The organism is Pseudomonas sp. UW4 (assembly GCF_000316175.1).
GTDB lineage: Bacteria > Pseudomonadota > Gammaproteobacteria > Pseudomonadales > Pseudomonadaceae > Aquipseudomonas > Aquipseudomonas laurylsulfatiphila.
The window spans coordinates 5,626,900-5,741,674 of the sequence record NC_019670.1 but is presented as its reverse complement, the minus strand read 5'-3'; the positions used below and the strand labels follow the sequence as shown (position 1 = coordinate 5,741,674).

Annotated in this window: 98 protein-coding genes and 1 tRNA gene (2 of these 99 running past the window's edge); 47 read left to right on the top strand and 52 right to left on the bottom strand. The window is 60.5% G+C overall.

Annotated features, from left to right (window positions below):
• From PPUTUW4_RS25530 to PPUTUW4_RS25495, 8 genes are all read left to right on the top strand, one after another.
• A protein-coding gene (locus PPUTUW4_RS25530; protein ID WP_015097138.1) for a dipeptidase crosses the window boundary here: on the top strand, nt 1-145 show its end. Its footprint begins 833 nt before the window's first position; 145 of the gene's 978 nt are visible here — the last part of the coding sequence; its start codon lies off the left edge, out of view; the stop codon is at nt 143-145.
• Nucleotides 146-223: 78 nt separating this feature from the next.
• A complete protein-coding gene (locus PPUTUW4_RS25525) occupies nt 224-754 on the top strand; it encodes a DUF5943 domain-containing protein (protein ID WP_007975505.1) in 531 nt (176 codons plus the stop codon).
• A gap of 15 nt (nt 755-769) precedes the next feature.
• The gene (gene dgcA, locus PPUTUW4_RS25520; protein ID WP_007975506.1) at nt 770-2,830 is read left to right on the top strand and encodes a dimethylglycine demethylation protein DgcA; all 2,061 of its coding nucleotides are present in this window, start codon (nt 770-772) and stop codon (nt 2,828-2,830) included.
• A gap of 154 nt (nt 2,831-2,984) precedes the next feature.
• Entirely contained in the window at nt 2,985-4,928 is a 1,944-nt protein-coding gene (gene dgcB, locus PPUTUW4_RS25515; RefSeq protein WP_015097137.1) for a dimethylglycine demethylation protein DgcB, read from the top strand.
• On the top strand, nt 4,928-6,148 hold the full coding sequence (locus PPUTUW4_RS25510; RefSeq protein WP_015097136.1) for an electron transfer flavoprotein subunit alpha/FixB family protein: 1,221 nt from the start codon (nt 4,928-4,930) through the stop codon (nt 6,146-6,148). Before dgcB ends, PPUTUW4_RS25510 begins: the two co-directional genes overlap by 1 nt.
• A gap of 15 nt (nt 6,149-6,163) precedes the next feature.
• The gene (locus PPUTUW4_RS25505) at nt 6,164-6,934 is read left to right on the top strand and encodes an electron transfer flavoprotein subunit beta (protein WP_015097135.1); all 771 of its coding nucleotides are present in this window, start codon (nt 6,164-6,166) and stop codon (nt 6,932-6,934) included.
• 148 nt (nt 6,935-7,082) lie between these two features.
• Nucleotides 7,083-7,649, top strand: a complete 567-nt coding sequence (locus tag PPUTUW4_RS25500; RefSeq protein ID WP_015097134.1) for a GNAT family N-acetyltransferase — start codon at nt 7,083-7,085, stop codon at nt 7,647-7,649.
• 247 nt (nt 7,650-7,896) lie between these two features.
• Nucleotides 7,897-9,042, top strand: coding sequence for a retropepsin-like aspartic protease (locus tag PPUTUW4_RS25495; RefSeq protein WP_227698143.1), 1,146 nt, complete (start codon nt 7,897-7,899; stop codon nt 9,040-9,042).
• A gap of 775 nt (nt 9,043-9,817) precedes the next feature.
• Here PPUTUW4_RS25495 and gbcA read toward each other — a convergent pair.
• The gene (gene gbcA, locus PPUTUW4_RS25490; RefSeq protein WP_015097132.1) at nt 9,818-11,113 is read right to left on the bottom strand and encodes a glycine-betaine demethylase subunit GbcA; all 1,296 of its coding nucleotides are present in this window, start codon (nt 11,111-11,113) and stop codon (nt 9,818-9,820) included.
• Between the two features lie 283 nt (nt 11,114-11,396).
• Between gbcA and gbcB the strand changes: the two genes are divergently transcribed.
• Nucleotides 11,397-12,497: a glycine-betaine demethylase subunit GbcB gene (gene gbcB, locus PPUTUW4_RS25485; RefSeq protein ID WP_015097131.1), complete on the top strand. Its 1,101-nt coding sequence runs from the start codon at nt 11,397-11,399 to the stop codon at nt 12,495-12,497.
• A gap of 127 nt (nt 12,498-12,624) precedes the next feature.
• Here gbcB and PPUTUW4_RS25480 read toward each other — a convergent pair whose 3' ends face one another.
• The 4 genes from PPUTUW4_RS25480 to PPUTUW4_RS25465 all read right to left on the bottom strand — a co-directional run bounded on the left by PPUTUW4_RS25480 (nt 12,625) and on the right by PPUTUW4_RS25465 (nt 15,761).
• Nucleotides 12,625-13,449, bottom strand: a complete 825-nt coding sequence (locus tag PPUTUW4_RS25480) for an NAD(P)-dependent oxidoreductase (protein ID WP_015097130.1) — start codon at nt 13,447-13,449, stop codon at nt 12,625-12,627.
• 223 nt (nt 13,450-13,672) lie between these two features.
• On the bottom strand, nt 13,673-14,080 hold the full coding sequence (locus PPUTUW4_RS29780; protein WP_015097129.1) for a hypothetical protein: 408 nt from the start codon (nt 14,078-14,080) through the stop codon (nt 13,673-13,675).
• Between the two features lie 241 nt (nt 14,081-14,321).
• Nucleotides 14,322-14,534 (bottom strand): hypothetical protein, encoded by a 213-nt coding sequence (locus PPUTUW4_RS25470; protein ID WP_015097128.1) that lies wholly within the window; start codon nt 14,532-14,534, stop codon nt 14,322-14,324.
• A 186-nt stretch (nt 14,535-14,720) separates the two neighbouring features.
• On the bottom strand, nt 14,721-15,761 hold the full coding sequence (locus tag PPUTUW4_RS25465) for a low specificity L-threonine aldolase (RefSeq protein WP_015097127.1): 1,041 nt from the start codon (nt 15,759-15,761) through the stop codon (nt 14,721-14,723).
• A gap of 144 nt (nt 15,762-15,905) precedes the next feature.
• On the opposite strand from PPUTUW4_RS25465, the gene PPUTUW4_RS25460 reads away from it, so the two are divergent.
• The 9 genes from PPUTUW4_RS25460 to PPUTUW4_RS25420 all read left to right on the top strand — a co-directional run bounded on the left by PPUTUW4_RS25460 (nt 15,906) and on the right by PPUTUW4_RS25420 (nt 26,793).
• Nucleotides 15,906-16,634 (top strand): TraX family protein, encoded by a 729-nt coding sequence (locus PPUTUW4_RS25460; RefSeq protein WP_041475086.1) that lies wholly within the window; start codon nt 15,906-15,908, stop codon nt 16,632-16,634.
• A 283-nt stretch (nt 16,635-16,917) separates the two neighbouring features.
• Nucleotides 16,918-18,171, top strand: coding sequence for a serine hydroxymethyltransferase (gene glyA / locus PPUTUW4_RS25455; RefSeq protein ID WP_015097125.1), 1,254 nt, complete (start codon nt 16,918-16,920; stop codon nt 18,169-18,171).
• A 23-nt stretch (nt 18,172-18,194) separates the two neighbouring features.
• Nucleotides 18,195-19,445: a sarcosine oxidase subunit beta gene (locus PPUTUW4_RS25450; protein WP_007980419.1), complete on the top strand. Its 1,251-nt coding sequence runs from the start codon at nt 18,195-18,197 to the stop codon at nt 19,443-19,445.
• A gap of 15 nt (nt 19,446-19,460) precedes the next feature.
• Nucleotides 19,461-19,790 carry a sarcosine oxidase subunit delta gene (locus tag PPUTUW4_RS25445; RefSeq protein WP_007980417.1) on the top strand — a complete coding sequence of 110 codons (330 nt, stop codon included), beginning with the start codon at nt 19,461-19,463 and terminating at the stop codon, nt 19,788-19,790.
• Nucleotides 19,787-22,804 carry a sarcosine oxidase subunit alpha gene (locus tag PPUTUW4_RS25440; RefSeq protein WP_015097124.1) on the top strand — a complete coding sequence of 1,006 codons (3,018 nt, stop codon included), beginning with the start codon at nt 19,787-19,789 and terminating at the stop codon, nt 22,802-22,804. Before PPUTUW4_RS25445 ends, PPUTUW4_RS25440 begins: the two co-directional genes overlap by 4 nt.
• Nucleotides 22,805-22,951: 147 nt before the next feature.
• On the top strand, nt 22,952-23,584 hold the full coding sequence (gene soxG, locus PPUTUW4_RS25435; RefSeq protein ID WP_015097123.1) for a sarcosine oxidase subunit gamma family protein: 633 nt from the start codon (nt 22,952-22,954) through the stop codon (nt 23,582-23,584).
• Nucleotides 23,585-23,734: 150 nt separating this feature from the next.
• Nucleotides 23,735-24,592, top strand: coding sequence for a formyltetrahydrofolate deformylase (gene purU / locus PPUTUW4_RS25430; protein WP_015097122.1), 858 nt, complete (start codon nt 23,735-23,737; stop codon nt 24,590-24,592).
• Between the two features lie 220 nt (nt 24,593-24,812).
• Nucleotides 24,813-26,012 (top strand): formaldehyde dehydrogenase, glutathione-independent, encoded by a 1,200-nt coding sequence (gene fdhA / locus PPUTUW4_RS25425; protein WP_015097121.1) that lies wholly within the window; start codon nt 24,813-24,815, stop codon nt 26,010-26,012.
• Between the two features lie 220 nt (nt 26,013-26,232).
• On the top strand, nt 26,233-26,793 hold the full coding sequence (locus PPUTUW4_RS25420) for a DUF2780 domain-containing protein (protein WP_015097120.1): 561 nt from the start codon (nt 26,233-26,235) through the stop codon (nt 26,791-26,793).
• Between the two features lies 1 nt (nt 26,794).
• On the opposite strand, the gene PPUTUW4_RS25415 is transcribed toward PPUTUW4_RS25420, so the two are convergent.
• Complete coding sequence (locus tag PPUTUW4_RS25415; RefSeq protein ID WP_015097119.1) at nt 26,795-27,682, bottom strand: acyltransferase; 888 nt, start codon at nt 27,680-27,682, stop codon at nt 26,795-26,797.
• Between the two features lie 164 nt (nt 27,683-27,846).
• Here PPUTUW4_RS25415 and PPUTUW4_RS25410 point away from each other — a divergent pair, with 164 nt between their 5' ends.
• The 4 genes from PPUTUW4_RS25410 to creD all read left to right on the top strand — a co-directional run bounded on the left by PPUTUW4_RS25410 (nt 27,847) and on the right by creD (nt 31,976).
• A complete protein-coding gene (locus PPUTUW4_RS25410; protein ID WP_015097118.1) occupies nt 27,847-28,353 on the top strand; it encodes an ATP-dependent zinc protease in 507 nt (168 codons plus the stop codon).
• Between the two features lie 59 nt (nt 28,354-28,412).
• On the top strand, nt 28,413-29,093 hold the full coding sequence (gene creB / locus PPUTUW4_RS25405) for a two-component system response regulator CreB (RefSeq protein WP_015097117.1): 681 nt from the start codon (nt 28,413-28,415) through the stop codon (nt 29,091-29,093).
• Nucleotides 29,093-30,511, top strand: coding sequence for a two-component system sensor histidine kinase CreC (gene creC / locus PPUTUW4_RS25400; protein WP_015097116.1), 1,419 nt, complete (start codon nt 29,093-29,095; stop codon nt 30,509-30,511). The genes creB and creC overlap by 1 nt, the downstream gene beginning before the upstream one ends.
• Before the next feature lie 94 nt (nt 30,512-30,605).
• Nucleotides 30,606-31,976, top strand: coding sequence for a cell envelope integrity protein CreD (gene creD, locus PPUTUW4_RS25395; protein WP_015097115.1), 1,371 nt, complete (start codon nt 30,606-30,608; stop codon nt 31,974-31,976).
• 210 nt (nt 31,977-32,186) lie between these two features.
• On the opposite strand, the gene PPUTUW4_RS25390 is transcribed toward creD, so the two are convergent.
• The 8 genes from PPUTUW4_RS25390 to PPUTUW4_RS25355 all read right to left on the bottom strand — a co-directional run bounded on the left by PPUTUW4_RS25390 (nt 32,187) and on the right by PPUTUW4_RS25355 (nt 41,269).
• Nucleotides 32,187-32,816 (bottom strand): glutathione S-transferase family protein, encoded by a 630-nt coding sequence (locus PPUTUW4_RS25390; protein WP_086780461.1) that lies wholly within the window; start codon nt 32,814-32,816, stop codon nt 32,187-32,189.
• A gap of 179 nt (nt 32,817-32,995) precedes the next feature.
• Nucleotides 32,996-33,175: a hypothetical protein gene (locus tag PPUTUW4_RS25385; protein ID WP_015097113.1), complete on the bottom strand. Its 180-nt coding sequence runs from the start codon at nt 33,173-33,175 to the stop codon at nt 32,996-32,998.
• Nucleotides 33,172-34,302 carry a PepSY-associated TM helix domain-containing protein gene (locus PPUTUW4_RS25380; RefSeq protein ID WP_015097112.1) on the bottom strand — a complete coding sequence of 377 codons (1,131 nt, stop codon included), beginning with the start codon at nt 34,300-34,302 and terminating at the stop codon, nt 33,172-33,174. The genes PPUTUW4_RS25385 and PPUTUW4_RS25380 overlap by 4 nt, the downstream gene beginning before the upstream one ends.
• 72 nt (nt 34,303-34,374) lie before the next feature.
• Nucleotides 34,375-36,810, bottom strand: a complete 2,436-nt coding sequence (locus PPUTUW4_RS25375; protein ID WP_015097111.1) for a TonB-dependent siderophore receptor — start codon at nt 36,808-36,810, stop codon at nt 34,375-34,377.
• A 130-nt stretch (nt 36,811-36,940) separates the two neighbouring features.
• Entirely contained in the window at nt 36,941-37,915 is a 975-nt protein-coding gene (locus tag PPUTUW4_RS25370) for a FecR family protein (RefSeq protein WP_015097110.1), read from the bottom strand.
• Nucleotides 37,912-38,430 carry an RNA polymerase sigma factor gene (locus tag PPUTUW4_RS25365; protein ID WP_015097109.1) on the bottom strand — a complete coding sequence of 173 codons (519 nt, stop codon included), beginning with the start codon at nt 38,428-38,430 and terminating at the stop codon, nt 37,912-37,914. The genes PPUTUW4_RS25370 and PPUTUW4_RS25365 overlap by 4 nt, the downstream gene beginning before the upstream one ends.
• A 194-nt stretch (nt 38,431-38,624) precedes the next feature.
• Nucleotides 38,625-39,332: a 3'-5' exonuclease gene (locus tag PPUTUW4_RS25360; RefSeq protein WP_015097108.1), complete on the bottom strand. Its 708-nt coding sequence runs from the start codon at nt 39,330-39,332 to the stop codon at nt 38,625-38,627.
• Nucleotides 39,329-41,269: a putative nucleotidyltransferase substrate binding domain-containing protein gene (locus PPUTUW4_RS25355; RefSeq protein WP_015097107.1), complete on the bottom strand. Its 1,941-nt coding sequence runs from the start codon at nt 41,267-41,269 to the stop codon at nt 39,329-39,331. Before PPUTUW4_RS25355 ends, PPUTUW4_RS25360 begins: the two co-directional genes overlap by 4 nt.
• Before the next feature lie 253 nt (nt 41,270-41,522).
• Here PPUTUW4_RS25355 and PPUTUW4_RS25350 point away from each other — a divergent pair, with 253 nt between their 5' ends.
• Complete coding sequence (locus PPUTUW4_RS25350; RefSeq protein WP_015097106.1) at nt 41,523-41,969, top strand: response regulator; 447 nt, start codon at nt 41,523-41,525, stop codon at nt 41,967-41,969.
• Between the two features lie 188 nt (nt 41,970-42,157).
• On the opposite strand, the gene PPUTUW4_RS25345 is transcribed toward PPUTUW4_RS25350, so the two are convergent.
• Complete coding sequence (locus PPUTUW4_RS25345; RefSeq protein ID WP_015097105.1) at nt 42,158-44,335, bottom strand: malate synthase G; 2,178 nt, start codon at nt 44,333-44,335, stop codon at nt 42,158-42,160.
• A gap of 567 nt (nt 44,336-44,902) precedes the next feature.
• Here PPUTUW4_RS25345 and PPUTUW4_RS25340 point away from each other — a divergent pair.
• Nucleotides 44,903-45,421 (top strand): glycine cleavage system protein R, encoded by a 519-nt coding sequence (locus tag PPUTUW4_RS25340; protein ID WP_008048231.1) that lies wholly within the window; start codon nt 44,903-44,905, stop codon nt 45,419-45,421.
• A gap of 215 nt (nt 45,422-45,636) precedes the next feature.
• On the opposite strand, the gene rarD is transcribed toward PPUTUW4_RS25340, so the two are convergent.
• The 5 genes from rarD to PPUTUW4_RS25315 all read right to left on the bottom strand — a co-directional run bounded on the left by rarD (nt 45,637) and on the right by PPUTUW4_RS25315 (nt 51,420).
• On the bottom strand, nt 45,637-46,524 hold the full coding sequence (gene rarD, locus PPUTUW4_RS25335) for an EamA family transporter RarD (RefSeq protein ID WP_015097104.1): 888 nt from the start codon (nt 46,522-46,524) through the stop codon (nt 45,637-45,639).
• Between the two features lie 205 nt (nt 46,525-46,729).
• Nucleotides 46,730-47,704: a serine/threonine protein kinase gene (locus tag PPUTUW4_RS25330; RefSeq protein WP_015097103.1), complete on the bottom strand. Its 975-nt coding sequence runs from the start codon at nt 47,702-47,704 to the stop codon at nt 46,730-46,732.
• 180 nt (nt 47,705-47,884) lie between these two features.
• Entirely contained in the window at nt 47,885-49,786 is a 1,902-nt protein-coding gene (locus PPUTUW4_RS25325; protein WP_015097102.1) for a PhoX family phosphatase, read from the bottom strand.
• A 65-nt stretch (nt 49,787-49,851) separates the two neighbouring features.
• Nucleotides 49,852-50,616, bottom strand: coding sequence for a TOBE domain-containing protein (locus PPUTUW4_RS25320; RefSeq protein WP_015097101.1), 765 nt, complete (start codon nt 50,614-50,616; stop codon nt 49,852-49,854).
• Between the two features lie 63 nt (nt 50,617-50,679).
• Entirely contained in the window at nt 50,680-51,420 is a 741-nt protein-coding gene (locus PPUTUW4_RS25315) for a ComF family protein (RefSeq protein WP_015097100.1), read from the bottom strand.
• A gap of 93 nt (nt 51,421-51,513) precedes the next feature.
• On the opposite strand from PPUTUW4_RS25315, the gene bioB reads away from it, so the two are divergent.
• The 10 genes from bioB to PPUTUW4_RS25265 all read left to right on the top strand — a co-directional run bounded on the left by bioB (nt 51,514) and on the right by PPUTUW4_RS25265 (nt 64,213).
• Nucleotides 51,514-52,569 carry a biotin synthase BioB gene (bioB, locus tag PPUTUW4_RS25310; RefSeq protein ID WP_008054312.1) on the top strand — a complete coding sequence of 352 codons (1,056 nt, stop codon included), beginning with the start codon at nt 51,514-51,516 and terminating at the stop codon, nt 52,567-52,569.
• Nucleotides 52,570-52,742: 173 nt separating this feature from the next.
• Complete coding sequence (gene bioF / locus PPUTUW4_RS25305) at nt 52,743-53,921, top strand: 8-amino-7-oxononanoate synthase (protein ID WP_015097099.1); 1,179 nt, start codon at nt 52,743-52,745, stop codon at nt 53,919-53,921.
• Nucleotides 53,914-54,645 (top strand): alpha/beta fold hydrolase, encoded by a 732-nt coding sequence (locus tag PPUTUW4_RS25300; RefSeq protein ID WP_015097098.1) that lies wholly within the window; start codon nt 53,914-53,916, stop codon nt 54,643-54,645. Before bioF ends, PPUTUW4_RS25300 begins: the two co-directional genes overlap by 8 nt.
• Nucleotides 54,638-55,450 carry a malonyl-ACP O-methyltransferase BioC gene (gene bioC / locus PPUTUW4_RS25295; protein ID WP_015097097.1) on the top strand — a complete coding sequence of 271 codons (813 nt, stop codon included), beginning with the start codon at nt 54,638-54,640 and terminating at the stop codon, nt 55,448-55,450. Before PPUTUW4_RS25300 ends, bioC begins: the two co-directional genes overlap by 8 nt.
• The gene (bioD, locus tag PPUTUW4_RS25290) at nt 55,447-56,127 is read left to right on the top strand and encodes a dethiobiotin synthase (RefSeq protein WP_015097096.1); all 681 of its coding nucleotides are present in this window, start codon (nt 55,447-55,449) and stop codon (nt 56,125-56,127) included. Before bioC ends, bioD begins: the two co-directional genes overlap by 4 nt.
• Nucleotides 56,128-56,249: 122 nt before the next feature.
• A complete protein-coding gene (locus PPUTUW4_RS25285; protein ID WP_015097095.1) occupies nt 56,250-56,546 on the top strand; it encodes a hypothetical protein in 297 nt (98 codons plus the stop codon).
• A gap of 278 nt (nt 56,547-56,824) precedes the next feature.
• Nucleotides 56,825-58,630, top strand: a complete 1,806-nt coding sequence (locus tag PPUTUW4_RS25280; protein WP_015097094.1) for a phenylacyl-CoA dehydrogenase — start codon at nt 56,825-56,827, stop codon at nt 58,628-58,630.
• A 365-nt stretch (nt 58,631-58,995) separates the two neighbouring features.
• On the top strand, nt 58,996-60,288 hold the full coding sequence (locus PPUTUW4_RS25275) for a GGDEF domain-containing protein (protein ID WP_015097093.1): 1,293 nt from the start codon (nt 58,996-58,998) through the stop codon (nt 60,286-60,288).
• A gap of 85 nt (nt 60,289-60,373) precedes the next feature.
• Nucleotides 60,374-62,170 (top strand): acyl-CoA dehydrogenase C-terminal domain-containing protein, encoded by a 1,797-nt coding sequence (locus PPUTUW4_RS25270; protein WP_015097092.1) that lies wholly within the window; start codon nt 60,374-60,376, stop codon nt 62,168-62,170.
• 264 nt (nt 62,171-62,434) lie between these two features.
• A complete protein-coding gene (locus PPUTUW4_RS25265) occupies nt 62,435-64,213 on the top strand; it encodes an acyl-CoA dehydrogenase C-terminal domain-containing protein (RefSeq protein ID WP_015097091.1) in 1,779 nt (592 codons plus the stop codon).
• Between the two features lie 227 nt (nt 64,214-64,440).
• On the opposite strand, the gene PPUTUW4_RS25260 is transcribed toward PPUTUW4_RS25265, so the two are convergent.
• Nucleotides 64,441-65,370, bottom strand: a complete 930-nt coding sequence (locus tag PPUTUW4_RS25260) for a LysR family transcriptional regulator (protein WP_015097090.1) — start codon at nt 65,368-65,370, stop codon at nt 64,441-64,443.
• A gap of 169 nt (nt 65,371-65,539) precedes the next feature.
• Between PPUTUW4_RS25260 and PPUTUW4_RS25255 the strand changes: the two genes are divergently transcribed.
• Nucleotides 65,540-66,823, top strand: a complete 1,284-nt coding sequence (locus PPUTUW4_RS25255) for an aminotransferase class III-fold pyridoxal phosphate-dependent enzyme (protein ID WP_015097089.1) — start codon at nt 65,540-65,542, stop codon at nt 66,821-66,823.
• A gap of 205 nt (nt 66,824-67,028) precedes the next feature.
• Nucleotides 67,029-67,187 carry a YqaE/Pmp3 family membrane protein gene (locus PPUTUW4_RS28490; RefSeq protein WP_003228885.1) on the top strand — a complete coding sequence of 53 codons (159 nt, stop codon included), beginning with the start codon at nt 67,029-67,031 and terminating at the stop codon, nt 67,185-67,187.
• 131 nt (nt 67,188-67,318) lie between these two features.
• Here the strand turns inward: PPUTUW4_RS28490 and PPUTUW4_RS25245 are convergent, their stop codons facing one another.
• From PPUTUW4_RS25245 to PPUTUW4_RS25205, 10 genes are all read right to left on the bottom strand, one after another.
• Nucleotides 67,319-69,145, bottom strand: a complete 1,827-nt coding sequence (locus PPUTUW4_RS25245) for a S9 family peptidase (protein WP_015097088.1) — start codon at nt 69,143-69,145, stop codon at nt 67,319-67,321.
• Entirely contained in the window at nt 69,111-70,283 is a 1,173-nt protein-coding gene (gene pqqE, locus PPUTUW4_RS25240; protein WP_015097087.1) for a pyrroloquinoline quinone biosynthesis protein PqqE, read from the bottom strand. Before pqqE ends, PPUTUW4_RS25245 begins: the two co-directional genes overlap by 35 nt.
• On the bottom strand, nt 70,255-70,530 hold the full coding sequence (gene pqqD / locus PPUTUW4_RS25235; RefSeq protein WP_015097086.1) for a pyrroloquinoline quinone biosynthesis peptide chaperone PqqD: 276 nt from the start codon (nt 70,528-70,530) through the stop codon (nt 70,255-70,257). Before pqqD ends, pqqE begins: the two co-directional genes overlap by 29 nt.
• Complete coding sequence (gene pqqC / locus PPUTUW4_RS25230) at nt 70,527-71,279, bottom strand: pyrroloquinoline-quinone synthase PqqC (RefSeq protein WP_015097085.1); 753 nt, start codon at nt 71,277-71,279, stop codon at nt 70,527-70,529. Before pqqC ends, pqqD begins: the two co-directional genes overlap by 4 nt.
• A 139-nt stretch (nt 71,280-71,418) precedes the next feature.
• The gene (gene pqqB, locus PPUTUW4_RS25225) at nt 71,419-72,330 is read right to left on the bottom strand and encodes a pyrroloquinoline quinone biosynthesis protein PqqB (protein ID WP_015097084.1); all 912 of its coding nucleotides are present in this window, start codon (nt 72,328-72,330) and stop codon (nt 71,419-71,421) included.
• Nucleotides 72,331-72,411: 81 nt separating this feature from the next.
• Nucleotides 72,412-72,486 (bottom strand): pyrroloquinoline quinone precursor peptide PqqA, encoded by a 75-nt coding sequence (pqqA, locus tag PPUTUW4_RS28485; protein ID WP_003444522.1) that lies wholly within the window; start codon nt 72,484-72,486, stop codon nt 72,412-72,414.
• A 159-nt stretch (nt 72,487-72,645) separates the two neighbouring features.
• Nucleotides 72,646-75,075 (bottom strand): pyrroloquinoline quinone biosynthesis protein PqqF, encoded by a 2,430-nt coding sequence (pqqF, locus tag PPUTUW4_RS25220; protein ID WP_015097083.1) that lies wholly within the window; start codon nt 75,073-75,075, stop codon nt 72,646-72,648.
• 38 nt (nt 75,076-75,113) lie between these two features.
• Nucleotides 75,114-75,908 carry a carbon-nitrogen hydrolase family protein gene (locus PPUTUW4_RS25215; protein ID WP_015097082.1) on the bottom strand — a complete coding sequence of 265 codons (795 nt, stop codon included), beginning with the start codon at nt 75,906-75,908 and terminating at the stop codon, nt 75,114-75,116.
• A gap of 12 nt (nt 75,909-75,920) precedes the next feature.
• Nucleotides 75,921-77,603: an NAD(P)/FAD-dependent oxidoreductase gene (locus tag PPUTUW4_RS25210; RefSeq protein ID WP_015097081.1), complete on the bottom strand. Its 1,683-nt coding sequence runs from the start codon at nt 77,601-77,603 to the stop codon at nt 75,921-75,923.
• Between the two features lie 230 nt (nt 77,604-77,833).
• A complete protein-coding gene (locus tag PPUTUW4_RS25205) occupies nt 77,834-78,295 on the bottom strand; it encodes an Lrp/AsnC family transcriptional regulator (protein ID WP_007980298.1) in 462 nt (153 codons plus the stop codon).
• 185 nt (nt 78,296-78,480) lie between these two features.
• Here PPUTUW4_RS25205 and PPUTUW4_RS25200 point away from each other — a divergent pair, with 185 nt between their 5' ends.
• Nucleotides 78,481-80,835, top strand: a complete 2,355-nt coding sequence (locus tag PPUTUW4_RS25200; RefSeq protein WP_015097080.1) for a glucose/quinate/shikimate family membrane-bound PQQ-dependent dehydrogenase — start codon at nt 78,481-78,483, stop codon at nt 80,833-80,835.
• A gap of 194 nt (nt 80,836-81,029) precedes the next feature.
• Nucleotides 81,030-81,710, top strand: coding sequence for a peptidase M41 (locus PPUTUW4_RS25195; RefSeq protein WP_041475085.1), 681 nt, complete (start codon nt 81,030-81,032; stop codon nt 81,708-81,710).
• A gap of 15 nt (nt 81,711-81,725) precedes the next feature.
• Here PPUTUW4_RS25195 and PPUTUW4_RS25190 read toward each other — a convergent pair whose 3' ends face one another.
• From PPUTUW4_RS25190 to PPUTUW4_RS25180, 3 genes are all read right to left on the bottom strand, one after another.
• Nucleotides 81,726-82,154, bottom strand: a complete 429-nt coding sequence (locus PPUTUW4_RS25190; RefSeq protein WP_015097078.1) for a hypothetical protein — start codon at nt 82,152-82,154, stop codon at nt 81,726-81,728.
• Nucleotides 82,144-82,746, bottom strand: a complete 603-nt coding sequence (locus PPUTUW4_RS25185; protein WP_015097077.1) for a nucleotidyltransferase domain-containing protein — start codon at nt 82,744-82,746, stop codon at nt 82,144-82,146. Before PPUTUW4_RS25185 ends, PPUTUW4_RS25190 begins: the two co-directional genes overlap by 11 nt.
• Nucleotides 82,747-82,814: 68 nt before the next feature.
• A complete protein-coding gene (locus PPUTUW4_RS25180) occupies nt 82,815-83,135 on the bottom strand; it encodes a DUF3077 domain-containing protein (protein WP_015097076.1) in 321 nt (106 codons plus the stop codon).
• A gap of 578 nt (nt 83,136-83,713) precedes the next feature.
• Between PPUTUW4_RS25180 and PPUTUW4_RS25175 the strand changes: the two genes are divergently transcribed.
• The gene (locus PPUTUW4_RS25175) at nt 83,714-84,079 is read left to right on the top strand and encodes a type II toxin-antitoxin system RelE/ParE family toxin (protein ID WP_015097075.1); all 366 of its coding nucleotides are present in this window, start codon (nt 83,714-83,716) and stop codon (nt 84,077-84,079) included.
• Entirely contained in the window at nt 84,072-84,377 is a 306-nt protein-coding gene (locus PPUTUW4_RS25170; protein ID WP_007980287.1) for an XRE family transcriptional regulator, read from the top strand. The genes PPUTUW4_RS25175 and PPUTUW4_RS25170 overlap by 8 nt, the downstream gene beginning before the upstream one ends.
• A gap of 74 nt (nt 84,378-84,451) precedes the next feature.
• Here the strand turns inward: PPUTUW4_RS25170 and PPUTUW4_RS25165 are convergent.
• The 5 genes from PPUTUW4_RS25165 to rpsU all read right to left on the bottom strand — a co-directional run bounded on the left by PPUTUW4_RS25165 (nt 84,452) and on the right by rpsU (nt 92,992).
• Nucleotides 84,452-84,528: transfer RNA gene (locus PPUTUW4_RS25165), tRNA-Ile, on the bottom strand.
• A 15-nt stretch (nt 84,529-84,543) separates the two neighbouring features.
• Nucleotides 84,544-88,290, bottom strand: a complete 3,747-nt coding sequence (locus PPUTUW4_RS25160; RefSeq protein WP_015097074.1) for a bifunctional diguanylate cyclase/phosphodiesterase — start codon at nt 88,288-88,290, stop codon at nt 84,544-84,546.
• 123 nt (nt 88,291-88,413) lie between these two features.
• Nucleotides 88,414-90,261, bottom strand: a complete 1,848-nt coding sequence (gene rpoD / locus PPUTUW4_RS25155) for an RNA polymerase sigma factor RpoD (protein WP_007980239.1) — start codon at nt 90,259-90,261, stop codon at nt 88,414-88,416.
• A 67-nt stretch (nt 90,262-90,328) separates the two neighbouring features.
• Nucleotides 90,329-92,296, bottom strand: coding sequence for a DNA primase (gene dnaG, locus PPUTUW4_RS25150; RefSeq protein ID WP_007980233.1), 1,968 nt, complete (start codon nt 92,294-92,296; stop codon nt 90,329-90,331).
• Nucleotides 92,297-92,776: 480 nt separating this feature from the next.
• The gene (rpsU, locus tag PPUTUW4_RS28480) at nt 92,777-92,992 is read right to left on the bottom strand and encodes a 30S ribosomal protein S21 (RefSeq protein WP_002551877.1); all 216 of its coding nucleotides are present in this window, start codon (nt 92,990-92,992) and stop codon (nt 92,777-92,779) included.
• 199 nt (nt 92,993-93,191) lie between these two features.
• On the opposite strand from rpsU, the gene tsaD reads away from it, so the two are divergent.
• Nucleotides 93,192-94,217 (top strand): tRNA (adenosine(37)-N6)-threonylcarbamoyltransferase complex transferase subunit TsaD, encoded by a 1,026-nt coding sequence (tsaD, locus tag PPUTUW4_RS25140; protein ID WP_015097073.1) that lies wholly within the window; start codon nt 93,192-93,194, stop codon nt 94,215-94,217.
• 23 nt (nt 94,218-94,240) lie between these two features.
• Here the strand turns inward: tsaD and plsY are convergent, their stop codons facing one another.
• Entirely contained in the window at nt 94,241-94,810 is a 570-nt protein-coding gene (plsY, locus tag PPUTUW4_RS25135) for a glycerol-3-phosphate 1-O-acyltransferase PlsY (protein WP_015097072.1), read from the bottom strand.
• 74 nt (nt 94,811-94,884) lie between these two features.
• On the opposite strand from plsY, the gene folB reads away from it, so the two are divergent.
• Both folB and folK read left to right on the top strand, forming a co-directional pair.
• The gene (gene folB, locus PPUTUW4_RS25130; protein WP_015097071.1) at nt 94,885-95,241 is read left to right on the top strand and encodes a dihydroneopterin aldolase; all 357 of its coding nucleotides are present in this window, start codon (nt 94,885-94,887) and stop codon (nt 95,239-95,241) included.
• Nucleotides 95,232-95,750 carry a 2-amino-4-hydroxy-6-hydroxymethyldihydropteridine diphosphokinase gene (folK, locus tag PPUTUW4_RS25125; protein WP_015097070.1) on the top strand — a complete coding sequence of 173 codons (519 nt, stop codon included), beginning with the start codon at nt 95,232-95,234 and terminating at the stop codon, nt 95,748-95,750. The genes folB and folK overlap by 10 nt, the downstream gene beginning before the upstream one ends.
• Before the next feature lie 81 nt (nt 95,751-95,831).
• Here the strand turns inward: folK and PPUTUW4_RS25120 are convergent, their stop codons facing one another.
• The 11 genes from PPUTUW4_RS25120 to PPUTUW4_RS25070 all read right to left on the bottom strand — a co-directional run bounded on the left by PPUTUW4_RS25120 (nt 95,832) and on the right by PPUTUW4_RS25070 (nt 110,055).
• The gene (locus tag PPUTUW4_RS25120; RefSeq protein WP_015097069.1) at nt 95,832-97,061 is read right to left on the bottom strand and encodes a multifunctional CCA addition/repair protein; all 1,230 of its coding nucleotides are present in this window, start codon (nt 97,059-97,061) and stop codon (nt 95,832-95,834) included.
• Between the two features lie 63 nt (nt 97,062-97,124).
• Entirely contained in the window at nt 97,125-98,687 is a 1,563-nt protein-coding gene (locus tag PPUTUW4_RS25115) for a SpoVR family protein (RefSeq protein WP_007980219.1), read from the bottom strand.
• Nucleotides 98,684-99,955, bottom strand: coding sequence for a YeaH/YhbH family protein (locus PPUTUW4_RS25110; RefSeq protein WP_007980218.1), 1,272 nt, complete (start codon nt 99,953-99,955; stop codon nt 98,684-98,686). Before PPUTUW4_RS25110 ends, PPUTUW4_RS25115 begins: the two co-directional genes overlap by 4 nt.
• Nucleotides 99,956-100,159: 204 nt before the next feature.
• Nucleotides 100,160-102,082 carry a PrkA family serine protein kinase gene (locus PPUTUW4_RS25105; protein ID WP_007980217.1) on the bottom strand — a complete coding sequence of 641 codons (1,923 nt, stop codon included), beginning with the start codon at nt 102,080-102,082 and terminating at the stop codon, nt 100,160-100,162.
• Between the two features lie 297 nt (nt 102,083-102,379).
• Complete coding sequence (gene glpE, locus PPUTUW4_RS25100; protein ID WP_015097068.1) at nt 102,380-102,709, bottom strand: thiosulfate sulfurtransferase GlpE; 330 nt, start codon at nt 102,707-102,709, stop codon at nt 102,380-102,382.
• Between the two features lie 33 nt (nt 102,710-102,742).
• Entirely contained in the window at nt 102,743-103,624 is an 882-nt protein-coding gene (locus PPUTUW4_RS25095; RefSeq protein WP_015097067.1) for a symmetrical bis(5'-nucleosyl)-tetraphosphatase, read from the bottom strand.
• A complete protein-coding gene (apaG, locus tag PPUTUW4_RS25090) occupies nt 103,624-104,004 on the bottom strand; it encodes a Co2+/Mg2+ efflux protein ApaG (protein WP_015097066.1) in 381 nt (126 codons plus the stop codon). Before apaG ends, PPUTUW4_RS25095 begins: the two co-directional genes overlap by 1 nt.
• A 115-nt stretch (nt 104,005-104,119) precedes the next feature.
• A complete protein-coding gene (gene rsmA / locus PPUTUW4_RS25085) occupies nt 104,120-104,938 on the bottom strand; it encodes a 16S rRNA (adenine(1518)-N(6)/adenine(1519)-N(6))-dimethyltransferase RsmA (RefSeq protein WP_015097065.1) in 819 nt (272 codons plus the stop codon).
• Entirely contained in the window at nt 104,935-105,924 is a 990-nt protein-coding gene (gene pdxA, locus PPUTUW4_RS25080; RefSeq protein WP_015097064.1) for a 4-hydroxythreonine-4-phosphate dehydrogenase PdxA, read from the bottom strand. Before pdxA ends, rsmA begins: the two co-directional genes overlap by 4 nt.
• The gene (surA, locus tag PPUTUW4_RS25075; RefSeq protein WP_173862082.1) at nt 105,921-107,243 is read right to left on the bottom strand and encodes a peptidylprolyl isomerase SurA; all 1,323 of its coding nucleotides are present in this window, start codon (nt 107,241-107,243) and stop codon (nt 105,921-105,923) included. The genes pdxA and surA overlap by 4 nt, the downstream gene beginning before the upstream one ends.
• Nucleotides 107,218-110,055, bottom strand: a complete 2,838-nt coding sequence (locus tag PPUTUW4_RS25070) for an LPS-assembly protein LptD (RefSeq protein ID WP_015097062.1) — start codon at nt 110,053-110,055, stop codon at nt 107,218-107,220. The genes surA and PPUTUW4_RS25070 overlap by 26 nt, the downstream gene beginning before the upstream one ends.
• A gap of 130 nt (nt 110,056-110,185) precedes the next feature.
• Between PPUTUW4_RS25070 and PPUTUW4_RS25065 the strand changes: the two genes are divergently transcribed.
• The 3 genes from PPUTUW4_RS25065 to PPUTUW4_RS25055 are packed head-to-tail and all read left to right on the top strand — an operon-like array spanning nt 110,186 to nt 112,642.
• On the top strand, nt 110,186-111,205 hold the full coding sequence (locus tag PPUTUW4_RS25065; RefSeq protein WP_015097061.1) for a phosphotransferase: 1,020 nt from the start codon (nt 110,186-110,188) through the stop codon (nt 111,203-111,205).
• The gene (gene murU / locus PPUTUW4_RS25060; RefSeq protein WP_015097060.1) at nt 111,202-111,873 is read left to right on the top strand and encodes an N-acetylmuramate alpha-1-phosphate uridylyltransferase MurU; all 672 of its coding nucleotides are present in this window, start codon (nt 111,202-111,204) and stop codon (nt 111,871-111,873) included. The genes PPUTUW4_RS25065 and murU overlap by 4 nt, the downstream gene beginning before the upstream one ends.
• A gap of 1 nt (nt 111,874) precedes the next feature.
• The gene (locus PPUTUW4_RS25055; RefSeq protein ID WP_015097059.1) at nt 111,875-112,642 is read left to right on the top strand and encodes a TerB family tellurite resistance protein; all 768 of its coding nucleotides are present in this window, start codon (nt 111,875-111,877) and stop codon (nt 112,640-112,642) included.
• A 137-nt stretch (nt 112,643-112,779) separates the two neighbouring features.
• Here PPUTUW4_RS25055 and PPUTUW4_RS25050 read toward each other — a convergent pair whose 3' ends face one another.
• Nucleotides 112,780-113,769, bottom strand: a complete 990-nt coding sequence (locus tag PPUTUW4_RS25050) for an alpha/beta hydrolase family protein (RefSeq protein WP_015097058.1) — start codon at nt 113,767-113,769, stop codon at nt 112,780-112,782.
• Between the two features lie 73 nt (nt 113,770-113,842).
• Between PPUTUW4_RS25050 and PPUTUW4_RS25045 the strand changes: the two genes are divergently transcribed.
• Nucleotides 113,843-114,775: the start of a sensor histidine kinase gene (locus tag PPUTUW4_RS25045; protein ID WP_015097057.1), read on the top strand. Its footprint extends 1,464 nt past the window's final position; only the first 933 of its 2,397 coding nucleotides appear in the window; its start codon is at nt 113,843-113,845; its stop codon lies off the right edge, out of view.

Below are 114,775 nucleotides of genomic sequence, written 5' to 3'. Positions count from 1 at the left end.
CATCAACCCGCTGGGCATCCGCACCGTGGGCGAGTTCCCGAACCTGACCGAGACCCTGCTCAAGCGCGGCCACTCCGAGCGAGTGGTACGCAAGATCATGGGCGAAAACTGGGTGAACGTCCTCAAGGACGTTTGGGGCGAGTAAGCCACTGCACCTCTGAATCCTTTCCCCCGGCCGCCCGCGCCGGGGGCAACACAAAAATTTTTCTGGAGTTAAGTTTCCATGGCCAAGATCGCCCCGCAATTGCCAATCGAAGTCGACAGCGAGACCGGTGTCTGGACGTCCGACGCCCTGCCGATGCTGTACGTGCCACGTCATTTCTTCGTCAACAACCACATGGGCATCGAGGAAGTGCTGGGCGCTGAAGCCTATGCCGAAATTCTCTACAAGGCCGGCTACAAGTCCGCCTGGCACTGGTGTGAAAAAGAAGCCGAATGCCATGGTCTGGAAGGTGTCGCGGTGTTCGAGCACTACATGAAGCGTCTGTCGCAGCGCGGCTGGGGCCTGTTCAAGATCCAGGACATCGACCTCGACAAAGGCACCGCCAGCGTCAAGCTCGAGCACTCGGCGTTCGTCTATGTGTACGGCAAGGTCGGGCGCAAGGTCGACTACATGTTCACTGGCTGGTTTGCCGGCGCGATGGACCAGATCCTCGCCGCTCGCGGCAGCAAGATCCGCACCGTGGCCGAGCAAGTCTACGGTGGCTCCGAAGAGGGCCACGAAGACGGCTTGTTCATCGTCAAGCCGTTGTAAGTCGAGGAACCCGCCATGGCTTTCGAAGCAATGTTCCAGCCGATCCAGATCGGCAAACTGACCATCCGTAACCGCGTGCTCAGCACCGCGCACGCCGAGGTTTATGCCACCGACGGCGGCATGACCACCGATCGGTACGTCAAGTACTACGAAGAGAAAGCCAAGGGCGGGATCGGCCTGGCGATTTGCGGCGGTTCGTCCGTGGTGGCCATCGACAGCCCGCAGGAATGGTGGAGCTCGGTGAACCTGTCCACCGACCGCATTATTCCGCACTTCCAGAATCTGGCCGATGCCATGCATAAGCACGGCGCCAAGATCATGATCCAGATTACCCACATGGGCCGTCGCTCGCGTTGGGACGGCTTCAACTGGCCGACGCTGATGTCGCCGTCGGGTGTGCGCGAGCCGGTGCACCGTGCCACTTGCAAAACCATCGAGCCGGAAGAAATCTGGCGGGTGATCGGTAACTACGCTCAAGCGGCCCGCCGCGCCAAGGCCGGTGGCCTGGACGGTGTTGAATTGTCGGCGGTGCATCAGCACATGATCGACCAGTTCTGGAGCCCGCGGGTCAACAAGCGTACCGACGAATGGGGCGGCACCTTCGAAGGCCGGATGAAGTTCGGTCTGGAAGTCTTGAAAGCCGTACGCGCCGAGGTCGGTGACGATTTCTGCGTGGGCATGCGCATCTGTGGTGACGAGTTCCACCCCGATGGTCTGTCCCACGAAGACATGAAGCAGATCGCCAAGTATTACGACGACACCGGCATGCTCGACTTCATCGGCGTCGTCGGTTCGGGTTGCGACACCCACAACACCCTGGCCAACGTGATTCCGAACATGAGTTATCCGCCGGAGCCGTTCCTGCATCTGGCTGCCGGCATCAAGGAAGTGGTCAAGGTTCCGGTGCTGCACGCGCAGAACATCAAGGACCCGAACCAGGCCACGCGTATCCTGGAAGGCGGTTACGTCGACATGGTCGGCATGACCCGCGCGCACATCGCCGACCCGCACCTGATCGCCAAGATCAAGATGGGCCAGATCGACCAGATTAAACAATGCGTCGGTGCCAACTACTGCATCGACCGTCAGTATCAGGGCCTGGATGTACTGTGCATTCAGAACGCTGCTACTTCTCGTGAATACATGGGCCTGCCGCACATCATCGAAAAAACCACTGGCGTGAAACGCAAGGTGGTGGTGGTCGGCGCCGGTCCTGCCGGGATGGAGGCCGCCCGCGTGGCCGCCGAGCGTGGCCACGACGTGACCCTGTTCGAGAAAAAGGAATTCATCGGCGGGCAGATCACCACCGCATCGAAAGCCCCGCAACGGGACCAGATCGCCGGTATCACCCGCTGGTATCAACTGGAACTGGCGCGGTTGAAAGTCGACCTGCGCCTGGGTACCGCGGCTGACGCGCCAACCATCATGGACCTGCGTCCGGACGTGGTGGTGCTGGCCGTCGGCGGTCATCCGTTCATCGAGCAGAACGAACACTGGGGCGCAGCTGAAGGCCTGGTGGTCAGCAGCTGGGACATCCTCGACGGCAAGGTTGCACCGGGCAAGAACGTGCTGGTCTACGACACCATTTGCGAATTCACCGGCATGTCGACCGCTGACTTCATCGCCGACAAGGGCAGCCAGGTCGAGATCGTCACCGACGACATCAAGCCGGGCGTCGCCATCGGGGGTACATCGTTCCCGACTTACTACCGCAGCATGTACCCGAAAGAAGTGATCATGACCGGCGACATGATGCTGGAGAAGGTCTACCGCGAAGGCGACAAGCTCGTAGCGGTACTGGAAAACGAATACACCGGCGCCAAAGAGGAGCGGGTGGTCGACCAGGTGGTCGTGGAAAACGGCGTGCGTCCGGACGAAGAAATCTACTACGCGCTGAAGGAAGGCTCGCGCAACAAAGGCCAGATCGATGTCGAAGCCTTGTTCGCGATCAAGCCGCAACCTTGCCTGGAACAAAGCGGCGACGGCTACCTGCTGTTCCGCATCGGCGACTGCGTGGCCCAGCGTAACGTGCACGCGGCGATCTATGACGCGCTGCGGTTGTGCAAGGATTTCTAAAGGCTGCACTTGACCCTGTGGGAGCGGGCTTGCCCGCGAATGCAATCTGTCTGCCGACATTGATGTCGACTGACCCACCGCTTTCGCGGGCAAGCCCGCTCCCACAGGAACCGCTGACCGCGTTTCTCCAAGATGTTCTGGTGGGAGCTTCACCATGTTGAACACCCTTCTTCCAATCCTGTTGTTCGCAGCCCTGGGCCTTGGTGTCCTGGGCGCGTTGCGGCGGGTGGCCATGTGGCGCCGGGGCCGGGCTTCGAAAGTCGACCTGATCGGTGGACTGTTCGCCATGCCCAAGCGCTACATGGTCGATTTGCACCATGTGGTGGCGCGGGACAAATACATTGCCAACACCCACGTCGCCACAGCCGGCGGTGCGGTGGCGTCCATCGTGCTGGCGATTCTGGTGCATGGTTTCGGCCTGCATAACCGCTTCCTCGGCTATGCGCTGCTGCTGATGTCGGCGGTGATGTTCGTTGGCGCGATCTTCGTTTACCTGCGCCGGCGCAACCCGCCGTCGCGTCTGTCGAAAGGCCCGTGGATGCGCCTGCCGAAAAGCCTGCTGGCATTCTCGGCCTCGTTCTTCCTGTTGACCCTGCCGGTGGCTGGCATCCTCCCGGAAAACTTCGGCGGCTGGCTGTTGGCAGCGATTCTCGGAGTTGGCGTGTTGTGGGGCGTGTCGGAGCTGTTCTTCGGCATGACCTGGGGCGGGCCGATGAAGCATGCCTTTGCCGGCGCCCTGCACCTGGCCTGGCACCGTCGCGCCGAACGTTTTGGCGGCGGCCGTTCCACCGGTTTGAAGCCGCTGGATCTCAGCGACCTGAGTGCGCCACTGGGCGTGGAAAAACCCAAGGATTTCACCTGGAACCAATTGCTCGGCTTCGACGCCTGCGTGCAGTGCGGTAAATGCGAAGCGGCGTGCCCGGCCTTCGCCGCTGGCCAGCCACTGAACCCGAAAAAACTGATTCAGGACATGGTCGTCGGCCTGGCCGGTGGCACCGATGCCAAATTCGCTGGCAGCCCATATCCCGGCAAAGCGATTGGCGAGCACGCTGGCAATCCGCATCAACCGATCGTCAACGGTCTGGTGGACGCCGAGACCCTGTGGTCCTGCACCACCTGCCGTGCCTGCGTCGAGGAGTGCCCGATGATGATCGAGCACGTCGATGCCATCGTCGACATGCGCCGTCACCTGACCCTGGAAAAAGGCGCGACCCCGAACAAGGGCGCCGAAGTCCTGGAAAACCTGATCGCCACCGACAACCCGGGCGGCTTTGCGCCGGGCGGGCGGATGAACTGGGCGGCAGACTTGAACCTCAACCTGCTCAGCGAAAAGAAATCCACCGACGTCCTGTTCTGGGTCGGCGACGGCGCCTTCGACATGCGCAACCAGCGCACCCTGCGCGCCTTCGTCAAAGTGCTCAAGGCGGCGAAAATCGACTTCGCCGTGCTCGGCCTGGAAGAACGCGACAGCGGTGACGTGGCCCGGCGCCTGGGCGACGAAGCGACCTTCCAGCTGTTGGCCAAACGCAACATCCAGACCCTGGCCAAGTACAGCTTCAACCGCATCGTCACCTGCGATCCGCACAGTTTCCACGTGCTGAAAAACGAGTACGGCGCCTTCGATGGCAACTACCTGGTGCAGCACCACAGCACCTACATGGCGGAAATCATCCAGGCCGGCGCGCTGAACCTCGGTCAGCACAAAGGCGACAGCGTGACTTACCACGACCCGTGCTACCTCGGCCGCTACAACGGCGAATACGAGGCGCCGCGTGAGGTACTGCGCGCGCTCGGGATCGAAGTGAAAGAGATGCAACGTTCCGGTTTCCGCTCCCGCTGCTGCGGCGGTGGCGGCGGTGCGCCGATCACCGACATTCCGGGCAAGCAACGCATTCCTGACATGCGCATGGAAGACATCCGCGAAACCGGCGCCGAACTGGTGGCCGTGGGTTGTCCGCAGTGCACCGCGATGCTTGAAGGCGTGGTCGAACCCCGGCCGCTGATCAAGGACATCGCCGAACTGGTGGCCGATGCGTTGCTCGAAGACGCCGCGCCCGCCAAGACACCCGTCAAGCGCGAACCTGCGGAGGCCCACTGATGAGCGACATTATCCGCCGCGACCCGCGGGCCGAATGGATTGCCCGCAACCGTCTGCATCCACTGCACGCGGCCATGCAACCGGTGCAACACAGCTGGATGGGGCCTAACGGTGTCATCCGCAAGAATCCCCATGGCATTGGCTTTATCGGCCCCAACGGCATCAAGCGCATCGACCGCAGCGGCGCCCAGCAGGGCGGGACGAATAAACGTACAGCCGCTGTCGAAGTGCAATTGCCATTGCACCAGGTGGCCGCGCCGGCGTTTTACATCAGCGTGGTGCCGGATATGGTCGGTGGCCGCTTGAGCAGTCACGACCGCGACCTGCTGGGCCTGGCCCATCAACTGGCCGGCAAGGACGGCGCGGTGCTGGCCGTGGTGTTCGGCGAGCATAAGGAAAGCGCTTTTGCCACGGCGGGCGTCGATCGTCTGCTGGTGCTGGAAGGTGAAGAATTCAACGGTTATGCACCGGAACAACGGGTCCAGGGCCTGCGGGCTGTGGATAACCAGTTCAGCCCACGACACTGGTTGTTGCCGGACAGTCGCACCGGTGGCGGGGAACTGGGTCGGCGCTTTGCCGCCGCCCTGGGCGAACGCCCGGCGACGCGGGTCTGGCAGGTCAAGGATCAGGAGTGCATCGGCCGCGCCGGTGCCGGTCTGCAAGACCTTGCCCGTCCGCTGGCGCGCTTGATTCTGGCGGCTGCCGAGTGCGCCGAACCGGTCAGCGAAACCCGTCATGAAGCATTGCCGGTGGAGTTATCCACAAACGTAGCGCGCAGCCTGTCGCGGATCGAAGATCTGGGCGCGGTGGCGGTGGATCCGGCGGCGATTCCGATGGCCGAGGCCGAGTTCATTTTCTCCGGCGGCAACGGGGTCAAGGACTGGGGACTATTCCACAGGACCGCCGAAGCCCTCGGCGCGACCGAGGGCGCATCGCGGGTGGCGGTGGACGACGGCTTCATGGCCCGCGATCGTCAGGTCGGGGCATCCGGTACCTGGGTGACTGCACGGGTCTATGTGGCCGTGGGGATTTCCGGGGCGATCCAGCACCTGCAGGGCATTGGTGCCTGCGACAAGGTGGTGGCGATCAACCTCGACCCTGGCTGCGACATGATCAAGCGTGCCGACCTCTCGGTGATCGGCGAGAGTGCGGAGATTCTTCAAGCCTTGATCGAAGCGGTAGAGGCTTACCGCAACGACGCCAAGCGCGATGCGGCTTAAGGGAAGGAAAGGGTTATGAGCACGAAAATCATCAGCCTGGTGTCCATCGGCGCCCACCCGACGTCCGGTCGGCCGCGTCGCGCGGAACAGGATGCGCGGGCGGTGGAACTGGGCCTGCAACTGGCTGGGGATAACTTGCAGGTGCTGCATGCCGGCGACATCGCCGAGCCTGCGCTGCGGGCTTACCTGGGCATGGGCCTGGAACAGTTGCATGTGCTTGAGCAGCCCGAGGGTGCCGATGCGCTGCCGGCATTGACCGAGTATCTGCGTGATGCCGGTGCTCAGGTGGTGTTGACCGGCAGCCAGGCGGAAACCGGTGAAGGCTCGGGCATGTTGCCCTTCCTGCTGGCTGAAAGCCTGGGCTGGCCGCTGGTGGTGGGGCTGGCACAGGTGGAGTCCATCGATGGCGGTTCGGCGCTGGTGCTGCAAGCCTTGCCGCGCGGTCAACGTCGTCGGCTGAAGGTGCGCCTGCCGTTTCTGGCAACGGTGGACAACGCCGCGCCCAAGCCTCGCCAGAGCGCGTATGGCCCGGCCCGACGCGGCGTGCTGCAAGCGCAGGACGTTGAAGTCATCGATGATGAGCTGCTCGCGGTCGCCAGCCTGCAACCGGCCAAGCCACGGCCCAAGCGCCTGAAAGTGATCAAGGCCAAGAGCGGCGCCGACCGCATGAAAGCCGCGACGGCCAAGGCCAGTGGTGGGGGCGGGCAGGTGCTCAAGGGCGTGACGGCACAAGCGGGGGCTGAAGCGATCCTCAAGTTGCTGATTGAAGAGGGTGTGGTCCGCTGACAAATAGTCACCCTGGATCAAATGTGGGAGCGGGCTTGCTCGCGAAGGGGGCGTGTCAGTCGACATGAATATCGCCTGGCCCGCCGCTTTCGCGAGCAAGCCCGCTCCCACAGAAAAGCTTCATCTCACCGACATTTATGGGGGAACAATGGCCGTTGAATTTCGTTCGGCAGTGCGCGCCGATGCGCGTGAGATTGCGCGGTTGTTCCAGATTTCATCCGAGGGCGCTTCAGATTACATCTGGAGTCAGATCGCAGAGCCCGGGCAGGATCTGTTGGACGTCGGTGCCATTCGCTATGCCCGGGACGATGTCGATTTCTCCTACCAGAACTGCCTGATTGCCGAGGCCGATGGCCAGGTCATTGGCATGATGCACAGTTACGCGATGCGCCACGATCCACTGGCGGTCCCGACGACCGACCCGGTGCTGGCGCCTTATGCCGACATGGAAGTGCCCGATACCCTGTATATCTCCAGCCTGGCCCTGCATGAAGGCTGGCGTAACCGGGGGCTGGGCAAGCAGTTTCTCGCCCATGCCCAAGAACGTGCCGACCGGCTCGGGCTCAATGGCCTGAGCCTGATCGACTATGCCGCCAACACTGGCGCCCGGCGTTTTTACGAGCGACACGGCTTCGCGGTCATCAAGACCTGCCAGGTCATCCCTCATCCCATGATCCGCGTCACAGGTGACGCCTATCTTATGCACAGACCCTGAGCTGGTTCGGGGGTTGTTCGAGTCGCGACAGTTATCCACAGCACCACGCATCATTTATCTGGCTCCACGCTGACAAGGGCGGTGAGCTACAGTTTTCTATGCGCTGATCAAGGGTGCGGCACGCTTTCGGGAGTTTTCAGATATTCAGCGCTGACTCATAAAACCCGGTTTTATGACTGGCTTGAATATGAAGACTTTCGCTCTTTTGGCGCTCTTCGCTACGTCCATGTGGGTATCCACAGGCTTGATGTCTGCCGTCCGGATAAAAGCCCCTGCGGCCGATCAGGACTTTTATCAGTGGGTCGAGACCGAGCAGGGGCGCAACGCGTCCCTGGCACAGTTGCGGCAGCAGTGCGACAAAGAGCTGGATGCCGATAAGCACCTCGACTGTTCGGTGTCGGTCCTGGCCAGAATGCTCGAAGCCAAGGTCGCCAACCAACTCCCCGAATACTATCTGGCGATCAAGGGCAGGCATGCCCGGGCGATAGAGGCCAGCGCTGAGCTGAAACCGCTGTTCTCCATGTTCGGCGACAAATCACTGGCCATCCTGGCGACGACTGGCAATTTCTCGGTCAGCGATTCGGTGCGGCATGAGGTGCTGCCGCTGCATCCGTATGCCAACGACTTTTACATCGCGCAAGAAGTGCTGCCATTTATCGATGTCGGTTCGGCCAATGGTGTCTCGGCGCGTTTTGTACTGGACACGGGGGCACCGCAAACCCGGGTCAACATCGACACTGCGAAACAGATGGGCATCAGGTTGTTGCCCGATGCTCAGTATCGCTACAGCACGTTTTATGGCGAAAAAGGCCTGGCTGCGAGGCTGGGCATTCTCAGGTCACTCAAAGTCGGCACCCGAGAGTTCAGGAATGTCCTGGTGTTTGTCAGCGACCGGGAGAATTTGCTGGGGCTGGACCTGATCAGCAAACTGGGGCGCTTGAAGATCACCAGAAACGCCCTGGAACTCAATCCTGCGCCTGCCAGGCGCTGTGATGCGTTCATTGCCTTTAACCGCGTGGATCTCAACCAGCGGCTGGTGGTTGCCGCTCAGCTGGATCGCCGCACAACGCTGGCCATCATCGATACGGGAAATGTCGACTACCTGACGGCCGCGTTACCTGGCAGACAGGCCAATGCCGTGCAGGCACTGACGCCAGGAAGCTCGAACGGTTACACCGGCGACAACAAGCACTTTCAGCGCTTTGACGGCATATTGGTCATGCAAGGCAACATCATGGCGGTCAGCTACAAATACTACCCGGGCTTCACCATCCCGCCGTCGCTGCTGGGCGGGCAATACGTGCCGTCGATATTGCTCGGTTGGCGCGCCTTCAAAGACTTTGAATTGAACCTGGACCTGGACTCAGGTCGCTCATGCTTCAATAAAGTCTGAATACGTTGGTGTTTACCCACAATCCCTGTTGGTGGTTCTGTGGATAACATGTTCGCCCCTCGCTACGGCCCATGTAAATCAAGCCCTGCAAGGCGTCGTTCAAAAAACAACCAGCCTCGCTCGTGTTTTTTCCAAGCTTTTTCAAGGGGATAAGTGCTGCTGTTAACGCAGACTTGCCCCCAATCTCTGTTGGCGCTTCTGTGGATAAGATGTTTGCTCTCGGCTGCAGGCCTTGTAAATAGAGGTGTGTAGGCATCTGATCATAAAATGATCAAAAGGCGGTTTTGCATTGTCGGCTTTCACGCAAACGCTGGATTTATCAAGGTTTCAGCGGTTTTCCACAGAGCCTTCCAAGTTAACCCCAAAGTCTGTTGGCGCTTCTGTGGATAAGGTGTTCGCCATCCTCTGAAGGCCATGCAGGCCGTGGCTTTCAGGCTTCAGGTCAAAAAACGACCAGTCCACGCGCGGAAGCAGGCTTCTGGATAAGTCACGGTTTTTCTTTGGTTTTCGTGAAGAAAATTTCCAGCATTTCCACAGTTGTCCCCAATAGCTGTGGGTGGAGGTGTGGATAACTTGTTTGCGGAAGGCTGGGAGGTGCGGCGGGCATAGGTCTGAACGAGATAGGTCATATTTCGTACAGTTCTATGAATGACGGGCAAGCCCCCTGTAGGAGCGAGCCTGCTCGCGATGGACGTCAACGATAACGTTGGCAACCTGACACCCGGCGGCGTTCTCAGGCTCATCGCGAGCAAGCTCGCTCCTACAGGGAGTGGATTTAGCCTTGGACCGGAACGCCTTTGAGGTACGGCGCAGGCTCGGCCCCCAGGTTGCTCAGCAGACGCTCGCTGTACCAGTCCACGAAGTTCACCACGCCGAACTCATAGGTCTTGGAGTACGGGCCAGGCTGGTATGCGGTGGAGTTGATGCCGCGCTGGTTCTCTTCGGCCAGGCGACGGTCCTGGTCGTTGGTGGCGTCCCAGACCTGGCGCATGCGCTCCACGTCGTAGTCCACGCCTTCGACGGCGTCCTTGTGCACGATCCACTTGGTGGTGACCATGGTTTCCTGGGCGCTGATCGGCCACACGGTGAACACAATGATGTGGTCGCCCATGCAGTGGTTCCAGGAGTGCGGCAGGTGCAGGATGCGCATCGAGCCCAGGTCCGGGTTCTTGATGCGGCCCATCAGCTTGGCACAGCCCTGTTTGCCGTCCATGGTCATCGACACGGAGCCCTTGAGCAGCGGCATGCGCACGATGCGGTTACGCAGGCCGAAGCTGGCGTGGGCGTACGGGATCTTCTCGGCTTCCCAGGCGGCGGCGGAGGCGGCGACGTGGTCCTTGAACGCCTGGTCGGCGCGCGGGTCGGTGACGTCGTCCCATTCCAGCAGGGTTTTCAGCAGTTCCGGGTGCGACGCGTTGCAGTGGTAGCACTCGCGGTTGTTTTCCAGCACAAGCTTCCAGTTGGCCTTTTCCATCAAGGTGGTTTGCACCGCCACCTTGGTGTTTTCCATGTCGTACGGTTCCATGTAATGGTTGAGCGTCGACAGGAAGTCATCAATGGCTGGCGGGTTCTCCGCCAGGCTGATGAAGATGTAGCCGCCGGCAGTCTTCACGTTCACCGGTTTGAGGCCGTACTGATTCATGTCGAAGTCGGCGCCCATCTCGGTGCCGGCGAACAGCAGGCGACCGTCGAGTTCGTAGGTCCACTGGTGGTAGTGGCAAACCAGTTTGGCGACCTTGCCCTTGTCGCTGGTGCACAGGCGCGAGCCACGGTGGCGGCAGACGTTATGGAACGCGTGCACCACGCCTTCGGCGCCACGGATGACGATGATCGGGTTCTTGCCGACCTGCAGGGTCAGGTAGTTGCCTTTGGTGGGGATCTCGCAGGTCATGCCGGCGATCAACCACTCTTTCTGAAAGATTTCCTGCATGTCGATATCAAACAGGCGGTCGTCGGAGTAAAACGGCTGCGGCAGCGAGAACGTGCGCTCACGCTCTTGCAGCATCTGTGCGGTGGCCTTGCGTGCGGGTTCCAGCGGATCGCCCAGGCTCAGTGTAGTAGTGACGTCCATCGTTTAATCCTCAAGGCCATTCTGTGTGGCCGGCGAAAGTGGCTAATCAGGGTTGCTACGCAAGGTGTAATGGTTGTGTCTTGGTATGGGGCGAGTGTGGGGCCGGCGCAGGCCAGAACCTTATCCATGGGCGACATGGTGCAATCTGTTCCCGACGCGCAAGCCCCGGTCGTTGGGGGCTGGTCGCGATAAGCATGTCAATGTCGCAGATAGGTAAATGGGTGATCCGCGCTATACGCAGAATCGCCAACATGAAGGCCGACAGTCGGCCGTGGAGATCAGCATGTCCAACAGCTTCCTGAATCCGGTAACCACCCAGACCTGGGCCAATGGTCGACACATTGTCCGTTGCGTCAAAGTCATCCAGGAAACCTGGGATGTGCGCACCTTTTGCTTCATGGCCGACCAGCCGATCCTGTTCTTCTTCAAGCCGGGGCAGTTTGTCACCCTGGAGCTGGAAATCGAAGGCCAGCCGATTATGCGTTCGTACACCATTTCCAGTTCGCCGTCGGTACCCTACAGCTTTTCGGTGACCATCAAGCGTGTGCCGGGCGGCAAGGTCTCGAACTGGCTGCACGACACCCTGCACGAAGGCCAGGAGCTGGCGGTGCACGGTCCGGTCGGGCTGTTCAATGCCATGGACTTCACCGCGCCGAAGGTGCTCTACCTCAGCGGCGGCGTGGGTATCACGCCGGTCATGTCCATGGCGCGCTGGTTCTACGACACCAACGGCAATGTCGACATGGTGTTTATCCACAGCGCCCGTTCGCCCAAAGACATCATTTACCACCGCGAGCTGGAGCACATGGCGTCGCGGATCGAAAACTTCAGCCTGCACCTGATCTGCGAGAAGCACGGCATGGGTGAGCCCTGGGCCGGTTATCGCGGTTACCTGAACCACAGAATGCTTGAACTGATGGCGCCTGACTTCCTTGAGCGCGAAGTATTCTGCTGCGGCCCGACGCCCTATATGAATGCGGTCAAGCGCTTGCTGGAAGGCGCAGGTTTCGACATGTCGCGTTACCACGAAGAATCCTTCGGTGCGACCCCGCCAGAGGCGCGTGCCGATGCGGTAGAACATGCAGTACAAGCGGCCGAGGCACCGGAAGTCGACGCGGCGGACCTGCATCAAGTGGAGTTCACCGCCTCCGGCAAGAGCATCCGCGTGGCTCCGGGCGAGACCGTGCATGCGGCGGCGGCCAAGGTCGGCCTGATGATTCCGAAAGCGTGCGGCATGGGCATCTGCGGCACCTGCAAGGTGTTGAAGCTGGGTGGCGAAGTGGAGATGGAGCACAACGGCGGCATCACCGAGGAAGACGAAGCCGAAGGGTTCATCCTGTCGTGCTGCAGCGTGCCGAAGGGCGACGTGCGCATCGAATTCTAAGCGTTACGCAATACCCTTGTAGGAGCGAGCTTGCTCGCGATGGACGTCAACGATGACGCTGGCAACCTGGCACCCCGCGGCGTTCTCAGGTTTATCGCGAGCAGGCTCGCTCCTACAGGGGAGGGTTTTAGTCAATAAACAGATCTGTCATCAGCTTTTCGGTGCTGTCGGGCGCGAACCGATAGTGCTCGAACTCGGTCGCGCCGTTCTCCCGCAAGATTTCCTCATCGATCAACAACCGCCCGGTCAGGCTGCGGTTTGTGCAGCTCAAAATCACATGCGCCGCATCCGCCATGATCGCAGGCGTTCGCGCATGCTTGAACGATTCCTTCGACCCCAACTGAAACTCGATGGCCGCGGTGGCAATCATCGTCTGTGGCCACAGCGAGTTGACGCTGATGCCGTAATTCCTGAACTCCTCACTCATGCCCAGGGTCAGCATGCTCATGCCGTACTTGGTGACGGTATAGGGGCTGTATTGGGCGAACCACCTGGTGGCCAGGTTCAGCGGCGGAGACAGGTTGAGGATGTGGCCACCGGATTTCTTCAGGTACGGCAGCGCAGCCTGACTGCACAGCAATACGGCACGGGTGTTGATCTGGTGCATCAGGTCAAACCGCTTGAGCTCAATGTGCTGAACCCCGGTCAATTTGATCGCGCCGGCGTTGTTGATCAGCGCATCAATGGCGCCGAAATGTTCGTTGGCCCGGGCCAGCGCCTCACGTACGGCATCCTCTTCACGTACATCCACCTGCAAGGCCAGCGCTTTGCCGCCTGCGGCTTCCACTTCCCGAGCCACGCTGAAAATCGTGCCCGGCAGCTTGGGGTGGGGTTCGGCACTTTTGGCGGCAATCACGATGTTGGCCCCATCGCGTGCGGCTCGCAGCGCAATCTCACGGCCGATGCCGCGGCTGGCGCCGGTGATGAACAGGGTTTTGCCTTGCAATGACATGCTGACGCTCCTGATTATTGTTATGTGAGCGGATTGGCTCGACAGACAATGTAGACGAAGTCTTGCAGGCGTCGGTTTGAGGGAGGGTTTCTGGAGGTTTCAATCCACAGCGACTGTGGCAAGTGGAGGCCTTTGTGGCGAGGCGGCAAGCACCTCGCCACAATGGATAAGGCTGTGATTCAAACCGCCATCAATCGATGATGCGGGCTGTTGGAGTCATCAGTTAAGCGCGCATGAATTCCAGCTTTACTCTGCGCATGTTTTCCGCATTCTCCTCGTATTCCTTGTTTGTGATCTTGTAACGAATGCCTTGCATTTTAAAGGTGTTGCCGACATTCACACTTAGATAATACTCGTGCGGAGTGATATTAAAGTCGGATGTGATGGAGCCGTTTTCCAGCGGTTGGTCCAAGGTTTGATCGTTCATTTTGATTGCTCTCTTTTGGAACTCGGTTTTTCCGTCGAATCTTCGACAGGCCATGGTTCCCGAAAGACTGCGTAGATTCCTTTTCAGGTCGGCAAACCCTACGCCAGCGATATCCAGATCTGGAACTGTAAGAAATACCAGAGCCGATGAGCGGTGCGACGCAATCAGAATGTGCCTGCAGCTGCTGGTGCCAGATTCAGGCACTCATCACTTCATGAATGTCTTTCGCCAATTCACGTACGCGCTCATGCTGACGCTCCTGCTTGTTGTTATATGAGTGAAGGCTCGACACACTATGTAGACCAAGTCTTTCAAGAGCTGCCGTGAGAAAGGTGAGATGAAAAAGTCCTGTATGACAAAGGAGCATCTACCTTCGCCATACAGGATTCGGCTGTGAATCAGTTAGCCATCAACTCACAAAATGGATTGCTGGAGTCATGAATTATTAATCAGCTTTATACAGCTTGATTTCGTATGAGTTGTCCATCTGCTGCACGTACTGCTTAAGGGCGATTGTAAACGTGGATCCGTGCTGTGAAATGATGTCGCCGACTTGCGCAATTTTTTGAACTTCGTCCCAGCTCACGTTAGTGACAGTAGCTTTCGGGTCGATGATCAGGACTTGGTTCAGGACTTGGTTCAGGGCTTGATTGCTCATTTGAGTTACTCTGCGCTAGAACATGGGTTGCGTCGAAAATTCGACACGCGATTGTTCCCGAAAGACTGTGTGAACTCCCTTCAGGTGCTCACATGCTAAGTCGGCGATGCAGAGACGGTGAGCTGTCAGATATGACAGTTCGGATGAACGGCGCGGCCGAGATGTGCAGCGCCGTTGAAAGCGACCTCAGGCGCTCATCACCTCGCGGATGTCCCGAGCCAGTTCCCGCACACGCTCTTCTTCGGTATCCCACGAGCACATGAAGCGTGCGCCGCCGTTGCCGATGAAGGTGTAGAAGCGCCAGCCCCTGGCGGCCAGGGCGGCAATGGCCGGCTCCGACAGTTGCAGGAACACGCCGTTGGCCTGTACCGGGAACATCAGTTCCACGCCAGGAATGTCGCTGACCAGTTCGGCCAGCAGTTGTGCGCAGTGGTTGGCGTGGTTGGCGTATTTGAGCCAGGCGTCGTTTTCCAGGATGCCGACCCAGGGTGCCGACAGGAAGCGCATCTTTGAAGCAAGCTGCCCGGCCTGTTTGCAGCGGTAATCGAAGTCTTCGGCGAGTTTGTGGTTGAAGAACAGAATCGCCTCGCCCACTGCCATGCCGTTCTTGGTGCCGCCGAAGCACAGCACGTCGACGCCGGCCTTCCAGGTCAGGTCGGCCGGGGTGCAGCCGAGGAACGCGCAGGCATTGGAGAAGCGTGCGCCGTCCATGTGCAGGTTCAGACCCAGTTCCTTGCAGGTGGCGCTGATGGCGCGGATTTCGTCCGGGGTGTAGACGCTGCCGACTTCGGTGGCCTGGGTCAGGGTCACCACACGTGGTTTCGGGTAGTGGATGTCCTGGCGCTTGAGCGCGACCTCGCGGATCGATTCCGGGGTCAGCTTGCCGTTTTCAGTGCGGGCGATCAGCAGCTTGGAGCCGTTGGAGAAAAATTCCGGGGCGCCGCATTCGTCGGTTTCGACGTGAGCGGTTTCCGAGCAGATCACGCTGTGGTAACTCTGGCACAGCGAGGACAGCGCGAGCGAGTTGGCGGCGGTGCCGTTGAAGGCGAAAAACACTTCACAGTCGGTTTCAAACAGTTTGCGGAAATCGTCGGAGGCGCGGGCGGTCCATTCGTCGTCGCCGTAGGCGCGCTGGTGGCCGTGGTTGGCCTGTTCCATGGCCGCCCAGGCTTCAGGGCAGATACCGGAATAGTTGTCGCTGGCGAATTGTTGGCTCTTGTCGGTCATGGCCTGCTTCCGTGGTCGAGATGCCTATGGTGAAGCGTCCCGTGGTCAATGAGGGTGCGCACTGTACCCAAGATCGTCAGGTGCAGCGCACAGGATGTCGCTGTTTGGAACATACACAGTCGAAGGGCAATTATGCACATGACGATGCACAAGGCCATGCACTTAAAGCAGCGAGATGGGGCACTGGATCTGCTCAAGTGGCTGGCGCTTTTGAGCATGCTGCTCGATCACCTGAGATATGTCGGCTATTCCGCCGATTGGCTGTATGTGCCGGGGCGCCTGGCGTTTCCGTGGTTCTGCCTGGCTATGGCGGCCAATCTGGCGCGCGAGCGGACTACGACGACCGGTGGCCAGTGGCGCTATCTGGGTTGGTTGTTGCTGTTTAGCGCGGTGAGTGAAGTTCCCTACCGGATGTTCATTCCCCATCCCGACACCTTGAACGTGCTGCCCACCCTTGCCCTGGGCTGGCTGGTGGTTCGTGGCTGGCAGCAGCCGGTGCTTGCATCGCGACTGCTGGCAGCTGGCGCCGTCCTGCTGGCGGCGTTTTTCTCCCAGCGACTGATGTTCGGTTTTTTTGGCGTCCTGTTGCCGTTTGTCTTGCTGCTGGTACTGCGCCGACCCTGGTATTTCGGGCTGTTGGCGGGGCTGGCCTGTCTGGCGGCCAACCAATGGCAGGTGCTGTATTACTCCGTTCGATTGGGCAATCCGGTGGCGATGGCGGCAGTCGCCACTTGTCTGATCGCGCCATGGCTTGGGCTGTTCTTATTGCGACATGTAAAAGGCGTAAAAGCACCGCCGATGCGGCGTTGGGCGTATGTGCTCTATCCCCTGCATTTCCTGGTGTTGCTCGCAGTGCGACAGGCCATCGCCTGACCTGTGGGAGCGAGCTTGCTCGCGATGGCGGCGGGTCAGCCGACATCAATGTTGAATGTGATGCCGCTATCGCGAGCAAGCTCGCTCCCACAGGGGATCTGCGCTGGATCGACGGTCGTGTTTGGCCTGCCATTTCTTCCCATGTCGTAAACGCACCTTTGCGTGGCGCCCGTAGGCATTTGACGACTCCAAGCCAGTCATACCATCGCTACCAAAGGGCACTGCCGAAAAGCCAGTGCCTCACCGAGACGAATGGCGCACTGCCGCCGCTGGGAGAGACGCGATGTTCAGCAAGCAAGACCAGATCCAGGGTTACGACGATGCACTGCTGGCGGCGATGAATGCCGAGGAGCAACGTCAGGAAGATCACATCGAGCTGATCGCGTCGGAGAACTACACCAGCAAGCGCGTGATGCAGGCCCAGGGCAGCGGCCTGACCAACAAGTACGCCGAAGGTTACCCGGGCAAGCGCTACTACGGTGGCTGCGAGCACGTAGACAAGGTCGAGGCCCTGGCCATCGAGCGCGCCAAGCAACTGTTCGGCGCCGATTACGCCAACGTCCAGCCGCACTCCGGTTCCTCGGCCAACAGCGCCGTGTACCTGGCGCTGCTGCAAGCCGGCGACACCATCCTCGGCATGAGCCTGGCCCACGGCGGTCACCTGACCCACGGCGCCAAAGTGTCGTCCTCGGGCAAGCTGTACAACGCCGTGCAGTACGGCATCGACACCAAGACCGGTCTGATCGACTACGACGAAGTCGAGCGCCTGGCCGTCGAGTGCAAGCCGAAGATGATCGTTGCCGGTTTCTCGGCCTACTCCAAGACCCTCGACTTCCCGCGCTTCCGCCAGATCGCTGACAAGGTCGGTGCGCTGCTGTTCGTCGACATGGCCCACGTTGCCGGTCTGGTTGCTGCCGGTCTGTACCCGAATCCGCTGCCTTATGCCGACGTGGTCACCACCACCACCCACAAGACCCTGCGCGGTCCGCGTGGCGGCCTGATCCTGGCCAAGTCCAACGAAGAAATCGAGAAGAAGCTCAACGCGGCAGTTTTCCCGGGTGCCCAGGGCGGCCCGCTGATGCACGTGATCGCCGGTAAGGCGGTTTGCTTCAAGGAAGCGCTGGAACCTGGCTTCAAGGCTTACCAGCAACAAGTGATCGACAACGCCCAGGCCATGGCCGGCGTGTTTATCAAACGCGGCTACGATGTAGTGTCCGGCGGTACCGACAACCACCTGTTCCTGGTCAGCCTGATCCGTCAGGGCCTGACCGGCAAGGACGCGGATGCCGCCCTCGGTCGCGCCCATATCACTGTGAACAAGAATGCTGTGCCGAACGATCCACAGTCGCCGTTCGTGACCTCCGGCCTGCGTATCGGCACCCCGGCGGTGACCACGCGCGGCTTCAAGGTGGCCCAGTGCGTCACGCTGGCCGGCTGGATCTGCGACATCCTCGACAACCTCGGCGATGCCGATGTCGAAGCCAATGTCGCCGAGCAAGTGGCAGCCTTGTGCGCGGACTTCCCGGTTTATCGCTGAGTGCGGTTTTGGAGTAAATGACTATGCAACGCTACTCGGGCTTCGGCCTCTTCAAACACTCTCTCAGCCACCATGAAAACTGGCAGCGCATGTGGCGCACGCCGACCCCGAAAAAGGTCTACGACGTGGTCATCGTCGGCGGTGGCGGGCATGGCCTGGCCACGGCTTACTACCTGGCCAAGGAGCACGGCATCACCAACGTGGCCGTGGTCGAGAAAGGCTGGCTGGGCGGCGGTAACACCGCGCGCAACACCACCATCGTGCGCTCCAACTACCTGTGGGACGAGTCAGCCCACCTGTACGAACACGCGATGAAACTGTGGGAAGGCCTGTCCCAGGACCTGAACTACAACGTGATGTTCTCCCAGCGCGGTGTCTACAACCTGTGCCACACCCTGCAGGACATCCGTGATTCCGAGCGTCGGGTCAGCGCCAACCGCCTCAATGGCGTGGACGGCGAACTGCTCGATGCCAAGCAAGTGGCTGACGAGATCCCGTACCTCGACTGCTCCAAGAACACCCGCTACCCGGTGATGGGCGCAACCGTCCAGCGTCGTGGTGGCGTGGCCCGTCACGATGCCGTGGCCTGGGGCTTTGCCCGGGCCGCCGACGCCCTTGGCGTGGACTTGATCCAGCAGACCGAAGTGATCGGTTTCCGCAAGGAAAACGGCGTGTGCATCGGCGTGGAAACCAACAAAGGCTTCATCGGCGCCAAGCGCGTCGGCGTGGTGACTGCCGGTAACTCCGGGCACATGGCCAAGCTCGCCGGTTTCCGCCTGCCGATCGAATCCCACCCGCTGCAAGCGCTGGTGTCCGAGCCGATCAAGCCGATTATCGACAGCGTGATCATGTCCAACGCCGTGCACGGCTACATCAGCCAGTCCGACAAGGGCGACCTGGTGATCGGCGCCGGTATCGACGGCTACAACGGCTACGGCCAGCGTGGTTCGTACCCGGTGATCGAGCACACCATCCAGGCCATCGTCGAGATGTTCCCGGTGCTGTCGCGCGTGCGCATGAACCGTCAGTGGGGTGGCATCGTCGACACCACGCCGGATGCCTGCCCGATCATTTCGAAAACCCCGGTACCGAACATGTTCTTCAACTGCGGTTGGGGCACCGGTGGCTTTAAGGCCACACCTGGCTCGGGCAACGTGTTTGCCGCAAGCCTGGCCAAAGGCGAAATGCACCCGTTGGCCGCACCGTTCTCCATCGACCGTTTCCACAACGGTGCGCTGATTGACGAACACGGCGCTGCTGCCGTCGCCCACTAACAGGAGAAATTTCCTATGTTGCATATCTTCTGTCCTCACTGCGGCGAACTGCGCTCCGAAGAGGAATTCCATGCATCCGGCCAGGCGCACATCCCGCGCCCACTGGACCCGAACAGCTGCACCGACGAGGAGTGGGGCGACTACATGTTCTTCCGCGACAACCCGCGTGGTCTGCACCACGAGTTGTGGGATCACGTCGCCGGTTGCCGTCAGTACTTCAACGTCACCCGCGACACCGTGACCTACGAGATTCTCGAAACCTACAAGATCGGCACCAAGCCACAATTCACCGACAAGACCGATAGCCCGAAAGCGGCCAGCACGGCTCTGGGAGAGAAGGTATGAGCCAGATCAATCGCCTGTCCAATGGCGGACGGATCGACCGCAACAAAGTCTTGAGCTTCACCTTCAACGGCCAGAACTACAAAGGCTTCGAAGGCGACTCCCTGGCCGCTGCACTGCTGGCCAACGGCGTCGACATCATCGGTCGCAGCTTCAAGTATTCCCGTCCGCGCGGCATCTTCGCCGCCGGTGCCGAAGAGCCGAACGCGGTGCTGCAGATCGGCGCCACCGAAGCCACGCAGATCCCGAACGTGCGCGCCACGCAACAGGCGCTGTATCAAGGCCTGGTCGCCACCAGCACCAATGGCTGGCCGAGCGTGAACAACGACATGATGGGGATTCTCGGCAAGGTCGGCGGCAAGCTGATGCCGCCGGGTTTCTACTACAAAACCTTCATGTACCCGCAATCGTTCTGGATGACTTACGAGAAGTACATCCGCAAGGCTGCCGGCCTGGGCCGCTCGCCGACCGAGAACGATCCGGACACCTACGACTACATGAACCAGCACTGTGACGTGCTGATCGTCGGTGCTGGCCCTGCCGGCCTGGCGGCTGCACTGGCGGCTGCGCGCAGCGGCGCCCGTGTAATTCTGGCTGACGAACAGGAAGAGTTCGGCGGCAGCCTGCTCGACTCCCGCGAAAGCCTCGACGGCAAACCGGCGATGGAGTGGGTCGCCAGCGTCATCGACGAACTGAAGAACACTCCGGACGTGCTGCTGTTGCCGCGCGCCACCGTCAATGGCTATCACGACCACAACTTCCTGACCATTCACGAGCGCCTGACCGATCACCTCGGCGACCGCGCACCGATTGGCCAGGTGCGTCAGCGTATTCACCGGGTTCGTGCCAAGCGTGTGGTGCTGGCGACCGGCGCTCACGAGCGTCCACTGGTCTACGGCAACAACGACGTGCCGGGCAACATGCTCGCCGGCGCCATCTCGACCTACGTGCGTCGTTACGGTGTGGCACCGGGCAAGAAACTGGTGCTGTCGACCAACAACGACCACGCCTACCGCGTTGCCCTGGATTGGCTCGACGCCAGCCTGCAAGTGGTGGCCATCGCCGATGCCCGCAGCAACCCGCGTGGTGCGCTGGTGGAAGAGGCGCGTGCCAAAGGCATCCGCATTCTCACCGGCAGCGCCGTGATCGAGGCCCGTGGCAGCAAGCGCGTGACCGCTGCCCGTGTGGCCGCCATCGACGTCAAAGCCCATGCCGTGACCAGTCCTGGCGAATGGCTTGAATGCGACGTGGTGGCCAGTTCCGGTGGTTACAGCCCGGTGGTTCACCTGGCTTCGCACCTGGGTGGCAAGCCGATCTGGCGCGAAGACATCCTCGGTTTCGTACCGGGTGAAGCACCGCAGAAGCGTGTTTGCGTCGGTGGCATCAACGGTGTCTACGGCCTTGGCGATTCTCTGGCTGACGGTTTTGAAGGTGGCGCCCGCGCCGCTGCCGAAGCCGGGTTCCAGACGATTGAAGGTGTGTTGCCAAAAGCCCTGAGCCGTCTCGAAGAACCGACCCTGGCGCTGTTCCAGGTGCCCCATGAAAAGAACACCGCACGTGCGCCGAAGCAATTCGTCGACCTGCAAAACGACGTCACCGCCGCCGCCATCGAACTGGCGACCCGCGAAGGCTTCGAGTCGGTCGAGCACGTCAAGCGCTACACCGCACTGGGCTTCGGCACCGATCAGGGCAAGCTCGGCAACGTCAACGGCCTGGCCATCGCCGCCCGTTCGCTGAACGTGACCATCCCGCAGATGGGCACCACCATGTTCCGTCCGAACTACACGCCGGTGACTTTCGGCGCCGTGGCCGGTCGTCACTGTGGGCACATCTTCGAGCCGGTGCGTTACACCGCGCTGCATCAATGGCACCTGAAAAACGGCGCCGAGTTCGAAGACGTCGGCCAGTGGAAACGTCCTTGGTACTTCCCGAAATCCGGTGAAGACCTGCACGCCGCGGTCAAGCGCGAATGCAAAGCCGTGCGCGACAGCGTCGGCCTGCTCGATGCTTCGACCCTGGGCAAGATCGATATCCAGGGCCCGGATGCGCGCGAGTTCCTCAACCGCGTCTACACCAACGCCTGGACCAAGCTCGATGTGGGCAAGGCGCGCTACGGCCTGATGTGCAAAGAAGACGGCATGGTGTTCGACGACGGCGTGACGGCTTGCCTGGCCGACAACCACTTCGTCATGACCACCACCACCGGCGGCGCGGCTCGTGTGCTGCAGTGGCTGGAGCTGTACCACCAGACCGAATGGCCGGACATGAAGGTGTACTTCACCTCCGTGACCGACCACTGGGCAACCATGACCCTGTCCGGGCCGAACAGCCGCAAGCTGCTCAGCGAAGTCACCGACATCGACCTGAGCAGCGAAGCCTTCCCGTTCATGACCTGGAAAGAAGGCCTGGTCGGCGGTGTGCCGGCGCGGGTGTTCCGGATTTCGTTTACCGGTGAACTGTCGTACGAAGTCAACGTGCAAGCCGACTATGCGATGGGTGTGCTGGAAAAAATCGTCGATGCTGGCAAGAAGTACAACCTGACCCCGTACGGCACCGAAACCATGCACGTGCTGCGGGCCGAGAAGGGTTTCATCATCGTCGGCCAGGACACTGACAGCTCGATGACCCCGGACGACCTGAACATGGGCTGGTGTGTCGGTCGCACCAAACCGTTCTCGTGGATCGGCTGGCGTGGCATGAACCGTGAAGACTGTGTGCGTGATCAGCGCAAACAGCTGGTTGGCCTGAAGCCGATCGATCCGACCAAATGGCTGCCGGAAGGTGCGCAACTGGTGTTCAACACCAAGCAAGCCATCCCGATGACCATGGTGGGTCACGTGACTTCCAGTTACCTGCACAACTCCCTGGGCTATTCGTTTGCCATGGGCGTGGTCAAGGGCGGGTTGCAGCGGATGGGCGAGCGAGTGTTCGCACCGCTGGCCGATGGCAGCGTGATCGAGGCGGAAATCGTTTCTTCGGTGTTCTTCGATCCGAAGGGTGAACGCCAGAACGTTTAAGGCTCGGGTCCTGTGGGGTGCTGGCTGCCGCTTTCGCGAGCAGGCTCGCTCCCACAGGAGATCGCGTACCCCTTGTGGGAGCGAGCCTGCTCGCGAAAGCGGCAGAACAGTCTCCACAGGGCTAACAGAATTCAGGAAAGGTGCTTTATGACCGCAGCCAATGTTTACCAACAACGCCCAACCACCGGGGCCAAGGCCGAGTCGTCGTTGCATCATGCCGACCTCGCCAGCCTGGTGGGCAAGGGGCGCAAGAACGCCGGCGTGACCGTGCGTGAGAAAAAACTCCTCGGTCATCTGACGATTCGTGGCGACGGCCACGATGCCGCGTTCGCCGCCGGTGTGCACAAGGCCCTTGGCATCGAGTTGCCGGGTGCGTTGACCGTCATCGTCAAAGGCGAGACCAGCCTGCAGTGGATGGGGCCGGATGAATGGCTGCTGATCGTGCCGACCGGTGAAGAGTTTGCCGCCGAACAGAAACTGCGCGAAGCACTGGGCGATCTGCACATTGCAATCGTCAACGTCAGCGGCGGCCAGCAACTCCTCGAACTGAGCGGGCCGAACGTGCGCCAGGTGCTGATGAAGTCCACCAGCTACGACGTGCACCCGAACAACTTCCCGGTGGGCAAAGCGGTCGGCACGGTGTTCGCCAAGTCGCAACTGATGATTCGTCACACCGCCGAAGACACCTGGGAACTGCTGATTCGTCGCAGCTTCTCGGATTACTGGTGGCTGTGGTTGCAGGATGCTTCTGCCGAGTATGGCCTCAGCGTGCAGGCCTGATCACCACCGTCACTGTAGGAGCGAGCCTGCTCGCGATGGACTTCAAGGCAACGCGTTGAATCAGAAAGTACGCGTCATCGTTGACCTCCATCGCGAGCAGGGCTCGCTCCTACAGTAGGCATTCACCGATTTCACAGGAGTCACCGCCCCATGAGCCGCGCCCCAGACACATGGATTCTGACCGCCGACTGCCCAAGCGTCCTCGGCACCGTGGACGCGGTGACCCGCTTTCTGTTCGAGCAGGGCTGCTACGTCACCGAACACCACTCCTTTGATGACCGGCTCTCGGGCCGTTTTTTCATTCGAGTGGAATTCCGTCAACCCGACGGCTTTGATGAGCAATCATTCCGCGCGGGGCTCGCCGAGCGCGGTGAAGCCTTCGGCATGATCTTCGAACTGACTGAACCGAACTACCGGCCGAAAGTGGTGATCATGGTCTCCAAGGCCGATCACTGCCTCAACGATTTGCTTTATCGCCAGCGCATTGGCCAATTGTCGATGGATGTGGCCGCGGTGGTCTCCAATCATCCGGATCTCAAGCCACTGGCTGACTGGCACCAGATTCCGTACTACCACTTCCCGCTGGACCCGAACGACAAGCCGTCGCAAGAGCGTCAGGTGTGGCAGGTGATCGAAGAGTCCGGTGCCGAGCTGGTGATCCTTGCGCGCTACATGCAAGTGCTGTCGCCAGAGTTGTGCCGCAAGCTCGATGGCAAGGCGATCAACATCCACCACTCCCTGCTGCCGGGTTTCAAGGGCGCCAAGCCCTATCACCAGGCCTACAACAAGGGGGTGAAACTGGTGGGCGCCACGGCGCATTACATCAACAACGACCTTGATGAAGGCCCGATCATTGCCCAGGGCGTCGAGGCAGTGGACCACAGCCATTACCCGGAAGACTTGATCGCCAAGGGGCGGGATATTGAAGGGCTGACGCTGGCGCGGGCGGTTGGATATCACATCGAAAGAAGAGTGTTTTTGAACGCCAACAGAACGGTCGTTCTCTAGATTTTTGGGGCCGCTTCGCAGCCCATCGCGAGCAAGCTCGCTCCCACAGGTCTTGTGTTGTTCACAGATCTTGTGTCCACCCCCGATCCACTGTGGGAGCGAGCTTGCTCGCGATGGGGTCCTGACAAGCAACACAAGACACACAGGCAATAACCCGAGCACTTAACGCGCTGCCTGCCTGGGCGACGCGGTTCCATAAAAACAACAGCGAGGTGAAAGCATGTCTGGCAATCGTGGTGTGGTGTATCTCGGCGCTGGCAAGGTCGAAGTACAGAAGATTGACTATCCGAAAATGCAGGACCCGCGCGGTCGCAAGATCGAGCACGGGGTCATTCTCAAAGTGGTTTCCACCAACATCTGTGGTTCCGACCAGCACATGGTGCGCGGGCGTACCACGGCGCAAACCGGCCTTGTGTTGGGCCATGAAATCACCGGCGAAGTGGTCGAGAAGGGCAGCGACGTCGAGAACCTGAAAATCGGCGACCTGGTGTCCGTACCGTTCAACGTGGCTTGCGGGCGCTGCCGTTCCTGCAAGGAAATGCACACTGGCGTGTGCCTGAGCGTCAACCCGGCCCGCCCGGGCGGTGCTTACGGTTATGTCGACATGGGTGACTGGACCGGCGGCCAGGCTGAGTACGCCATGGTGCCGTACGCCGACTTCAACCTGCTGAAACTGCCGGATCGCGACCGGGCAATGGAAAAAATCCGCGACCTGACCTGCCTCTCCGACATCCTGCCGACCGGCTATCACGGTGCCGTGACTGCCGGCGTTGGCCCAGGCAGCACTGTGTATATCGCTGGTGCCGGTCCGGTCGGTCTGGCGGCGGCGGCTTCGGCTCGCCTGTTGGGCGCGGCGGTGGTGATCATCGGTGACGTCAACACCGTTCGCCTGGCTCATGCCAAGGCCCAGGGCTTCGAGATCGCCGACCTGTCCCTGGACACGCCGCTGCACGAACAGATCGCTGCGCTGCTGGGCGAGCCGGAAGTTGACTGCGCCATCGACGCCGTCGGCTTCGAAGCCCGTGGCCATGGCCATGACGGCGTGAAACACGAAGCGCCGGCCACCGTCCTCAACTCGTTGATGGGCGTGGTGCGTGTGGCCGGCAAGATCGGCATTCCCGGCCTCTACGTGACCGAAGACCCGGGTGCTGTCGACGCTGCCGCGAAAATGGGCAGCCTGAGCATCCGCTTCGGGCTGGGCTGGGCCAAGTCCCACAGCTTCCACACCGGTCAGACCCCGGTCATGAAGTACAATCGCGCGCTCATGCAAGCGATCATGTGGGACCGTATCAACATCGCCGAAGTGGTGGGCGTTCAGGTGATCAGCCTGGATCAGGCTCCGCAGGGTTATGGCGAGTTTGATGCAGGTGTGCCGAAGAAGTTTGTGATCGATCCGCACAAGATGTTCAGCGCTGCTTAAGCGTTCTGGTAATACCAAAACGGCGACCTTCGGGTCGCCGTTTTGTTTGGGCTGTTACTCAGAACTGGTGATTCACGCCAGGATCAAAAGATCGCAGCCTTCGGCAGCTCCTACAGAGTCGCGACAAGCTCGCAGGGCCGGGAACAATCCTTGAGGGCGTCAGTCCAATGCACAGTTTTTCGCCGCCCATTGCCGGGCGGTGTTCATCGAGGATGTCTGAATGAAGATTTCACGCGGTTTTGCACTGGCATCACTCCTGACCCTGGCTGCCAGCCCGGCCTTTGCACAGTTCAACCTGAGTGATGCAGCCAATGTCATTGCCGGCATGAAGGGCGATGACGCGACCGCGACCGCCGCACCGACGCCGCAGACAGCCGATTTGCTGAGCACCCTCAGTGAATTGGACATCACCCCACAGCAAGCCATTGGCGGCGCCGGGGCGATGCTGGGCCTGGCGAAGAACCAGTTGAGTTCGACCGACTACTCGGAACTGGCCAAAAGCGTGCCGGGTATCGACATGCTCTCGGGCGGCGGTGAGTTGGGTGCGCTGGCCGGCCTGCTCGGCTCCAGCGGCAAAGCTGCAGGGCTGGATAATGCCCTGGGCAACGTCAAGGACAGCAACGACCTGAACAACGCCTTCAGCGCCCTGGGCATGGACAGCGGCATGATCGGCCTGTTCACCCCGGTGCTCTTGCAGTACCTCGGTCAGCAGGGCGTCGGCGGTACGCTGCTGAGCAGCCTGGGCAACATCTGGGGCGCCGGCACCGGTACCGGTAGCTGATTCAGTAGCGCTCGGCGCGCAAGGCGTCGATGCGCCGGTCCTTCTCGATCCAGAGCTGGTTGACCCAGTTCTGGATCTTCTCGCGAAACACCGGATCGTTTTCGTAATCGCCCTGCCACAGCGCCGGGTCGAGTTCGCGGGTCTTGATGTCGATGATGACCCTGGGCACATTGCCGCTGATCAGGTCCCAGAACCCCGGAATCTTCTGCTGCGGGTAAACCACCGTGACATCGAGAACGGCATCCAGCTGTTCGCCCATTGCCGCCAGCACGAATGCCACACCGCCAGCCTTGGGCTTGAGTAGGTGAGTGAACGGCGACTGCTGTTGAGCGCTTTTCGCTGCGGTGAAGCGCGTACCTTCCAGATAGTTGACCACCGTCACCGGCTGGCGCTTGAACAGCTCGCAGGCCTTTTTGGTGATCTCCAGGTCTTTGCCCGCCAGCTCCGGGTGTCTGGCCAGGAAAGCCTTGCTGTAGCGCTTCATGAACGGGTAATCCAGCGCCCACCACGCCAGGCCCAGGAAGGGCACCCAGATCAGCTCTTTCTTGAGGAAGAATTTGAAGAACGGCGTGCGCCGGTTCAGCGTCTGGATCAGCGCCGGGATGTCGACCCAGGATTGATGGTTGCTGATTACCAGATACGAGGTCTCGCGGCGCAGATCTTCACCGCCACGGATGTCCCATTGAGTGGGGATGCAGACGCGGAAAATCAGCTTGTCGATTTCCGACCAGGTTTCGGCGATCCACATCACGGTCCAGGATGCGTAGTCGCGAAAACGGCCGGGCAGGATCAGCTTGAGCAGGGCAAACACCAGCAATGGCCCGATCAGGACCAGGGTGTTGAGCAGAAGCAGCAGGGTCACGAAACAGCCGGTGAGCAGGCGGCGCATAAGTCACTCGTGGAAGCGGTTGGGCGCGCCATGATAAGCAGCTTCGGGCGACAGGCCAAATCGGGGGTGACGAATGTTTCACCTCCGGGTCGGTAACCTTGGGGGAACGATCAAGCGAACAACGGTCTAAAATCCGGCAGTTCACTCTTATGGAAGCCCATTACGTGAAATCCCTCCTTGCAGTGCTCTCCCTCATCGCTTTGCCGGTCATGGCCGCAGAGCCGACCCTGTACGGGCGTTACGAATACATCGCCCTGCCGGAAATCGGCGGGCAAGTCCTCAAGGCGAAAATGGACACCGGCGCCCTGACCGCATCGCTGTCGGCCAAGGACATCGAAACCTTCAAGCGTGACGGCGAAGACTGGGTGCGTTTCCGCCTGGCCACCAAGGATGCGGGCAACCAGGTCTACGAACACAAGGTCGCGCGCATCAGCAAGATCAAGACCCGCTCTGAAGAGGACGAGGAGGACAGCGAAGTCGTCGCGCCGAGCAAGCGTCCGGTGGTCGATCTGGAGCTGTGCCTGGGCAACGTCAAGCGCACCGTGGAGGTCAACCTCACGGACCGCAGCAGCTTCAACTACCCGTTGTTGATCGGCGCCAAGGCGTTGCGCGAGTTCGGTGCGGCGGTGAACCCGGCACGGCGGTTCACGGCGGACAAGCCCGATTGCTGATTGACGGGGTGTGAGGCTTGGGGCACCGTTCGCCCATATCCCTGCCGGGCTCGGACGCCATGCCTCATATCCTGATTGTCGAAGACGAAGCGGCCATTGCCGACACCCTGATTTTCGCCCTGCAAGGCGAGGGCTTCACCACCACATGGTTGAGCCTCGGCGCGGCGGCGCTGGAGCATCAGCGTCAGACCCCGGCGGATCTGATCATTCTCGATATCGGCCTGCCGGACATCAGTGGCTTCGAAACCTGCAAGCAACTGCGGCGCTTCAGCGAAGTGCCGGTGATGTTCCTCAGTGCCCGGGATGGCGAGATCGATCGCGTCGTGGGCCTGGAAATCGGCGCCGACGATTACGTGGTCAAGCCGTTCAGTCCTCGGGAAGTGGCGGCGCGGGTCCGGGCGATTCTCAAGCGCATGGCGCCCCGCACGGTGAGCGAAGCGTCGACGACGCTGTTTCGCATCGATAGCGACCGTGTGCAAATCAGTTATCGCGGTCAACTGCTGACCCTTACCCGCCATGAATTCCGCCTGCTGCAATGCCTGCTGGAACAGCCCGAGCGCGTCTTCAGTCGCGAACAGTTGCTCGATGCCCTGGGCGTGGCCGCCGACGCCGGTTACGAGCGCAGCATCGACAGCCACATCAAGAGCGTGCGCGCCAAGTTGCGACGGGTGAAGGCTGACGCCGAACCGATCCAGACCCACCGCGGCCTCGGCTACAGTTACAGTCCGGGACAAAGCTGATGCCGCTGGGAATCCGGTTTTTCCTGGTCTACGCACTGTTCATCGGCCTGACGGGCTACTTTGTGCTCAACACGGTCATGCAAGAGATCCGCCCGGGCGTTCGCCAGTCCACCGAAGAAACCCTGGTCGATACCGCCAACCTGATGGCCGAGATCCTGCGTGACGACTTCAAGGCCGGCACTCTCAATCAGAACCGCTGGCCGCAACTGCTCAAGGCTTATGGTGAGCGCCAGCCGGCGGCGAAAATCTGGGGCTTGCCGAAGAATCAGGTCAACCATCGCATCTACGTCACCGACGCCAAGGGCATCGTCGTGCTGGATTCCAGCGGGGTGGCGGTGGGGCAGGATTACTCGCGCTGGAACGACGTCTACCTGACCCTGCGCGGCGAGTACGGTGCTCGCTCCACCCGCAGTGACCCGAACGATCAGGGGTCTTCGGTGATGCACGTCGGCGCGCCGATTCGCGACAACGGCCAGATCATCGGCGTAGTCACAGTGGCCAAGCCAAACAGCTCGTTGCAGCCTTATGTGGATCGCACGGAACGCCGGTTGCTGGCGTATGGCGTCGGGCTGATCGGCCTCGGTTTGCTGTTCGGCGCGTTGTTGTCCTGGTGGTTGAGCCGCGCCCTGCGCAGATTGACGGCGTACGCTCAAGGCGTCAGTGCAGGCCGGCGGGTTGAAGTGCCGCATTATCGCGGTGGTGAGCTGGAACAATTGGCCACGGCGGTGGAGCAGATGCGCACGCAGCTTGAAGGCAAGGCCTACGTCGAGCGTTACGTGCACACACTGACCCACGAGTTGAAGAGTCCGCTGGCAGCCATTCGTGGCGCGGCGGAACTGTTGCAGGGCGAAATGCCGCCGATCCAGCGACAGCGTTTCGTCGGCAACATCGACAGCGAAAGTGCGCGCATGCAGCAGTTGATCGAGCGCTTGCTGAATCTGGCGCAAGTCGAGCAGCGTCAGGGGCTGGAGGAGCGCGTCGACGTGCCGCTGGGTACTTTGGTGAGGGAGTTGCTGAGTGCTCAGGCGGCGCGAATCGAAAGCCGTCAGTTGCAGGTGGAACAAAGCATTGCAGCGGATCTGATGCTCAATGGAGAGCCGTTTTTACTGCGGCAGGCACTGGGCAACCTGTTGGAAAATGCGCTGGATTTCACCCCGGCCAGAGGCGTGCTGCGCCTCGGTGCCCGGCGAATTGGTGATCAGGTCGAATTCAAATTGTTCAATCAGGCCGAGGCCATTCCGGACTATGCGTTGCCAAGGCTGAGCGAGCGTTTCTACTCGCTGCCGAGACCGGACAGCGGGCGCAAAAGCACCGGGCTAGGGCTGAACTTCGTCGAGGAAGTGGTCAAGCTGCACGGCGGCACCCTGAATATCAGGAATGTCGACGGCGGTGTGGAAGTGATCGTGCACCTGCCTTAGGGCCGGCTCAGTCTCCACACAGTCTCCACATTCCCTCCATTCATTCCTCACACAGCCACGCCAGACTTTCCCCATCCAAAACAGGGAGAGTCCCATGAACCGTAGCCTGACCCTAAAACTCGGGGCGATTGCCCTGTTGATTCTGTTGTTGCTGATCCCGCTGCTGATGATCAACGGCGTGATCCGCGACCGTCAGCAACTGCGCGACGGCGTGCTCGACGACATTGCCCGCAGTTCCAGTTTCAGCCAGCAGGTGAGCGGTCCGTTGCTGGTGGTGCCGTATCGCAAGGTGGTGCGCACCTGGAAGACCCGTGAAAAAACCAACGAGCGTTATCAAGACATCAGCGAAGAGCGCGGTCGTCTGTATTTTCTGCCGGAACGCTTCGAACTCGACGGCCAGGTGCAGACCGAGTTGCGCTCCCGGGGGATTTACCAGGCGCGGCTGTTTCATGCTGACAATCGCATCAGTGGGCTTTTTTCGCTGCCGGCGCGGCTCGGAATCAAGGAAGACTTTGCCGATTACCGGTTCGACCCGCCGTTTCTCGCTGTTGGCATCAGCGACATCCGTGGTATCGAAAATGCCTTGAAACTCGAGCTCGACGGCCAGAGCCTGGACTTCATTCCCGGTAGCCAGGTCGGCTGGCTGGGTGAGGGCGTGCACGTGACACTGCCGGCGCTGAATACCGAACAGGCTGCGGAGCTGGCTTTCGGTTTTAACCTGCGCCTGCAAGGCACGGGCGTGTTGCAGGTATTGCCAGTGGGTAAAACCAGCACAGTCTCGCTGAGCGCCGACTGGCCTCACCCAAGCTTCATCGGCAACTATCTGCCGGCCCAGCGTAACGTCACCGATCAGGGGTTCACCGCCAACTGGCAGGCGTCGTTTTTCTCCACCAATTTGCAGGAGGCTTTGAGCAGCTGTGTCACCGGCGGTGACTGTGCAGCCTTCAGCGGCCGCAGCTTCGGTGTGAGCTTTATCGACCCGGTGGACCAGTACCTGAAAAGCGACCGGGCGATCAAATACGCACTGCTGTTCATCGTCCTGACGTTCGCCGGCTTCTTCCTCTTCGAAGTGTTGAAAAGCCTGGCTGTGCACCCGGTGCAATACGCGCTGGTGGGGGTGGCCCTGGCGTTCTTCTATCTGCTGTTGCTGTCGCTGTCCGAGCACATCGGTTTTGGGCTGGCCTATCTGTTGTCGGCGGCTGGCTGCGTGTCCTTGATCGGTTTTTATGTGTGCCATGTGCTGCGCAGCGTCGTGAACGGGTTGAGCTTCTCCGCGGGACTGGCGGCGTTGTACGGCCTGCTTTACGGCGTGCTGAGCGCCGAGGATTACGCGCTGTTGATGGGCTCGTTGCTGCTGTTCGGCTTGTTGGGCGTGTTCATGGTGCTGACCCGCAAGCTGGACTGGTATGGGGTTGGGCAGAAAGCGGTGAAACCGTTGGACTTCGATATTGGAGCGGTGCAATGAACCGGTCGGTGGGGTTGCGCGAGGATCAGCACTGGAGCGAGGTGTTAGTGACGCGGATTTTGCAGTGGTTGCCTGATGAACCGCGTTGGTATTTTCGCGAGCAGGCTCGCTCCCACAAGGGTTCTCCAGTGAATACAAAATTTGTACGCACCGACGACCTACTGTGGGAGCGAGCCTGCTCGCGAAGCGGCCAGTACAGCCGGCGAAGTTCTAAGCCTTCGGCATCGTCGCAACCATCGAAGGCCGCTGGCTCACCTCGAAGTACCACGCCGCCAGCTGCGGATTGGCTTCGCGCCAATCCAGATCCGGATGGCGCAGGTCCAGGTAACCCAGTGCACAGGCCACGCTGATCGCGGCCACGTCGAAGTGGCTGGTCAGCTCGGCAATCGCGTCTTTTTCCAGCAGGGCCAGGGCGCGGCGGATCTTGTCGCGCTGGCCGTCGAGCCATTCGTCCCAGTGTTTCTCCGGGGCACGCAGGGCGAGTTCGTAGCGCACCAGCACGGCCGCGTCCATGATTCCGTCGGCAAGGGAAGCGAGGGTCAGGCGCCGCCAGCGGGCCGAGCCTTCGCGGGGGATCAGCGGGTTGCCGACGTGCTGCTGATCGAGGTAGTCGAGGATGACCCGGCTGTCATGGATGACATTGCCATCGGCCAGGCGCAGGGCCGGGATTTTGCTCAGGGGGTTGTCGTCGATCAGGGCCGTGTCCGGGGTTACCGGGGTGAGGACGCTGGTCTGCAGCGCCACGCGGTCCTGTTGTCCGGTTTCGTACAGCAGCACCATGACTTTGCGAACGAAGGGAGAGAGCGGGTTGTGGTACAGGGTCATGCTCGGGGCGGACATGGCAGCGTCTCGATCGGTGGCAGAGTCGGGCAGCATAGCGTGTTGGGGCGATAGCTCAAGATGGCAAATACCCTTGTAGGAGCGAGCTTGCTCGCGATGGACTTGAGAACGCCGCTGGGTGTCAGGTTCCCCGCGTTATCGTTAATGTCCATCGCGAGCAAGCTCGCTCCTACAGGGGGTCAGCGGCGTTGCAGGAGGCCGCGCAGGGCCAGCACAGCCGGGATGCCCAGCCCCACCCAGCTCAGCGAGTCCCATACACCATCTCCGAGCAACGCGGCAAACAGCCCTGCCGCGCTGAGCACCGCGATGACGATGGGAATGGCAAAGACCTTCCAGAAATTCGACTGCCGGGGCTTCATGCCACGTTCTCCGCTTTTTCCAGCACAGGCCTGGCAGCCTTGCGCCGCACCACCCACAGGTAGACCCCGCTGCCGAGCACAATGATGGTCAGCACATCCAGGGTCGCCCAGAGGATTTGCATCGGTATGCCGCCGTAGTCGCCGAAGTGCAGCGGTTGCGACATGCCCATGGCATCCATGTACCAGGGTCGCTCGGCTACGGCAGTGACTTGCAGGGTGCTGGCGTCGATCAGCACCGGCGTCAGCAGGTGCGAGGTCAGGTGCGTGCTGCCTTTCATGAACACTGCGTAATGGTGCTCGCTGGAAAACCGCGTGCCGGGGAAGGCGATGAAGTCCGGCTGCATGCCCGGCGCGACGTCCTTGGCGATGTCGAGCAGACGGGTGGCCGGCGCCAGGTGCGTCAGCGGTGGCGCATCACGGTACGGCGCGACCATCGCGCTCAGGCTGTCGTTGCGCCAGGCGGCAATGATCAGGTCGGCGCAGGCACTGATCACGCCGGTCACGCCGACCACCAGGGCCCAGGTCAAGGTCACGACGCCGATCAGGTTATGCAGGTCGAGCCAGCGCAGGCGGGTGGATTTGTCCTGGCGCACGGTGGCGAACTTCAGGCGGCGCATGAATGGCAGGTACAAGACGGTGCCGGAGACGATCGCCACCACGAACAGAATGCCCATGAACGCCAACAGCAGCTTGCCCGGTAAGCCGGCAAACATGTCCACGTGCAGGCGCAGCATGACCATCATGAAACCACCGTTGGCCGACGGCATCTCCAGGGCCTCGCCGGTACGGGCGTCGAGCATGAAGGTGTGGGACGAATTGGGCTCGGTGCCGGCGGTAGGGGCCATGATCGCAATCGCGGCATTGGGTTCGTCGTCCTCGAAGCCGAAATACTGCATGACTTCGCCAGGGCGATGCTTTTCAGCCGCCGCTACCAGCTGCTGCAAATCAAGCAGCGGGGTGTCTGCCGGCATCTGCTTGAGCTCGGCCGCATCACCGAGGAGGTGGTCGATCTCGTGATGGAAGATCAACGGCAGGCCGGTCAGTGCCAGTAGCAACAGGAACACCGTGCAAACCAGGCTGGTCCAGGTATGAACAGCGGACCAGCGGCGAATTGTTTTACTTTTCATTTCATAGCCTTCAGAAAAACCAAAGCCGTCCACGAAGGACGGCCTGGTCATTGGGCGTATCAGCTCAATGTGTTACCACTTGTAGGTTGCACTGGCGACGACACTGCGCTGGTCGCCGTAGTAGCAGTAGAAGCTGTCGCAAGTCGAGATGTAGTCCTTGTCGAACAGGTTGGTTGCGTTAACGGCCAGCGAAGCGCCCTTGAGGCTGTTGTCCAGGCGACCGAGGTCGTAGTGTACCGCGGCGTCGAACACCGTATAGGCGTCGGCCTTGCCCAGCCAGGTGTTGGCCTCGTCGCCGTAAGTGTTGCCGGTGTAGCGCGCGCCGGCGCCGATGCCGAAACCGTCGAGCACGCCGTTGTGCCAGGTGTAGTCGCCCCATACCGATGCTTGCTGGTTAGGCATCAGTTGCAGGCGATTGCCCTTGAATGCGCCATCTTGCACTTCGGACTTGGCCAAGGTGTAGGCGGCGGTGACCTTCAGGTTTTCGGTCACGTCGGAAACGGCTTCCAGCTCCAGGCCTTTGACTCTCACTTCGCCGGTCTGGCTGGTGACCGTCACGTTGCCCACATTGTTGGTGACGGCAACGTTTTTCTGGGTCAGGTCATACACAGCGGCCGTCAGCAGTGTGTTGCTGCCCGGTGGCTGGTACTTGATACCCAGTTCCCACTGCTTGCCTTTGGTCGGCTTGAACGAATCGGTCGGCGAGGCGACGGCATTGCTGGCCGGCTGGAACGATTCGGCGTAGGACAAGTAAGGCACGAAGCCCGAGTCGAACACATAGCTGATCGCCGCGTTGCCGCTGAAGTTCTTGTCGCGCTGGGTGTTGGTGGCATCACCCTTGTTGAAGAATTTGGTGCCGGTATGGACCCAGTCTTCACGACCGCCGAGGGTCAGGCGCCATTGATCGAGGGCCATTTGATCCTGGACGTACAGACCGGTCTGGTAGGTCTTCTGGTCATAGTCATAAAACGCCGAGGAGCGTGGTGGACGGGTGATCGGCAAGCCATAGACCGGATCGTTGACGTTGATGGCCGGTGCGGTGCCAAAGATCGAGGTGTAGTTGGTGTTGCTGCGCTGGTGGTCCAGGCCGATCAACAGCGTGTGATTAATGTCGCCGGTGGCGAAGTCGGCCTGGAAGTTGTTGTCCACGGCGAACTGGCTGATGTCTTCGTCGACATTGGTCGTGCCGCGCCCGGTGTTGCCTTCATCGTCTACGACAAATCCGATGGAGGGAAAGTAGCTGTTGACGGTGACCGTCTGGAACGACAGGTCCGACTTGGTGTAGCGCAGGTTCTGGCGGAACTGCCATACATCGTTCAAGCGATGTTCAAAGGCATAACCCAGTGCGTAATAGGTGCGGTCGTAGAAATCGTAGTCCGGATCACCCAGGTTCTTGTGGTGCGAGATCTTGCCGAACGGCATGTCGATCTTGGTGCCCTGAATCGGATAGAACTGGCTGGTAACGCCGGTATCGTCACGGGTGAACTGCGTCAGCAGGGTGAAACGGGTGTCTTCGTCGATGTTCCAGGTCAGGCTTGGCGCAATGTTGTAGCGCTTGTCATCGATATGGTCGATCTGGGTGCCGCCGTCACGCACCACGCCGCTCACGCCATAGAGAAACCGGCCGTCGTCGTCGATCTTGCCGGTGCTGGCGAAGTTGATCTGGCGATGGTTGTCGCTGCCGTACTGCAGCTGGATTTCGCTGCTGGCTTCGGCGCTCGGGCGACGGCTGACCATGTCCAGCAGGCCGCCTGGCGGGGTCTGGCCGTACACGGACGAGGCCGGGCCGCGCAGCAAGGCCAGGCGGTCGAGGTTCCAGGTTTCCTGTTTCGGGTTGGCGTAGACGCCTTTTGGCAGGGGCAGGCCGTCGAGGAACTGAGTCGGCTCGAAACCACGCACGCGCAGCCAGTCAGCGCGGGTGTCGCTGCCGTAGCTGCTGGCGGTGATGCCCGGCAGGTAGCGCACGGCGGCGTCAAGGGTATGCGCGTTGCGGTCGTCCATCTGCTGGCGAGTGACGACCGAAATCGAGCGCGGTACCTCGACCAGCGCGGTATCGGTCTTGGTGCCGGCGGCGGTCCGTTTGGCCACGTAGCCTTGCACCGGACCCCAGGCGCTTTCAGCGTCTTCCACGCCAATCACGCTGGTTGCCGGCAGAGCCATCACGCCCTCGGGCACGGCCACCAGGCTGTAGGTGCCGGCACTGCTTTGCTCCAGTTGCAGCCCGGTGCCGCGCAGGGCCTCGCGCAGGGCGCCAGCGGCGTCGAACTGGCCGTTGACTGGTGCCGAGGTTTTGCCTGTCGCCAGGGATGGGTTCAACGACAAGGCCAGGCCCGCCTGGCTGGCGATCTGGTTCAGGGTGCTGGCCAGTGGTGCGGCTGGCAGGTTGTAGGCGCGAACGCTTGACGCCTGTTCAGCGGCGACCAGTTGGTTGCTCGCCAAAGGGGTGCAAAGGGCAACGGCGACCGCCAGCAAACTGGGGCGCAACAGGGTGTTCAGCGAACGGGACATACAGCGGCTCCTGAATGGAAACATTTCTCAATTGCCTGTGTGCCGAACGAGAATCAGAAAGTGATAGGGCTGGATGGAAATAATTTTTATTCAGTTATTCAATAAGCACTGAAGGGTTCTGTGTGCGGATTCAGGGCTTTGTTTCGGCTTTGGCGACTACCTTCACCCACCACTGCGTGTGCTGTTCAATCTGCACCGGCAGGGTCGGCAGCAGGGCATTGAGCGCCAGGTCAGTATCACGCAGCGGGAAGCTGCCAGTGATGCGCAGGTCGGCGACTTCCGGCGCGACGCCTGTGTAACCGGATCGATAACGGCCGATTTCATGCACCAGATCCTCCAGCCGCGTGTTGTCCACCACCAGCATGCCGCGGGTCCAGGCATCCGCGCCGAAATTGACGGCCAGAACCGGACCCAGGCCGTTATTGCGGATCAACACCTGCTGGCCTTCGCGCAGAATCCGTTCATCCGGGCTGGACTCGGGGTGAACCGCCACCGCCGACTGCAACACACTCAGGCGTGTGCCTTCTTCTTCACGCTTGACCAGAAACCGCGTACCCAGCGCGCGCATGCTGCCTTCACGGGTTTCGACGATGAACGGCCGGGGATCGCCATGACCGGTTTCAACCAGGATTTCGCCTTCCTGAAGCACGATGCGCCGCTGCTTCTCATCGAAGCGCACATCCAGGGCGCTGTGGGTGTTGAGATTGACCAGCGTGCCATCCGCCAGGCGCAGGGTGCGCTGCTCGCCAACAGCGGTGCGCTGGTCGGCCAGCCAGTAATCGATCGGCAGGTAACGTGGCCCGGCAAATAGCGCCAGGCCGATCACGGCCACCACGCTCGCCACGCCATTGCCGAGCTTGCGCACCCGTCGGCGGATGCCTTCGCGCGATTGCAGCAGGGCAGTGCGAGCCGGGCCACTGGCTGCGCTGAAGCGTTGGTCGAGCATGCCCAACTGGCGCCAGGCACGGGCGTGCTCTTCGTGGGCAGCGTGCCACTTGGCGAATTCTTCGCGCTCTACCGGGTTGGCGCCATCCATGGACAACTGCCAGGCAATCGCTGCGTCCAGCACGTTGGCCGATACCGGTTTGGAACCGAGCGGGTTCATGTCGGCTCACCATATAGCGCGATATAGCACTGGCGAATGCCCTGGGCCAGGTACTGGCGTACCCGCGGCACCGATACCCCCAGGCGCTCGGCGATTTCTGCGTGGCCAAGACCGTCGAGACGGTTGTAGAGGAACGCAGCCCGGGCCTTGGTGGAAAGCTTGCCGAGCAAACGGTCGATGTTTTTCAGGTCTTCGAGGATCATCTGCTGCTCTTGCGCCGACGGTTGTTCGGCTTCGGGAATCAGCATCAGTTCGGTGAGGTAAGCCTGCTCCAGCGCGGCGCGACGGAAATAATCGAACAGCAGGCCCTTGGCGATGGCCACCAGGAATGCCCGGGGTTCGCGTGGTTCCTTCAGTTCCTCGCGGCCCAGCAAACGCACGAACGTGTCCTGGCTCAGGTCTTCGGCCCGCTGTGGGCAGGCGACATTGCGTCGAAGCCAGGCCAATAGCCAACCGCGATGGTCGCGATACAACGCACCGACGAGTTCACTTTGAGGGCTTGGGACTGACGACACGCCGCATCACCGCTTGGGAAGTGTTAACTAACGAGAATTGTTCGCGATTGTGGCAGAGGCGGGGGTGGTCCGCAATCGGCGTTGGTCGGGAGACCGCGTCATCGTTCATCGCGGGCAAGCCCGCTCCCACAGGGGTTTCGGTACTCCTGTGGGAGCGGGCTTGCCCGCGATGAGGCCAGAGCAGGCGCCGAAGACTAGAAGGACGGCGCTTGTTGCCGACGCTTCCACTGACTCAAGCGCTGTTGCAAATTCAGCGGGCTATGAATCTGCTGCTGCCGTGCGCGGCTGAACAGGATCAGTGCCAGTTCAGCGGTGGCCAGGGCGTCGGCGCTGGCGTGGTGACGTTCGAAGACTTCGAGTTTGAACCAGTCGATCCAGTCGTCCAGCCCGGCCTCGCGAAAGTGCGCCTGGGGGCATAGCAGCGGTGCAATGTCCGCCACGTCCAGAAACGGATGCTGCAACTTGAAACCCAGATGATCTTTCAGCGCACGGCCGAGCATGTGCTGGTCAAACGGCGCGTGGAAGGCCAGTACCGGACTGTCACCGAGGTACTCCATCAGGTCGAGCAGCGCTTCTGCGGGATCGCTGCCCGCCGCAATGGCGCTGGGGCCAATGCCGTGGATAAGCACGCTGGGGCCGAGTTTTACTTGCGGATATTGCAAGGTGCGTTCGAACTGCTGGCGAAAGTCGATGGCCCCGTCCTCGATCACAACCGCGCCAATCGACAACACATGGTCTTTGTTCAGGTTCAGCCCGGTGGTTTCCAGATCGAGCACCACCCAGCGCTGTTCACGCAGGCTGCATTCGCCCAAGGCGGGAACGGCCGGCAAGCGTTCCAGGCGATGTTGCAGGTCGGCGGGCAGGGTGGGGCTCAGCGGGCGCAGCCAGGAAAACAGGCTCATAACTGATACCGCAAGGTCAGGCTGCTCTGCAGGCGTTGGGCCTGACGCAGGGACTCACGCAGGATGCGCCGGTCCAGGTGATTGAGGCTGTCGGGATCGACCCGGTTCGAGTAGGGAAAATTCTCCCGGGTCTGTAATTGATGTTGCTGCATGCGGGTTTGCTGAATGAAGTGATAGGCCTCTTCGTACGCGGCGCCGTCCAGGGGTTCGATGACCTCTTTGGCGACCAATTGGCGAAAACGCTCCAGCGTGTTATTGGCCTCGATGCCATGGGCCAGGGCCAGCAGTCGGGCGCCATCGACAAACGGTGCCAAGCCCTGGATCTTCAGGTCCAGGGTGGCTTTCTCGCCATTTTTGCGCGTCAGCACGAACTCGCGCAAACGCCCTACGGGAGGGCGATTGCGCAGCGCATTCTCGGCCATCATGCGCTGGAACAAACGGTTGTCACCGACCTGATCGAGAATGCCCCGACGCAACTGCTCGCAGCCTTGCTCGCTACCCCAGACCACGCGCAAATCGAAATAGATGCTCGAACCCAGCAGGTTCTCCGGGGTGGCCTCGCGGATGAACGCCGCAAAGCGCCGCGCCCATTCGGCCCGGGACAGGCACAGCTCGGGGTTGCCGGCCATGATATTGCCCTTGCACAAGGTGAAGCCGCACAGCGCCAGGCTCTGGTTGATCTGCTGGGCGATGGGCAACAACTTGCCGCGAATCTCGGTGGCATGGGCTGCATCCCTGGCTTCGAACAGAATGCCGTTGTCCTGATCGGTGTGCAGGGTCTGCTCGCGACGGCCTTCACTGCCGAAGCACAGCCAACTGAATGGCACGCCGGGATCGCCTTTTTCGGCGAGGGTCAGTTCGATCACCCGGCACACGGTGTGATCGTTGAGCAGGGTGATGATGTGGGTGATCTGCGTCGAAGACGCGCCATGGGCCAGCATGCGCTCGACCAGTTGGCCGATTTCGCCCCGCAGCGCCACCAGGTTTTCCACCTTCGGTGCGTTGCGGATGGTGCGCGCCAGGTGCACCAGGTCGACCCGTTGCAGGGAAAACAGATCGCGCTCGGAAACCACGCCGCACAAGCGTTGGTCCTTGACCAGGCAGACATGGGCGATGTGACGCTCGGTCATGGCAATCGCCGCGTCGAATGCACTGTGGTCCGGCGACAGGAAAAACGGCGCCCGGGTCATGTGCCCTTCGATGGCTTCGTTGAAATCACTGCTGCCGTTGGCCACGGTCTGACGGAGGTCGCGCAGGGTGAAAATCCCCAATGGAGCCTTGAGTTCATCGACCACCACGATGCTGCCGACCTGTTGTTCGTGCATCAACGTCACGGCTTCACGCAAAGGTGTCTGCGGGGCGCATGACACCGGGTGGCGCATGGCCAATTCACCCAGTCGGGTATTGAGCGAATATTGGGTGCCGAGGGTTTCCACGGCTTTTTGCTGCACTTGCTGGTTGACCTGATCCAGCAGGCTGCTGACGCAGCGCAGGGCGAAGTTGCGGAAGGTGTCCGATAGCGAAAACAGGCGGATGAATGCCGGCTTGTTCAGCTGCAGGCAAAAGGTGTCTTCGCCGGCGAGGTGCTCGGTACGGGTGGCCCGTTCACCCAGCAACGCCGCGAGGGGAAAACATTCGCCGGTGGCGATCTCGAAGACTGTTTCGATGCCACCTTTTGCCGTATCCGGACGCTCGCCCACGACCCGGCCTTGCTTGACGATATAGAAGTGCTCGACCGGGCCGTCGGCGGGTTTGATGATGCTCTCGCCGGGGGCGTAAAAGCGCAGCTGACATTGCTCGACCAGATACGCCAGGTGCGCGTGTTCCATCTGGTTGAAAGGCGGGAAGCGCTGAAGGAATTGCAACGTGCCCTGGATGTTCTGCAACACCGCGGTTTTCCCTGCCTGTGTGAAGGCGTCCGCTTTACTCATAACCATTACCGCAGTCTTTTTTGAATTGTTGTAGTCGGATGACCCGGACATGGTCGCCCCCTGTAGCCAGGGTGCCCATTGGACGTAAGTCTAGGTAGGCCATTAGCGCCCTGAAATGTCGGATGGATCCTACGCAAGTGTGCGAAAAACCTCTCGGCCCCCCTATTGGAAAATTATCTGCCGGAGTGCACATTGGTGGTCAGCTTAGCGATGTCTCATAACTGTGCTAGGGAATTGAATTGAACATGTAGAGAACGCCATGTCCGACCACGATATTTTGAGCGACGCCGAGCGCGAAGCGCTGAGTGCCGTCATGCTGGAGCCTGACCTGCCGCTGCAACGGGTGCTGATTGTCGATGACGATAAGGACGCCCGGGACCTGCTGTCAGGGATCCTGGCACTGGACGGTATTCGCTGTCTGAGCGCGGCCAGTGGCGAAGCGGCACTCAAAATGCTGGAGGAGAAACCTTCGATCGGACTGATGATTACCGACCTGCGCATGGGGCATGTCGACGGTCTGGAGCTGATCCGACAGGTGCGCGAGTCGGTACGGGCGGCGTTGCCGGTCATCATCGTCTCGGGCGATGCCGACATAAAAGATGCGATCGCCGCGATGCATTTGAGTGTGGTGGACTTTCTGCTCAAGCCGATTGATGCCGACAAGCTGCTGGAGTTGGTCAAGCATGAGCTTGGGATGGAGCCTTAGTCCAAGCCGGTAAACACTGCACAATCCCTGTGGGAGCGGGCTTGCTCGCGAATACGTAGTGTCAGTCGAGTATTTTTGGCAGATGCACCGCTTTCGCGAGCAAGCCCGCTCCCACAAAGAGCAACAAGCAAACAAAAAAGCCCTGATCTTTCGATCAGGGCTTTTTCATGTCCGGCGCAGACGCTCAGTTACAGGCCATTGGCGGCCTTGAACTCGCGACGACGACGGTGCAGGACCGGCTCGGTGTAGCCGTTCGGCTGTTTGGTACCTTCGACCACCAGTTCGACCGCCGCCTGGAAGGCGATGTTGCTGTCGAAGTTCGGGGCCAGCGGACGGTACAGCGCGTCGCCGGCGTTTTGCCGGTCAACCACCGGCGCCATGCGCTTGAGGCTTTCCATTACCTGCTCTTCGGTGACGATGCCATGGCGCAGCCAGTTGGCGATGTGCTGGCTGGAAATACGCAGCGTGGCACGGTCTTCCATCAGGCCGACGTCATTGATGTCCGGCACTTTTGAACAACCGACGCCCTGGTCGATCCAGCGCACCACGTAACCGAGAATGCCCTGGCTATTGTTGTCCAGTTCGTTCTTGATCTGTTCGGCGGTCCACTGCGGGTTCACCGCCAGCGGGATGGTCAGGATGTCGTCTACCGATGCATGGGCACGTTTGGCCAGTTCGGCCTGACGGGCGAACACGTCAACCTTGTGGTAGTGCAGTGCATGCAGTGCAGCGGCGGTCGGCGAAGGTACCCAGGCAGTGTTGGCACCGGCCAGCGGGTGAGCGATTTTCTGTTCGAGCATCGCTGCCATCAGGTCCGGCATCGCCCACATGCCTTTACCGATCTGCGCGCGACCTTGCAGGCCGGTGCTCAGACCGATATCGACGTTGGAGTTCTCGTAGGCGCCGATCCATTTTTCCGCCTTCATGTCCGCCTTGCGCACCATCGGGCCGGCTTCCATGGAGGTGTGGATTTCATCGCCCGTGCGGTCGAGGAAACCGGTGTTGATGAACACCACGCGCTCGCTCGCCGCCTTGATGCAGGCCTTGAGGTTGATCGTGGTACGACGCTCCTCGTCCATGATCCCGACTTTCAGGGTATTGCGTGGCAGGCCCAGCACGTCTTCGATGCGACCGAACAACTCATTGGTGAACGCGGCTTCTTCAGGGCCGTGCATCTTCGGCTTCACGATATAGACCGAGCCGGTGCGGCTGTTCTTGCGCGAGCTGTTGCCGTTGAGGTTGTGGATCGCCGACAGGCAGGTCACCAGGCCATCGAGAATGCCTTCCGGCACTTCATTGCCATCTTTGTCGAGGATCGCGTCGATGGTCATCAGGTGACCAACGTTACGCACGAACAGCAGCGAACGACCGTGCAGGCTCAGTTCGCTGCCATCGACCGCGGTGTAGGTGCGGTCGGCGTTCATGGTGCGGGTAAAGGTCTGACCGCCCTTGGCGACGTCTTCCGACAGATCGCCCTTCATCAGGCCGAGCCAGTTGCGGTAGATCACCACTTTGTCATCGGCGTCGACGGCGGCAACCGAGTCTTCGCAGTCCATGATGGTGGTCAGTGCGGCTTCCATCAGGATGTCTTTGACGCCAGCCGCGTCGGTCTGGCCGACCGGGGTGCTGGCGTCGACCTGGATTTCGAAATGCAGGCCGTTGTTTTTCAGCAGGATCGCGGTTGGTGCCGCGGCATCGCCCTGGAAGCCGATCAGTTGAGCGTCGTTGCGCAGGCCGGTGTTGCTGCCGCCTTTGAGGGCAACCACCAGTTTGCCATCGACGATCTTGTAGCCAGTGGAATCGACGTGGGAGCCGGCCGCCAATGGCGCCGCTTCGTCGAGGAAGGCACGGGCGAAGGCGATGACCTTGTCACCGCGCACCTTGTTGTAGCCTTTGCCTTTTTCCGCACCGTTGGCTTCGCTGATGGCGTCGGTGCCGTAGAGCGCGTCGTACAGCGAACCCCAGCGGGCGTTCGAGGCGTTGAGCGCGAAGCGGGCGTTCATCACCGGCACCACGAGCTGCGGGCCGGCCATGCGGGCGATTTCGTCATCGACGTTTTGCGTCGTTGCCTGGAAATCGGCCGCTTCTGGCAGCAGATAACCGATGTCTTGCAGGAAGGCTTTATAGGCCACGGCGTCGTGCGCCTGACCGGCGCGTTCCTGGTGCCAGGAATCAATACGAGCCTGGAAATCATCGCGTTTGGCGAGTAGGGCTTTGTTCTTCGGGGCCAGGTCATGGATGACCTTGTCGGCACCGGCCCAGAACTTATCGGCGGTGAGGCCGGTACCGGGAATGGCTTCGTTGTTCACGAAGTCGAACAGGACTTTGGCGACCTGCAGGCCACCGACTTGAACGTGTTCAGTCATTGCTTGCCTCACTCTGCTCAGCTATTTCGCTTTTCAGCTCTTCAAATTAACAATGAAGCCTTGGCCATTTAAACCACAAACCCCTCTGCCAGTACATGCCCATAACGGGCGGCTGGGTTGGGACCAATCAACGGCTTGAGGCCTTGCTGACAGGGCTTTCAGGGTTGCGAACGTGCCGGCGGCAGACATCGATCCAACGTTATGTAGTGCGCGCTGCGGCATACTACATGATGAATTGCGGTTGTGAAAATTAGACTAATCACGTCGTTCTGCGACCCCATGACGCATTGCGGTCACGGCGCGAAGCAGGATGTTCTCAAAAAACCAGTGGATTGTTCCAGTTAAATATCAAAAGTTGTACACGATTTGTTGGGTCAGTCAGATCGGCGGTGCACCCATTCGCGAGCAAGCCCGCTCCCACAAGGACAGCGCATGACCCTGTGGGAGCGGGCTTGCCCGCGAAGGGGGCAGTCGATACACCTTTGATTCCGGATCTGCCCAGGCACCTTCCAACCCTTGCCTATACTTGGTTCTCTGCAACAAAAATCATGACCAGAGGGCTGCGCCATGGACCACCTCGTACTCACCGTTTTCGCACCGGACAAGCCCGGGCAAGTCGAGCGCATTGCCCAGTGCATTGCCGAGCACGGCGGCAACTGGCTGGAAAGCCGCATGTCGCGCATGGCCGGACAATTCGCCGGCATTCTGCGGGTGGGGGTGCCGGCCGAGGCCTATGACGAACTGGTCGATGCCCTGCAAGGCTTGTCCACCCTGGGCATTCGCGTATTGATCGCCGAAAGCAGCATCGAACAATCCTGCACCTGGAAGCCAATCGCGATGGAACTGGTGGGCAATGATCGCCCGGGGATCGTGCGTGACATCACACGCTTGTTGAGCGAGCAGGGGGTGAGTCTGGAACGGTTGGTTACCGAAGTGCGCCCGGCACCGATGAGCAGCGAGCCGTTGTTCCATGCCGAAGCGATTCTTGCCGTTCCGCTGACGCTGTCGCTGGACGTACTGCAATCGCGCCTGGAAACCCTGGCCGACGATCTGATGGTTGAATTGGTGCTGCGCAGTGAGCCCTGATCAGGTTATCCAAGTAAAACGTGCACCGGCCTGTGGATAACCTGTAGAGACACCCCGCCAGGCCACGCCGACCGGGGTTCTTCAGGATCTGATCAAAAAACCAGCAGTTTCAGCCACTTGCGCACAATCGGCGGGGATCACGCTGTGGATAACCTTGGGAAGGAATGATGCAGGCCACGGGATTCGTGGCCTGTAGAGGTTTGTGTGTTTTTTGATCAGCTGCGACGACGCAAACTGAGCCACGCATCGACGCTGTAAACCGCGAGGCCGGCCCAGATGAACATGAACGCTACCAGGGTACTGGACGACAGGTGCTCGCCAAACAGCAGGACTGCTTGTAGCAGCACCAATGTCGGCGCCAGGTACTGGAGAAAACCCAGTGTCGTGTAGGGCAAATGCCGCGCAGCCGCGTTGAAGCAGACCAGCGGCACCAGCGTGACCGGCCCGGCTGCCACCAGCCACCAGGCTTCTGACGTGGTCCAGAACTCGGCCTGAGCGCTGTGGGCGGTCGGATTGAACAGCAACCAGGCAATGGCGATCGGCACCAGCATCCAGGTTTCCACCACCAGCCCCGGCAGTGCCTTGACCGGTGCCTGCTTGCGAATCAACCCGTAGAAACCGAAGGTCAGTGCCAGCACCAGCGACACCCACGGCAGGCTGCCGACCTGCCAGACCTGTTGCGCCACACCCACAGCCGCCAGACCGACGGCAATCCACTGCATGCGCCGCAGGCGTTCGCCAAGGATCAGCATGCCCAGCAACACGTTCACCAAGGGGTTGATGTAGTAACCGAGGCTGGCCTCCAGCATGCGGCCGTTGTTCACCGACCAGACGTAGGTCAGCCAGTTGGCCGCGATCAGCGCACCGCTCAGGGCCAGGATCACCAGGCGTCGCGGGTTCTCCCGCAGCTCGCGCCACCAGCCGGGATGCTTCCACACCATCAGCAGCAAGGCGCCGAACAGCGCCGACCACAACACCCGGTGGATGATGATTTCCACGGCGGGCACGCTGGCGATGGCTTTGAAGTAGAGGGGGAAAAGTCCCCAGATGATGTAGGCACTCAGACCCAGAATGTACCCGCGACGCGGGTTGGCGGCTTGCATGCAGAATCCTTGCTTAGGCAGCTAACAAAGAAGGGATTGTAAGGAGATTTGTCTGCGAATGTCCTGACTGAATAGGTAAGTCATTTGTGAACACAGAACCTGTGGGAGCGGGCTTGCTCGCGAAGGCAGCGTGTCAGTCGACATCAATGTTGAATGACACGCTGCCTTCGCGAGCAAGCCCGCTCCCACATGGGGTCTGTGTTTGTCAGAAGAGTTTCAGTGGCTCTTCATTGAGCGCGGCCAACTGCTCACGCAATGCCAGCACCTGATCCCCCCAATAACGCTCGGTGCCGAACCACGGAAAGCTGCGGGGGAACGCCGGATCGTCCCAGCGACGGGCGAGCCAGGCGCTGTAGTGCAACAGACGCAGGGCGCGCAAGGGTTCGATCAGCGCCAGTTCACGCGGGTCGAAGTCGTGGAATTCGTTGTAGCCGTCCATCAGTTCCGACAACTGGCTCAGGCAATCCTGGCGATCACCGGCAAGCATCATCCAGATGTCCTGTACCGCCGGACCCATGCGGCAGTCGTCGAGGTCGACGATATGGAACATCTCGTCGCGGCACATCATGTTGCCGGGGTGGCAGTCACCGTGCATGCGGATGTTTTGGTGCGGCGTGTTGCTGTAGGCATCTTCCACACGCTTGAGCAGATCGCGGGCCACCGATTCGTAGGCCGGCAGCAGACTGCGGGGGATGAAGTTGCCGTCGAGCAGCGTGGCCAGCGAGTCATGACCGAAGTTTTTCACCGCCAGCGCTTCACGGTGCTCGAACGGCCGGGTCGAGCCGACCGCGTGCAGGCGTCCGAGCAACTGGCCCAGGCGATACAGTTGATCGAGGTTGCCCGGCTCCGGTGCGCGACCGCCGCGGCGGGGGAACAGGGTAAAACGGAAACCGCTGTGTTCGTGCAGGGTTTCACCGTTGTGAATCAACGGCGCCACAACCGGCACCTCGCAGTCGGCGAGTTCGGCGGTGAACTGGTGTTCTTCCAGAATCGCTTCGTTGCTCCAGCGTTGCGGCCGGTAGAATTTGGCGATCAGCGGCTCGGCGTCTTCGATACCGACCTGATAGACGCGGTTCTCGTAGCTGTTGAGCGCCAGGATACGCGCGTCGCTGAGAAAGCCGATGCTTTCGACGGCATCGAGCACGAGGTCTGGCGTAAGGGTTTCAAACGGGTGGGCCATGCTGACTCCTGCGCGCAGCAGGCTGCTGCGTCCGGCCAGGCATGGTAGCGCAGACGGCGCGGTTTTAGTGGTTGGGCTTGAGAAGTGTGGTGTCCGGGCTGACGCCTTCGCGGGCAAGCCCGCTCCCACAAGGACTACATGAATCCCTGTGGGAGCGGGCTTGCCCGCGAAGAGGCCGGATCAGGCGCCGACGATCCCGCCATCTTCACGCGAGATGGCCATCACCGAAGACCGCGGCTTGCCATTGGGCAGATGCTCGGGGAAGGTCGAGCCACCGTTTTCACCCGGGTGCTGGATCCCGACAAATAGGGTTTTCTGGTCCGGCGAGAAGCTGATCCCGGTCACCTCGCAGCCCACCGGCCCGACCATGAAGCGGCGAATCTCGCCGCTCGCCGGATCAGCGCAGAGCATCTGGTTATTGCCCATGCCGGCAAAGTCACCGGTGTTGCTCACATCGCCGTCGGTCAGGATCCACAAGCGGCCGGCGTTGTCGAAGCCCAAACCGTCCGGGCTGTTGAACATGTTCTGCGGCGTGATGTTCGACGAGCCGGCCTTTGGCGTCCCGGCATGTGCGACCGGGTTGCCGGCCACCACAAACAGGTCCCAGGCAAAGGTGTGTGAGGCGTGATCGTCGCGCTCGGTGCGCCAGCGCAGGATCTGGCCGTAGACGTTCTTCTCCCGCGGGTTCGGTCCGCCCGCCGGTTGTCCGTCTTCGCCGCGCTTGGCGTTGTTGGTCAGCGTGCAGTAGACCTGGCCATCCTTGGGGCTGACCACGATCCATTCCGGGCGGTCCATGCGCGTGGCTTTCACCACACTGGCGGCGAGACGCGCGTGGATCAGCACTTCAGCCTGATCGGCAAAGCCGCTGCTGGCGTCGATACCGTTTTTGCCGTGGGTCAGTTCGATCCATTCACCCCGGCCCTTCGGGTGATCGGCGTTGCCGTCCCCTGCATCGAAACGCGCCACATACAGGGTGCCGTGATCGAGAATGTCGCGGTTGGCCTTGGGGTTCTTGTGGTCGATCTTGTCGCGGCTGACAAATTTGTAGATGAACTCGCCGCGCTCATCGTCGCCCATGTACACCACGGCATGGCCATCGCCGGTTTCGGTCAAGGCAGCGTTTTCGTGTTTGAAGCGGCCCAGGGCGGTGCGTTTGACCGGCGTCGACTGTGGATCGAACGGATCGATTTCCACCACCCAGCCGTGACGGTTGAGTTCGTTGGGGTTCTTGGCCAGGTCGAAACGCTCGTCGTGTTGGTGCCAGTTGATTTCTTTGCTGGTCACCACCGCGCCGTAGCGTTTTTGCGCCGGGTCGAACTTCTGCTCGGCGTTGCTGCTGCCGAAGCAGTCGGTGAAGTTCTCTTCACAGGTCAGATAGGTGCCCCACGGCGTCTTGCCGTTGGCACAGTTCTGGAAGGTGCCGAGGACGTTCTTGCCGTGGGGATCGGCGCTGGTCTTCAGCAGTGCGTGACCGGCGGCCGGACCGCTCAGGGTGATCGGCGCATTGCCGTGAATCCGGCGGTTGTAGCGCGAGCCCTGGACGAATTGCCATTGGCCGTTCTTGCGCTGCACTTCAATCACCGACACGCCTTCGCAGGCCAGCGCCTTGCGCACGTCCTCCGCCGATTGCGGCATGCCGCCGTGGGCGTAGAGGTAGCGGTAGTTGGTGTATTCGTTGTTGATCGCCATCAGCGCGCGGTCTTTTTCACCCGGAAATTCGAACAGGCTCATGCCATCGTTGTTGTCGCCGAACTGGGCTTCCTGATGCTCGGCGCTGCCGTTGCCGCTCGGGTCGAACGCCGGGCCGTCCTTGTGCAGGGGCTGGCCCCAGCTGATCAGCACCGAGGACTTGTAGCCCGGTGGCAGGGTGATGGCGTCGCTGGTGGCGGCGGCAATGCTGTCAAAGCCCAGCAACTGGCTGTTACCGGCGCTGACGCTGGCGGCCATCACGCTGCGGCTCAGCAGGTTGCCGCCGAGGAACATCGCTGCGCCGCACAGGGCACCTGCGCTGATGAAGCTGCGACGACTGAGGCCGACCATGGTTTCCAGGTCGGTGGATTGGGTTTCTTCTAATAGGCTCATTTCAGGCTCCCTGCGGTTTTGCAGACACCTTAATGATGAGTAATGAACCTTTTGTTGCAGTTTGCTTAAAGCGGCGTACCCAGTAGAACCCTGGAGGGCGAAAACTCCACGCGCACGGGTTTGCCGCAGGTCAGCCCCAATGCCTGCAGATGCGTTGGTTCGTCCAGTGCGCACAGGGTCAGGCCGTTAGGCAGGGTGATGCGCACTTCGCTGGGGCCATCGTCGGCGTCGAGAATCTTATCGATGGTGCCTTTCAGGCAATTGTTTCCCGGCGTTTCGGCTGAATCGATCTCCAGCACATCGAGCCAGCCGGCCTTGATCAAGGCCACAACTTCGGTGCCGATTTGCAGTTCCAGGCGCTCGGTGCTGTCGTGGGTGATTTGCGCATCGACGATCAAGCCTTCGGCGACTTCGAGACGAATCAGGTCGTTGCGTCCCTGGGGCTCGATCGCCATCACCTTGCCGTGTAACTGATTGCGCGCGCTGGTGCGCAGCATCAAGCGCCCGAGCAGGTCGAGGTCGCTGGCATCTTCAGCGGCTTCCAGCACCTGGGCCTGCAAGGCTTGCAGCTTCTGGTACAGCCGCAGCACCCGCTCGCCTTCTATGGAGAGGCGGGCACCGCCACCGCCCTTGCCGCCGACAACCCGCTCCACCAACGGCTTCTGCGCCAGGTTGTTCAGCTCATCAATGGCATCCCAGGCAGCCTTGTAGCTCAGCCCCGCACTTTTTGCCGCGCGGGTGATCGAGCCTTGTTCGGCGATGTGCTGCAGCAGGGCGATGCGCTGCGGACGGCGGACAATGTGCTGGGACAACAAGGTGGGCAAAGACATGGCAAGTCGCTTTGGGTGGTGGCGATGCAGAGGACGGTGGCGGCTTGGCACGCGCGAGTCAAGTCAGGGTGTCTCGCCGGGTTTGGGCGTGCGGGCCAGGCAATAGACGTCGACCCTCGCGGCACCGGCGTCCATCAATAGCCAGGCCAGGGCCTGGGCTGTGGCACCGGTGGTGAGGACGTCGTCGATCAGGGCCAGGTGCCGGCCTTTGACGGCTGCACCGGGTATCAGGGTGAAAGCGTTGCGCAAGTTCTTGCGGCGCGCTTGGGCATTCAAGGCCTGTTGGGCATCGGTGTCCTGGGTTCGCAGCAGCAACCGTTCGTCGCACGGAATGTCCAGTGCGTCACTCAACCAGTGGGCCAGCATCGCCGCCTGGTTGAACCCGCGCTGGCGCAAGCGCCGGGTGGCCAGCGGTACCGGAATCAGCGCATGGGGTCGCTGCAGATCGTCTTCGAAGCGATGTTGCAGGTATTGAGCGAGAAGTTCGGCGAGCAAGCGGCCAAACGGCCACTTTGCGTTGTGTTTGAAGCGGGTGATCAGGCTGTCAACCGGAAAGCTGTAGGTCCAGGGGGCGATCACTTGTTCGAAGGCCGGCGGCTGCTTCAGGCAATGGCTGCAGGTCAGGCCTGCGGCCGGGAGCGGCAGGGCGCAGGTTCGGCAGTGATCGCCCAGCCAGGGCAACTCGGTTTCGCAGGCCGTGCAGACAGGGGGGATGCCGTCGGCGGGTTCATCGCACAAAAGACACGGCTGTTTGTTTTTTGACCAGATGTAAACCTGTCCTTTGTACTGTGGTTGACAGCGCATCGCTCTTCCTTAAATATGCCGAAACATCTGTGAGGCGGCTGTGACATTCCATGATCCAGCCGCATGCCAAAGCATAATTCAAAGGAAACGCCCATGAGCGCCAGCACCACTGCAACCCTGCGTCATGACTGGACTTTGGCCGAAGTCAAAGCACTCTTCGTTCAGCCATTCAATGACCTGCTGTTCCAGGCGCAGACGGTGCACCGTGCGCATTTCGACGCCAACCGTGTTCAGGTGTCGACCCTGTTGTCGATCAAAACCGGCGCCTGCCCGGAAGATTGCAAATATTGTCCGCAGTCCGGTCACTACAACACCGGCCTGGAAAAAGAAAAACTGATGGAAGTGCAGAAGGTCCTCGAAGAGGCCGCTCGCGCCAAGGCCATCGGTTCGACCCGTTTCTGCATGGGCGCGGCGTGGAAGCACCCGTCGGCCAAGGACATGCCGTACGTACTGAAGATGGTTGAAGGCGTGAAAGCCCTGGGCCTGGAAACCTGCATGACCCTCGGCCGCCTGGATCAGGACCAGACCGAGGCGCTGGCCAAGGCCGGCCTCGACTACTACAACCACAACCTCGACACGTCGCCTGAGTTCTACGGCAGCATCATCACCACCCGCACCTACAGCGAGCGCCTGCAAACCCTGGCGTATGTGCGTGAGTCGGGGATGAAGATCTGCTCCGGCGGCATCCTCGGCATGGGCGAGTCGCTGGACGACCGCGCCAACCTGCTGATCCAGCTGGCCAACCTGCCGGAGCATCCGGAGTCGGTGCCGATCAACATGCTGGTGAAAGTCGCCGGTACGCCGCTGGAAAATGCCGACGACGTCGACCCGTTCGATTTCATCCGCATGCTCGCGGTCGCGCGCATCCTGATGCCGCAATCCCACGTGCGCCTGTCCGCCGGCCGCGAAGCCATGAACGAGCAGATGCAGGCTCTGGCGTTCTTCGCCGGTGCCAACTCGATTTTCTACGGCGAGAAACTGCTGACCACCGCCAACCCGCAGGCCGACAAGGACATGCAACTGTTCGGGCGCCTGGGGATCCTGCCGGAAGCCCGCGAAGAGCACGCCGATGAAGTGCATCAGGCGGCGATCGAGCAGGCGCTGGTGGAGCAGAAGAGCAGCGAGCAGTTCTATAACGCGGCGGTTTGAGCAACCACTGCGTCCACTGAATGAATGCAAAACCCCTGTGGGAGCGAGCTTGCTCGCGATAGCGTCAGGTCCGTCGACATCAATGTTGAATGTGAAGCCGCCATCGCGAGCAAGCTCGCTCCCACAGGGATCGCATTCATTTTGATTTCTGTGATCTGAACTTCGAGGCCTGCATGTCTTTCGATCTCGCCGCACGCCTTGCTGCCCGTCGTGCCGAAAATCTCTACCGTCAGCGTCCGCTGCTCGAAAGCCCGCAGGGGCCGCAAGTGGTGGTTGATGGCCAGCCGTTGCTGGCGTTCTGTAACAACGACTACCTGGGGCTGGCCAATCATCCACAAGTGATCGAGGCCTGGCGTGCCGGCGCGTCGAAGTGGGGGGTGGGCGGCGGCGCCTCACATCTGGTCATCGGCCATAGCGCACCGCACCATGCCCTGGAAGAAGCCTTGGCCGACCTGACCGGTCGCCCGCGCGCGCTGCTGTTCACCACCGGTTACATGGCCAACCTCGGTGCGGTCACGGCGCTGGTGGGGCAGGGTGATACGGTGCTCGAGGACCGGCTCAATCATGCGTCGCTGCTCGACGCGGGGCTGCTGTCCGGCGCGCGGTTCAATCGCTACTTGCACAACGACCCGGTGAGCCTGGCCAAACGCCTGGAAAAAGCCACCGGCAATACCCTGGTGGTCACCGACGGCGTGTTCAGCATGGATGGCGATATCGCCGATTTGCCAGCACTGGCCCGAGAGGCCAAGGCCAAAGGCGCCTGGTTGATGGTCGACGATGCCCATGGTTTCGGACCGCTGGGCGCCAATGGTGGCGGCATCGTCGAGCATTTCGGTTTAAGCCAGGAAGAGGTTCCGGTGCTGGTCGGCACCCTCGGCAAAGCCTTCGGTACGGCGGGCGCCTTTGTGGCCGGCAGCGAAGAGCTGATCGAAAGTCTGATCCAGTTCGCCCGGCCTTACATCTACACCACCAGCCAGCCACCGGCGCTGGCCTGCGCCACGCTGAAAAGCCTGGAACTGCTGCGCAGTGAACACTGGCGTCGCGAGCATTTGCAGACGCTGATCCGCCAGTTCCGTCAGGGTGCCGAGCAGATTGGCCTGGAACTCATGGACAGCTTCACACCGATCCAGCCGATCATGGTTGGCGATGCCGGGCGCGCGGTGCGTCTTTCGCAAATGCTGCGCGAGCGCGGGTTGATGGTGACCGCGATTCGCCCGCCGACCGTGCCTGCTGGCAGCGCCCGATTGCGGGTCACGCTGACGGCTGCTCACAGCGAGGCTCAGGTGCAGCTATTGTTAAACGCACTGGCCGATTGTTTTCAACAACTGCAGCCGGAGCCAAGCCATGCGTGATCGTTTGATTCTGCTGCCCGGCTGGGGCCTTGGCGTTTCACCGCTGGAGCCTTTGGCCGCGGCTTTGCGCGGCCTGGACGAGCACTTGCGCGTCGAGATCGAGCCGTTGCCCGACCTGGAGTCGAGCGATCTTCAAGAGTGGCTCGATGAGCTTGATGCGACGTTGCCGCAAGACGCCTGGCTGGGCGGCTGGTCTTTGGGTGGCATGCTCGCCTGCGAACTGGCGGCCCGGCGTGGCGATCGCTGCTGCGGCGTGTTCACACTGGCCAGCAACGCGTCTTTTGTCGCTCATGAACACTGGTCAACCGCCATGCCAGGGGAAACCTTCGATGCGTTTCTGGCGGGATGTGCAGCCGATCCGCGCGCGACCTTGAAACGCTTTTCACTGCTCTGTGCCCAAGGCGCCGAAGACCCGCGCGGATTGTCGCGGTTGTTGCTCGCTGGTGCACCGAACACTGCCGCGCCAGTGCTGCTGAGCGGTCTGCAAGTGCTTGCGCAAGTGGATACGCGACAGGCACTGCAATCGTTCCGTGGTCCGCAGCTGCATCTGTTCGCCGGCCTTGACGGGCTGGTGCCGGCGGAGGCGGCGGGCGATTTACTGGCGTTGCTGCCGGATATAGAAATCGGTCTGATTGAGCAGGCCGGCCACGCGTTTCTTCTGGAAGATCCCCACGGTGTGGCGGGGGCGATCCAGGCCTTTTTGCATGAGTCCGGCGATGACTGATTTATCCCTTCCCAACCTGCCCGGCGGCTTGCCCGACAAACGCCAGGTCGCTGCATCTTTCTCCCGCGCGGCGCAAAGCTACGACAGCGTGGCCGAGTTGCAGCGTGATGTCGGCAGCCAATTACTCAGGCGCTTGCCGCAGGATTTTGTACCGCAGCGTTGGTTGGATCTGGGCTGCGGCACCGGGCATTTCAGTCGTGCTTTGGGTGAGCAATTTCCGAGCAGTCACGGTGTGGCGCTGGATATCGCCGAGGGCATGCTCAATCACGCCCGGCCATTGGGCGGTGCCACGCATTTCGTCGCCGGCGATGCCGAGCGCTTGCCACTGCAGGATTCGACCTGCGACCTGATCTTCTCCAGCCTGGCGGTGCAGTGGTGTGCGGATTTCGACTCGGTGCTCAGTGAAGCTTGTCGAGTGCTGAAACCGGGTGGCATTTTTGCGTTTGCTAGTCTTTGTACAGGGACGTTGTTTGAACTGCGCGACAGCTGGCGACAGGTCGATGGCATGGTGCACGTCAACCGCTTCCGGGAGTTCGGTATTTATCAGCAGTTGTGTGCGGCCAGCAGCTTGAGGATGGTCAGTCTGCAAAACCAGCCACATGTGTTGCATTACCCGGATGTGCGCAGCCTGACTCATGAACTCAAGGCACTGGGCGCGCACAACCTCAATCCCGGGCGCCCGGGTGGCTTGACCGGCCGGGCGCGGATTCTGGGTTTGATTGAGGCTTATGAGCAGTTTCGTCAGGCCCGAGGCCTGCCGGCGACTTATCAAGTGGTGTACGCCATTTTGGAGAAACCCTTATGAGCGCAGCCTATTTCATCACCGGCACGGATACGGATGTCGGTAAAACCACGGTCGCTGCGGGGCTGCTGCATGCGGCGCGTTCGGCGGGGCTGAGCACGGCGGCGGGCAAGCCCGTCGCGTCCGGGTGCGATGTGACGCCCAAAGGCTTGCGCAACGCCGATGCGCTGGCCTTGCTGGCGGAGTGTTCGCTGCCGCTGACCTACGTACAGGTCAATCCGATGGCCTTCGAACCGGCCATTGCTCCCCATCTGGCGGCACGGGAGGCGGGCGTGGCGTTGACGGTGCAGTCGTTGCTGGCGCCGATGCGGCAGATTCTGGGCCTGCAGGCGGACTTCACCCTGATCGAAGGCGCCGGCGGCTGGCGTGTACCCTTGGCGGATCAGGACAATCTGTCGGACCTGGCCATCGCGTTGCAGCTGCCGGTGATCCTGGTGGTCGGCGTGCGCCTGGGGTGTATCAGCCATGCCTTGTTGACCGCCGAAGCGATCGCCCGGGACGGTTTGCAACTGGCGGGATGGGTGGCCAACATCATCGACCCGAAGACCTCGCGGCTGGAAGAAAACCTCGCCACCCTGGCCGAGCGCCTCCCTGCGCCGTGCCTGGGGCGTGTGCCCAAACTCAAGGTCGTGACGGCAGAAGCCGTGGCCGAGCACTTGCAACTGGACCTGTTGGACTGACGTTTGGCAATGCGGGCTTTGCCTATGGCAAGGCACTGTGCCATTAGTGTTTTTGACGGGTGTTTTGCCAGCCACTCTGCTTCAATGGCCGTTGTTGATCCTTTGAAAGGACGAGTTCTCCCATGGAAATCTCAGGAAATACCGCTTTTTATGCCGGTCTGAGCACCCTTCAGACAGGGCAGAACCGTGTCGATCAAGCCGCCGGGCAGATCGCCAACACCACCCTCGAGCGTTCGCTCACCAGCCAGTCCTCCGAGGCGCAGGTCGATCGTCTGCGATCGGTGGATCGCAGCCGGCAATCGGACCTGGCCAGCAACGTGGTCGAAATGGCCCAAGGCAAGATTCAGGCGGAGCTGGGCGTGAAAGTCGCCAAGGCCGCCGATGAAGTGCTCGGAACATTGATCGATACCTACGCCTGATTCCTTGCCGAATCCGCACCTTCCAGCGCCGCGCCTGTTCGCGGCGTTTTTGTACGTAAGTCTTTCTTGCTCAACTAATCTTTTCAGGGTGACGGGCTGCTTCGGCAGCGCGGCAGCGGTGTCGTGTGCCTGAATGTCAAATCCTGCGATGACGAACGGCAAAAGATCGACGCTTGACAAGATTTGGGCGTAAACGTATGTTTCAAACAACTGTTTGATCGCAACAACAAATCAATGCGGTCGTTCATTCCCGGTTACATCAGCAGAGGTTTATCGCTATGCCTGACTACAAGGCCCCCTTGCGTGATATTCGCTTCGTTCGTGACGAACTGCTCGGCTACGAAGCGCACTATCAGAGCCTTCCGGCTTGTGCCGACGCAACTCCTGACATGGTTGACGCCATTCTTGAGGAAGGCGCCAAGTTTTGTGAGCAGGTACTGGCTCCGCTGAACCGTGTGGGCGACCTCGAAGGTTGCACCTGGAGCGAATCCGGCGTTAAGACGCCGACTGGCTTCAAGGAAGCCTACAAGCAATTCGTTGAAGGCGGCTGGCCGAGCCTGGCTCACGACGTCGAGCACGGCGGCCAAGGCCTGCCGGAATCCCTGGGCCTGGCCATCAGTGAAATGGTCGGCGAGTCCAACTGGTCGTGGGGCATGTACCCGGGCCTGTCGCACGGTGCGATGAACACCATCTCCGAGCACGGCACCCCTGAGCAACAAGAGGCTTACCTGACCAAGCTGGTTTCCGGCGAATGGACCGGCACCATGTGCCTGACCGAACCGCACTGCGGCACCGACCTGGGCATGCTGCGCACCAAGGCCGAGCCTCAGGCCGACGGTTCCTACAAGGTTTCCGGCACCAAGATCTTCATCTCGGCCGGTGAACACGACATGGCCGACAACATCGTCCACATCGTACTGGCCCGCCTGCCGGATGCACCGGCTGGCACCAAAGGCATCTCCCTGTTCATCGTGCCGAAGTTCCTGCCGAACGCCGATGGCTCGGTTGGCACGCGTAACGCCGTGTCTTGCGGTTCCCTGGAACACAAGATGGGCATCCACGGCAACGCCACCTGCGTGATGAACTTCGACGGCGCCACCGGTTTCCTGATCGGCCCGGCGAACAAAGGCCTGAACTGCATGTTCACCTTCATGAACACCGCTCGTCTGGGTACCGCGCTGCAAGGCCTGGCCCACGCTGAAGTCGGTTTCCAGGGCGGCCTGAAATACGCTCGCGACCGTCTGCAAATGCGCTCGCTGACTGGCCCGAAAGCGCCGGACAAAGCCGCTGACCCGATCATCGTGCACCCTGACGTACGTCGCATGCTGTTGACCATGAAGGCGTTCGCCGAAGGCAACCGCGCGATGGTTTACTTCACCGCCAAGCAGGTCGACATCGTCAAGTACGGCGTGGACGAAGAAGAGAAGAAGAAAGCCGACGCACTGCTGGCCTTCATGACGCCAATCGCCAAGGCCTTCATGACCGAAGTCGGCTTCGAATCGGCCAACCACGGCGTGCAGATCTACGGCGGCCACGGCTTCATCGCCGAGTGGGGCATGGAGCAGAACGTTCGCGACAGCCGCATTTCGATGCTGTATGAAGGCACCACCGGTATCCAGGCACTCGACCTGCTGGGCCGTAAAGTGCTGATGACCCAGGGCGAGGCTCTCAAAGGCTTCACCAAGATCGTCCACAAGTTCTGCCAGACCAACGAAGGCAACGAAGCGGTTCAAGAGTTCGTCGCTCCACTGGCTGCACTGAACAAGGAATGGGGCGAGCTGACCATGAAGGTCGGTATGGCCGCCATGAAAGATCGCGAAGAAGTCGGCGCGGCCTCCGTGGACTACCTGATGTACTCCGGTTACGCCTGCCTGGCCTACTTCTGGGCTGACATGGCGCGCCTGGCTGCCGAGAAACTGGCTGCCGGAACTTCCGAAGAGGCGTTCTACACCGCCAAGCTGCAGACTGCGCGCTTCTACTTCCAGCGCATCCTGCCGCGTACCCGCACTCACGTCGCAACCATGCTGTCGGGCGCCAACAACCTGATGGACATGAAAGAAGAGAACTTCGACCTGGGCTACTAAGCCTCAACGAAGCACTTGAAAAAGCCGCTGCTCCTTCGGGACCAGCGGTTTTTTTTGGGGGCTTCCACTGGTTTGAGCGCGGCACGACCCCTTGTAGGAGCCAGCTTGCTGGCGATGGTCGTTAACGATAACGCGTATAAACTGGATAAACGCGGCGCACTTGAGTCCATCGCCAGCAAGCTGGCTCCTACAGTTTCCCGGGAATGCGTGAAGAGCCTTTTTTGCTTTAAGGGTTGCCCGTGGAATCAATGTTTGTAACGCCCTTTGAAAAATACCTCAGTAATTCACTCAGAAACTCGGGCTTTCTGCCGTTACAGTAGTGGGCACATTGCCATCTATTGATCTGACGGGTCGGAGCTTTACCCTTGCCGCGCTCATCCGCTGTACGTTTCAGTCATTTCCTGCCGTCATTACTGCTGTTGCTGGCGGGGCTTGCGGCTGCTTACATCAAGGATCTGAACGTCTTTTTCACCTCGCTGTTCAACGTGCTGCCTACCCTGGTGTTGTTGCTCGGCGGCGCCTATTGCGCTGTGTACCGACGCCAGCGTGAACTGTTTCTGATGGTCACGGTGTACATCGCCTACTTCCTGCTCGACACCCAGACCGACTATTACCGCGACAACGGCAAGGTGCGTGACGATGCCGCCGTGGTCTTTCATTTGTGTTGCCTGCTGCTGCCATTGTTGTTTGGGGTGTTCGCGGCGTGGCAGGAACGCACCCATCTGTTCCAGGACATGGTGGCGCGATTCGCAGTCTTGCTGGCGGTCGGCAGCGTGGCGCTGGGGCTTGAGCAAAGTTATCCACACGCGCTGCTGATCTGGTTGTCGGAGATTCGCTGGCCCGCGCTGCATGGTGCCTGGATGAGTCTGATCCAGTTGTCCTATCCGGTGTTCATTGCCGCTTTCGTGCTGCTGGCCTGGCAATACTGGCGCAACCCGCGACCGTTGCATGCTGCGCAACTGGTGGGATTGCTCGGGTTGTTCTGGATGCTGCCGAAGACCTTCATCCTGCCGTTCACGCTGAACATCATGTGCAGCCAGGTGATGCTGATGATCGCCGCCGCCGTTGCTCACGAAGCCTATCAAATGGCCTTCCGCGACGAACTGACCGGGCTGCCGGGCCGCCGTGCGCTGAATGAACGCATGCAACGGTTGGGTCGCAACTACGTGTTGGCGATGAGCGACGTCGACCACTTCAAGAAATTCAACGATACCCACGGCCACGATGTCGGCGACCAGGTACTGCGGCTGGTGGCCAGCAAACTGTCGAAAATCGGCGGTGGCGGTAAGGCGTATCGCTATGGCGGTGAGGAATTTGCCCTGGTGTTTGCAGGCAAGACTCTCGAAGAATGCATGCCGCACCTGGAAGTCATCCGTGAGTCCATCGCCACTTACAACATTCAGCTGCGTAATCAGGAAAACCGCCCGCAGGACGATAATCAGGGGCGCCAGCGGCGTACCGGTTCCGGTGCGTCGAGTGTATCGGTCACGGTCAGTATCGGCGTCGCCGAGCGGATTGATCAACGCACCCCCGAAGAGGTGCTCAAATCCGCTGACCAGGCGCTCTACGGCGCCAAGGGCGCGGGGCGCAACTGCGTGATGGCGTTCGGGCAGAACCGCCGTGGTGCCGTGCGCATGGACGCCGCTACGGTTGAGTGATGATCGCGCATTCAGCGACTGGACATTGATTGTGGCGTAGTGTCGGCGGCAGTAGGTTGGAAAAAACTGCCGACGGAGAATGACCATGCCCGAGTACAAAGCTCCCTTGCGCGACATGCGCTTTCTGATCGACCACGTCTTCGATTTTCACAGTAACTACGCTGCGCTGGGGTCCACCGATGCCAGCCCGGACATGGTCAATGCGATCCTCGAAGAAGGCGCGAAGTTCTGCGAAAACGTGTTGTCGCCGCTCAACCGCAGCGGTGATGAAGAAGGCTGCCATTTCGACAACGGCGTGGTCACCACGCCCGCGGGCTTCAAGCAGGCCTTCGCCCAGTATGTCGAGGGCGGCTGGCATGGCCTGGCGGCGGACCCGGGTTACGGCGGTCAAGGGCTGCCGATCTCTCTGGGCCTGGTCATCAGCGAGATGGTGGGTTCCAGCAACACCTCGTGGGGCATGTACCCCGGCCTGACCCACGGTGCGATGTCGGCGATCCACGCCCACGGCACCGAGGCGCAAAAGCAGACCTATTTGAAGAAGCTCACCGCTGGCCAGTGGACCGGCACCATGTGCCTGACAGAAGCCCATTGCGGTACCGACCTGGGCATCATCAAGACCCGTGCCGTGCCAGCGGCCGATGGCAGCTATGCGATCTCCGGCAGCAAGATCTTCATTTCAGCGGGCGAGCACGACATGAGCGCCAACATCATTCACCTGGTGCTCGCCAAATTGCCGGACGCACCGGCCGGGACCAAGGGCATTTCGCTGTTTATCGTGCCCAAGTTCCTGCCCGATGCGGCGGGAGAAGCGGGCGAGCGCAACGGCGTGTCCTGCGGCTCGATCGAACACAAGATGGGCATCAAGGCCTCGGCCACCTGCGTGCTGAACTTCGACGAGGCCAAGGGCTTTTTGATCGGCGAGCCGAACAAGGGCCTCAACTGCATGTTCACCATGATGAACCACGCGCGGTTGGGCACGGGCATGCAAGGTCTGTGTCTGGGCGAGGCGAGCTTCCAGGGCGCGATCAAATACGCCAACGACCGATTGCAGATGCGCTCGCTGACCGGCCCGAAAGCCCCGGAAAAAGCCGCCGACCCCATCATCGTGCACCCTGATGTGCGGCGGATGTTACTGACGATGAAAGCCTTCAACGAAGGCAACCGCGCGCTGACCTACTTCACCGCACAGTTACTCGACATTGCACACCTGAGCCCGGACGAAACGGCGCGCCAGGATGCCGAAGACCTGCTGGCCTTCCTCACGCCGATCTGCAAAGCCTTCATGACCGACACCGGTCTGGAAGTGACCAACCATGGCATGCAGGTGTTTGGCGGCCACGGGTTCATTCGTGAGTGGGGTATGGAGCAACTGGTACGCGACTGCCGAATCGCACCGATCTATGAGGGTACCAACGGCATTCAGGCGCTGGACTTGCTCGGGCGCAAGGTACTCGGCAGCCAGGGCAAGCTGTTGCGCGGGTTCACCAAAATCGTCCACAAGTTCTGCGCGGCGAACGCCGGACATCCACAACTGGCCGGGTATGTGGCGCAGCTTGATCAACTGAACCGGCAGTGGGGTGAGTTGACCACCAGGGTCGGCATGGCGGCGATGAAAAACCCGGACGAGGTCGGCGCCGCGTCGGTGGACTATCTGATGTACAGCGGTTACATCATCCTTGGCTACCTGTGGTTGCGCATGGCGCTGGTGGCTCAGGCGCAGCTCGATGCTGGCAGCGGTGATGTTGGCTTCTGCCGGGGCAAACTGGCGACCAGCGAGTTTTACTTCAAGCGTCTGCTGCCACGCACTACCGCTCATCGGGCGGCCATCGAAGCGGGGAGCGAATGTCTGATGCAGTTGCCAGCGGAGATGTTTGCGCTCTGACACCTACCCTGTAGGAGCGAGCTTGCTCGCTATGGTCGTGAACGATAACGCGTAAAACCAGATGTCCAGTGGCGCCTTGGGGTTTTTCGCGAGCGGGCTCGCTCCTACAGTTCTTATGTTTCGCCTCTCCATATCGCAATGACTAAAAATTACAAAACGGTCATGAGCTGACCCTATGTGTCACAAAAGTTGTTGAGGTACACTCCGACCCAACGAAAACAACTCTTCCTGTGAATCATCTGTATAGATCTTGCGAGGTTTGCCATGGCTGACTACAAAGCGCCCCTGCGCGATATGCGCTTCGTCCTCAATGAAGTTTTCGAGGTCGCCAAACTCTGGGCCGAACTGCCTGCGCTGGCCGAGACCGTCGATGCGCAAACGGTTGAAGCCATCCTGGAAGAAGCCGGCAAAGTCACCAGCAAAAGCATTGCGCCGCTGAGCCGTGCCGCGGACGAGGAAGGTTGCCATTGGGCCGACGGTGCCGTCACCACGCCGGCGGGTTTCCCGCAGGCCTATCAGACCTACGCGGAAGGCGGTTGGGTCGGTGTCGGTGGCGATCCGACCTACGGCGGCATGGGCATGCCCAAGGCCGTTTCGGCCCAGGTCGAAGAAATGGTCAACTCCGCCAGCCTGTCGTTCGGTCTGTATCCGATGCTGACCGCCGGTGCCTGCCTGTCGATCAACGCCCACGCCAGCGAAGAGCTGAAAGCCGCGTACCTGCCGAACATGTACGCCGGCATCTGGGCCGGTTCCATGTGCCTGACCGAGCCACACGCCGGTACTGACCTGGGGATCATTCGCACCAAGGCCGAGCCTCAGGCCGACGGCTCCTACAAGGTCAGCGGCACCAAGATCTTCATCACCGGTGGCGAACACGACCTCACCGAAAACATCATCCACCTGGTGCTGGCCAAATTGCCGGATGCACCGGCGGGGCCGAAAGGCATTTCGCTGTTCCTGGTGCCGAAGTTCATGGTCAATGCCGATGGCAGCCTGGGCGCGCGTAACCCGGCGAACTGCGGCTCGATCGAACACAAGATGGGCATCCAGGCGTCCGCGACCTGCGTGATGAACTTCGATGAGGCCGTGGGTTACCTGGTCGGCGAGCCGAACAAAGGCCTGGCGGCGATGTTCACCATGATGAACTACGAGCGCCTGGGCGTGGGTATCCAGGGTCTGGCCACGGGTGAGCGCTCGTACCAGAACGCCGTGGAATACGCCCGTGACCGCCTGCAAAGCCGTTCGCCGACGGGCGCGCAGAACAAGGACAAAGTGGCTGACCCGATCATCGTCCACCCGGACGTGCGTCGCATGCTGCTGACCATGAAAGCCTCGAACGAGGGTGGTCGTGCGTTCTCCACTTACGTAGCCATGCAACTGGACACCGCCAAGTTCAGCGAAGATGCCGCCACCCGCAAGCGTGCTGAAGACCTGGTGGCCTTGCTGACCCCGGTGGCGAAGGCGTTCCTGACCGATCTCGGTCTGGAAACCACCGTTCACGGTCAGCAGGTGTTCGGCGGCCACGGTTACATCCGCGAGTGGGGCCAGGAGCAACTGGTACGTGACGTGCGCATCACTCAGATCTACGAAGGCACCAACGGCATTCAGGCGCTGGACCTGGTCGGGCGCAAGATCGTCGGCAGCGGCGGGGCGTTCTACAACCTGTTCGCCGACGAGATTCGTCACTTCACCGCAACGGCCAGCGCTGACCTGGCGGAGTTCACCAAGCCGCTCAACGATGCCGTCACCACCCTCGATGAACTGACCGCGTGGTTGCTGGACCGGGCGAAGAGCAATCCGAACGAAATCGGCGCGGCATCGGTCGAGTATCTGCAGGTGTTCGGTTACGTGGCGTATGCCTACATGTGGGCCCTGATGGCCAAGGCGGCTTTGGGCAAGGAAGCGCAAGACGATTTCTACGCCAGCAAACTGGGCACCGCACGGTTCTATTTCGCCCGTCTGTTGCCGCGGATTCACTCGTTGAGCGCGTCGGTCAAGGCCGGTAGCGAATCGTTGTTCCTGCTGGATGCAGGACAATTCTGATGACGTAATGGTTTGTAAGCATTCTCTTACATAACGTGCTGCTGTTCTCCCATAGATGCAAATTGGATCCACAGCTAATCTACTTCTCATGGACGTAGCGCAGGAAGCGCAAAGCAACAACAGGGACACGTAGGATTCTGCCAGGATGGCGGAGTGAAATGGATGTCAGGGAAACAGTCTGCAAAGCCCCGCTTCGGCGGGGTTTTCTTTTGCCCGAAGAAAAGTTTCTAGCTCAGCCCGTCCAGGGCCTGCGGGTTGTTCAAACGTTCAGCCGGGCCATTTATCACTTCTTCCAGCAATGTCCGCAGCAAGGCCAGCGAGGCCTGCTGCCGTTGCACATCCCGACACACCAACCCGACTTTCAGTGGTACTCGTGGTTCGCTCAGGGGTTTCCACAGCAGTTCGTGGTTGCCATGGGTCTTTTGCGAGCGTCCGGGCAGCACCGTCGCCAGGTGTGTGTGCGGCAGGCTGTCGAGGATGCCGGCCATGTTGTTCAGTTCGGCTTGCACCTGTGGGCGACGTCCGAGGTTCGCCAGTTGGGTTTGCCAGATCTGCCGGATCTGAAATTCCTCGCCCAGCAGCAACATCGGCAGCTCGGCGGCCTGGCTCATGGACACTTTCTTGAATTCACGCAGCGGGTGCTCTGCCGGGATGACCAGGGTCAGTTCATCTTCGTACAGCATCACGCCATGCAAACCCGGCTGGCGGGGCGGCAGGTAACTGATGCCGATATCCAGAGAACCGTTGAGCAGTCGCCGCTCGATTTCCAGTCCGGTCAGTTCGTAGATCTGCACGACAAGATGCGGCTGCGCCTTGCGCACGCGCTCGAGCATCTGTGGAACGAGGCTGGTATGCACGGTCTGCAATACGCCGATGGCCAGGGTACGCAGCGCCTGACCCTTGAAGTTGCCGAGCGCCTCCCGTGCCCGTTGAAGGCCATCGAGCAAAGGCAGGGCGTGGTTGTACAGCGTGTGGGCCGCGAGGGTCGGCAACAGGCGTTTACTGTTGCGTTCGAACAGGCTCACATCGAGGTTTTGCTCGAGGTGGCGGATTTGCTGGGACAGCGCCGGCTGGGAGATCGACAGGCGTTCGGCGGCCCGGCCCACATGACCTTCTTCATAGACCGCGACGAAATAACGCAGTTGCTTGAAATCCATAAGTATTACTTATCGAAAGTGCTGGAAAATCGAAATGGCTGAATGCCTCGCCTGAGCCTAGTCTAACCGCATTCACAGGGCTTAAAGGGCCACAGAGCGCGATGAATACCCTTTGCTTCGATGGTGTTGACATAGGTAAGGCAAAAAACCTCATCAGAGGTTTTTTCGGATGAATCTGTTCAGTCTGCGTCGCAGTCCTCCCAGTCTTGATGATCTGGTCATGGACGCCTCCCTGCCTTCCACAGGCAATAGTCATTCCAGCGAGTACTTGATGCCCGGTGTCGAGCGGCCGAAACAGGTGTTTGTGCGCGGCCAGGGTTCATGGCTGTGGGACAGCGATGACCGTGCGTACCTGGATTTTTCCCAGGGCGGCGGGGCCAACAGCCTTGGTCATAGCCCCTCGGTACTGGTCAACGCCATTACTGCCCAGGCTCAAGCGCTGATCAATCCGGGTTTTGGCCTGCATAACCGCGGCATGCTCAGTCTTGCCGAGCGTCTGTGTGCCAGCACCGGCAGTGATCAGGCCTACCTGCTCAATACCGGCAGCGAAGCCTGTGAGGCAGCGATAAAACTGGCGCGCAAATGGGGTCAACAGCATCGCGGCGGTGCGTCGCGAATCATTGTGGCCAACAACGGTAACCATGGCCGTAGCCTGGCGACGATGTCGGCGTCGGACAGTTCGACATTGGCCAACCGATTCGAGCCGCAACTGCCGGGCTTCAGCCATGTCCCGTTCAATGACCTTCCGGCATTGCATGCGGCCGTGGATGAACGGACCGTCGCGATCATGCTCGAACCGATCCAGAGCGAAGCCGGTGTGATCCCGGCCACCGCGCATTACCTCAAGGGCGTCGAACGCCTGTGCCGTGAACTCGGCATTTTGCTGATCTTCGACGAAGTGCAAACCGGCATCGGCCGTTGTGGCACCTTGCTCGCGGAGCAGTCCTGCGGGGTCACGGCGGATATCGTCGTGCTCGGCAAAGGTTTGGGCGGCGGCGTGCCATTGGCCGCGCTGCTGGCACGGGGCAAGGCTTGCTGTTTCGAACCCGGCGAGATGACCGGTACCCATCATGGCAATGCACTGATGACCGCAGCGGGGCTTTCGGTGCTCGATACGGTGCAGGACAAGGCTTTCCTCAAGCACGTCACGGAAGCCGGTCAGCACCTGCGTGAAGGCTTGGGGCGTTTGGCCCATCGATATGATCACGGCGAGTTGCGCGGACAAGGGCTGCTTTGGGGGCTGACGCTGTCGGACGATTCCGCTGACGCGGTCGTCAAGGCCGCGCTCTACGAAGGCCTGTTGCTCAATGCCCCGCAACCCGACTGCCTGCGCTTTACCCCTGCGCTGAATGTCAGCAACGCCAACATCGATGAAATGCTCCTGCGCCTGGCGCGCGCCTTCTCCCGAGTACGCACCGCGCAATTGCAGTGCCGCAAAGGGATTGCCGTCTGATCCGACGTGCCCTGCACACATTCCCGAACCGTCTCGCGGTAATACGCACGCCTCACGCCCGACATTTTTGGTGTGGGGCGTTTTTTTGTCTGCGAAATTCAACGAAAGGGCGGAGCTTGGGAATGGAGGGACTGAACCCTGACAAACGGTATCGGTCGATTAGCTGTAGGGCTCGAACGAGTCCACCCCAATCAGGAGCTGCCCCATGGACTTTATTCGCATCATCATCGCCATCCTGTTGCCGCCGCTGGGTGTGTTTTTGCAAGTAGGATTCGGCGGAGCGTTCTGGCTGAATATTCTGCTGACGTTGTGCGGTTATATTCCGGGGATCGTGCATGCGGTGTACATCATCGCCAAGCGCTGAGTTTCGCGGCGGCAGGTCGGCCGCCTTCGCGGGCAAGCCCGCTCCCACAGGGTCTGTGGCGTGCAAAAAAACCTGTGAGAGCGGGCTTGCCCGCGAAGGGGACGCCACCGTTTCGGCAATGGGCGGGGGCTTCAGTCCACTGAATCCATCACCCGCCGATAAAACAACCACTCCTGCTCCAGCGCATGGGCCTGATTGCCGGCCTTGCGAAAGCCATGGCGTTCGTCCGCGTAGTAATGCGCTTCGACCGGAATACCGTTGTCCCGCAGCGCCGCGACCATATCGCGGGTCTGTTGCGGGACGACCACGGCATCCTGTTCTCCTTGAAAGAAGATCATCGGCACGCGGATGTTGCTGGCATGCAGCAGCGGAGTGCGGGCGGCGTAGCGTTCGGCGTCCAGCAGCGGATCGCCGATCAACCAGTCCAGATAGTCGCTTTCGAATTTGTGGGTCGCACGGCCCAGCGCTACCGGGTCACTGACCCCATACAGACTGGCTCCGGCACAGAACACGTTGTGAAACGCCAAGGCGCAAAGCGTTGTGTAGCCGCCGGCGCTGCCGCCGCGAATGAAGGCCTTGTCGCCGTCGATCAGGCCCCGTTCGTTGAGGTAACTGACCACGGCGCAAGCGTCTTCGACATCCACATCCCCCCAGCTCAAATGAAGCGCCTGACGATAGGCCCGGCCATAACCGCTGCTGCCGCGATAGTTGAGGTCGGCCACGGCGAAGCCCCGCTGTGTCCAGAACTGGATGCGCGGATCGAGCATCGGGTAACACGCCGACGTCGGGCCGCCATGGATGAACACCACCAGTGGCGGTTTCGCCGCGCCGGTCATTGCCGGGTAGAAGAAGCCATGTGCTTCGCCTGAGCCGCTTGGGTAGCGCAAGGTCTGCGGGCGGCTGATCCGTTCCGGAGCAAGTGGTGCGATACCGCCGGCCAGCACCTTCACTTGCCGGCTCTGACGGTCGATGGCGATGACGGCGGTTGAGCTGACGGGCGACGCTGCAATGCAATAAATGAACTGCCCATCCACGGCGAGATGGCGGAAGCGGCTGTAGTCGCCGGTGAAGTCGGCGTGGGAATTGCCGCCTATGCCCAATCGGCCAAACCCGCCCTCGGTCCAACTGGCCAGATAGCTGTCGTTGCCCAGCGGCAACCAGGTACTGCCGCCGAGTTGCCAGGGCGCGGGGCCGTGGTCGGCGTTGGCACTTGGCAATGGGCTCAGGCCTTTCCCGGATACCACCCATGGCTGCCAGTAACCGGCGCGATCCGTCAGGCAGTACAAGCGACCGTCGGCATCAAACCGTGGCTGTTGCACCGACTCTTGAGCATCGTCGCCCGCCACACAACGAGCCTCGGCAAACCCGCCATGGGCGAGGCGTTCGGCAACCATCAAGCGGGTTGCTGTCCATGGCTGATCCGGGCGACTCCATTCGATCCAGGCCAGGCGCCGGGCATCAGGGCTCAGCGTCGGTGCCGCGTAAAAATCAGCACCTTCGGCCAGCAGGTGGCGTGCGCCATCCAACAGATCGATCGTCACCAGTCGGTGTTGATCGCGATGCTCCTCGACCGCCAGCACTTGCCCGTTGGCGAACTGCAGATCGCCATAACGGCACGCACCGGACGTCAGTCTTTCGGGCGCTTCGTCTTGCAGTGATTGTCGATACAACTGCTGGTCAGTCTCGTTGACGAAAACGATGCCGTCGTCCGTCAGACAAAAGGCTCCACCGCCATATTCGTACACCCGACTGCGCACGCTGAACCCCGGCGGCGTCAGGCATTTCGCTGTGCCCTCACGCCAATGCCAGATCCGGCACGCCGCGTCTTCGGGTCGGTACTCGTTCCAGAACAGGCCGTTTGGACCGACCTGCAGTTCGGCAAAGTCGATACCGGCAGCCACGGCTTTGGCAGCGCTGAAAGGTTCAGCTTTTGGCGATGAGGCGTGAGTTTCGTTCATTGCGAAAGGCCAGTTGGTCGATGGTCTGGGTCGCGTGTTCGGCTTCTTCGCGAGCCTTGAGGATCACGCCGTGTTGTGGCGACTTGCTGCACACCGGGTCGGCATTTCTGGCATCACCGGTGAGCATGAACGCCTGGCAGCGGCAGCCGCCGAAGTCATTTTCTTTCTCGTCACAGGAGCGGCACGGCTCGGGCATCCAGTCGTAACCGCGAAAGCGATTGAATCCGAACGAGTCGTACCAGATGTGCTGCATGCTGTGGTCGCGTACGTTGGGAAACTGCACCGGCAGCTGTCGGGCGCCGTGACAGGGCAGGGCGGTTCCGTCTGGCGTGACCGTCAGAAAAATACTGCCCCAGCCGTTCATGCAGGCTTTCGGGCGTTCCTCGTAATAGTCCGGAGTGACGAAAATCAGCTTGCACGGATGCCCTTGGGCTTGCAGTTTGGCGCGGTATTCATTGGTGATGCGTTCGGCGCGCACCAGTTGCTCCCGGGTCGGCAATAGCCCGACGCGATTGAGTTGCGCCCAACCGTAGAACTGGCAAGTGGCGAGCTCGACGAAGTCCGCTTCCAGTGCGATGCACAGCTCGATGATGCGGTCGATCTGGTCGATGTTGTGCCGATGGGTCACAAAATTCAGCACCATCGGATAACCATGGGCCTTCACCGCCCGGGCCATTTCCAGTTTCTGTGCAAAGGCCTTTTTCGAGCCGGCCAGCAGGTTGTTCACCTGCTCGTCGCTGGCCTGGAAACTGATCTGGATGTGATCGAGGCCGGCCTTCTTGAAGTCGCTGATTTTCTGCTCGGTCAGGCCGATGCCGGAGGTGATCAGGTTGGTGTAGAAACCCAGTTTTCGGGCTTCGGTAATCAGCTCGGCGAGGTCCTGGCGCACCAGCGGTTCACCGCCGGAAAAGCCCAGTTGCGCCGCGCCCATTTCCCGCGCTTCACGGAACACCTTGATCCACTGTTCAGTGCTCAGCTCTTTGCCCTGCTCGGCGAAATCCAGCGGATTGGAGCAGTACGGGCATTGCAGCGGGCAGCGATAGGTCAGCTCGGCGAGCAGCCACAGTGGCAGGCCGACTTCCGGTTTTGGCGGCACTTGCACTGATGAATCAGGCAAGTTCGATCCAGTGCTGCGCACGGGCTACCTCCATGAATTGCTCGATGTCGTCACCGAGCTCGGGTACGCCGGGGAACTGTTGGTCGAGTTCATTGATGATCGCCGCGACATCCCGTTCACCGTCAATCAAGCCACCGATCAGTGCGGCACTTTCGTTGAGCTTGATCATGCCTTCCGGGTACAGCAGCACGTGGCCTTTCTGCGCCGGTTCGTACTGGAAGCGGTAGCCGGGACGCCAGGTCGGGGTCTTGCTGCGATCGAAACTCATAAGGTGATTCCTTTGTGCCAGACCCGTTCTCCGGTCACGCTGTGATACGGCGGGCGTTTCAGTTCGTAGGCCATGCTCATGGCATCGAGCATGCTCCAAAGAATGTCCAGTTTGAACTGGAGAATTTCCAGCATGCGCTCCTGGCCTTCACGGGTGGTGTAGTGCTGCAACGTGATCGCCAGGCCGTGCTCGACATCACGCCGTGCCTGACCCAGGCGTGTGCGGAAATACTCGTATCCGGCCGGGTCGATCCATGGGTAATGCTGCGGCCAGCTGTCCAGGCGCGATTGGTGGATTTGCGGGGCGAACAGTTCGGTCAGCGAGCTGCTGGCGGCCTCCTGCCAGCCGGCGCGGCGGGCGAAGTTGACGTAGGCGTCCACGGCGAAGCGCACGCCGGGCAGTACCAGCTCCTGGGAGCGCAACTGGTCCGGGTCGAGGCCGACGGCTTGGCCCAAACGCAGCCAGGCTTCGATGCCGCCGTCTTCACCGGGCGCGCCGTCGTGGTCGAGCAGGCGCTGAATCCACTCGCGGCGGATCTCGCGGTCGGGGCAATTAGCCAGAATGGCCGCGTCTTTCAGGGGAATGTTCACCTGGTAGTAGAAACGGTTGGCGACCCAGCCCTGGATCTGCTCGCGGGTAGCCCGGCCTTCGTACATCGCCACGTGGTAGGGGTGGTGGATGTGGTAATAGGCGCCCTTGGCGCGCAGGGCCGCTTCGAATTCGGCGAGGGACATCGGGGTGTCGGTCATCGGGGTTCTCCGGGGGAACAACCGTTGAGGTGTAGTGCTTGTGCTGGCCTCATCGCGAGCAGGCTCGCTCCCACAGGGAAATGTGGCCAACTGTGGGAGCGAGCCTGCTCGCGATAGACCGCGCAGCGGTCTCGATTGCTTACAGCACAATACTCATGCCGTCATACGCCACTTCAACCTGGCGCCGATCCAGCTCCGCGCGCTCGGGCGAATCTTCATCGAGAATCGGATTGGTGTTGTTGATGTGGATAAGCACCTTGCGCTGCGTGGGCAGTTGCTCCAGCACTTCGAGCATGCCGCCGGGGCCGTTTTGCGCCAGGTGGCCCATCTCCCGACCGGTGCGGGTGCCTACGCCACGACGCTGCATTTCATCGTCATCCCACAGCGTGCCGTCGACCAGCAGACAATCGCTGCCGGCCATGATTTCCAGCAGCGCTGCATCCACCTTGCCCAGGCCCGGTGCGTAGAACAGTTTGCCGCCCGTGCCCCGGTCCTCGACGATCAGGCCGATGTTGTCGCCCGGATGCGGGTCGAAGCGGTGCGGCGAGTAGGGCGGCGCGGCACTGCGCAGCGGCAACGGGGTGAAGCGCAGGTTCGGGCAGGCGGGAACAGTGAAGCTTTGATCGAGCTCGATGCGGTTCCAGTTCAGCCCGCCGTTCCAGTGGTTGAGCATGGTGAACAGCGGAAAACCGGTGCTCAGGTCTTCGTGGACCATATCCGTACACCAGACCTGATGCGGGCAACCCTCGCGCAACATGAGCAGGCCGGTGGTGTGGTCGATCTGGCTGTCCATCAGGATGATCGCGCCGATCCCGGTATCACGCAGGGCGCGGCCCGGCTGCATCGGGGCGAAGCCCTGGAGTTGGGCGCGGATGTCCGGAGAGGTGTTGCACAGCACCCAGTTCACGCCGTCATCGGAAATTGCGATGGACGACTGCGTCCGCGCCTTAGCCCGCAGGCTGCCGTCGCGAAAGCCTGCGCAGTTCACGCAGTTGCAGTTCCACTGGGGGAAGCCGCCGCCGGCGGCGGAACCTAGAATCTGGACAAACATGGACGCTCCATCATTTCAACGCTGAAAATAAAACGCCTCGGATAACCGAGGCGTTGTGCTGCACATCTGCCAAGGCAGAGATTAGCGGCTTGCGAAGTACATGGTGACTTCAAAGCCGATACGCAGGTCGGTGTAGGCAGGTTTGGTCCAGGCCATGAATTGAACTCCTTCTAGTGGGGGTGAGACAGCGCTAGCTATAGGTATAGTCCACCTCGAGTCAGAGATGTTCCAGATAGTTAGGTTGCTATGTTACTCAAAATCTCAAAGAGATTGCCCGTGAAACTTTGAGAAAGCTCCTTACCGCCCCGGTAATGATCATTTTGCCGCTTGCCATGGAGTGCCCGGTGCAGGGCTGTTCGCCAGGCAATGCCAACCGCCCTCGGCCTTATTCAATCGTTGTGCTGCAACCAGCAGTTCGGAACGCCCGATCAGCAGGATTGCCTCGGGCAATTGCGTCAGAAAATCCGACGAGCGGCCGCCCAGTTTGCCCTGCCAAAGCAATTCCGCAGTCTGGGCAGTGGGCAACGCAGCAAGGGAAAATTGCTCGGCCAAGGCCTGGCGCTGGGCGATGAACGATTTGTCGTCGAGGGCATTGATCAGCATTGGCACATCGCTGAGGAACTGCTCGATGTGCTGCAGCAGATCTGCCGGCGCTACGTTCGGTGATTGCACACCGAACAGTAATCCGGTTGTCCCGTGAATCTGGCGTAGGGCGCTGAACACCGCATAGCCCAGTTGCAACTCCACGCGCAGGCGCTGGTAGAACGGCGTCTGACAGAAGTGCGCAAGTAGACGCCACGCGGCTTCGTCGGCCAATTCCCCGGTCACGGCAGGGCAAAACAGCAGCAGTGCGTGCTCGCTGGAATCGCAATTGATGGCGCTCCACAGGCGTTGTGACGGGATGGATGGCGGTGGGGTCAATTGATTGTCCGGCGTGCCGGGAATACGGCTCAAGGCCAGGCCCATGGCCGCTTGAGTCTGTGCGGACAGGCCAATCGCCAGACCATCCCAGCGTGCACTCGACCAGAGTTGCTGCGCGTCGTCCGTGTTCGCGGTGTGCGCAAGGCAGTGATCGGGCAATGCCTTGAGCAGTTGTCGAATGGGGATCAGCGCAACGCTCGCGTGCGTGGCTTGTGAGGCTGCGGCGTCAGGTTGTGTCAGCTCTTTCAGCACATGCTCCAGAACGCTGGGCATCGGCTCCTGCAGTCCGGTCATTTTCAGCAGCCATTCGTTGCCCGATGCACTGAAGGAAAAATCCACACCGGCCTGACGCGCGTCTTCGCGTAGCGGTTGCAGGTTATTTTCCAGTCGGGATTGAAGGGCGCTGGCGGGACTCGAGTCCAGACGCCAGCGCAGATAAATCGCACCTTCCGCGCTGTTGTCCGGCAATGCCTGGCTGAATTGCATCGGCGAACGTTCACGACGGCTTCGCGAGCGATCCTGGGCAAAGGTACGCAGGCCGCGGTGGGCGCTGGTCTGGCCACGAATCAATCCGGCGTTGGACGCTGGTGCTTCGGTGCGCAGGAACGGGTTGGGTGCGGGCAACTGCCATGGGCCACTGAAGTTATCCACAGCGCCGATTTGATTGAGGATTTGCTTGAGCGCTGTCACGCCTTGGCCAGATAACCCGACTTCGCATTGTTCGCTGTCCAGTCGGGCCAATTGCAAGGCACTGCTGACCTGTTGCTGGCGCTGGTGCAGGGTTGCGTATTCTTCGCGCAACCGGGTCCAGTCCTGCTGGGTAAAAAAGCTCAGCCAGTCCATAAGGCGTTCGAGAATCCCGGTCGGCAACCCATTGGCCGGCAAGGTGAACTCGATATGCAGCAAGGCTTGTCCTGCGAATTGGTAGAGCAACTGGGCTTTCAGGTGATCGGCCAGCCCGCGCTCGCGCAGGTCCGCCGACAAGCCCCCGGGTTTTGCCGAATTCAGCCAGTGGCACAAGAATGCCAGCGCCTCGGCGCAAGAATCGGGCAGCGATTCGAGGGCGCACAGCCAATCCAGTCGCCGTTCTTCAGCCTGTTGATAACTTCTTTCTGAGGTCGACATCAGGGGCGCGGGAGCGTGTTGCTCAATGCTTTCTCCCTTGGCGATGACGTTACCAAACGCTTCAGCCAAGGTCCTTAGCTCTTCGAGACTTTGCGGTCCGGCCAGGCTCAACGTCATCTGCCCGGTCTGGTAAAACCGCTGATAAAAATCCCGCAACGCCTGCTGAAACTCGGGCTGCTCTACAGCCAGGGTGGCGCGATTGCCGGCATGAAAACCGCGAAGCGGATGTACTTCTGACAACCCGTCGAACAGCGCAAATTGCTGCTGCGCTGCCGCATCCTGCGACCAGGCGACAAATTCCGCCTGCAGTACTTCCCGTTCCCGCTGCTGATCGTCCGGATTCATACGCGGATGGGCGAGCATGTCTGACAGACGCTCCAGCCCACCGGCAAATGCCTGGGGTGGCAGTTCGAAAAAGTAGTCCGTGGTGCGCTCGCTGGTTCGCGCGTTTATCTGGCCGCCATGACTCTGGACGTAGGCCATCAACCCTTGCCCGGCAGGAAAACGCTCAGTCCCCAGAAACAGCAGATGCTCAAGAAAATGCGCCAGTCCGGGCCACGCCAGCGGCACATCATGGCTGCCCGCGGCGACCCGCAATGCTGCTGCGCAACGCTTCAAATTCGGGGCATGACGCAGCGTCACCCGCAAGCCGTTGGCCAGGGTTTCAGTGTGGGGGCGAGGGTGATTCAGCGCGGGCATGGGCACTTCCAGAACAGTGAAGTGCCAATGCTAGCGGATTAGGACTTGTTCAGCTCGCCGTAAAGCTCGGGACGACGATCGATCAGGTAGCGATTGGCGGCACGGGAATCGACCATCAACTGTCGATCCAGCTCACCGACAATCAGCGATTCATCCAGTCCCGCCTGAGCGATACGGCTGCCATCCGGCGCAGCAATGCTGCTCTGGCCGCAATAGTGGATGTCGCCTTCATGGCCACAGTAGTTGGCGTAAGCCACATAGCATTGGTTTTCGAAGGCGCGGGAACGCACGGTGACATCGGCGACGAAATCGAACGGAATCATGTTCGCGGTCGGCACCAGAATCAGCTCGGCGCCGCCCAGGGCCAGGCGTCGGACATTTTCCGGAAACTCCAGGTCGTAGCAGATCAGGAAACCGAGTTTCCAACCGTTGAGCTCAACGATGGGAAACTCATCGGAACCTGCACTGAACATCGAGTGATCGAGGTCGCCGAACAAGTGCGTCTTGCGGTAGTTGCACACGCGCTCACCATTGGCGTCGATCAACTGCACGGCGTTGTAGATCTTCCCGTCCTCGGTGCGCTCGGGATAGCCATACAAGATGGCAATCCCGGTTGCTTTGGCAATGCGCGCGATCTGCTGCGCCGACTCACCGTTGTACACCTCCGCCAACACGCTGACGGCATCGACGCCGATGTTGTAGCCGGTCAGGAACATCTCCGGCAGCACCAGCAGGTCCGCGCCTTTTGCCTCCAGCGCCAGTTGTTGCAGGCGTTGCAGGTTGCCGGCGACATCCAGCGGCAACGGTGGACATTGGTAAAGGGCTACGCGCATTTCGGATTCCTCTTACTCGGGCAGGGCGATCGGTCCGATCTCGTTGAACACATCTCCTGGACCCGGATTCTCGGCGTGAGTTGCACCGCCGAAGTGTTTCATGATGCCCCACACCGCGTTGAGCGAGGTCTGAACCGCGCCTTCAACCCAGGCTGGCGTCCACGAAACGTCGTCGCCAGCGATGAAGATCCCGCGCTGTTCTGCCGGCATGTCGTCCTGCATGAAGTGCGCGTACATGCGCTGGTTGTAGCGGTAGTGACCGGGCAGTGCGCCTTTGAACGCGCCGAGGAAATGCGGGTCGGCTTCCCAGGACACTGTGATCGGATCGCCGATGATCCGCGCAGCGATGTCGACTTTCGGGTAGATCTTCTTCAGTGCATCCAGCGCCAGTTTCACGCGTTTTTCCACCGGGTGCGGGAGCATTTTCAGCGCGTCGCTCATCCACGAGTACGACAGGCAAATCACCCCCGGCTTGTCGTCACCATTGTCGAACAGGTAGGTGCCACGGGTGAGGCGATCGGTGAGGGTCATGCTCATCAGGTCGCGGCCGGTTTCCGGATCCTTGTCCTTCCAGAACGGGCGGTCGACCATCACGAAGGTCTTCGACGATTGCATGTAGCGGGTGCGGTCCAGGGCCATCCACATCTTTTGCGAGAACAAGGTTTCGTCGCATTCGATCTGGGTGGTCAGCAGCCAGCTCTGGCACGTGGTCAACACGGCGGCGTATTCGCGGGTGTCGCCCCAGTTGTCGGTGACGGCGAAACGACCGCCCGGCGCGTGGGCAATTTTCTTCACGCCGGTGCGCGGCGCGCCGCCGTGCAGGGAGCTGAGGCTGGTGCCGGCCGGCCAGTGCGCGCAGCGTTCTGGCACATGGCGCCAGATGCCTTGTGGCACCTGTTCCACACCGCCGACCACCAGGTGCTGGTGATCGTCGCAGTTGGTCATCACCACGCGGAAGATTTCCAGCATCGAATTCGGGAAGTCAGAGTCCCAGCCGCCGGTGCCGAAACCGACCTGGCCGAACACTTCGCGGTGATGGAACGACAGCTTGGCAAAGGCTTTGGAAGTGGCGACGAAGTCATAGAAGGTGCGGTCGTCCCACAGTGGCACCAGGGTGTTCCACAGCTCCTTGAGGCGCGGCACGTCGCGGTCGCGAATAGCTTGCTGGATATCCGAGAACTGCGAGCCGGCTTCCAGGGCGTCGGCCCACGCGTCAGCCACTTCCTGGAACAGCGCAGGAAGGTCCGACAGCTTCTGTGCGTAATGGGTCTGGCCTTCGAGGTCGATCACCGTGCTGCCCGACGCGGGCGTCAGCGGGTTGGGGAACGGTTTGGTTTCCAGGCCGAGCTTGTCGACGTAGTGATAGAACGCGGTGGACGACACCGGGAAGCGCATGCCACCCAGCTCGGCCACGATGCCTTCGGCGCCGTTGAACGCCTGGGAACGCAGACGGCCACCCATTTTCGAGGCTTCGTAGACGACCGGTTTCAGCCCCAGCTTCATCAGCTCATACGCGGCCACCAGACCGGCAATCCCGCCGCCGACAATCGCCACTTCGGCACCGTGATTGTGCTCGGGAATGCTGCCCAGCCCGGCCGGGTGTTCGATCCAGTCGTCGAAGGCGAAAGGAAAGTCCGGGCCGAAAATGGTGATTGGTTTTTTACCGTCTGCAGGATGGCGATTGTTCTTGTTCATGGCTGACCTTGCTGGCGACCCGACGCGCAATGCGCATCTGAGTATAGGAAAAGATGCCAGCCATTCTAGAGAGCACAGAACACGTTAATAAGACGCAAAGTGTCGTCGTTTTGCCATTTTATTGGTCGATATGACGAGCGCATGCTTCAAAGTGACAATGTGAACCCCTGTGGGAGCGAGCCTGCTCGCGAAGAGGCCCGAACAGACACCACCTAAACCCCGGCACAAACTCAAACCGGCTGCCCCCGATCAATCTTGCTGCTCAAGATAATCGACGTCGTGGTCTTCTCCACCCCATCCACACTGCCAATCTGATCCAGCAACTGATCCAGCTGCTCCGGCGAATCGGTGCGCAACCACGCCACATAATCAAATTCGCCACTCACCGCACACAACTGCTGTACCTGCGCCATCGCGCTCAGGCGGCGCAACACCTCCTTGCCGGAACGCGGTTGCACCGTGATCCCGACATACGCCTGCAACCCGCCATCCACCACCCGCTGCCCGAGACGCACGCCGTAACCGGTGATCACCTTGGCCTTTTCCAGCCGCGCCAGGCGCGAGGTGACGGTGGTGCGGGCGATGCCCAGTTGCCGGGCGAGCATGGCCACGCTCTCACGGGCGTTGATCTGCAGGGCTGCAATCAACTGGCGGTCGATTTCGTCGAGAACGGGCGGGCGAGTGTCAGGCAAAGGGTTATCTCCAGCGGTATGGATCAGTGCGCAAGCATGTTACAGGCAGATTCTGTACGACGCTCGCGACGGATTCCTGATCAAGCCTCAGTACCGTTCATGACATTTGCGCCTGCGACAAATTGCCATAAGTAACCAGTTAGTACATTATTCCGCCCTTGTCACAAATGGGGAAAATGTCCGACATGAACAATTCTGGGGCTGCCGCCGGCAGCAAATGGTTGCTGGCGGGGCTGGGTGTGCTGATTGCACTGATCGGGCTCGGCCTGGCGGGTGGCGGCGGCTATCTGATTGCGCTGGGCGGCAGTGGGTATTTCCTGCTGATGGGCCTGGCGATGCTGGTGTCCGGCCTGTTGATTGCCCGTCGCAAGCCGCTGGGCGCCTGGCTGTATGGTGTGGCGCTGGTCCTCACCGCGATCTGGGCGGTATGGGATGCCGGTCTCGAATACTGGCCGCTGGTCTCGCGGGTACTGACCTTCGCCGTGATCGGTCTGGTGGTGGCGTTGATCTATCCGACCCTGGTTCGCGCTTCGGGCGCGACCGGCGGGCGTGGTGCCTACGGTCTGGCTGGCATTCTGGGTGTGGGCGTTATGGCGACGATGGCCTACATGTTCGTGCCGACCCATGTGGTCAAGGCCTCCGTTGAACCTGCGGTGACGCCGGTCGCGCCGGGCACCGAGCAGAAAGACTGGGCGCACTGGGGCAACACCACCGCCGGCAACCGCTTTGCCGCGCTGGACCAGATCAACAAAGGCAACATCGACAAGTTGCAGGTCGCCTGGACCTTCCGCACCGGCGATATCCCGCAAAGCACCGGTGCCGGCGCCGAAGACCAGAACACACCGCTGCAAATCGGTGACACGGTCTACACCTGCACCGCCTACGGCAAAGTCTTCGCCCTGGATGCCGACACCGGCGCCCAGCGCTGGAAATTCGACCCGCAAGGCACCGCACCCAACTGGCAGCGCTGCCGTGGCCTGGGCTACTCCGAAACTCCGGCGTCTTCGGACAATCAGCCAACCGCCTGTACGAAACGTCTGTTTCTGCCGACCGGCGATGCCCGCCTGATCGCCATCAATGCCGACACCGGCAAGCCCTGCGAAGAGTTCGGCAACAAGGGCACCGTCGACCTGACCACCGACATGGGCGAAGTGAAGCCCGGTTACTACCAGCAAACCTCGACTCCGCTGGTCGCAGGGGACGTGGTGATCGTCGGTGGCCGCGTGGCCGACAACTACTCCACCGGCGAACCGCCGGGAGTGGTGCGTGCCTACGATGTGCGCAGCGGTGAACTGGTGTGGGCGTGGGATCCGGGCAATCCGAACACCAGCAAACGTCCGCCGGCCGGTGAGACTTATACCCGTGGCACGCCAAACGTGTGGTCGGCCATGTCCTACGACGCCAAACTCGGTCTGGTGTACCTGCCGACCGGTAACGCAACGCCAGACTTCTTCGGCGGTCAACGCACCGATTTCGACGATAAGTGGAGCTCGTCCATCGTCGCCATCGACGTGAAAACCGGCCAGGTGCGCTGGCACTTCCAGACCACTCACCACGACCTGTGGGACTTCGACCTGCCGGCACAGCCGCTGTTGTACGACGTGCCGGACGACAAGGGCGGAATCCAGCCAGCCCTGGCGCAAGTCACCAAACAGGGCGAGATCTTCCTGCTCAACCGCGAAACCGGCGTACCGATTGCCCGCGTCGAAGAGCGCCCGGTGCCGCAAGGCAAGGTTCCCGGCGAGCGCTATTCGCCAACCCAACCGTTCTCGGTCGACATGCCGTCAATCGGCAACAAGACCCTGACCGAGTCCGACATGTGGGGCGCCACGCCGTTTGACCAGTTGATGTGCCGCATCCAGTTCAAAGGCATGCGCCACGAAGGCGTCTACACCCCGCCGGGCATGGACCGCGCCCTGCAATTCCCGGGCTCGCTGGGCGGCATGAACTGGGGCAGCGTCTCGGTTGATCCGAACACGAACTACATGTTCGTCAACGACATGCGCCTGGGCCTGGCCAACTACATGATCCCGCGCGACAAGATCAAAGCCGGGGCCAGCGGCATCGAAATGGGCGTGGTGCCGCAGGAAGGCACACCGTTCGGCGCCATGCGCGAACGCTTCCTCTCGGCGGTTGGCATTCCGTGCCAGAAGCCACCCTTCGGCACCATGTCGGCCATCGACCTCAAGACCCACAAACTGATGTGGCAAGTCCCGGTCGGCACCGTACAGGACACCGGCCCGCTGGGCATCCGCATGCACATGCCGATCCCGATCGGCATGCCGACCCTCGGCGCATCGCTCGCCACCCAGTCGGGCCTGCTGTTCTTCGCCGGCACCCAGGACTTCTACCTGCGCGCCTTCGACACCGGCAACGGCAACGAAATCTGGAAGTCGCGCCTGCCGGTGGGCAGCCAGTCCGGGCCGATGACCTACGTTTCACCGAAAACCGGCAGGCAGTACATCCTGCTGACGGTGGGTGGTGCGCGTCAGTCGACGGATCGTGGGGATTATGTGATTGCCTACGCTTTGCCTGATTAAGACATTGCGGACCCTTGTAGGAGCGAGCTTGCTCGCGATGGGCGTTAACGATAACGCGTGCTGTCTGAATGGCCGCGGCGCGTTCAAGTTCATCGCGAGCAGGCTCGCTCCTACATGATTGTGCGGGGCAACAGGATGGACAGCGACCGTCACTCGTAGTCGAATACGAGAACGAAGGATCCGAGGCAATGGACATGACGACGAACCTGCCTGCCGCTGTACGCGACCGCGCATTGCAGATCGCCCATCACGAAATGGGGCACTACGTGGTGGCCCGCGTCCTGGGGTTTGAAACGGGCGGCGTGACTCTGGCCGTGACCAGGGATTTGCGGCACCAGGGCGGGGCCTCCATTGCCCTGGTGCGTCCCATTTTGTCGATAGATGCCATGAAGGAGCATCTGGAAGCCCGGATGATGGTGCTCCTGGCGGGCGCCATGGCGCAGACACTCCCCTCAAAACCTTCAGCCGTAAAACGCGTCGACAAGCCCAAAGCCACCGCCATCCTCAAAGGCGAGCAGGGGGCGGAGCAGGACTACGCAAAAATCAGGGAGCTTCAGCATCTGCTGCGCAACCTCGTCTACCCCGATACCGATCCAGCGTCGAGCGAGTGCATAACGGCGCAGCTTAAGACGATGATTGATCGGGTGTGGGGTCGGACGCAAAAAATCATCGAGGACCAGGCCGAGACGATTGCCGAATTGGCAGGGGCGCTGGTGGACGGTATGGCTCTTGTAGAGCAATGGGGGCGGGCGGCGGATACGTATGAGGTGGTGTTCACCGGGCCGATGCTGGAACGGCAGCGGGCGGTGAAGGCCATCCCTTCGTTACGTATTTGGACTGACAACTGCAGTGACGCCGTTCAGCACTCGAAATAACGAAGGGTCGTAGCGTTATTTGCTTGCAAGCATAGCGTCTTGCACCAGTGGCAACAGTGCATCAGTCGCCGCCAACAGTTCAGCCAGAAGGGTTTCGTCCACATCCATATAACCTTCGTACTCAGCCAGATTGCGGCGCTCGTGACAAAGTACGAACAGGCGTACCTGGATTTTGTTCAGGCCGAGAGTATGTACAAGGCACTGAAAGACTAGACAACGACGGTCAGAGCGAAAGCCCTGCAGACGCATGGCCGTCAGTGCCAGGGCATGGGCGGCGTTGTAGGCGAGGTCGAAGCGACTGGCGAAGGACAGCGCCGAACTGTGAGCATCCTTCAAACGGTCCGTGGCCGATCTCAGCAGTCCTTCACATTCCTTGCGATCTGGCGGTTCGGCTTTGAGGCCACCGCTACGCACCAGGTTCTCCAGATTTTCGTTACTGCCCATCGGCTACCTCTGCTGGGTTGCGGCCAATCAAATCAATTTTCTCCTGTTGTTCAACCCGCACGACAAAGCTGTTGCCGGCCGCCTTCTTGGCTTGCCAGTCGGCCAGGGTGTAGAGCGTTGGGTTAATGGTGCGGCCAAGCTGTTCCTCTACGGGCAGTACCCGTTCCATCAACTCGCCGTAGCTGAGGTTTTCTCCAATCAGCATCAGGTCAATGTCACTGCCTGCATGCTCGTTCCCCTTGGCAATGGAGCCGTAGATAAACGCCCATACCAACTGATCAGACAGTGGAGACAAGGCTGCACGCAGTTGCTCCGCAATGCCAAAAGTCTTACGCACTATCCCCAGCAGTTCTGCATAGATGGGGCACTCAGGGTTGGCCTGGTAGTGCGTCTGATTACCTCGCCGACTCATGGTGAGAATGCCTGCGCCATGCAGGCGCTCCAGCTCACGCATCAGGCTGCCCTTGCCGACCTGCGCCCAGCGGGATATTTCATTGGCATAGAAGCTCTGATCCGGTTTGCCATACAACATGCCCAGCACTTTTTGCTGGGTAGCGGTAAACAGAGCATCGCTGAGCGGGATGGCAGGCATGGTCGACTCTATAAGTCCCAAAAAGGGAACGATAGGTCCCTTTCTGGGAATTTTCAACTCTGCCGTGATTATGTGTTTTTCGATGGGTCTGCTTCCTTTCTGGTTTGAACAGGCCGCCGCGTCTGCACCTTTAACACATCATCGATCAGCGCTTTGCTCATTGTCGTCAGGTAATGAGCGGCCCAGGCGTGACGGTCGGAGTCCTGAGCGTAGGCAGCGTCCACGGTGAGGGACTTTGCGAGAAATAGCAGATCGGAGGCTTGGGCCAGGGCGTCGATGATGGGGGCGTTGCGACAGACGTGGAACAGTGGTTGGTCCGAGAGAAACAGGAAGGGCGTGAAGCCAATGGTTTTCAGTTCTGAAGGTGCGGGCGAATCTGTTTTGGTCATGGTCATACTCCAGCGTTAGAGGAGTCGCCACGTTCGTTTCCAAGCGAGTGGGTGGCGGCTGTGCGCAGGTTGGAAACCGGGGACCAAAGATCCGGCACGCCCAAAGGCGTCCCGCGCACAGCTGCCATAACACAGAGTTCGCAGTCGTCAAAAACGTCTGGAATTGTGGTGGGGATGCTGTTGCGCTGTGATCCGACGGGTTTCCAAGCCCGATCGCTGAATGCTCAGCGACGTCCGGAGACTATCCCGTCGAAGAAAAGCACAACAAGGCGGCAAAGTGCCCAACAGCAAGATTCGGAGTTTGCCTACAAGGTCCTAAGGCGTCATCCGATATTTCGACACCCTCAGTAAACGAAGACTGGCACGACGAGTGATTTTCCAGGCCGGTGCATCCTTTGAGTCGTTGCGCCAAACGCCTGGTTCCTGCGTTGTCATGAGGGCACTGAAGCCATTGGCGAATCGGCAACCGCCGCCAGTAACCGTCGTTAACAATTGACAGGGGAATCAGGGTGGTTGGGCACCTCTGAAGCTCATACATTTATTCCTTTGAGGTTATATTCCTTTGGTGGCATATTTGTATGAAATGGGACGTCGAATACACGGATGAATTTGAGGCCTGGTGGGATCGCCTGAACGAGGCCGAACAGGACTCGGTTCAGGCCACGGTGATGTTGCTGGGCGAGGATGGCCCACACTTGGGTTTTCCACATACCAGCGATATCAAGGGTTCACGGCATGGCAACCTCCGTGAGTTAAGGGTACAGCATGCTGGCAGGCCGTACCGTGTGCTGTACGCGTTTGATCCACGGCGCAGCGCGATCCTGCTGATTGGCGGTGATAAAACCGGCCAGGAGCGTTGGTATGCGGAACACGTGCCACTGGCCGAGCGTCTCTACGACGAGCACTTGGAAACATTGATGAAAGAGGGTTATGACAATGGCTAAAAAATTTGCTGATTTGGTGGCACGTCGCTCTCCAGAGTCTCAAGCGCGTGTCGAGGCCTTGCATCAGAAGCTACGAGCTCAAATGCCGTTGCACGAGTTGCGTCAGGCGCAAGCGTTGAGTCAGGACACACTGGCCAGGACGCTGCATGTCAACCAGGCGGCGATCTCCAAGATGGAGCGGCGAACTGACATGTACATCAGTACGTTGCGCAACTACATCCGCGCCATGGGGGGCGAGTTGGAAATCATCGCCACTTTCCCCGAGGGCCAGGTAAAGATCGAGAACTTTGCCAGCTGAACGATTAAAAAATGGCTCTACTGTTTCGGTCTATCCAGACACGCAAAAGCCGCGCATTGCGCGGCTTTCTTGTTTGGTGGGCCCACACGGACTTGAACCGTGGACCAAAGGATTATGAGTCCTCTGCTCTAACCAACTGAGCTATAGGCCCTCAGTAGGTCGCGGATTATAGCGACGGTTTCGCGGCTGTGCTATCCGAAAAAGCCATTACGGTTGTACGAAGAAACGTCGCGGCGAATTCTTCGGGGGGCAAGGGCAGGCTGACGATGTAGCCCTGGATCTGTTCGCAGCCCTCGGCGGCGAGGAATTGCTGTTGCGCCTGGGTCTCGACGCCTTCGGCAATCACGGTGAATTGCATGCTGCGTCCGAGGGCGATGATGGCGCGTACGATCGCCGCATCGTGGGGGTCGTCCGGCAGGCCGCGGACGAAGGACTGGTCGATCTTGAGGATGTCCAGCGGCAGGCGCTTGAGGTAGCTCAGGGACGAGTAGCCGGTGCCGAAGTCATCGATGGCCAGTTGCACGCCCAGATGTTTGAGTTGATGCAGTACCGCCAGCGCTTCTTCGGCCTGGCTCATGATGAAGTTTTCGGTGATTTCCAGTTGCAGGAATCCGGGGTTGAGGCCGTTGTCCTTGAGTAACTGTTCGATGCGCCCCAGCAGGTTGGGCTGGCGCAATTGGGCGCCGGCAAGGTTGACCGACAGTGGGCCGGGGCTATCGTACAGGCGGTGCCATTCGGCCATCTGGCGGCAGGCGGTTTCCAGGACCCAGTCGCCGATTTGCAGGATCATGCCGTTTTCTTCAGCCAGCGGGATGAAGTGTTCCCGCGGCACGTCGCCAAAGGTCGGGTGGCGCCAGCGGATCAGGGCTTCGGCGCCGACCAGGCTGTAGTCGTCGAGGCTGATTTTCGGTTGGTAGCACAGGTGCAATTCGTTGCGTTCGATGGCGCGGCGCAGTTCGTGCTCCAGCGCCACGCGTTCGCTGGCCTGGGCGGTGAGGTCGCGGGTGTAGCTTTCGACGCGGTTGCGGCCCTTGGCCTTGGAGCGGTACATCGCCGCGTCGGCGTTCTTGATCAGCGTGGCAACGTCGCAACCATCCTTGGGGTAGAGGCTGGTGCCAATGCTGGCGCTGATGAAAAACTCGTGTTCGCCGGCCTGGAATGGCGCGGCGAAACAATTGAGCAATTTGGTGGCGATGTTGTCGGCATCACTGGGTTGTTGCAGGCCCGGCAGCAGGATAATGAACTCGTCACCGCCCAGGCGTGCCACGGTGTCGATGTCACGCAACTGCTCCTTGAGACGTGCGGCAATGCCCTTGAGCAGCAGGTCGCCCACCGGGTGGCCGAGGCTGTCGTTGATGTGCTTGAAGCGGTCAAGGTCAAGGAACAGCACGGCGCCCTGGCCGCCGTTCTCCTGCTGGTTGTTGAGTGCCGTCAGCAGGCGGCTTTCGAACAGCGTGCGGTTCGGCAGGCCGGTCAGCGGGTCGTGGTGCGCCTGGTAGTCGAGTTTGGCCTGGGCATGCTTGAGGCTGGAGATGTCGGCGAATACCGCGACAAAGTGGGTGATGAATTTGTCGCGGTTGCGCACGGCACTGATGGTCAGCCAGCTCGGGTACAGCTCGCCATTTTTGCGCCGATTGGAAATCTCGCCCTGCCAATGACCTTCGGCAGTCAATTGATGCCACATGGCAGCGTAGAACGCGCTGTCATGCAGGCCTGAGGCGAGCAGACGGGGCGTGTGGCCCAGCGCTTCGCTTTCGCTGTAACCGGTGATTTCGGTGAAGGCACGGTTGACCGCACTGATGTGCTGTTGGGTATCGGTGATCAACACGCCTTCGGCGGTGCTTTCGAATACGGTGGCGGCCTGTTGCAGTTTTTCCTGCATCAGGTGCCGCTCGGTGATGTCCCGGGCGATGGTCAGCATGCAGTCGTCATCGCCGATCGGCAGCGGACGGCTGGACACTTCACAGAGGCGGATCTGCCCGTCGCTGCGGCGGATATGGCAACTGAAGTCGCGGACAAAACCGTCCCGATGCAGCAGGTCGAGCATTTGTTTGCGTTCATTGAGATTGACCCAGATGCCCAGGTCCAGCACTGAACGATCCACCGACATGGCGCTGTTGAATCCGGTGATGCGACTGAAACCCTCGTTGACCTCCATCAGCAAACCGTCACTTTGCCGCGACAGCAGCAGGCCGTCGGGGGACGCATGGAAAGCCTTGGCGAACTTTTCTTCGGACGTTTGCAGTTGTTGCTGGGTTTCCTTGAGCTGGGTGATGTCCCGCACCACGACCACCAGCGCCGGTGTCATGTCGAGGTCGAACGGTTCGGCGGAGATCAGCCCGGTGAACACCTGGCCGTTGCTGCGACGAAAGGGCATTTCCAGATTGCGGATGCTGCCGGCCTGCAAGCGTTGCAACAGACCCGGCCCAACGCCGGGAATCCCCCAGATGTTCAGGTCGGTGGCGGTCAGTCCAATGACGTCCTCGGCCTTGAGGCCGATCTGTTCTTCGAACGCTTCGTTGACCTCCAGCAGGCAACCGTCGCTCAGGCGGGCGATCACCAGAATGTCAGGGCATTGCTGGAACACGGAAGCGAATTTCTGTTCCGACAGGCGCAGCGCTTCTTCGGTGCGCTTGGCGTCGGTGATGTCGATCATCAATCCGCGCAACACCGGCTCTTGCCCGTGTTCGATCAGGCTGACGATGTCGCGCACCCACAGGCAGCGCCCGTCGGCGGTGATCACCCGGTAATCGAGGCGGTGATCGCGCCCGGCCAGCACTTCGTGATCGCAGAAAGTCTGGGCACGAGTCAGGTCGGCGGGGTGAATGATGTTGCGCCAGAAGCCCGGAATCAGCCAATGGGAGAGGGGGTAGCCAAGAAGATCTTCGGCGTGGGGCGATACGTAGCTGTAGGTGTAGTCGGTGACCTTGGCTTCCCAGGCGATGGCCGACAGGCTCTCTACCAGGCCACGGTAGTGGTACTCGCTGCTGCGCAGTTCCTGTTCAAGATCGACCCGGCGGGCGATTTCCGAACTCAAGCGGCGGTTGATGCGGATAACCGCCGCCAGCACCAGGGTCAGCAGCAGCAATCCGGGCAGGCCATACACCAGCAGGTCATTCCAGAATGTTCGATGATCGATGACGTTACCGACCCAATGCTCCTGAATGGCGCTGATTTCGGCGGGGCTCATGTCCGCCAGGACTTTGTCGAGAATGCCGACGAGGATTGCGTTGTTGCGGGGTACGGCCATGGCCAGTTGATAGCGATAGGGGGTTTCACCGCTGACATACAGCCCATCGAGCTTGAGTTGGCGCAGGCTCCAGACGCTGGACGCCAGATCGCCCACCACCGCATCCACTGCACCCGTGGCCAGCGCCTGTAACGCCGAGCTGACGTTCGGCATCGCCACCAGGTTCAGGTCGGGATTGTGGGTGCGCAGCAGTTCGTGGGGGGCGTAGTTTTCCACCACGGCGATTTTCAGGCCATACAGGTCTTGCAGGTTGTGTGGCTGGGCGCCCCTGACATGGGCCAGGATGACGATCGGAAAATCCAGATAGGGGCGGGTGAACGACAGGTATTTCTGGCGTTCCGGGGTCGACATGATGCCCGGCAGCAGGTCGATTTTGCCCTTTTTGGCTTGTTCCAGAACGGCGGTCCAGCTCACCGGCTCGATGGGCGTGAGCCGGGTTTTCAGTCTTTGGCGAATGACCTCGATGTAATCCGCGGCAAGGCCCTGGTAGCGGCCCTCATCGTCGCGAAACTCGAAGGGCGGCCACGACGCATCGACACCCAGGCGCAAGTCCGGGTGAGCCGCCAGCCAGCTACGTTCATCCTCAGTTAGAGTCAGCGCGCCAGCCGTTGCGGTCCAGGTCATCAGCGACAGCAAAAAAAGCACGGTCGGCAGTCTGGGCATAACGGTCTCGTTATGGCTCTGGGGAATGTTTCGAGTGTAGACGGGCTACAGGGCGGAGGGGAGGTGTGGAGATATTAATCTGCCATAAAACAAAACCCCCGGCCTGGGCCGGGGGTTCTGTGATCACTCGTCGAGGAAGGAGCGCAGATGCTCGCTTCTCGTCGGGTGGCGCAGCTTGCGCAACGCCTTGGCTTCGATCTGACGAATCCGCTCACGGGTCACGTCAAACTGTTTACCAACCTCTTCGAGGGTGTGGTCGGTATTCATGTCGATACCGAAGCGCATGCGCAGTACCTTGGCTTCACGGGCAGTGAGGCCGGACAGCACTTCGCGAGTCGCTTCTTTAAGGCTCTCAACGGTTGCAACATCGATTGGCGACTGCATGGTCGAGTCTTCGATGAAGTCACCCAGATGGGAGTCTTCGTCATCACCGATCGGGGTTTCCATGGAGATCGGCTCTTTAGCGATCTTCAATACCTTGCGGATCTTGTCCTCAGGCATTTCCATGCGTTCGCCCAGCTCTTCCGGGGTCGGTTCGCGACCCATTTCCTGCAACATCTGCCGGGAAATGCGGTTGAGCTTGTTGATCGTTTCGATCATGTGCACCGGAATACGGATGGTGCGGGCCTGGTCGGCGATCGAGCGAGTGATCGCCTGACGGATCCACCAGGTGGCATAAGTCGAGAATTTGTAGCCGCGACGGTATTCGAACTTGTCTACCGCTTTCATCAAGCCGATGTTGCCTTCCTGGATCAGATCGAGGAATTGCAGGCCACGGTTGGTGTACTTCTTGGCGATCGAGATCACCAGACGCAAGTTGGCTTCAACCATCTCTTTCTTCGCGCGGCGGGCCTTGGCCTCACCGATCGACATGCGACGGTTGATGTCCTTGATCTCGGCGATGGTCAAACCGGTTTCGGTTTCCAGCGCGGTCAGCTTCTGCTGGCAACGGACGATGTCCGGCTGCAGGCGGCCAATGGCTTCAGCGTATTTGCTTTTGCCTTTGGCCAGGGCGTCACTCCAGCTTTCGTCGACTTCGTTGCCCGGGAACTGGCGCAGGAAGTCTGCACGCGGCATGCGCGCATCACGAACGCAGAGCTGCATGATTGCACGCTCTTGCTGACGCAGGCGATCCAGGGCACTGCGAACACGCTCGACCAGGGCTTCGAATTGCTTCGGTACCAGTTTGATCGGCATGAACAGGTCGGCCAGGGCCAGCAACTCGGCAATCGCTGCCTTGTTGTGACGACCGTGCTTTTTCAGCGCCTTGCGGGTGATTTCCATCTGATCGGCCACAGCGCCAAAACGCTGGGCGGCGATGATCGGATCCGGACCGCTTTCGGCTTCTTCCTCGTCATCCGAGGCTTCACCGTCTTCGTCGTCGGTGTCGTCATCCGCCTTGACGGCTTTCGCGTCAATCGGTGGCGGCACTTCTGCCGCAGGCGGCGCGATGCCGTCGTCCGGGTCGATATAACCGCTCAGGACGTCGGACAGGCGGCCACCTTCGGTGGTGACGCGGGTGTACTCGGAGAGAATATGATCAACCGTGCCAGGGAAGTGCGCGATTGCGCTCATCACCTCACGGATGCCCTCTTCAATACGCTTGGCGATTTCAATTTCGCCTTCACGTGTGAGGAGCTCCACCGTACCCATTTCGCGCATGTACATGCGCACCGGGTCGGTAGTGCGACCAATGTCGGTCTCGACCGCAGCCAACGCTGCAGCGGCCTCTTCGGCTGCGGCTTCGTCGGTATCGGCGTCGGCCAGCATAAGGGAATCCTTATCTGGCGCAACCTCGAATACGTTGATCCCCATGTCATTGATCATGCGGATGATGTCTTCCACCTGTTCCGGATCTGAAATATCCTCCGGCAGGTGGTCGTTGACCTCCGCGTAAGTCAGGTAGCCCTGCTCACGACCAAGTGTGATCAACTCTTTGATACGAGACTGCTGTTGCGCTTTTCCGGACATAACACCCTATCCACTGAAGGTCTTGGCGGGCAAAAAACAAGCCGAGGATTATACCTGAGCTATGACCTCACGCGCCAGTTGAGGTCGGGTTTGATGCGGAAACATTGCGACTTAAAAGGTCGCGCAGTTGGTTTTTCTCTTCGGTGCTCAATTCACTTTGACGTGCTTTTCGAAGAAGTTGTTCCAGGTTTCGCTCGCGTTGGCGGGCTGACAAGCTAGTAATGGTGTCGAAAAACTGTTGTTCAAGGTTATCTCCATCAATCAGCCATTCCTTTTCCGCCAGGGCCTTGAGCAAGCGGCCCTGCTCTGTGCCGTGCCAGCGGGCAATCAGCTGAATTGAGTTTAGCTTGGGATTCTTCTGCACGGCTTCGAGTAGCGCCACCAGCAATTGTGTGTTGGTGTGGTCCTCGGCGGCGAAGTGCCCGGCATCCTCGACTTTCTCGGCCAGTTGCGGGTGATGCAGCAGCGTGCGCAAGGCGGCGAGGGTCGGCGGTTCTACGGCGGCGGGCACCCGTGGCGCGCGGGGTTGATCGCGATCACCGCCCCGTTTGCCATTCTTGTCCCACGGTTTCTTGTCCCATTTCTTGCCTCCTGCACCGGGCTTCTTTGGCGTCCATTCCTGCTGCGGCACATACATGTCCTGTGCCTGCGGCTGATGATAGTCGCTGTAGTCGGGCATCGCGTCGTAATCGATGCCCGGGTCGTAGGCCGGCGGTGCTTCCTGCGGGGCGCTTTGTGCCAGCTGGCTCACCGCTTCGCCGCTCAAGCCGGTGATTTCGCTCAGGCGCTGGCGCATCAGGGTGCGCAGGTTGGCGCCCGGGACTTTGTCGATCAGCGGTGCGGCGAGGGTGGCCATGTGGGCCTTGCCCTCGAGCGAGCGCGGGTCGGCTTCTTCCGTCAATTGCTGGAAGAAGTAGTCGGCCAGAGGCTGTGCATGCTGGTTGATCCGTGCGCGGAAGGCGTCGGTGCCTTCGGAGCGGACCAGGGTGTCTGGGTCCTCGCCCTCGGGCAGGAACAGAAAACGTGCACGACGACCGTCCTGCAGGCTCGACAGTGTTGCCTCCAGTGCCCGCCAGGCCGCATTGCGACCGGCCTGATCGCCGTCGAAGCAGAACAGCACGCTGGGCACGACGCGAAACAGCCGCTTGAGGTGCTCTTCGCTGGTGGCGGTACCCAGTGTCGCGACGGCATTGCGCAGGCCTTGCTGGGCCAGGGCAATGACGTCCATGTAACCCTCTACGACGATGATTTCGTCGAGGTTGCGGTTGGTCTTGCGCGCTTCGTACAGGCCGTAGAGTTCCTGCCCTTTATGGAATACCGGGGTTTCCGGGGAGTTCAGGTACTTCGGCTTGTCGTCGCCCAATACCCGGCCGCCAAAGGCAATGACGCGCCCGCGGCTGTCGCGGATCGGGAACATCACTCGGTCGCGGAAACGGTCGTAACGTTTGCCACTTTCGGCGTTTTCGATCAGCAGGCCGGCATCGATCATGGCTTTTTGTTGCAGGGTATCGCTGCTCAAGTGCTTGAACAGGTTGTCCCAACCAGGCGGTGCAAAGCCCAGGCCGAAGTCCCGGGCGATTTCGCCGGTCAGCCCGCGACCTTTCAGGTAGTCCACGGCGGCCTTGCGCGATGGATGGCTTTTCAAGGCTTGGCGATAAAAGTCGGCGGCGGCGCTGAGCAGCGGATACAACGGCGAATCGGTTGGCTGCCGCGGCTTGTGCGGCCGCCCACTTTCTTCGCGGGGGATTTCCATGCCGGCGGCTTTGGCCAGTTCTTCGACCGCCTGGACGAAATCCAGGTTGTCGTGGTCCATGATGAAGCCGAGGGCGTTGCCACCTGCGCCGCAGCCGAAGCAGTAATAGAACTGCTTGTCGGGGCTGACGCTGAACGAGGGCGTTTTTTCCTTGTGGAACGGGCAGCAGGCGGTGTGGTTCTTGCCGGCTTTTTTCAATTGCAGGCGCGAGCTGACCACGTCGACGATGTCGGTGCGGTTCAGAAGGTCGTCAATGAAGCTCTGGGGAATTAGCCCGGCCATGGCGTTCTCGTCATCTGCGCTGAAAGGAGCCCGAAACGTACGGCGACCGAACGCGGGCATTAATTGAGGCGCGCAAAGTGTGCGGCTCGACCAGTGTCGTCTGCGTAATCGCTGTCGGGAAGTGTATCTGCCGAAAATCCACTGACGTTAATGCCAATCAGTATTCGGCTGTTTGAATGTGTTGCGCTGAATCCGCTGCGGCCAAACACAGGCCTCGGATAGCTCATCATTCGGCACGCAAGCAGGTGCCTTGGGCTGATCGTCGTGAGAGGAATCAGTGGGTGTGCTCGTCAGTAGCCTTGAAAGGCTCGTCAGAAAAGACGTGCACCGCTGGCAAAAGAGCCAGGTCTGACGCGGTGAAGCAGATTTGTCTCGGTCGCGTCTGCGGCTTTGACAGTGAAGCATCAAGCGATTTACGCAAATGCCATAAGCCCGGCTGAGGGCCGGGCTTGGCAGAAGCTTGCTACGGTCGTCTGTGTATTAGTACAGACGAACGGCGCGGCGCTGTTCGCGCTGAACTTTCTTGGCGTGACGCTTAACAGCAGCAGCTGCTTTGCGCTTACGCTCAGAAGTTGGCTTCTCGTAAAATTCGCGGCTACGAACTTCAGCCAGTACACCGGCTTTTTCGCAGGAGCGCTTGAAACGACGCAGAGCTACGTCGAAGGGTTCGTTCTCTTTTACTTTGACGGCTGGCATCCAGAGCTACCTTCATTCATTACCGGGGTCAACATCCTCGCGGCAAAAGAGCACTTGAAGACGTCGGTTTTTAAGGGTTGCGGATGTTAACCCCTCATCGCTCGGAATGCAAAGCCTCTGATCGAAAACCGCTGGTCGGGGCATCCCGCGACGACTATTATGCGCGCCTTCGAATTCAGCCTAAACAAGGCGCAAACCCATGCTAGTACTGGGATTAGAAACCTCCTGCGACGAAACCGGCGTCGCATTATATGACAGTGAACGCGGGCTATTGGCCGATGCGCTTTTCAGTCAGATCGACCTGCACCGCGCCTATGGTGGCGTGGTGCCGGAGCTGGCCTCGCGCGATCACGTCAAACGCATGCTGCCCTTGATTCGTCAGGTGTTGGCCGAGGCCGACTGCGTGCCGACCGAGATCGACGCCATCGCCTATACCGCGGGTCCTGGCCTGGTCGGAGCCTTGCTGGTGGGGGCTTCCTGCGCCCAGGCGCTGGCCTTTGCCTGGGGCATTCCGGCCCTTGGCGTACACCACATGGAAGGCCACTTGCTGGCACCGATGCTGGAGTCGCAACCGCCGGAATTCCCGTTCGTCGCTTTGTTGGTCTCCGGTGGTCATACGCAACTGGTTCAGGTCGACGGAATTGGTCAGTACACGCTCTTGGGCGAGACCCTGGATGATGCTGCCGGCGAAGCTTTCGACAAGACGGCCAAGATGATGGGCCTCAATTATCCGGGCGGGCCGGAGATCGCTCGCCTTGCAGAGCGGGGTGTTGCGGGGCGTTTCGTCTTCCCGCGTCCGATGTGCGACCGACCGGGCCTGGATTTCAGCTTCAGTGGCCTGAAAACCTTTGCGTTGAATACCTGGCAACAATGCGTCAGTGCCGGGGACGACGGCGAGCAAGCCCAATGCGACATCGCACTGGCGTTCCAGCAGGCCGTGGTGGAGACTTTGACTATCAAGTGCAAGCGTGCCCTTAAAGCCGCCGGCATGAAGCGCCTGGTGATCGCCGGGGGCGTCAGTGCCAACAAGGCGTTGCGCGCTTCTCTGGGGAAAATGCTCGGCGATATGAAGGGTGATGTGTTTTATGCCCGTCCGCAGTTCTGTACCGATAACGGCGCGATGATCGCCTTTGCCGGCTGCCAGCGCTTGCAGGCCGGTCAGCAGGAAAGCCTGGCGATCAGCGTGCAGGCACGCTGGCCGATGGAGCAGTTGTCGGCGTTGTGATGAGCGGCGCTTATTTCCGGCCGCTAGAAATGCCGTTCGCGCCCGGCAAACAGGTCGCGTAGATTGCTGCGATGGCGCCAGACGATCAGTCCGGTGAGCGTGCTCATGGGCAGCAGGGCCGCCGGTTCTTGCCAGGCCAGCAAAGGCAGGGTCAGCGGCGTGGCAATCAGGGCGGCCAGGGAGCTGGTGCGGGTCAGGTAGAACGTCAAGAGCCAGGCGCAGACCGCCAGAAGGGCGGCGGGCGGGTACAGCCCCAGCAGCATGCCGGCAGCGGTGGCGACACCCTTGCCGCCGCGAAAACGGAAGTACAGCGGAAACAGATGGCCGATGACGGCATAGACGCCGATCCAGGCTTGTTCCTGCTGCGAAAGGCCCGCAAGACGCGCTATCAGTACCGGCAGGAGGCCTTTGCAAAGGTCGCCGAGCAGGGTCAGGATGGCGAGTTTCTTGCCGGCCAGGCGCAACATGTTGGTGGCGCCGGCATTGCCCGAGCCACTCATTCGCGGATCGGGGTTACCGGTCAGGCGGCTGAGCAAAATGGCAAAGGACAGAGAGCCGAGCAGGTAGGCGAGGATCGCCAATAACCAAAACATGCTAACTATTCCGGGCGAGGAAGCCCTGATTCTAACGGCGCATTGCGCCCTTGTCGTGTAGCGGAGAGAAGTGCTTGGACAGAGTGTTTATCGAGGGCCTGGAAGTCGACACGGTGATTGGTGCCTACGACTGGGAGCGAGGCATCCGACAGTGCTTGCGTCTTGACCTGAGCTTCGCCTGGGACAATCGCCCGGCCGCAGCCGGTGATGACCTGACCCTGGCGCTCGACTACGCCAGTGTTTCCTCGCGCATCCAGGCGTTTGCCGAGCAGGCGCAATACCAGCTGGTCGAGACCTTTGCCGAGCGTCTGGTTGAAGTGCTGATGAGCGAATTCAAGATCACCTGGATGCGTCTGAAGCTGACCAAGCCCGGCGCGGTCCCGGCTGCCACCGGTGGTGTGGGCGTGGAGATCGAGCGCGGATGTCGCTGACTCAGGTGTACCTCGGGCTCGGTAGCAATATCGAGCGTGAAACCCATTTGCGGGCGGGGCTCGATGCATTGGCGGCGTTCCTTGTCGATATTCGCTGTTCGGCAGTGTTCGAAAGTCAGCCGGTGGGCATCAAGAGCGGGCCGTTCTTCAATTTCGTGGTGTCGGCGTATACCGATCTGCCGCTGATGGAGCTTGATCGTCGACTGAAGTTCATTGAGGCGGATAACGGTCGTTACGCACCGGATCGCCGAGGTTTGCCGCTGGATATCGACGTGTTGTTGTTCGGAGACCTGGTGGGCAACTTCGATGGCCTGATCTTGCCGCGGGCAGAAATCCTGAAAAATGCGTTCGTTCTGTGGCCGTTGTCGTTGATCGCGCCGGATCGCGTGCACCCGGCCGAGGGAAAAAATTTTGCCGCGTTGTGGGCTGATTCGCAGATCGACCAAGCACTGGTGCCAGTGGCATTTGAGTGGCGCGGTGAGCAGCTGACACCTTCGAATTTGCTGTGACTTCAATGACACCATCGCGAGCAGGCTCGCTCCCACAGTTTTGTGCTAACCACTGTGGGAGCGAGCCTGCTCGCGATTGTTTCAAACAGACGCCGCCTCTTTGTAAGCCTTCAACGCCTTCAGCCGTTCGCGCTTGATTGCCTCCCCCAGCTCAGGCCCCTTGAAGCCTTGCTCCAGTAACGGCTGAACCGCCACACAGCGCGCCGCAGTCGCCGCCCCGCGCAGATAATCCGCCTGTGGATAACTTCTCTGCTCCAGCCCTTCGCGTCCGCGCGCATCCATCTCGCATGCCGCGATGAACTCCTCGAACCGTTGCGGGCGACGGTAGACATCGAAGCTCTGCAGCAGCTCCAGCAAGGTAGACGGCTTAAGCTCCAGGGCACGATGGCCGTGGGTGTGATACTCACCGACCAGCATTGCCAATTCCTGGCAGTCTCTCGGCGCCTTGAAACGTTCGTTGACCGCTTTGATCAGCTTCAGGCCCTTGAACTCGTGGGCAATGTGCCGCGGCCATTCCTCCTCTGGCGTCAGGCCCTTGCCCAGGTCGTGCAGCAGGCAGGCCCAGCGCACGGTCAGCGGCTGATTGTGCAGTGCTGCTTGCTGCAACACGCTCAGGGTATGTGCGCCAGTGTCGATTTCCGGGTGATGGGCCGGGGGCTGCGGGACGCCGAACAGTGCGTCGACCTCCGGCATCAGCACCTTGAGTGCACCGCATGCGCGCAACACCTCGATAAACACCTGTGGCTGATCTTCCATCAGGGCGCGGGAGATTTCCTTCCAGCTGCGCTCGGGAGTCAGCGCCTCAAGCTCACCTGACTCGCTGAGCTGACGCATCAGTTCCAGGGTTTCCGGTGCGACGGTAAAACCCAGTGCGGCATATCGCGCGGCAAAGCGGGCAACGCGCAGGACCCTGAGCGGATCCTCGGCGAACGCGGGGGAAACATGGCGCAGCAGGCGCGCTTCGAGATCGCGCTGGCCGTGGTAGGGGTCGGTCAGGTTCTGTTGATCGTCTTCGGCCATGGCGTTGATGGTCAGGTCGCGACGGATCAGGTCTTCTTCAAGAGAGACTTCAGGGCTGGCGTGAAAAGTGAACCCGCCGTAACCGCGCCCGCTTTTGCGCTCGGTGCGGGCGAGGGCGTATTCCTCACCGCTTTTTGGATGAAGGAACACCGGGAAATCCGCGCCCACCGGGCGAAAGCCCTTGGCGAGCATTTCTTCGGTGGTGGCGCCAACCACGACCCAGTCGATATCGGTGACCGGTTTGCCCAGCAGGCGATCACGTACCGCACCACCGACTTTATAAATACGCATAAAAAACCTCCGTTAGCTCGACAGGATAACCCTTGCATCGAGCTTTCGGAGGCGCAAAGCGGATCAAAGATGGATGACAGCCAGGTCCAGTCGACCGTAATCACCCTCGCTGTGCTCGTTTCGGGGTGGCACATGGTGGGTTTTCATCACGGTGTCCCCTTGCAGGGTTTCCAGGTGAATGTCGAAACCCCAAAGGCGGTGCAGGTGTTTGAGCACTTCTTCGGTCGAGTCGCCCAGCGGTTTGCGATCGTGTTGCTGGTGACGCAGGGTCAGGGAGCGGTCACCACGCCGGTCGATGCTGTAGATCTGCACGTTAGGCTCGCGATTGCCCAGGTTGTACTGTGCCGCGAGGGTTTCCCGGATGATGCGGTAGCCACCTTCGTCGTGAATGGCGGGCACCAGCAGGTCGTCCTTCTGGTCGTCATCGAGAATGCTGAACAGCTTCAAGTCGCGGATCACCTTGGGCGACAGGTACTGCAGGATGAAGCTCTCATCCTTGAAGCTGCTCATGGCGAACTTGATGGCTGCCAGCCAGTCGGTACCGGCGATGTCAGGGAACCAGCGGCGATCTTCTTCCGTAGGCTCTTCGCACATGCGACGGATGTCGCGGTACATGGCAAACCCCAGGGCGTAAGGGTTGATGCCACTGTAGTAGGGGCTGTCAAAGCCCGGCTGGAACACCACGCTGGTGTGGGACGTCAGGAACTCCATCATGAAGCCGTCAGTAACCAGGCCCTCGTCGTACAGATCGTTCATCAGGGTGTAGTGCCAGAAGGTAGCCCAACCTTCGTTCATCACCTGGGTCTGGCGCTGTGGATAAAAATACTGGGCGATCTTGCGCACGATGCGCACGATTTCCCGCTGCCATGGTTCCAGCAGCGGCGCATGTTTTTCAATGAAGTACAGGATGTTTTCCTGAGGTTCGGCGGGGAAGCGTGCGTTGTCCTTGTCGCTGTACTTGTCCGCGCCCTTGGGAATGGTGCGCCACAGATCGTTGATCTGTTTCTGCAAGTGCTCCTCCCGGTCCTTTTGCCGGCGGCGTTCTTCTTCTGCGGAAATCGGATAGGGACGTTTGTAGCGGTCGACGCCATAGTTCATCAGCGCATGACAGGAGTCGAGCAGGTCCTCGACCGCGTCAATGCCGTGGCGCTCCTCGCATTGCATGATGTACTGCTTGGCAAACACCAGGTAATCGATGATCGAACTGGCGTCGGTCCAGGTGCGGAACAGGTAATTGCCTTTGAAAAAGCTGTTGTGCCCGTAGCAGGCATGGGCCACCACTAGAGCCTGCATGCAGATGGTGTTTTCTTCCATCAGGTAGGCGATGCACGGGTCGGAGTTGATCACGATCTCGTACGCCAGCCCCATCTGGCCGCGGGTGTAGGATTTTTCAGTGCTGAGGAAGTGCTTGCCGTAGGACCAGTGGTGATAACCCAGAGGCATGCCGACGGAGGCGTAGGCATCCATCATCTGCTCGGCGGTGATCACTTCGATCTGGTTCGGGTACGTATCGAGGGCGTAACCCGCCGCAATGCGACTGATTTCGCGGTCGTACGCCTGGATCAGCTCGAACGTCCATTCGGAGCCGGTGGAAATGGGTTGGCGCTTCTGCTCTTTGGCGGTCATGTCACTAACCTGCGCTGGAAGAGTTCACGGAAGACCGGATAGATATCTCCGGCCGAGACCAGTTGTTGCTGGGCAAACGTGTCGGAAAAGGCTTCGGCGATGCGCTCGTATTCGAACCAAAGGGCCTGGTGTTCGCGCGGGGTGATCTCAACGTAAGTGTAGTACTGCACGAATGGCATGATCTGGTTGATCAGGATGTCGCGGCAGATCGGAGAGTCGTCGTTCCAGTTGTCGCCATCGGAGGCCTGGGCGGCGTAGATGTTCCACTCGTTACTCGGGTAGCGCTCGGCCATGATCTCCTGCATCAGTTTCAGGGCGCTGGACACTATGGTGCCGCCGGTTTCCCGGGAGTAGAAAAACTCTTCTTCATCCACTTCGCGGGCACTGGTGTGGTGGCGGATGAACACGACGTCGATCTTGTCGTAGTTACGCTTGAGAAACAGGTACAGCAGGATAAAGAAGCGCTTGGCGATGTCCTTGGTCGCCTGGGTCATCGAGCCGGACACGTCCATCAGGCAGAACATCACGGCCTTGGAGCTGGGGTTGGGTTGTTTGATGAGCAGGTTGTACTTGAGGTCGAACGTGTCGAGAAACGGCACGCGGTGAATGCGCGCGCTGAGTTTTTCGATTTCAGCTTCGATTTCCTGAATATCGCCGAAGTTGTCTGGCTCTTCCTGCTTGAGTCGCAGAAGTTCTTCCTTGGCCTCACGCAGTTTTGCCCGGCTGCTGCCGGATAGGGCGATCCGCCGGGCGTGGGCTGAGCGCAGGGTGCGGATGATGTTGATCCGCGACGGGTTGCCCTCGTTGCTGATCCCGGCCCGCACGGTCTTGAAGGTGTCGGTGCCGGTCAGGTTGCGTTTTACCAGATTGGGCAGCTCGAGATCCTCGAACATGAATTCGAGGAACTCTTCCTGGGTGATCTGGAAGACGAATTCGTCCATCCCTTCACCGGAGTTGCCAGCCTTGCCGGGGCCTCGACCACCACCGCCTCCCGGTGGACGGGCGATATGTTCGCCACTGGTGAACTCCTTGTTGCCCGGGTGCACGACCGTCTGTTTGCCACCGCGGCCGTGGTGAAGCACCGGCTCGTCGATGTCGCGGCCGGGAATGCTGATTTGTTCGCCGTGTTCCATATCGGTAATGGAGCGCCGGCTGACCGCCTCTTCGACAGCCTTTTTAATGTGATCACGGTAGCGCCGCAGAAACCGCTGGCGGTTCACCGTGCTCTTGTTCTTGCCATTGAGACGTCGGTCGATCACATAGCTCATGACTGCTCCTTAGAAGCTGTCCTGAAAGGGGCGAGCGGTGATACAGCATCGAACCGAGAGCCGAGGGATGTTGAACGCTCCCCCAAGCGCCTTGGATGCTGCCTGAACTCGCTACCGACTTTCGAACACCTTCCAGAGGCCTGTGTAACAGAAAAAGCGCACACAGGTCTCTGGCTGACGACAACCGGTCTGACCGGCAGCGGGTTATTGTGATTTTCTGACCCGCAGGTACCACTCGGACAGCAGTCGTACCTGTTTGTCGGTGTAGCCCCGCTCGACCATCCGTGTGACGAAGTCGTTGTGTTTTTGCTGGTCCTCCTTGCTGGCCTTGGCGTTGAAGCTGATGACCGGTAGCAGGTCCTCGGTGTTGGAGAACATTTTCTTCTCGATGACCACCCGCAGTTTTTCGTAGCTGAGCCAGGTCGGGTTCTTGCCGTTGTTGTTGGCCCGGGCACGCAGGACGAAGTTGACGATTTCGTTGCGGAAATCCTTCGGATTGCTGATGCCGGCCGGTTTTTCGATTTTCTCCAGTTCTTCGTTCAGGGCTACGCGGTTGAGGATTTCGCCGGTTTCCGGGTCGCGGTATTCCTGGTCCTGGATCCAGAAGTCGGCGTACAACACGTAGCGATCGAAGATGTTCTGGCCGTACTCGCTGTAGGATTCGAGGTAGGCAGTCTGGATCTCCTTGCCGATGAATTCGATGTAGCGCGGTGCCAGGTACTCCTTGAGGAAGCGCAGATAGCGTTCGCGAGTCTCGGCCTGGAACTGTTCCTGTTCGATCTGCTGTTCCAGCACATAGAGCAGATGTACCGGGTTGGCAGCAATTTCGTGCGGATCGAAGTTGAACACCTTCGACAGGATCTTGAACGCGAAGCGAGTCGAGAGACCGTTCATGCCTTCGTCGACACCGGCGTTGTCGCGGTATTCCTGGATCGACTTGGCTTTCGGATCGGTATCCTTGAGGTTCTCGCCGTCGTACACGCGCATCTTCGAGTAGATGTTGGAGTTTTCCGGCTCTTTAAGACGCGAGAGCACGGTGAACTGGGCCAGCATCTTCAGGGTATCCGGCGCGCAATGCGCCTTGGCCAGCGAGCTGTTGAACAGCAGCTTGTCGTAGATCTTCACTTCGTCACTGACCCGCAGGCAGTACGGCACCTTGACGATGTAGATCCGGTCGATGAAGGCTTCGTTGTTCTTGTTGTTGCGGAAGGTGTGCCACTCCGATTCGTTGGAGTGCGCCAGCAGGATACCGGTGAACGGAATCGCGCCAAGGCCTTCGGTACTGTTGTAGTTGCCTTCCTGGGTGGCAGTCAGCAACGGGTGCAGCACCTTGATCGGTGCCTTGAACATTTCGACGAATTCCATCAGGCCCTGGTTGGCCCGGCACAGGGCGCCCGAGTAGCTGTAGGCGTCGGCGTCGTTCTGCGGGAACTCCTCCAGTTTGCGGATATCGACCTTGCCCACCAGTGCCGAAATGTCCTGGTTGTTTTCGTCACCAGGTTCGGTCTTGGCTACGGCGATCTGGTTGAGGATCGACGGGTAGAGTTTCACCACGCGGAACTGGCTGATGTCGCCACCGAATTCGGCCAGGCGCTTGGTCGCCCATGGCGACATGATGGTGTTGAGGTAGCGCCGTGGAATGCCAAAGTCTTCCTCAAGGATCGCTCCATCTTCAGTGGAGTTGAACAGACCCAGGGGCGACTCGAATACCGGCGAGCCCTTGATCGCGTAGAAGGGCACTTTTTCCATCAGCTGCTTCAGCTTCTCGGCCAGGGACGATTTACCGCCACCGACAGGGCCGAGCAGGTACAGGATTTGTTTCTTCTCTTCCAGGCCTTGAGCGGCGTGGCGGAAATACGACACGATCTGGTCGATGCATTCTTCCATCCCGTGGAAGTCTTCAAAGGCCGGATAGCGGCGGATTACCTTGTTGGAGAAGATGCGCGAAAGCCTCGAGTTGGTCGAGGTGTCGAGCAGTTCCGGTTCACCGATGGCCAGCAGTAGACGCTCGGCGGCGGAAACGTAGGCGCTGCGGTCTTTTTTGCACAGTTCAAGATACTCTTGCAGTGAGAGTTCTTCCTGGCGTGTGGACTCGAAGCGTTGTTGGAAGTGGCTAAAGATACTCATGACGTCACCTCGCTCGATACGTGGAGCCGACGCCGGATCACTCAGTCGATGCTGGCAGCAACCGAACAGGCGATTGCTGTTTACCCCCCAGAACTCTCCCGGAGCTGACGACTCCGAAAGCTACTCCCGATGACCCGTGCGCCGGTGTACCGGCTCTCCCCTGTTTTGGATGGCCTGGGCTTAAGGATAGTTGGGAATTCGGGAGGTAAAGGCGAGATACGTAATTAGTTGTGGCAGACCGTTCGTCTGCCACCGCGCTAGCCCGCGGGAGCCGGGGCCTGCAACGTTACAAAAAAATTATTCGGAAGTGCCTTGCGCCGTTTCCGTCGGATAGGTCGTACGCCACAACTCGAATCCGCCATCCATGCTGTAGACGTCGGAGAAGCCCTGGCTGATCAGGTAGGCGGCCGCACCCTGGCTGGAATTGCCGTGATAGCAGACCACCACGGTCGGCGCGTCGAGGTCGGCGCCCTGGATGAAAGCGTGCAGGGAATGATTGTCCAGATGCTTCGAGCCTGCGATATGCAGGGCGGCAAAAGTGGCCGGGTCGCGGACGTCGACCACCACTGCGCCTTGTTCGCGCAGGGCTTGGGCCTGTTCCGGGGGGATACGTTTGAATTCGCTCATGGCGGGCTCCTTTGGCTCGGCAGAATGGGCAGTCTAGCGCGGTGCGCTGGCTGGCGATGTTTGGGGAATGGATGAGGCGACTGGCGGCACGGCATGGCCGTGTTCGTCGCATTTGCAGGACAGGCGCTCAAAGCTGTCGACGTTCATCAGGGTCAGGGCGCCGCCCCAGACGCAGCCAGTGTCGAGGGCCGAGATGCCAGGCTCATTGATATTGCCTTCCAGTGCTGCCCAGTGACCGAAGATGATCTTCAGGCCCTTGGTCTTGCGTTCCTTGTGCTGGAACCAGGGTTTGTAGCCTGGAGGTGCGGTACCGAGGCCTTCCTTGCTCTTGAGGTCGAGTTTGCCTTCGGCGGTGCAAAAACGCATGCGGGTGAAATAATTGGTGATCACCCGCAGGCGCGTCACGCCTTTGAGGTCATTGTCCCATTTCGCCGGATCGTTGCCGTACATGCCATCGAGGTAGGGCGGCAGCAGGTTGTCGTCACGCAAGGCGGTCTCGACTTCGGCAGCACACTTCAAGGCTTTGCGCAGCGACCACTGGGGTGGAATGCCGGCATGGACCAGTGCCACGTTGCGCTGTTCGTCGTAGTGCATGAGCTTTTGCTGGCGCAGCCATTCGAGCAGTTCGGCGCTATCCGGCGCTTCAATGATCTCGTGCAGGGTGTCGGCCTTCTTCAGGCGTTCGATGTTGCGTCCGGCCGCCAGCAGGTGCAGGTCGTGGTTGCCGAGCACGCACACCAGCGATTCGCGGATGCTATAGAGGAAGCGCAGGGTTTCCAGCGACTGTGGGCCGCGGTTGACCAGGTCGCCCACCAGCCACAGGCGATCGCGTTGAGGGTCGAACGCCACTTGTTTGAGCAGGCATTGCAGGGCCTGAAGGCAGCCTTGCAGGTCGCCGACAGCGTAGGTTGCCATCAGTGCAGGGCTCCGGGCACCGCCAGGCGGAAGGGCGCGATGACGGCATCGAAATGTTTGCCGTCGTCGGACAGCATCCGATAGGTGCCTTGCATGGTGCCGACCTTGGTGGTCATCACGGTGCCGCTGCTGTAGGTGTGGCTCTTGCCCGGGTCGATCAGAGGCTGCTGGCCGACGACGCCTGCGCCGCGGACTTCTTCGACATGCCCGTTACCATCAGTGATGACCCAGTGCCGTGAAAGCAGTTTGGCGGGCATTTCGCCATTGTTTTGCACGGTGATGGTATAGGCGAAGGCAAAGCGGTCGTGCTCGGGTTGCGATTGTTCTGCCAGATAGCGGGTGACGACGCTGACGTCGACCTGATAACGAGGATCGGACATGCAAGAGGCCTTAAAAACGAAGCGGGACGCGGGGCGTAGCTGATGGAGTTCAGTCTAGGCCAAGTATCGGGTAGTAGACCAGAGTGGCGTCCTACCCGATAGCGCTCATCGCCTGTCAGTTCGCGGCAGGCTTTTGTGGCGCCTGTTCGCTGAGCTTGTCAGCCAGGCGCACGAAGGCGGCCAGGTCGAGCTGCTCGGGACGCAGGCTGCCATCGACGCCGGCGGCTTCGATTTCGGCATTGCTCAGCAGCAGCTTGAGGGTGTTGCGCAGGGTTTTGCGGCGCTGGTTGAACGCTTCGCGCACGACGCGCTCCAGCAGGCGGTGATCCTTGGCCGGGTGCGGCAGTTCTGCGTGGGGCACCAGCCGCACGATGGCCGAATCGACTTTCGGTGGCGGGTTGAACGCGCCCGGGCCGACGTTGAACAGGTGTTCGACCCGGCAATGGTACTGAACCATGATCGACAGACGGCCCCAGTCACCACCACCCGGGCCCGCAGCCAGGCGCTCGACCACTTCCTTTTGCAGCATGAAGTGCATGTCGCGGATCAGGTGCGAGTTGTGCAGCAGGTGAAAAATCAGCGGCGTGGAGATGTTGTACGGCAGGTTACCGACCACTCGCAGGCTGCCCGGCGCGGCATTCAGGCTGTTGAAGTCGAACTTCAGCGCATCGCCCTGATGCAGGTTGAAGTTGCTCTTGTCGGCAAACTGCTGGTTGAGGATCGGGATCAGGTCCTTGTCCAGTTCCACCACGTCGAGTTGCGCGCCGCTGCTGAGCAGGCCTTGGGTCAGTGCGCCCTGTCCCGGGCCGATCTCCAGCAGGCGGTCTTCTGCCTTGGCATGAATGGAACGCAGGATGCGGTCGATAACGCCGGCATCGTGCAGGAAGTTCTGGCCAAAGCGTTTGCGCGCCTTGTGTTGGTAGTGCTCGGTCATAAACGGGTCTCGGCCATCTGGTAGGCGGTTTCCAGGGCGACTTGCAGGCTGCCGGTGTCGATCTTGCCGCTGCCGGCCAGATCCAGGGCGGTGCCGTGGTCGACCGACGTACGGATGATCGGCAAGCCGAGGGTCACGTTGACTGCCGCGCCGAAGCCTTTGTACTTCAGCACCGGTAGGCCCTGGTCGTGGTACATCGCCAGCACCGCATCGCAGTGCTCCAGATATTTGGGGGTAAACAGAGTGTCGGCGGGCAGGGGGCCGCGAAGGTCCATGCCCTCGCCGCGCAGGCGCTCTAATGTGGGTTCGATGATATCGATTTCTTCATGGCCCAGGTGCCCGCCTTCACCGGCATGCGGGTTGAGCCCGCAGACCAGGATACGTGGCCGGGCGATGCCGAACTTGTTTTGCAGGTCGGCGTGCAGGATTCGCGTGACGCGTTCCAGACGCTCCGGCGTGATGGCATCGGCAATCTCGCGAAGGGGCAGGTGAGTGGTCACCAGGGCCACGCGCAAGCCACGAGTGGCCAGCATCATCACCACTTGCGCGGTATGGGTCAGGTCTGCAAGGAATTCCGTGTGCCCGGAGAAGGCGATGCCGGATTCGTTGATGACGCCTTTGTGCACAGGCGCGGTAATCATGCCGGCAAAATCCCCGCTCAGGCAACCTTGGCCGGCCCGGGTCAGGGTTTCCAGGACGAACGCAGCGTTGGCCTTGTCCAGTTGTCCGGCAATGACTTTGGCGTTGAGCGGTGTGTCCCAGACATACAGGCTGTTGGCTGGCGCGGGGGCATCCGGCCAGTTGCCCGGGGTGACCGGCAGCAAGTCGACCGCCACGCCCAGTTGCGCGGCCCGCTCGATGAGCAGGTCGCGGCTGGTAATGGCAATCAGGGGATGGGGCTGGGCTTGTGAGGCGAGCAGCAGGCACAGGTCGGGACCTATGCCGGCTGGTTCACCGGGTGTCAGCGCGAAACGTTGGGGTTTCACTGTGCTGCCTGGTCGGCGCCAGGGAGTTTGATTTCCACATACGCTTCGTCACGGATCTGACGCAGCCAGGTTTGCAGCTCTTCGTCGTATTTGCGGTTACGCAAAACGGTCATGGCTTGCTGCTCGCGAGCCTGGCTGGTGCTGTCGGTGGCGCGACGGCCAAGGACTTCCAGGACATGCCAGCCGTATTGAGTCTGGAACGGCCTGGACAGCTGACCTTGTGGGGTCTTGGCCATCACTTCGCGGAACTCTGGCACCAGCGCGTTCGGGTCGATCCAGTTCAGGTCGCCGCCGTTGAGGGCGGAACCCGGGTCTTCCGAGTAGTTTTTCGCCAGCTCGGCGAAGTCTTCGCCAGCCTCGATACGGCTGTAGAGCGATTCGGCCAGGGCCTTGGTTTTCGCTTCGTCGCGGATCGGGCTCGGCTTGACCAGGATGTGACGCACATGCACTTCGTCGCGCATCTGGGTCTCGCCGCCACGCTTGTCGAGGATCTTCAGGATGATGAAGCCGCCCGGGGTGCGCATTGGCTGGGTGACATCACCCACCGGCATGGTGCTCAGCAGACGATCGAACGGCGGAGGCAATTGAGCGGCTTTACGCCAGCCCATGTCACCACCCTCCAGAGCGGTTTCGCTGGCGGATTTGGCGATTGCCAACTGACTGAAGTCAGCGCCTTGCTTGAGCTGCTGGTAAATCGCATCGGCCTGTTTGGCGGCACTCTGAATCGCTTCGGAGTTGGCGCTTTCCGGTGTAGGAATCAGGATGTTGGCCAGGTGGAACTCTTCGGACAGCTGCATTTTGCCCAGGTCAGACGCCAGGAAGTTCTTCACTTCCTGCTCGGAGACCTGAATGCGTTCGGCGACCCGACGCTGGCGCACGCGGCTGATGACCATTTCGCGGCGAATCTGCTCACGTGCGTCTTCATAGGATAGACCGTCGCGAGTCAGGGCGGCGCGGAACTGCTCGATCGACATGTTGTTGCGCTGGGCAATGGTGCCCACGGCCTGGTTCAACTCTTCATCGGTAATGCGGATGCCGGAACGCTCGCCGATCTGCAATTGCAGGTTTTCGACGATCAGGCGCTCAAGTACCTGCTGCTCCAGCACGCTGGCAGGCGGCACGGCAGAGCCACGCTTGGCAATGGTTTGCTGAACTTCATGAACGCGTCGGTCCAGTTGGCTCTGCATGACCACGTCGTTGTCGACGATGGCCACCACTTTATCGATGGACTGCACGGCGGCGCTGGCCGCCGTACTCAGGAACAGCGCGCCCAGCATCAGCGGGCGCAGACAATCAGAAAGCTTGGTCTTCACGTTCACGATAACCTTGAATGCCTTTGTCGAGGAAGCTCTCTGCCTTGGCGCCGGTGAGGCCGCCGAGTCCCTTCAGAACAATTTGGAGGAAGACGCCATGGTCGCCTTTTTCGTTTTGCGGTGCTTCCTGGCTGAACTCGTCATAGGAAACCCAGTAACGGTTGATCAGGCGCAGTTTCCAGCAGCAGCTGTCGTACTCGAAACCACCGAAGGCTTCCAGGGTGCGGTTGCGGTTGTAGTCATACTGCCAGCGGCTGATAGCGCTCCATTGCGGCACGATCGGCCAGATCACCGAGAAATCGTGCTGTTCGATCTTGTAGTAATCCTTCACGTAGCCAGGCTGGCCAGGGGTGCCGTAGTCACCACCGCCCACGGTCCATTGACCGGTGTTCTGGTCGTAACGGATCTGGTCATTGCGATAGCGATAGCCGAGGTTGACGATCTTGTTCGGGTTGTCTTCAGGCTGGTAGTGGAACATCGCGCTGCCCGAGCGAGGGCTGCGGCTGTCCGGGTCCCAGTTGTAGTCGGCCGTGGTACGCCAGTCGCGGTTCCAGCGATATTCGTATTCCAGAGCGTAAGGCGAAACGTTGGACTGCGTATCCTGGCGGGTTTTTGGATTGATGCCTGGCAACTGAACTTCGCGGTCCTTGAAATACAAGGCTTGGCCGACACTGATGCGTTGACGCTCGAAACCGTTGTCTTCGATCCAGCGGCTGGTCACGCCCAGGGACAGTTTGTTTTCGTCGCCGACACGGTCGGAGCCGGAGAAGCGATTGTCGCGGAACAGCGACGCATAGTTGAAGGTGTATTCGCTGGTATCGAATACCGGAATGTCTACCTGGTCGACCTCAGGCACGTACAGGTAGAACAGGCGCGGCTCGAGGGTCTGGCGATAGTTCTTGCCGAAATACTGGGTATCGCGATCGAAGTACAGGCCGCTGTCGATGCTGGCGATTGGCACGCTGCGGTTCTGGTTGCTGCCAAAATCACCATTGAGATTTTTAGTCCCGGCTGCAGCAGCGGCCTGATCCTGAGCCGCGATTTGACTTTTGCCGAGACTGTCCAGATCCAGTTGGTACTGTGTGTACTGGTATTTGAGCGTCGGTGTCAGGTAACCGTATGACGTGCTCATTGGCAGGCTGATGGCTGGCGCAAGGTTCAGACGGTCGCCAGTGGCGCGAGCCAGACCTTGAACGTTGTTATCAAGGCGGGGAGTGCCGACGGTTCCGTCGTCGTTGAACGGGCCGCCGTCTTCGTCAAAGTACGTTCCGCTTTTCAGATCCCGGTCAAATCGAACGAGCTCAGTGCTGTAAGTGAAATTCATGCCTTCTGGATGGTACGGCAGCACGCCATCAAGGGTGAGCTGCGGCAGGCGATCGTACGGCGTGATGTTCGAGACGGTCGCCAGTTGAAAGGCCTGGGCGTTGATGCCTGCGTTGAAGGTGTCGCCACGATAAGTGACGGAGCCTTGCTGGTTCACAAAGTCGCTGCTTTTCACGCCAATCTGGTCGGTCTGCAGATCCTGGAAGTAATACGGATCGCTGATCTTGGTGTAGTCGACTTGCGTGAGTACTCGTGAATCGAGGCCACCCTTGTGCTGCCAGTTGTACATGTAGCGGGTTTTTTCGGCGTCGGACTGCTTGTCGCGTTCGTCGCTTTCGTCGTTGAGGTACGCCGCACCGAACTGGCCTTCGCTGGACTTGGTCAGGTAGCGGAACTCGCCTTCCATCAACAAGCCGTGCTTTTCCATGTAGCGCGGGTACAACGTGGCATCGTAGTTCGGCGCCAGGTTGAAGTAGTACGGGGTGACCAGCATGAAGCCGGTATCGCTGCCGGTGCCGATGGTCGGCGGCAGGAAGCCGGACTGGCGACGGTCGTCGATCGGGAAATAGATGTACGGCGTGTACAGGACCGGAATGTCCTTGACCCGCAGCGTCACGTTGGTCGCCGTGCCGAAGCCGGTGGCCGGGTTCAGGGTGATGTTGTTGCCCTTGAGCTGCCAGGCGTTGCTGTTCGGTTCGCACGTGGTGTACGTACCATCCTTGAGGCGGATGATCGCGTTCTCGGCACGTTTGGCGTACAGCGCATTACCGCGGATACGTGATTTGTGCATCACGTATTCGGCGTTGTCGACCTTGGCTTCACCGGTGTCGAGCTGCACGTCGGCGTGGTCGCCGACGATCAGGGCGCCGTTGTCGCGAATGCGCACATTGCCATTCAGGTCGCCACGGTTCTCGGCCTGGTACAGGTTGGCTTCGTCGGCTTCGACCTGCATGCTGCCCTGGCGCATGACGACGTCGCCGGCCAGGGTCGCGACCTGCTCATCCTGCTTATAGCGGGAGGCTTTTGCGCCGATAAAGGTAGGCGCGTCACTTTTATTCGTCTTGTCATTCATGCCAGGACGAATCGGTTCGATATAGGAACCAGAGCAATAAGGGCCGGTTTCGGCCAATTGTGCGGCGGTGAGCTGCTCGCGGGGAACCCAGTCGAGGTGACTGTAGTCTTCGCTACGCGACTTCAGGCCGCGGCCTTTGGATTCGGTGACCAGTACTGGCTTGGCGCCAGTGTCTTCACTGGAACCGTTCTCGGCCGAGGCTTCGCCGGTGGCGGAAACTGCGCTGCCGTCATGAACGGGACGCGGTGGCAATGCAGCCGCCGGCGTCTTTGGCGCGCAGTCCCAGGAACCCGAAGCAGAGACTGAGCAGTCAAACTGTTCCGCGGCGACCACGTAGGAAGTGGCAAGGGGTTGCAGCGCCAGCAAACTGCCGGTAACCAACAACGGAAATTTTTTACGAAACGCGGGGGATTTCAATGCCATCTTATTAGTCCGGGCTTCCTGCGTGCCATCTGCCCGCGGTGTGGGCCGCACGCCTCTCGATGGTCTGAAAAAGATGCTGGATAATAAAGCATGACCCGCTTGACGGCTAGCGCCGTCGGAGACCCTTGCAATGCCTGATCAAGATGTACGCTTGCAACACCTGAAAGTTTGGCTCGATGAACAATTGACGACCCTTTTTGCCGAGCAGGGCTGGGGCGTCGTACCCCCGGCCACGTTGACTGCGGCCAGCAGCGACGCGAGTTTCCGGCGGTATTTCCGCTGGGAAGGCGATGGCAGAAGTTTCATCGTGATGGACGCGCCACCGCCCCAGGAAAACTGCAAACCTTTCGTGGATATCGCCTTTTTGCTGGCGAAATCCGGAATAAATGTGCCGAAAATTTATGCCGAAGACCTCGATCGCGGTTTTCTTTTGCTCAATGACCTGGGCAACAAGACCTATCTGGATGTCATCGACAGCGAAAACGCCGACGAATTGTTCAACGATGCCCTGCAGGCGTTGCTGGCTTTCCAGCAGTTGCCGATGGTTGCGCCGCTGCCGAGCTATGACGTGGCATTACTTCGTCGCGAACTGGAACTGTTCCCCGAGTGGTACGTGAAGCGCGAATTGGGCATCGAATTCGACGCGGCGCAGCAAGTGCTCTGGCAGCAGGTCAGCGATCTGTTGATCGACAGCGCCCTGGCACAGCCACAAGTCCTGGTGCATCGCGACTACATGCCGCGCAACCTGATGCTCAGCGAGCCCAACCCCGGCGTGCTGGATTTCCAGGATGCGGTATATGGCCCGGTGACCTACGACGTGACCTGCCTGTTCAAGGACGCTTTCCTCAGTTGGCCCCAGGAGCGCGTACACGGCTGGCTGGAAAGCTACTGGCAGCAGGCGGGGGCGCTCGGTATTCCGGTTCAGCCCGAGTTCGAGGACTTTCTGCGGGCCAGCGACTTGATGGGCGTGCAACGTCACCTGAAAGTCATCGGTATTTTCGCGCGCATCTGCCATCGCGACGGCAAACCGCGTTATCTGGGCGATGTTCCGCGTTTCTTTGCCTATATAGATGCCGTGATCGCTCGCCGCCCTGAACTGGCCGAGCTGGATGTGCTGCTGGCCAGCCTGCGTGCCGGAGTTAAAGCATGAAGGCAATGATTCTGGCCGCGGGCAAAGGCGAGCGCATGCGCCCGCTGACCCTGACCACGCCAAAACCGCTGGTGCGTGCCGGTGGCGTACCGCTGATCGAGTATCACCTGCGGGCGCTGGCTGCCGCGGGGTTCACCGACATCGTGATCAATCACGCCTGGCTCGGTCAGCAGATCGAAGACTATCTGGGCGATGGTTCGCGCTATGGCGTGAGCATTCAGTACTCGGCGGAGGGTGAGCCCCTGGAAACCGGTGGCGGGATTTTCCGCGCCTTGCCGTTATTGGGAGATGAAGCCTTTGTGGTGGTCAACGGCGATATCTGGACCGATTACGACTTCAGTGTGCTGCATCAACCCATCAACGGCCTGGCGCACCTGGTGCTGGCCAGCAACCCGCCGCATCATCCGACCGGGGACTTCAGCCTGGTTGGAAGCCAGGTGCACGACGGTCAACCGCAGGCTCCTACCCTGACCTACAGCGGCATCGCCGTGTTGCATCCGCAGTTGTTCGACGGTTGCACCGCAGGGGCCTTCAAGCTCGCGCCGCTGTTGCGCAAAGCCATGGCTGACGGGCTGGTGACCGGCGAGCAGTTGAGGGGGCACTGGGTCGATGTCGGTACTCACGAGCGTCTGGCTGAAGTTGAAACATTAATAGAAGCGAGCCGCTGACATGCTGTGGCCAGGGACTCTTATCGGAGCCGGAGCGGGCTTTGCCATAGCCAGTATTCCGGGGGCCATGCTCGGCGCGTTGTTGGGGCAGGCGCTGGATCGGCGCTTGCACCTTCAGAGCTGGGGGCATTTGCGGGAAAAACTGGGCGGCCGCCCGGTGCTGCGCAACGATGAGTTGCTGTTTGTCCTGCTGGGACGCCTTGCCAAGTGCGACGGCCAGGTGATGGCCGGGCACATCGAACAGGCCCGGGCGGAAATGCGCTCGCTGGACATGTCCGGGCCGGCTCAGCGCCGTGCAATTGCCGCGTTCAACCGTGGCAAGTCGGGTCGCGACCGGCTACGCGGTTATCTGCGTCGCCTGAGTGCCCAGCCCCATGCGGCGGAAGGCGTGTTACGCGCCTGCTGGCGAATGGTCTGGGCCGATGGTCGTGCAGGCAGCGGTGAGCGTGAGTTGATCCGCCAGTGGGGGCAGTGGCTGGGCTGGACGCCGCACCAGGTGCAGGCGTTGGCCCACGATTATGAGCCGCAGAAGCGGCCATTGGGCAACAGCGTGCCAAGCTATCAGGACGCCTTGAAGTTGTTGGGGGTGTCGGCCACCACTGAACCGGCGCAGATCAAGCGTGCTTACCGGCGCCTGCTCAGTCGCCATCATCCGGACAAGATCGCCGGCAGTGGCGCAACGGCGACGCAGGTGCGTGAGGCCACCGAGCGAACGCGTGAACTGCATAGCGCCTATACGCTGATTCGGGAGCGGCGGGATTTTCGCTAGGCCGGAAACGTGCGTCGCCAGTGATACTGCTATCGCGAGCAAGCTCGCTCCCACAGGTTTTGTGCTGTACGCAATTTCGTGACCGGCATAAAACCTGTGGAAGCGTGGCTTGCCCGCGATGAAGGCGACACAGTCTGTCAGTCTGTCGCAGGCTGCGGATTCAACCAGCCCCGCACACGCCGGAACAATTGCTCCTGTTCGGCCTTGCTATCGGGCAAGGCCTTGAGCGCGACCTGGCTGAATGTCGAGGACTTCAAGCGTTTGCTGGCCTGCAGGCGTTCCAGCGCGGCGTTGCGGTCCAGCGCTTTGTCTTTGTAGTAAAGATCGGCGGTCGGCAGTTTCAGGGTCGGGGTCAGTTCCGCCAGCTCGGGCTTCGCTGCCAGCGGTGTGCGGGTGGCGACCATGACCAGTTTCTCGACTTGCGATGGCTGCTTCTCGCTCAGGTAGCGCGCCGCCCAATAGGCACCAGTGCCATGCCCCAGCACCACGATGCTACGGGCGCTTTGTTGTTCGGCAAACGCGATCGCGGCGTCGATCCGGGCGAAGATGCGCTCGGCATCTGCCCTGGATTGTTCTTCGGTGGTCTCAGCGATGGCCTTGTCGGCCACATCGGCCTCGCCACCGGCCACCTGTTCGATCGGGGCTGTGGTGGTCGAGTCCTTGCTGTCGGCTTCGGGGGCTTTGGGAGCCGGAGTTGCCTCCACGATTCGTGGCGCAATGGCATCGCTTTGCAAGTCCGGCAAGGTGATACTCAGGCTGCTCCACTCGGCGTCCGGCAATTTGCGCCGCAAAGGACCGACTGCTTGCGGCCAGTCAACGGTTTCGCCGGCGCCCGGGATGATAATCACCGCGCCTTTGGGTTCGGCGGTATTGGCCGGTTTCCACAAGGCCAGAAACGTCTCGGTGCCCGCTTGCAGTTGTTGCTGTTCCTGAGCCGGGATTTTTCGCTCAAGGGCAGCCGCTTCTTCCTGACTACGCTCAGGCAGCGGCTGACGTTCGAGTGGTTTTTCTTCGGCGGCCTTTTCTGCTGCGACAGGCGCCGGTTCGGCCGCCTCGACGGAAAAAACGCAAGGCAGGATCAACGACAGGCACAATGCTGGCAGTGCCAGGCGGTAGACAGGGGGCATCGGATATTCCAGGCCAGAAGTTGTTCCGGCAGCCTAATGGGTTGGTCAGTATTTGTCAGTGTGTGAGAGTTCAATGATGCGTTTTCGCTGCCTGTGGGTTATCGGCTGTTTGTGGTTTCCCTTGATGGGTTGGGCGGCAGTCGTGCCCCCGGCGCACGTTGCCCAACTGACCCCGAAACAACAGCACTGGCTGACGCAGCAGGGCGAGTTGCGGGTCGGACTGGTGTTGCAGGCACCCTATGCGCAATACGATCGCCGCTTGCAGCGCCTGTCCGGAGTGAATGTCGACTTGATGAAGCGCCTGGCAAAGACCCTCAATGTCGAGCTGAGCTGGCGCAACTTTCCCGACCTTGAACAACTGGAAACTGCTGCACGCGAAGGCGAAATCGATATCGCCCCGGGATTGACCCAGACACCCGGCGGGCTGCGCCTCTGGCAATTCTCCGACCCCTACATGCGGGTGCCGCAACTGGTGGTCAGCGACCAGAAAAGCGCCGGGGCGATCGAACTGGAAAAGCTCGACAGCCAGACCCGCGTCGCCGTGCGCATGCCCAGCGTCATCGCCGATTACCTGCACAGCAACTATCCGCACCTGAATTTGCAAGGCGTCCCGATGGAGCGCCAGGCATTGCAATTACTGACGGGCCAGCAGGCGGCTTATGCGGTGGTCGATGAGGCGCAATTGGGGCGCCTCTCCGTCGAGCCGGAGTTTGCCGGGTTGGTGGTAGTCGGGGATGTCGGCCTGCCGCAGCTGCTGCGGGTAGCCACGCGTCGCGATAAACCGGAACTGGCGGGTATCGTCGAAAGCGCATTGCGGGCGATTCCGGCCAAGGATCTGGAGCAACTGCACAATCAATGGCTGCAGCCCAAGTATCCACGCCTCACCGAGTCGCGGGGGTTCTGGCAAAACCTCTGCCTGTTGCTGGCCGTGCTGGCGTTGAGTTGCATGGCCATCGTGTTCTGGCAGCGTCGCCAGCAGCACAGTCTGGAACAACGCCTGATGGTC

Bases quoted from the DNA above. Each gene is read 5' to 3' on its own strand.
- PPUTUW4_RS25465 (WP_015097127.1), bottom strand. From the start codon at position 15,761: ATGACCGACAAGAGCCAACAATTCGCCAGCGACAACTATTCCGGTATC.
- murU (WP_015097060.1), top strand. From the start codon at position 111,202: ATGAAGGCAATGATTCTGGCCGCGGGCAAAGGCGAGCGCATGCGCCCG.
- PPUTUW4_RS28490 (WP_003228885.1), top strand. From the start codon at position 67,029: ATGGACTTTATTCGCATCATCATCGCCATCCTGTTGCCGCCGCTGGGT.
- PPUTUW4_RS25330 (WP_015097103.1), bottom strand. From the start codon at position 47,704: ATGGCCCACCCGTTTGAAACCCTTACGCCAGACCTCGTGCTCGATGCC.
- PPUTUW4_RS25510 (WP_015097136.1), top strand. From the start codon at position 4,928: ATGAGCGACATTATCCGCCGCGACCCGCGGGCCGAATGGATTGCCCGC.
- PPUTUW4_RS25070 (WP_015097062.1), bottom strand. From the start codon at position 110,055: ATGGCATTGAAATCCCCCGCGTTTCGTAAAAAATTTCCGTTGTTGGTT.
- pqqC (WP_015097085.1), bottom strand. From the start codon at position 71,279: ATGACCGACACCCCGATGTCCCTCGCCGAATTCGAAGCGGCCCTGCGC.
- PPUTUW4_RS25350 (WP_015097106.1), top strand. From the start codon at position 41,523: ATGTCCGACCACGATATTTTGAGCGACGCCGAGCGCGAAGCGCTGAGT.
- PPUTUW4_RS25120 (WP_015097069.1), bottom strand. From the start codon at position 97,061: ATGCGTATTTATAAAGTCGGTGGTGCGGTACGTGATCGCCTGCTGGGC.
- PPUTUW4_RS25415 (WP_015097119.1), bottom strand. From the start codon at position 27,682: ATGCGCCGCCTGCTCACCGGCTGTTTCGTGACCCTGCTGCTTCTGCTC.
- PPUTUW4_RS25440 (WP_015097124.1), top strand. From the start codon at position 19,787: ATGAGCCAGATCAATCGCCTGTCCAATGGCGGACGGATCGACCGCAAC.
- pqqF (WP_015097083.1), bottom strand. From the start codon at position 75,075: ATGCCCGCGCTGAATCACCCTCGCCCCCACACTGAAACCCTGGCCAAC.
- PPUTUW4_RS25495 (WP_227698143.1), top strand. From the start codon at position 7,897: ATGTCTGCCGTCCGGATAAAAGCCCCTGCGGCCGATCAGGACTTTTAT.
- PPUTUW4_RS25340 (WP_008048231.1), top strand. From the start codon at position 44,903: ATGGACCACCTCGTACTCACCGTTTTCGCACCGGACAAGCCCGGGCAA.
- rpsU (WP_002551877.1), bottom strand. From the start codon at position 92,992: ATGCCAGCCGTCAAAGTAAAAGAGAACGAACCCTTCGACGTAGCTCTG.
- PPUTUW4_RS25255 (WP_015097089.1), top strand. From the start codon at position 65,540: ATGAATCTGTTCAGTCTGCGTCGCAGTCCTCCCAGTCTTGATGATCTG.
- PPUTUW4_RS25280 (WP_015097094.1), top strand. From the start codon at position 56,825: ATGCCTGACTACAAGGCCCCCTTGCGTGATATTCGCTTCGTTCGTGAC.
- PPUTUW4_RS25385 (WP_015097113.1), bottom strand. From the start codon at position 33,175: ATGAAGCCCCGGCAGTCGAATTTCTGGAAGGTCTTTGCCATTCCCATC.
- glpE (WP_015097068.1), bottom strand. From the start codon at position 102,709: ATGAGCGAATTCAAACGTATCCCCCCGGAACAGGCCCAAGCCCTGCGC.
- PPUTUW4_RS25210 (WP_015097081.1), bottom strand. From the start codon at position 77,603: ATGAACAAGAACAATCGCCATCCTGCAGACGGTAAAAAACCAATCACC.
- PPUTUW4_RS25115 (WP_007980219.1), bottom strand. From the start codon at position 98,687: ATGACCGCCAAAGAGCAGAAGCGCCAACCCATTTCCACCGGCTCCGAA.
- PPUTUW4_RS25470 (WP_015097128.1), bottom strand. From the start codon at position 14,534: ATGAGCAATCAAGCCCTGAACCAAGTCCTGAACCAAGTCCTGATCATC.
- PPUTUW4_RS25320 (WP_015097101.1), bottom strand. From the start codon at position 50,616: ATGTCTTTGCCCACCTTGTTGTCCCAGCACATTGTCCGCCGTCCGCAG.
- apaG (WP_015097066.1), bottom strand. From the start codon at position 104,004: ATGTCCGATCCTCGTTATCAGGTCGACGTCAGCGTCGTCACCCGCTAT.
- PPUTUW4_RS25525 (WP_007975505.1), top strand. From the start codon at position 224: ATGGCCAAGATCGCCCCGCAATTGCCAATCGAAGTCGACAGCGAGACC.
- dgcB (WP_015097137.1), top strand. From the start codon at position 2,985: ATGTTGAACACCCTTCTTCCAATCCTGTTGTTCGCAGCCCTGGGCCTT.
- tsaD (WP_015097073.1), top strand. From the start codon at position 93,192: ATGCTAGTACTGGGATTAGAAACCTCCTGCGACGAAACCGGCGTCGCA.
- PPUTUW4_RS25375 (WP_015097111.1), bottom strand. From the start codon at position 36,810: ATGTCCCGTTCGCTGAACACCCTGTTGCGCCCCAGTTTGCTGGCGGTC.
- PPUTUW4_RS25195 (WP_041475085.1), top strand. From the start codon at position 81,030: ATGACGACGAACCTGCCTGCCGCTGTACGCGACCGCGCATTGCAGATC.
- folK (WP_015097070.1), top strand. From the start codon at position 95,232: ATGTCGCTGACTCAGGTGTACCTCGGGCTCGGTAGCAATATCGAGCGT.
- pqqB (WP_015097084.1), bottom strand. From the start codon at position 72,330: ATGTTTGTCCAGATTCTAGGTTCCGCCGCCGGCGGCGGCTTCCCCCAG.
- PPUTUW4_RS25390 (WP_086780461.1), bottom strand. From the start codon at position 32,816: ATGTCCGCCCCGAGCATGACCCTGTACCACAACCCGCTCTCTCCCTTC.
- creB (WP_015097117.1), top strand. From the start codon at position 28,413: ATGCCTCATATCCTGATTGTCGAAGACGAAGCGGCCATTGCCGACACC.
- bioC (WP_015097097.1), top strand. From the start codon at position 54,638: ATGACTGATTTATCCCTTCCCAACCTGCCCGGCGGCTTGCCCGACAAA.
- PPUTUW4_RS25245 (WP_015097088.1), bottom strand. From the start codon at position 69,145: ATGAACGAAACTCACGCCTCATCGCCAAAAGCTGAACCTTTCAGCGCT.
- fdhA (WP_015097121.1), top strand. From the start codon at position 24,813: ATGTCTGGCAATCGTGGTGTGGTGTATCTCGGCGCTGGCAAGGTCGAA.
- PPUTUW4_RS25050 (WP_015097058.1), bottom strand. From the start codon at position 113,769: ATGCCCCCTGTCTACCGCCTGGCACTGCCAGCATTGTGCCTGTCGTTG.
- PPUTUW4_RS25355 (WP_015097107.1), bottom strand. From the start codon at position 41,269: ATGGTTATGAGTAAAGCGGACGCCTTCACACAGGCAGGGAAAACCGCG.
- PPUTUW4_RS25315 (WP_015097100.1), bottom strand. From the start codon at position 51,420: ATGCGCTGTCAACCACAGTACAAAGGACAGGTTTACATCTGGTCAAAA.
- bioF (WP_015097099.1), top strand. From the start codon at position 52,743: ATGTCTTTCGATCTCGCCGCACGCCTTGCTGCCCGTCGTGCCGAAAAT.
- PPUTUW4_RS25170 (WP_007980287.1), top strand. From the start codon at position 84,072: ATGGCTAAAAAATTTGCTGATTTGGTGGCACGTCGCTCTCCAGAGTCT.
- creD (WP_015097115.1), top strand. From the start codon at position 30,606: ATGAACCGTAGCCTGACCCTAAAACTCGGGGCGATTGCCCTGTTGATT.
- PPUTUW4_RS25190 (WP_015097078.1), bottom strand. From the start codon at position 82,154: ATGGGCAGTAACGAAAATCTGGAGAACCTGGTGCGTAGCGGTGGCCTC.
- soxG (WP_015097123.1), top strand. From the start codon at position 22,952: ATGACCGCAGCCAATGTTTACCAACAACGCCCAACCACCGGGGCCAAG.
- bioB (WP_008054312.1), top strand. From the start codon at position 51,514: ATGAGCGCCAGCACCACTGCAACCCTGCGTCATGACTGGACTTTGGCC.
- PPUTUW4_RS25460 (WP_041475086.1), top strand. From the start codon at position 15,906: ATGCACAAGGCCATGCACTTAAAGCAGCGAGATGGGGCACTGGATCTG.
- pqqD (WP_015097086.1), bottom strand. From the start codon at position 70,530: ATGAGTTTCGATCGCAGCAAGACCCCGACCTGGCGTCCCGGCTACCGC.
- PPUTUW4_RS25325 (WP_015097102.1), bottom strand. From the start codon at position 49,786: ATGAGCCTATTAGAAGAAACCCAATCCACCGACCTGGAAACCATGGTC.
- PPUTUW4_RS25445 (WP_007980417.1), top strand. From the start codon at position 19,461: ATGTTGCATATCTTCTGTCCTCACTGCGGCGAACTGCGCTCCGAAGAG.
- glyA (WP_015097125.1), top strand. From the start codon at position 16,918: ATGTTCAGCAAGCAAGACCAGATCCAGGGTTACGACGATGCACTGCTG.
- PPUTUW4_RS25175 (WP_015097075.1), top strand. From the start codon at position 83,714: ATGAAATGGGACGTCGAATACACGGATGAATTTGAGGCCTGGTGGGAT.
- PPUTUW4_RS25110 (WP_007980218.1), bottom strand. From the start codon at position 99,955: ATGAGCTATGTGATCGACCGACGTCTCAATGGCAAGAACAAGAGCACG.
- PPUTUW4_RS25055 (WP_015097059.1), top strand. From the start codon at position 111,875: ATGCTGTGGCCAGGGACTCTTATCGGAGCCGGAGCGGGCTTTGCCATA.
- PPUTUW4_RS25360 (WP_015097108.1), bottom strand. From the start codon at position 39,332: ATGAGCCTGTTTTCCTGGCTGCGCCCGCTGAGCCCCACCCTGCCCGCC.
- plsY (WP_015097072.1), bottom strand. From the start codon at position 94,810: ATGTTTTGGTTATTGGCGATCCTCGCCTACCTGCTCGGCTCTCTGTCC.
- PPUTUW4_RS25065 (WP_015097061.1), top strand. From the start codon at position 110,186: ATGCCTGATCAAGATGTACGCTTGCAACACCTGAAAGTTTGGCTCGAT.
- PPUTUW4_RS25300 (WP_015097098.1), top strand. From the start codon at position 53,914: ATGCGTGATCGTTTGATTCTGCTGCCCGGCTGGGGCCTTGGCGTTTCA.
- gbcB (WP_015097131.1), top strand. From the start codon at position 11,397: ATGTCCAACAGCTTCCTGAATCCGGTAACCACCCAGACCTGGGCCAAT.
- PPUTUW4_RS25215 (WP_015097082.1), bottom strand. From the start codon at position 75,908: ATGCGCGTAGCCCTTTACCAATGTCCACCGTTGCCGCTGGATGTCGCC.
- gbcA (WP_015097132.1), bottom strand. From the start codon at position 11,113: ATGGACGTCACTACTACACTGAGCCTGGGCGATCCGCTGGAACCCGCA.
- PPUTUW4_RS25260 (WP_015097090.1), bottom strand. From the start codon at position 65,370: ATGGATTTCAAGCAACTGCGTTATTTCGTCGCGGTCTATGAAGAAGGT.
- purU (WP_015097122.1), top strand. From the start codon at position 23,735: ATGAGCCGCGCCCCAGACACATGGATTCTGACCGCCGACTGCCCAAGC.
- PPUTUW4_RS25420 (WP_015097120.1), top strand. From the start codon at position 26,233: ATGAAGATTTCACGCGGTTTTGCACTGGCATCACTCCTGACCCTGGCT.
- PPUTUW4_RS25380 (WP_015097112.1), bottom strand. From the start codon at position 34,302: ATGAAAAGTAAAACAATTCGCCGCTGGTCCGCTGTTCATACCTGGACC.
- PPUTUW4_RS25270 (WP_015097092.1), top strand. From the start codon at position 60,374: ATGCCCGAGTACAAAGCTCCCTTGCGCGACATGCGCTTTCTGATCGAC.
- PPUTUW4_RS25200 (WP_015097080.1), top strand. From the start codon at position 78,481: ATGAACAATTCTGGGGCTGCCGCCGGCAGCAAATGGTTGCTGGCGGGG.
- PPUTUW4_RS25505 (WP_015097135.1), top strand. From the start codon at position 6,164: ATGAGCACGAAAATCATCAGCCTGGTGTCCATCGGCGCCCACCCGACG.
- rpoD (WP_007980239.1), bottom strand. From the start codon at position 90,261: ATGTCCGGAAAAGCGCAACAGCAGTCTCGTATCAAAGAGTTGATCACA.
- PPUTUW4_RS25500 (WP_015097134.1), top strand. From the start codon at position 7,083: ATGGCCGTTGAATTTCGTTCGGCAGTGCGCGCCGATGCGCGTGAGATT.
- PPUTUW4_RS25265 (WP_015097091.1), top strand. From the start codon at position 62,435: ATGGCTGACTACAAAGCGCCCCTGCGCGATATGCGCTTCGTCCTCAAT.
- creC (WP_015097116.1), top strand. From the start codon at position 29,093: ATGCCGCTGGGAATCCGGTTTTTCCTGGTCTACGCACTGTTCATCGGC.
- PPUTUW4_RS25105 (WP_007980217.1), bottom strand. From the start codon at position 102,082: ATGAGTATCTTTAGCCACTTCCAACAACGCTTCGAGTCCACACGCCAG.
- rarD (WP_015097104.1), bottom strand. From the start codon at position 46,524: ATGCAAGCCGCCAACCCGCGTCGCGGGTACATTCTGGGTCTGAGTGCC.
- PPUTUW4_RS25450 (WP_007980419.1), top strand. From the start codon at position 18,195: ATGCAACGCTACTCGGGCTTCGGCCTCTTCAAACACTCTCTCAGCCAC.
- dnaG (WP_007980233.1), bottom strand. From the start codon at position 92,296: ATGGCCGGGCTAATTCCCCAGAGCTTCATTGACGACCTTCTGAACCGC.
- PPUTUW4_RS25285 (WP_015097095.1), top strand. From the start codon at position 56,250: ATGGAAATCTCAGGAAATACCGCTTTTTATGCCGGTCTGAGCACCCTT.
- bioD (WP_015097096.1), top strand. From the start codon at position 55,447: ATGAGCGCAGCCTATTTCATCACCGGCACGGATACGGATGTCGGTAAA.
- PPUTUW4_RS25370 (WP_015097110.1), bottom strand. From the start codon at position 37,915: ATGAACCCGCTCGGTTCCAAACCGGTATCGGCCAACGTGCTGGACGCA.
- PPUTUW4_RS25160 (WP_015097074.1), bottom strand. From the start codon at position 88,290: ATGCCCAGACTGCCGACCGTGCTTTTTTTGCTGTCGCTGATGACCTGG.
- rsmA (WP_015097065.1), bottom strand. From the start codon at position 104,938: ATGACCGAGCACTACCAACACAAGGCGCGCAAACGCTTTGGCCAGAAC.
- dgcA (WP_007975506.1), top strand. From the start codon at position 770: ATGGCTTTCGAAGCAATGTTCCAGCCGATCCAGATCGGCAAACTGACC.
- PPUTUW4_RS25095 (WP_015097067.1), bottom strand. From the start codon at position 103,624: ATGGCAACCTACGCTGTCGGCGACCTGCAAGGCTGCCTTCAGGCCCTG.
- PPUTUW4_RS25180 (WP_015097076.1), bottom strand. From the start codon at position 83,135: ATGACCAAAACAGATTCGCCCGCACCTTCAGAACTGAAAACCATTGGC.
- PPUTUW4_RS25480 (WP_015097130.1), bottom strand. From the start codon at position 13,449: ATGTCATTGCAAGGCAAAACCCTGTTCATCACCGGCGCCAGCCGCGGC.
- PPUTUW4_RS25185 (WP_015097077.1), bottom strand. From the start codon at position 82,746: ATGCCTGCCATCCCGCTCAGCGATGCTCTGTTTACCGCTACCCAGCAA.
- PPUTUW4_RS25345 (WP_015097105.1), bottom strand. From the start codon at position 44,335: ATGACTGAACACGTTCAAGTCGGTGGCCTGCAGGTCGCCAAAGTCCTG.